The following is a 112688-nucleotide window of genomic DNA, read 5'->3' on the forward strand; positions in this document are numbered from 1 at the left end:
CTCTTGTGTTGGCGCGAGGCCTCAGCGAACAGGTCGAACTTCAGGGCGCTACGGGGAGTGATCATGGCAAAGGATGGAGCACGCGTTCTCGATCAACAAGGGACCGGATGGGTTTTGAGAGGTTCCCATAGGTAGGCGATGCCGCCAACCGTCAGTAACCTCAGCATCCAAACCACCGCCCTGGTGCCACCGGCTGGAATGCCATGTTCAACCAACCATATTGCTGCCCCATGCTCTTTGCGGGCATAGCTGCGCCAGGCATGAGACACACCTCTGCCCAGCCGGTAGGTCCATCCAAAAGTGTGTGACTGCGTGGTCATGGTCATCCTCCTTCGCCGTCCGAACCGTCAGCTTCCCCACGGATTGATCACCTGGATGCCACAGTCCAGGAAGTCCTTGACGTTGCGTGTCGCCAAACTGGCTCCCCGCGATTTTGTGATTGCCGCGATCATGGCGTCAAACTGGCTGATAGGCCTTCCTGCCGCTTTGCGTGATGCGGAGATTTCCGCATAGGCATCAGCGGCATCGTCGTCGAAGCCGAGGATCTGACCAGCCATGTCCGTGACGAAAATTCCTTTGACGGCCTCCATCAATGCCGTCTTTCGTTGCCCATTCGGCAATACATGCACACCATAGAGTAGTTCTGCGCGCGATATGGTGGTCGTGAACAGTGCAGAGCGGCGCTGCCGGTCGAGCCAGGCCATAGGCACATCTTCCGGAGCCGCCCGCAGAGTCTCCGACAGGACGTTGGTATCGAGAACGATCATGCGCCGAACTCTGGCGGCACGCGGATGGCTTCACGTGCTGGCAATTCTATTTCCACACCTCCGAGACCCTCCACACGTGCCCTGATGGCCTGCACCAGAGAAGGCGCGCGTTCCGGCTCCTTGGACAGAGCGGCACGCAGGATGTCCCGGGCTTCTTCCTCCATGGAGCGGCCATGGATGGCGGCCTGGATACGGAGCCGTCCCTTGAGCTGCTCATCAATGTTCCGAATGGTCATCGTTGTCATCATTGCATCACCTCGTTAGTCAATGACTGCAATTTAGTCGTTGATTGAAATGAACGCAACCGGCTGACGTGTTCGAGACCAGTTCGTGGGTTGACTGCACGCCGCTTTCTTCAAAGATTTGCACGGGACGACGCGATATACCAAAAGGATGAGGGCAAAAGGCAAGGGAATGGGGCCGAAGGGGAATGGCCCTACCTGCAAAAGGAAAAGGCCCATCCGCCACCCCGAACTCCAGGGATCGCATGTTCGCGCTGTTCCAACGAAAAAGCCCTCCTTCACCCGCGCAGGCCCCGCACCAGGACGCTGCGCCAAAAGGAAATGGGCTGACCCGCCCCGAGCCCGCCGCGTCGCTGCTCGCCACCCCGCGCCGGCAAAAGCTGCTGGAACACATCTGGCAGCGCACCTCACTCTCACGCAAGCAGTTCGCCACGCTGTACCAGGACCCCCTGGAGCGCTATGCCGAGCTGGTCCAGCAGTTCCCCGCGTCGGAAAGCCATCACCACGCGTACCCCGGCGGCATGCTCGATCATGGCCTGGAGATCGTCGCCTACGCGCTCAAGCTGCGGCAATCGCACCTGATGCCAGCGGGTGCGACACCCGAGGACCAGGCAGCACAAGCCGAAGCCTGGACGGCCGCCACCGCCTACGCGGCCCTGCTGCATGACATCGGCAAGATCGCCGTCGATCTGGACGTCGAGCATGCGGACGGCAGCGCCTGGCATCCCTGGCATGGTCCGTTGCGCAAACCCTTCCGCTTCCGGTATCGCAAGGACCGGGAATACCGACTGCACACCGCCGCGGCGGGCCTGCTCTATCGCCAGCTGCTGGACCGCGAAATCCTTGACTGGCTCAGCGGATATCCGACCCTCTGGGCCGCGCTGCTGTATGTGCTGGCAGGCCAGTACGAGCATGCCGGTGTGCTGGGGGAAATCGTGACGCAGGCCGATCGCGCTTCGGTCGCCCAAGAGCTTGGCGGCGATCCCGGCAAGGCGATGGCCGCACCCAAACACGCGCTGCAGCGCAAGCTGCTGGACGGCTTGCGTTACCTGCTCAAGGAAGAGCTCCGGCTGAACCAGCCCCAGGCTTCGGACGGGTGGCTGACGCAGGAGGCGTTATGGCTGGTCAGCAAAACCGTGTCGGACAAGCTGCGCGCGCACTTGCTGTCGCAGGGCATCGATGGCATTCCGGCCAACAACACCGCCGTCTTCAACGTCCTCCAGGACCACGGCATGCTGCAGCCCACCGCGGATGGCAAAGCCATCTGGAAAGCGACGGTGACCAGCGACGCGGGGTGGTCCCATGCCTTCACGCTCCTGCGGCTTGCGCCGGCACTGATCTGGGAGGGTCACGAACGACCCGAGCCGTTCGCGGGCTCGGTGGAGGTGGTGCTGGACGAAGCGGCAGCGTGCCAGGAAACGCCCGCCGCAGAGCCGGAAAACTCGCACGCCGTTCCCGTCTCCGGTCCATCGCCATCAATTGCTGCAGCGTCACCCCTGACGAAAGTCCCGCCTGTGCTGCCAACCCCAGGCGACGGCGTGGATGCGCTTCTGGCCTTGATGGAAACCCCGGTAATCGAACCCGCTGCAACCGAGGCGGCGAGGGCACTGTCGCAACCGACCCCAAGGAACCCGCCCACGGACAGCAGCCCCGAGCCGTCACGCACCCCAGGAACAGCCGACCAGGCACCATCGGGCGAGGACTTCATGGGCTGGCTGCGTCGGCACATCGAGCGACGCACGCTCATCATTAATGATGCCAAGGCCCTGGTGCACACGGTCGCTGGCACCGCTTACCTGGTCAGCCCGGGCGTTTTCCAGCGCTATGCGCAAGAGCACCCGCACGTCGCAGTCCTGGCCAAGCAGGACCAGGTGGCCGATTGGCTGTGGGTGCAAAAGCGCTTCGAGAAACTGCAGCTCCATCGCAAGCAGGACAGCGGCCTGAACATCTGGACTTGCGAGGTCACGGGGCCACGCAAGTCCCGGCGCTTGCATGGCTACCTGCTGACGGACCCGAAGCGGTTGTTCGAGGACATGCCGCCCGACAACCCCTATCTGTCCAATCCTGTGAGCGAAGCGGTGCCGGATGGCACCGCCCGCAAGGAATTGGCGGGAAAGTCCGTCACCTAAGCCGACCATTGCGCGTTGGGCGCTTTCTCCTTCAAAGTGAAGCACACGGCCATGACTGCTTCATGGAAGTTTTGCGGTGTCACGGCCTGAACGGGTGCCAGCCCATCCAACAGGTCGTGCGGCTGTGAAAGCACCCGGTAAATCTCCCAGGGGTCGGCATCACCGGCATGCTTGAGAGCCGCCTGGATGAGCCTGTGTTTGAGCGGATCGAAATGCCAGTCGGGAACCCGCTGGCCCAGGTTGCCCATGCTCAACGCGAGGATCTTCTTGTTGCTGATTTCGTAGCTGATCCAGCGGCGGGACTTGCCCGCCATTTTGGCGAACTCCGCAGCGGACAGGACATGCGGCGCATTGAAGATGTCCACCATCTCGTTGCGCTGGCGCTGGGCGTCGGACAACGCGGACTGCTCCCTCGGGCCCGCGATGGCCGACAAGCGGCGCACCGTGTCCGGCACGGTTGGCGCAGTCTGAGGCGTACTGCTCACCAGCCGTACCGGCGTTGGTGCGATCACCACGCGCGCATCGTGGTGCGAGCGTTCATGCAGAACGTCCGGGACGCCCTCCAGATGCAGGGTCAGGCGCATGCTGCCGGCCTCGACCTGATGCTGCTCGAACAGATCGAGCCGGTCCGCCCAGTCCTGCATCATGTGCCGACGTTGCTCCACATATTCCGCATGGTTGTAGGCGGCGCTCACCTGATCCGGGTCGGTGTGGGAAAGCTGGGCATCGATCCAGACCTTCGGGTAACCGATTTCGTGCAGTGCGGTGGACATGGTTCCCCGGATACCGTGGCCGGTCAGTTGGTCGGTGTAGCCCATGCGCTTGAGTGCGGCATTCAGCGTGTTTTCGCTGATGCGTTTTTTCAGGTCGCTGTAGTGGCAGAACAGGTACTTTTGCGCGGGCTTGAACTTCGCCAGCATGTGCCGGACGATCTCCATGGCTTGGACGGACAACGGCACGATGTAAGGGGGAATGTCGGCGGGACGCTTGCCCTCCTTGCGCATCTCCAACTGCAATTGCTTCACGACCTCGGGTGGGATGATCCACAGGCCCTGATCGAGGTGAAACTGGTCCGGGGTCGCCAAGCGCAACTCCCCCGTCCGCACCCCGGTCAGCATCAGCAATCGCAGTCCGAGCTGGGTTTGCAGTTTGCCGTGGTATCTGCGCAGACGCTGCAGCATCGCGGGCAACTCGGCCATGCGCAGGAACGGGTTATGGCGAACCGGAGGCTGCGGCATGGCCACGACATCCAGATCGAACGCCGGGTTCTGTTGCAGTCCGGGCACGACGATCAGGGCGTAGCGAAACAACTGGCGCAGCCATGTGCGCACTTTCTCGGCGACGCTCAGGGCCTTTCGCCGCTCGATCTTGGCAACGACCTCCAACAGGTCAGGCCGCTGGATTTCGTAGATGGGCGTTTTTCCGAGGGTGGGCAGAACATCGTTGTCGAAAACCCGTTTGATCTGCGAGATCGTCGTTTGACGGCCTTCCTTGAGGCTCAGAGAACGGTGGATGACCCACTTGTCGAAGACAGCCTTGAAGGTGTTCTCGTCCGCCAGGCGCACGGCCTGCCGCTTTTGCTTTCGATCCGAGCGGGGATTGATCCCCTTGGCCAGCAGGGCACGGGCTCCGTCGCGCAATGCACGGGCTTCTCGCAGCCCCACTTCCGGGTAGGTTCCGAGCGACATGCGTTTTTGCTTGCCGACCCAGTAGTAACGGTAGTGCCATGCCTTGCCCCCGGTCGGAGAGACTGCAAGGCAAAGCCCGTCGATATCGCTGAGTGTGTAGGGTTTGCCGTTCGGCTTTGCGTTGCGGACGGCCATATCCGAGAGTGCCATGCTATCTCCTGAGCTTCGCGTCAGGGCTACATGCTTGTCTCTTTGGCCTCGCTCCTCCAGCAACAATCCGGTCTGCGCCGCGTCCGTATTGATGGACTTAAAAGTCCTGGATGCAGGCGGAATTCAATGGACGTCACTGGAATGAAAAAAGGGGCAAAAGCCCCTGTTTTCAACGACTTACAGACGTCAGTGGAAGTCTGTAGATCATAAATTGGAGCGGGAAAAGAGTCTCGAACTCTCGACCTCAACCTTGGCAAGGTTGCGCTCTACCAACTGAGCTATTCCCGCATGTCACTGGATTGATTTACACCAACCTAGCAAGACTCAAATTATAGCACCAATTTTAACCACTCAACCAGAACAACCGAATGTTCTTGTTCCGTGCATCAAAACCGCTTTCGCGATCAGTGCTGGAGGCGCGGGCCGGAGTCGAACCGACCTACACGGATTTGCAATCCGGTGCATAACCGCTTTGCTACCGCGCCAAACCTGCTTCCCTTGGCAAAAAGGGGAAGCTGTGCTTCCCCTTTTGGAAATTGGAGCGGGAAAAGAGTCTCGAACTCTCGACCTCAACCTTGGCAAGGTTGCGCTCTACCAACTGAGCTATTCCCGCATTTACCGAAGCCTCACATTGTACGATGTTTGCATCGATGAGATGAATTGTAGCGCAATTTTTGGAGGCTTTCGACAAATTTCCATCAATGCTTCACAGAGCCTGCAGTGGTAGAGGTTTTTTCCTCTGGCGCAGGCACTGCGGCAGCGATTTCCTCATCGGTGAGCGCGATCGGTTTGCGCTCGAGCGCCACTTCCAGCACCTTGTCGATCCACTTCACCGGCACGATTTCCAGCCCGCTCTTCACGTTCTCGGGAATCTCCTGCAGGTCCTTGACGTTCTCTTCAGGGATCAAGACGGTCTTGATGCCACCGCGCAATGCAGCCAGCAATTTTTCCTTCAGCCCACCGATGGCAGTCACCTCGCCTCGCAAGGTGATTTCCCCGGTCATCGCCACATCGCCTCGCACGGGGATGCCGGTCAGCGCCGAAACGAAAGCGGTCGTCATGGCCGCGCCAGCGCTGGGCCCATCTTTAGGCGTCGCACCGTCGGGCACGTGGATGTGGATGTCGCGCTTTTCGAAGGCCTCGTCCTTGATGCCGAGCATGCGGGAGCGGCTGCGCACCACGGTTCGTGCCGCTTCCACCGATTCCTTCATGACATCGCCCAGCGAGCCGGTGCGCGTGATCACGCCCTTGCCGGGCATGGTGGCCGCTTCGATGGTGAGCAGATCGCCCCCCACTTCGGTCCATGCCAAGCCCACCACCTGCCCCACCTGGTTCTGCTGCTCCGCACGGCCATAGGTGTACTTGCGCACGCCAAGATAATCGGGGAGGTTGTCCGCGGTCACCACGACTTGCGGCGTCAGTTGCTTGAGCTGCAGTCCCTTGACGACCTTGCGGCAGATCTTGGACAACTCACGCTCCAGCGAACGCACCCCTGCTTCGCGCGTGTAGTAGCGAACCACGTCCCGCACCGCCGACTCGGTGACTTGCAGTTCCTCGTCTTTGACGCCGTTGTTGCCCATCTGCTTGGGCAGCAGGTACTTCATGGCGATGTTGGTTTTCTCGTCTTCGGTGTAGCCCGACAGGCGGATCACTTCCATCCGGTCCAGCAGCGCCGGCGGGATATTCATCGAATTGGAGGTGGCGACAAACATCACGTCGCTCAAATCGAAATCGACTTCGACGTAGTGGTCGCCGAACTTGTGGTTCTGCTCGGGATCGAGCACTTCCAGCAGGGCGCTCGAAGGGTCACCCCGGAAATCCGTACCCAGCTTGTCGATTTCGTCCAGCAGGAACAGCGGATTGCGCGTACCGACCTTGTTCAGGCTCTGCAGCACCTTGCCGGGCATGGCGCCGATATAGGTCCGGCGGTGACCGCGGATCTCCGCTTCGTCACGCATACCGCCCAACGCCATGCGCACGTATTTACGCCCGGTGGCCTTGGCAATCGACTGCCCCAGTGAGGTCTTGCCAACGCCGGGCGGCCCCACCAGGCACAGAATGGGGGCCTTGACCTTGTCCACGCGCTGCTGGACCGCGAGGTATTCCAGGATGCGGTCCTTGACCTTGTCGAGGCCGTAGTGGTCTTCATTGAGCACGCCTTCGGCATTGGCAAGGTCGTGTTTGATCTTGGTCTTTTTGCTCCACGGCAACCCGGTGAGCACTTCGATGTAGTTGCGCACCACCGTGGCTTCGGCCGACATGGGCGACATGAGCTTGAGCTTTTTGAGCTCGCTGTCCGCCTTCTTGCGCGCGTCAGCGGGCATCTTTGCGAGCTTGATCTTCTTTTCGATCTCCTCAATGTCCGCGCCTTCCTCGCCCTCGCCCAGTTCCTTCTGAATGGCCTTGACCTGCTCGTTCAGATAGAAATCGCGCTGGTTCTTCTCCATCTGGCGCTTCACGCGGCCACGGATCTTCTTGTCGACATTGAGGATGTCCACTTCGCGATCCAACTGCTCGAAAAGGTTTTCGAGGCGCAGCTTCACATCCGACAGGTCGAGCACGACCTGCTTGTTTTCCAGCTTGAGCGGCAGGTGGGCGGCAATGGTGTCCGCCAAACGCCCTGGATCATCGATAGCAGAGATCGAGGTGAGGATTTCCGGCGGGATCTTCTTGTTCAGCTTGACGTACTGATCGAACTGCTGCATCACGGCCCGGCGCAAGGCCTCGATCTCGCTGGGCTTGCTCTCATCCTCCTGCGCTTCGACGGGAGCCACGGTCGCGGTGAAATGGGTTTCGTTGTCCTGGATGGCGGAAACGAGTGCCCGCTGCTGCCCCTCGACCAGCACCTTGACGGTGCCATCGGGCAATTTCAGCATCTGCAGGATCGTGGAAACGCAACCCACGTCGAACATGTCCGAGACGAGGGGCTCGTCCTTGGCGGCGGTTTTCTGGGCGACCAGCATGATCCGCCGATCAGCGTCCATGGCCAGTTCCAGCGCCTTGATGCTCTTGGGGCGTCCCACGAACAGCGGGATCACCATGTGGGGGAAGACCACGACGTCGCGCAACGGCAGCAACGGCAGGTCGATGGGGGTGGCAGGCAGTGGGGTGTGTCCGGACATGGAAATCCTCATGAAGCTGCTTGGAATATGGTCCAACAGCGAGATTTTTCAACCCACCACGATCGCCGATGAAGCGAAGGCGATGGGTTGCAGGCGAAGAGGACTGCAGGCGGCTGCTGCGTTACCGGCGGGCCGCGCCTCAGGCTTTCTTGGCGGCCTCTCGGTACACGAGCAGGGGCGCCTTGTTTTCCTCGATGGTGGACTCGTCCACCACCACTTTTTCCACATTGGTGGCATTGGGCAGGTCGAACATGGTGCTGATCAGCGATTGCTCCAGAATCGACCGCAGGCCGCGCGCGCCGGTCTTGCGGGCGAGCGCCTTGCGGGCAATGGCCTTGAGCGCCGCAGGGCGGATCTCCAGGTCCACGCCCTCCATGGACAGCAGCTTGTTGTACTGCTTGACCAGTGCGTTCTTGGGCTCGGTCAGGATCTGCACCAGCGCATCCTCGCTAAGCTCGGCCAAGGCAGTCACCACGGGCATGCGGCCCACCAGTTCGGGAATGAGACCGAACTTGATCAGATCTTCCGGCTCGATCTCGGTGAACACCTCGGTCAGGGAGCGCTGCTTCTTGCTCTTGACCAACGCCCCAAAACCGATGCCCGAGGCCTCCGTGCGATTCTCGATCACCTTCTCCAGGCCCGCGAACGCGCCGCCGCAGATGAACAGGATGTTCGTCGTGTCGATCTGCAGGAAGTCCTGGTTGGGATGCTTGCGGCCACCCTGCGGAGGCACGCTAGCCATGGTTCCTTCGATGAGCTTGAGCAGCGCCTGCTGAACCCCTTCGCCCGACACGTCCCGCGTGATGGACGGGTTGTCCGACTTGCGGGAAATCTTGTCGATCTCGTCGATGTAGACGATGCCGCGCTGGGCCCGCTCCACCTCGTAATTGCAGCTTTGCAGGAGCTTCTGCACGATGTTCTCGACGTCTTCACCCACGTAACCGGCCTCGGTCAGGGTGGTGGCGTCCGCCATCACGAAAGGCACGTCCAGCATGCGGGCCAGCGTCTGGGCCAGCAGCGTCTTGCCCGAACCGGTGGGCCCGATCAGCAAAATGTTGCTCTTGGACAGTTCCACCTCGTCCTTGCCGGCCTTGTCCTTGTGGCGCAAACGCTTGTAGTGGTTGTATACGGCCACGGCCAGCGTGCGCTTGGCGAAGTCCTGGCCGATGACGTAGCTGTCCAGGTTCGCCTTGATCTCCGCGGGGGTGGGAAGGTCGCCGCGCGATTCGCGCGTGCCGTCGGCTGCTGGAAGCTCGTCCCGAATGATTTCATTGCACAGGTCGATGCACTCGTCGCAGATAAAAACCGACGGACCGGCGATCAGCTTCTTTACCTCGTGCTGGCTTTTGCCGCAGAAGGAGCAGTAAAGGGTTTTTTCGCTGGAAGAGCCTTTTTTCTCGGCCATGGGGGCAATGCCTCGTGTTGCGGAACGTTGTCGGGATGATAACGAAATAAAAAACGGCGTCTTCCCTGGGGAAAACGCCGCGTATTCCCTTGCGGAGCGATCAGGGGCGCTTGGCGATCACCTGATCGACCAGACCGTATTCCTTGGCTTCATCAGCCGTGAGGAAGTAGTCGCGCTCGGTGTCGTTCTTGACCTTGTCCAGGGGCTGTCCGGTGCGTTCCGCCAGGATGCGGTTCATCTGGTCCTTGGTACGCAGAATGTCGCGTGCGTGGATTTCGATGTCCGTCGCCTGGCCACGGGCCCCGCCCAGCACCTGGTGGATCATGATCTTGGAGTTCGGCAGGGAAAACCGCTTGCCCTTGGCTCCGGCGGCCAGCAGGAAGGCGCCCATGCTGGCGGCAAAGCCCACGCACATGGTCGACACATCGGGCTTGATGAACTGCATGGTGTCGTAGATCGCCATGCCGGCCGTGACGCTGCCGCCTGGGGAGTTGATGTAGAACGAGATGTCCTTGTCGGGGTTCTCGCTTTCGAGGAACAGCAACTGGGCCACCACGAGGTTGGCGGTCTGGTCATTGACCTCGCCCACCAAAAAAATAATGCGCTCTTTCAGCAGCCGCGAATAGATGTCGTAGGAGCGTTCGCCGCGCCCCGACTGCTCGATGACCATGGGGACCATGCCCAAGGCTTGTGTTTCCAGTGCACTCATGTTTTCTCCTGTCATGCGGATACTGTACCCAGAAATGAATTGGGGCTTGTGCACGCAAGCACAAGCCCCCGATGTCATCCAGCCGCCAGAAACCGCAATCGGGCGGTCCGGCGGCAGCAGCGCATCAGCCCTGGCCCATCAGTTCGTCGAAGGAAACGGACTTGTCCGTCACCTTGGCCTTGCCCATCACGAAGTCGGTCACGTTGTTTTCGATGACGACGGCCTCGACTTCGGCCAGACGCTGGCGGTCGCCGAAGTACCAGCGCACGACGTCTTCCGGCTTTTCGTAGCTGGCGGCCAGTTCGTCCACGTGGGCTTTCAGTTGCTCGGGCTTGGCGTGCAGTTCATTGGCGCGCACCAGTTCGGCCACCACGAGGCCCAGGCGCACGCGGCGCTCGGCCTGGGGACGGAACACGTCTTCCGGGATTTCGGCCTTGTCGGCGTCCTTGATGCCGCGTTGCTTCAGGTCGGCACGGGCGCCTTCCAGCAGGCGGGCGATCTCGGCCTGCACGCTGGCATTGGGCAGGTCCAACTCGGCCTTGGACACGAGGGCGTCCATCACGGCCTGCTTGTTGCGAGCCAGCAGGCGGAACTTGACTTCGCGCTCGAGGTTTTTCTTGATGTCGGCGCGCAGGCCGTCGACCGTGCCGTCGGCGATGCCGAGGGACTTGGCGAGCTGCTCGTTCACTTCGGGCAGGTGGGCGGCTTCGATCTTCTTCACGGTGACCATGAAGTCAGCCGTCTTGCCGGCCACGTCCTTGCCGTGGTAGTCCTCTGGGAAGGCCAACGGGAAGGTCTTGCTTTCGCCGGACTTCATGCCACGCACGGCGTCTTCGAATTCCTTGAGCATTTGGCCTTCGCCGACCAGGAACTGGAAGTCTTCGGCCTTGCCGCCGGAGAAGGTTTCGCCGTCGATCTTGCCTTCGAAGTCGACCGTCACGCGGTCGCCGTCTTCAGCGGCGGCGGCTTGCGCGCGCTGGGCGAAGCTGCGGCGCTGCTTGCGCAGGATGTCGATGGTCTTGTCGATGGCGGCGTCGGTCACTTCGGCGGACAGCTTTTCGACTTCGGCGCCGGCCAGATCGGCGATCTTGACTTCAGGGAACACTTCGAAAATGGCGTCGAAGGTGACCAGGCCTTCCGGAGCACCGTCTTTTTCTGTGATGCGGGGCTGGCCGGCCACGCGCAGGTTGGCTTCGTTGGCGGCCTGGGCGAACGCCTCGCCGACCTTGTCGTTCAGCACTTCGTACTGGACCGAGTAGCCATAGCGCTGGGCCACGACGTTCATCGGCACCTTGCCGGGACGGAAGCCGTCCATCTTCACGGTGCGGGCCAGGCGCTTGAGGCGCGAGTCGACCTCGGACTGGATCGCGGTGAGGGGCAAGCTCAGCGTGATCTTGCGCTCGAGCTTTTCAAGGGTTTCAACAGTAACGGCCATGGCTCTTCCTCTATGAATATGGGGACCGTGACGGCTGCTTTTGCAGCCGCACCGTGGTGCGCGGGGGGGGACTCGAACCCCCACACCATTGCTGGCGTCAGGACCTAAACCTGGTGCGTCTACCAATTTCGCCACCCGCGCAAACTTACAGACAAAACAGGCGACCGGCAGGGCCGGCCACCTGTGTGAAATTGGTCAACCTTCGATTTTACCTTGTCGGCGGACCGTCTCCGATCAGGCCGGCTTCGGCGCATGCGGATCGGGCTCTTTCACGCGGAACCAGGCCGCGTACATGGCCGGCAGCGCCAGCAGCGTGAGCACCGTCGCCACGATCAGGCCGCCCATGATGGCCACGGCCATCGGGCCCCAGAACACGCTGCGCGACAGCGGGATCATGGCCAGCACCGCGGCGGCGGCCGTGAGCACGATGGGGCGCAACCGGCGCACGGCCGACTCCACGATGGCGTCCCACGCGGGCACGCCCCGCGCGCGGTCCTGCTCGATCTGGTCGATCAGGATGACGGAGTTGCGCTGGATCATGCCCATGAGCGCGATCACCCCCAGCAGCGCCACGAACCCGAACGGCCGGCCCAGCAACAGCAGCGCCCCCGCCACCCCGGCGATGCCCAGCGGGCCGGTGAGGAACACCAGCACCGCGCGGCTGAAGCTGTGCAGTTGGAGCATGAGCAGGGTGAACGTGATGAACAGCATGATCGGCACGCCTGCGGCGATGGAGGCCGAGCCCTTGGAGCTTTCCTCCACGGCACCCGCCACCTCGATGCGGTAGCCGCCCTGGCCGGCCGCATGCCACTTCGCCTCCAGCTGCCGCAGGCCGGGCACCAGCGCTTCGGTGACGGTTGCGCCCTGCAGGCCTTCGATGACGTCGCCCTGCACGGTGATGGCGTAGTCGCGGTTCTCGCGCCACATCACGCCCGGCTCCCAGGTGAAGACCGGCCGCGCGATCTGCGTGAGCGGAATCGATTTGCCCGAGGCCGTGGGCAGGTAGGCATTGGCCACGTCGGTGATGGCCTTGCGTTCGTCCGGCGGCTGGCGGAACACGATGTCGATGAGCTTGTCGCCCTCGCGGTACTGGCCCACGGTCGTGCCGGTGAAGACGGTGCGCGCGGCCTGGGCGATGGACTGGCTGGTCACGCCCAGGGCGCGGGCCTTGTCCTGGTCGACTTCCAAGCGCATGACCTTGACGGATTCGTTCCAGTTGTCGTTCACGCCGCGCATCTGCGGGTGGTCGCGCAGGATGGCCTTGACCTCGTCGGCCCGGGCGCGCAGCACGGCGGGATCGGTGCCCACCACGCGGAACTGCACCGGGTAAGGCACGGGTGGCCCGTTGGGCAGCAGCTTCACGCGCGCCCGCACCTCGGGAAACTCGCGCGCCATGATCTCGGGCAACCCGACGCGCAGCGACTCGCGCACGTGCAGGTCCTGCGGGATCACGATGAACTGCGACACGTTGGTCTGCGGGAAGACCTGGTCCAGCGGCAGATAAAAGCGCGGCACGCCCGAGCCCACCCACACGCTGACGGTGGACACCCCCGCCTCGGCCCGCAGGCGCTGCTCGACGCGGCGCGTGGCCTCTTCGTTGGCTTCGAACGAGGTGCCTTCCGGGAACCAGATGTCCATCAGGATTTCAGGGCGGCTCGAATCCGGGAAGAACTGCTGCTGCACGCGGCCCATGCCGACGATGCCGAGCGCGAAGGTGGCCACCGTGAGCCCGATGGTGATCCAGCGGTAGCGCACGCACCAGTCCACGCAGCGGCGAAAGACGTTGTAGAACCCGCTGTCGAACGCCTCGTGCGGCTGGCCGTCCGGGCCGGTGTGCACGTGCGGCGGCTTCTTGAGCAGCAGCGTGCCCAGGTACGGCACGAAGTACACCGAAACCAGCCACGACAGCACCAGCGCGATCACCGTGACCGCGAAGATGGCGAAGGTGTATTCCCCCGTCACCGACTTGGCGATGCCGATCGGCAGGAAGCCCGCTGCCGTGATCAGCGTGCCGGTCAGCATCGGCATGGCGGTGATCTCGTAGGCGAAGGTGGCCGCGCGCACCTTGTCGTAGCCCTCCTCCATCTTGCGCACCATCATCTCGACGGCAATGATGGCGTCGTCCACCAGCAGGCCCAGCGCGATGATGAGCGAGCCCAGCGAGATCTTGTGCAGCCCGATGTTCCAGTACCACATGGCCAGGAACGTGACGGCCAGCACCAGCGGAATGGTGATGCCCACCACCAGGCCCGGGCGGATGTCCAGCGTCCAGCGCTTCCACAGCGGATGGTGGCCCGGGCGCTTGTGCAGACCCAGCGCCAGGAAGCTCACGGCCAGCACGATCACCACGGCTTCGATCAGCACCTTCACGAACTCGTTGACCGACGAGGACACCGACTTGGGCTGGTCCTGCACGTTCACGAACCGCACGCCGGCCGGCAGGGTCTTTTCGATCTTCTGCGTGGCGGTCTTCAGGGCCTCGCCCAGGCGGATGATGTCGCCGCCCTTGGCCATCGACACGCCGAGCGCGATCACTTCTTGGCCCTGGTGGCGCACCTTCACGGCCGGCGGCTCCACGTAGCCGCGGTGGATGTCGGCGATGTCGCCCAGGCGCAGCTGCGCGCCCGAGGCGCCGCGGATCGGCATGGCGCGCAGGTCTTCGACCGCACCGAACTGACCGGCCACGCGCACCTGGACCTGGTCCTGCGGCGTCTGGATGATGCCGCCGCTTTCCACCGCGTTCTGCTGGCCCAGCTGCGACAGCACCTGGTTCATGTCCAGGCCCAGCTGCGCGAGGCGCTTTTGCGAGATTTCGATGTAGAGCTTTTCGTCCTGCACGCCGAATTGCTCGACCTTGGCCACGTCGGGCACGCGCAGCAGCTGCTGGCGCACGTCGTCGGCGAAGGTCTTCATCTCGGCGTAGCTGAAGCCCTCGGACTCCAGCGCGTAGATCACGCCGTAGACGTCGCCGAAGTCATCGTTGAAGAACGGCCCCTGCACGCCCTGCGGCAGGGTGGCGCGCATGTCGCCGATCTTCTTGCGGACCGTGTACCAGACGTTGGGCACGTCGCCGGACTTGGACGAGTCCTTGATGTTGAAGATGATCTGCGACTCGCCGGGCTTGGAGTAGCTGCGGATCTTGTCGGCGTAAGGCACCTCCTGCAGCGTGCGTTCGAGCTTGTCGGTGACCTGCTCGGCCACCTGCTGCGCCGTGGCGCCGGGCCAGTAGGTGCGCACCACCATCGCGCGGAAGGTGAACGGCGGGTCCTCGTCCTGCCCGAGCTGGAAGTAGGCGCCAAAGCCCATCAGCATCAGCACGATCATCAGGTAGCGGGTGAGCGCCGGATGGTCGAGTGCCCATTTGGAGAGGTTGAAGCCCTCTTTCGGCTGGATCTGCGTCATGGAGCGGCCTTCAGCGGGCGGACGATGCGGTCGCAGCGGGTGCCGGGCCGGAGGCCGCGGCACGGGCGGGGCTTGCCACGCCATTGACAGCCGTCTGCGCTGGACTGGATTGCGCTGCAGGCGTTTTGGGCTGGTACGGCACGACCTTCTGGCCGGGCGACAGCACGTGCACGCCCGTGGCCACCACCTGCATGCCCGGGGCCAGCCCCGAAGCCACCACGGCCTCGTTGCCGTCCGCGGTGGCGATCTGCACAGCTTGCGACCGCACGGTTCCGCTGGCGGCGTCGAAGACCCACACGGCCGTCTGCTGGCCGTCCTGGCGCAGCGCGCTGGTGGGCAGCTTGATGGCCTGCTGGCCGGCCTGGCCCAAGGCCTCGGGCGTGACGTACACGGTGGCGCCGAGCGGCGGTGCCTCGGCGCCTTCGATGGCCACCTTGATCTGGAAGGTGCGGGTGACGGCATCGGCGCTGGCCGCCACCTCGCGCACCCGGCCGGTCAAAGGCGCGCCGCCCGACCACGACCGCACGGCCACCGGCTGGCCGGCCTTCACTCTTGCGACCTTGTCTTCCGGCACGACGAAGACCACGTCGCGCGGGCCGTCCTGGGCGATGCGCACCACCGGCGTGCCGGCGGACACCACCTGGCCCGGCTCGGCATCGATGCTGGTGACCACGCCCGACACGTCGGCCACCAGCCGCGTGTAGCCGGTCTGATTGCCTTGCGAGGCCAGTTGCGCACGCGCCTGGTCGAGCGAGGCCTCGGCGGCCTTGAGGGTGGAGGCGCGGCGCTCCAGCTCGGCGCCGCTGATGAAGTTCTGCGCCTTGAGCGCGGCGTAGCGCTGGTAGTCGGCGGCGGCCAGGTCCCGCTGCGTGGCGGCGGAGGCGACCTGCGCGCGCGACGCGTCGGCGGCCAGCTGGTAGTCGCGTGGGTCGAGCTGGGCCAGCACCTGGCCCGCCTTCACGCGCTGGCCCAGTTCGGCCTGGCGCTGCACGATCTTGCCCGCCACCCGAAAGCCCAGGCGCGATTCGATGCGCGCCCGCACTTCGCCGGCATATTCGAGCTGGGTGTTCAGCGGGGCGGCGCCCACGGTGAGCAGCTTGACCGAGCGCACCGGCTCGGGGGCGGGCTCGGGCTTGGAGCAGCCCACCCCGGCGAGGACGGCCGCGCCGACGGCCAGCCCCCCCATCGCGCGCTGCACCCAAGAAAATGCCCCGTGACGGGGCTGCGAGGGGAACGGCCGGGAAAGCCGCGGCGCGACAGAGGTGTTCATGCTGGTTCCGGGAAAGCGGTTCGTTTTAATGACTGACTGGTTAGTAATCTATGAGAAGCCCCGTCACCTTGTCAAGCGACAATCGCGCCGTGACGCCTCCCTCCTCCGATCCCCGCTCCCACACCGCACCGCCCGGCACCCCTCAGGCGCCGGCCGTGACGCACTACGAAAACTTTCCCGTGGCCTCGCTGCTGTGCCCGCCGCACCTGCGCCAGCCCATCGCGGCCATCTACGCCTTCGCGCGCGCCGCGGACGACCTGGCCGACGAAGGGGACACCGGCCCGGACGAGCGCCTGGCGGACCTGGCGGCCTATGGGGCCGAACTGCAGTCCATCGCTGCCGGCCACCCGCCCGGCGCGCGCTGGGCCGCCATCTTCGGCCCGCTGCAGGCCGTGCTGCGCAGCCATGCCCTGCCCGTGCCGCTGCTGGCCGACCTGCTGAGCGCGTTCACGCAGGACATCGCCCGCACGCGGGACGGCGCCGTGTACGCCGACCGGTCCGAACTGCTGGATTACTGCCGGCGCTCGGCCAATCCCGTCGGCCGGCTGCTGCTGCACCTCTACGGCGTGCACGATGCCGAATCGCTCGCGCGCAGCGACGCCATCTGCTCGGCGCTGCAGCTCATCAACTTCTGGCAGGACCTGAGCGTGGACATTCCGCGCGGGCGCCACTACCTCACCGACGCCGACTGCGCGGCACACGGCGTGGACCGCGCGGCCCTGTCCACGCTGCGCACCACGCCCGCCACGCGCGCGCTGGTCAACGACTGCGCGGCCTGGGCGCGCGGGCTGATGGGCCAAGGCGCGCCCCTGGTGCACCGCCTGCCCGGGCGCGCCGGCTGGGAGCTGCGCCTGGTGGTGCAGGGCGGGCTGCGCATCCTGGACAAGGTGGAGGCGCTCGACGGCGGCAGCCTGCACACCCGCCCGCGCCTGCGCCCGCTGGACTGGGCCCGCATGCTGGGCCGGGCCGTGGCGATGTAAGGCGAATTCATGCCCGGCAAGCGCGGCTTCAGTCGCGGCCCTGGAGGCCAAAATCCAGGCATCGAATCGGCCTTTAGCACAATGAGTACTAGGGCATGACGCTATATTTTTTGTAGCAATCGATTTTGATTGAGCCGGTAAGGGACAGGCCTCGCGCAAGGCCGCCCCGGGATAGCGAGCATGCCCGGCCCCCGCCAGCCGGTTAGCCTGCGCGCCCCACAGCCCTCGCATTGCCCGCCATGTCCGTCAGCGTTTTCGACCTGTTCAAGATCGGTATCGGCCCCTCCAGCTCCCACACCGTGGGCCCCATGATCGCGGCGCGGCAGTTCGCCGTCGCCCTGCGCGATTCCATGGGCCTGGCGCCCGTGCACCGCGTGGTGGTGGAGCTGTTCGGCTCGCTGGCCGCCACCGGCATCGGCCACGGCACCGACCGCGCCGTGCTCCTGGGCCTGGCCGGGTACGAGCCCGATCGCATCGACCCGGACCGGATCGGCCCCACGGTCGAGGCGATCCGCAAGGGCGGCCACATCGACCTGCTGGGCACGCACCGCATCGCGTTCATCGAAAAGGAGCACCTGCTGTTCCGGCGAAAGAGCCTGCCCTTCCACCCCAACGGCCTGAGCCTGCATGCCCATGGGGCGCAGGGCGAACTGCTGCTCACGCGCACCTACTACTCGGTGGGCGGCGGCTTCGTGGTGGACGAAGGCGGCCAGCGGGTGCTCAACAGCGTCGAGGCCCTGGACCAGGGCGCGGCAGGTTCAGGCACGGGCTTGCCCCACCCCTACCGCACCGCCGCCGAACTGCTGGCCCAATGCGCCGCCACCGGACAGGGCATCGCCGCCGTCACGCTGGCCAACGAAGGGCACTGGCACAGCCGCGCGCACGTGCGCCAGCGCCTGCTGCAGATCTGGCAGACCATGGCCGGCGCCGTGCAGCGCGGATGCGCCAGCCACGGCAGCCTGCCCGGCCCCATGCGGCTGCAGCGCCGCGCGGGCCAGCTGCACCAGACGCTGTCCGGCCGCGCCGAAGAGGCGCTGCGCGATCCGCTGTCGATGCTGGACTGGATCAACCTCTACGCCATGGCCATCAACGAGGAGAACGCGGCGGGCGGGCGCGTGGTCACCGCGCCCACCAACGGCGCGGCCGGCGTGATCCCGGCGGTGCTGCACTACTACGTGAAGTTCGTGCCCGGCGCCGACGAGGACGGCATCGCCGACTTCCTGCTCACGGCCGGCGCCATCGGCATCATCTACAAGGAAAACGCCTCGCTCTCGGGTGCCGAGGTGGGCTGCCAGGGCGAAGTGGGAGTGGCCTGCTCGATGGCGGCCGGCGCGCTGGCGGCGGTGATGGGCGGCACGCCCGCGCAGGTGGAGAACGCGGCCGAGATCGGCATGGAGCACAACCTGGGCATGACGTGCGACCCGGTGGGCGGGCTGGTGCAGATCCCCTGCATCGAGCGCAACGCGATGGGCGCGATCAAGGCCATCAACGCCGCGCGCATGGCCCTGCGCGGCAACGGCACGCACATGGTCTCGCTCGACCAAGTCATCAAGACCATGATGCAGACCGGTGCCGACATGAAGAGCAAATACAAGGAGACCTCGCGCGGCGGGCTGGCGGTGAACGTGGTCGAGTGCTGAGTGAGGGCGCCCAACCCGGGGCTGCGCCATCGCCGGTGTGGTGAATAAGACGCACCTGCACGCGGGGGCGCGGGCAGGCCCTGCCTTTTTTCGTTACACGCACATACACTTTGCGGTTTTCGCCCGTGCGGGCGCCGGCGCATCCGCCGCCTTCCTTCATCCGCCTTTTTCGCCTCCACCCATGCATTTCCTTTCTCGACTGCGCCCCTGGGCGCTCATGGCGGCCCTGGCCGCGTTCGGCAGCGCAGCCCCCGCCTGGGCGGAAGACACCCTGTCGCGCATCGCCAGCTCGGGCGAGCTGAAGCTGGGCCACCGCGAAAAGTCCTTGCCGTTTTCGTTCAAGGACGCCAACGGCGCGGTGAAGGGCTACACGGTGGACGTGTGCCTACAGATCTTCGACGAGATCAAGAAGGAACTCAAACGCCCCGACCTGCGCGTGCACTACCTGCTGGTGGACGGCAAGAACCGCATCAGCGACGTGAAGGACGGCGTGGTGGACCTGGAGTGCGGCGGCACCGCCAACACCGCCGCGCGGCAAAAGGAGATCGCGTTCAGCCACCACATCTTCGTGGCGACCTCGTCGTTCCTCGTGCGCAAGAGCTCGGGCATCAAGACGCTGGACGACCTGCAGGGCAAGAAGATCGCCGTGCAGGGCAAGACCACCAACGAAGGGCTGCTGCGCGCCAACGAGCGCACCTACAACCGCCACTTCAATTACGTGCTGGCCGACAGCACGATCGACGTGGTCGGCGCGCTGGTCAAGGGCGAGGCCGATGCCGCCTTCGCCGACGATGCGGGCATCTGGATTCCGCTCACCCGCCTGGGCAAGAACGTGGACGACTACCATTTCCTGGAAAAGCGCCTGTCACTGGAGCCCTACAGCATCGGGCTGCGCAAGGACGATCCCAAGTTCAAGGAACTGGTGGACCGCGTGACGCGCCGCATGATCCAGGGCGGCGAGATGGCCGCGCTGTACAAGAAGTGGTTCAGCGTGGAGCAGCAAGGCATGCTCCCAATGAGCATGTTCATGAAAGAGGCGCTGCGCCGGCCGAGCGACATGGGTGTGGAGCAGATCGCTTTTTAAATGCGGTGAAGCCAAGCCGCCGCCCGGTAGAGGGACGGCGGTGGCTGCCGGCTCCGTTCAGTTGCGGTATCCCTGGGCGATGGATTCCGCGTGATCGCGCAACTCCTGCTCTCTCTGGGCCGCCCTTTCTTCCGGGGTGGTCGGGATGGAATACAGCAGGCCATCCAGCCCCTGGCGCGCGAACGCCTGCTCGATGTCTTCGGCTGCGCCCTGCAGCCGGTCCAGCTTGCCGAACATTGCATCAAGGTCCATGCTGGCCATCTGGGTCAATGAAGCGTGCAGCTTCGGGTCGGCATAGCGCAGGCCCTTCATTTCATCGGTCTCGAGCAGTTGCTTGAGGTCCTCCTGGCTGTTCATGATGGCATGGCGCTGGTCGGACATTCCCTGGAACTCCCGAGCGGTCCGGAAGGTGCTCACCATCTGCTTGCCGCTGCGGGCCATGGTGCGCTTGAGGTCGTAGTCCATGCCCGTCTGATCGACCGCGGGGAAGTTGCCCGACATGCCGGCCAGCTTCTGCAGTTGCGCAAGGTTCTCGGACAGCACCTTGCTCGCCTGGTGCGCCACCGGAATGTTCATGCGCGCCATTTCATTGCGAAGGGCGTTGTGCTCACGGACCGCTGTTTTTTTCTGAGCGGACAGGGTCTCATACCTTGCGCTCAGCGCGTCGTACTCTTTGTCGGACATGGCGTCGGTCGCGTTGTCCAACGCCGTGTCCACCTGGTGATGCTCTTTGATCACGGCGTCCATGCGGGCCTTGGCCTCCAGGTATTGCGCCTTGACCTGCCGGGTTCCGCGGATGAACTTCAATTTGGGCTGGGCCGTATCGGCTTCCGAGGACTGGGGCCTGGTCCGCCCGAAACTCGCGGACGACGCGGCCTGCTGAGGCCTTGCAGCCTGGGCCGTGCTCATCGGACCCGTGGGGCTTGCAGGAGTCGTGGGACGCGACGGGCTCGCCGGGGTCGAGGGGCGTGACGGGCTCGAAGAGCCCGAGGAACTGGTGGAGCTCCAGGAACTGAGGGAGCTCGAAGAATTCGTGGAACCCCAGGAGCTCATGGAGCTGAGCGAACTCGATGAACCGGTGGGGCGCATCGACGTGCGGTGCACTCCCGGCTGGGATGCAGGTGCATTGCTGCGCCCATCGCCGAACATCTTCCAGCCCGCGGGCTCGGGCTGCTGTTTCCGCGGAGAAGGTGCGGCCGCCGTGGCGTGCTGGTAATTCGGGGTCTGCACGCGCTGCTGCTGTTGGCCAGCGAGGCCGGCCTGCTGGTTGGCCGGTCGGAACGACTGCAGGTTGGCCCGGGGCTGTTGCGACTGCGGGCCTTGTGGACGGGCTGCGGCTCCATTGGTACGCGAACTCAATTTGGAGAACACGGTGTCCTGCTGCGGCCGGGACTGCGCGGCACCCGATTGGGTCTTGGCCTGACCCGTCGTTTTCGACGCCACCTCCTTGACGAAGCGGTTACCCGCCGATAAGACCTTGGAAGCGAACTTGGAAGTGAGGGACATGGAAAAACCTTTCGAGGCGGTCGCTCGCCGTGCCTCGCATCGGGAAATCGCCGCTTGAAATGCACTGTAGGCAGGCCCTGTTCGAGCACGGCACTGCCACCCGAAAGCGCGAGCAGGAATGCGAAAGCACCCTCCCCTGGCCTGGCCGCAGGGCGGCCCCTGCCCCGAGCCAGCCCGGTTCGCCGCCAAGCCCGGGCGCCCATGGGAGAATCGCGCCCCATGACACCGGAACAGTACGTCCAGCAAAAAGCCGCCGCCTCGGGCAGCAGCTTCTATTACGCCTTTCTGTTCCTGCCCGCGCCGCGGCGCGCCGCCATCACGGCCTTCTATGGTTTTTGCCGCGAGGTCGACGATGTGGTGGACGAAGTCTCGGATGCCGGCGTCGCCCGCACCAAGCTGGCCTGGTGGCAGGCCGAGGTGGCGCAGTCCTTCGCGGGGCGCGCCACGCACCCCGTGATGCAGGCGCTCATGCCGCACGTGGCGGCCTACGGCATCGAGGAGCGACACCTGCAGGCCGTGATCGACGGCTGCCAGATGGACCTGGAGCAGACGCGCTACCTCGACTTTCCCGGCCTGTCGCGCTACTGCCAGCTGGTGGCGGGCGTGGTGGGCGAGGTGGCCGCGCGCATCTTCGGGCAGACCGATGACCGCACCACCGAATACGCGCACACCCTGGGCCTGGCGTTTCAGCTCACCAACATCATCCGCGACGTGGGCGAGGACGCCATGATGGGCCGCATCTACCTGCCCGTGGCCGAGCTGCAGCAGTTCGACGTGAAGGCGCACGAGATCCTCAAGCGCCAGTATTCCGAGCGATTCACCGCGCTGATGCGCTTTCAGGCCGAGCGCGCGCACCGGCTCTACGACGAGGCGCTCGCCCTGCTGCCCACGGGCGACCGGCGCGCCCAGAAGCCCGGGCTGATGATGGCCAGCATCTACCGCACCCTGCTGCGCGAGATCGAGCACGACGGCTTCCAGGTGTTGCACCAGCGGGTGAGCCTGACGCCGCTGCGCAAGCTGTGGCTGGCCTGGAAGGTGCAGGCCCTCGACCGCCTCTGACCGGGTTTTTTTCCATGCAACGTGTTGCCATCATCGGGGGCGGCTGGGCCGGCATGGCGGCGGCGGTGGCCGCCGCGCAGGCGGGGCACCGCGTGACCGTCTTCGAGGCCACCCGCGTGCTGGGCGGCCGCGCCCGCGCCCTGCCCGCCACCGACGCGCCCGGTGCGCCAGGCGCCCCACCCCCCCTGGACAACGGCCAGCACATCCTGATCGGCGCCTACACCGAGTGCCTGCACCTCATGGCGCAGGTGGGCGTGGACCCGGAAGCGGCCCTGTTGCGCCTGCCGCTGTCGCTGCGCTTCGCCGACGGCAAGGGCATCCGCCTGCCCGACATCGCGCCCCCCTGGGACGCCGTGTGGGGCATCGCCACCGCCCGGGGCTGGGGCCTGCGCCAGCGGCTGGCGCTGATGACCACCACCGCCCGCTGGATGTGGGGCCTGGGCGGATTCCGCTGCGAGCCCGGCGATACGGTGCTGACCATCAGCCAGGGCCTGCCGCCGCAGCTGATGGCGGAATTCGTCGAGCCGCTGTGCGTCTCGGCGCTCAACACCCCCGCCGCCGAAGCCAGCGCCACGGTGTTCCTGCGCGTGCTGCGCGATGCGCTCTTCAGCGGGCGCGGCGGCTCCAACCTGCTGCTGCCGCGCACCGACCTGGGCGCGCTGTTTCCCGAACCCGCCGCGCAATGGCTGCAGGCCCAGGGCCACACCGTGCACCGGGCGCGCCGGGTGCAGGCCATCGCCCCCCAGTCACCGCCGTCGAGCGGCTGGACGGTCGATGGCGAGGCCTTCGACACCGCCGTGCTGGCCCTGCCCAGCAGCGATGCGGCCAGGCTGGTGGCCGCGTGCGCGGGCTCCGAGCAGGCCGCGCCGCGCAAGGAGCTGTGCTCCGCGCTGTACGACTGGGCGGCCGTGGCGCAGGCGATGCGCTTCACCGCCATCGCCACCGTCTATGCGCGGGTGCCGGGCGCCCAGGGGCCCGTGCTGGAGAGCCCCATGCTGGCGCTGCGCTCTTCCATGCAGGAACCGGCCCAGTTCGCCTTCGACCGCGGTGTGCTCGGCGGCCCGCCGGGCCTGCTGGCCCTGGTGGTGAGCGCCTTCGAGGGCGACCGTGCCGAACGCGAGCAGCAGGTGCTGCGCCAGGCCATGCGCCAACTGGGCCTGCCGGCGCTGGACCTGGTGCAGACGGTGGTGGAAAAGCGCGCCACCTTCGCGTGTACGCCAGCCCTGCAGCGCCCGTCCAACGCGATCGCGCCGGGGCTGTGGGCGTGCGGCGACTATGTGCGCGGGCCCTACCCCGCCACGCTGGAAGGCGCGGTGCTGGCGGGCACGGCGGTCGGGCAGCAATTGGGCAAAAAATAGGCCCTGGCGCATATTCCACTAGGGCATATCGCTACAAAAATAATAGCAAATGCCCGCCGTGACTCACACCGGGCGGGGCAGCACGTCCGCCATCTTGAGCACGGACACGCCCGTGTTGCCCCAGAAACGCTCCAGGCTGTCGGCCCGCTCGATCAGCAGCCGCTGCACCAGCGGCTCCAGCGACGTGGCGGCGGGATCGGCGACCAGCAGGTAGCGCGGCTCCACGGTCTCGGGCACGCCGGCGGCGGTTTCGTTGACCTGCACCACCCAGTCCAGGGCGGTGAGCGCCTCCAGCACGGGCTCCAGCTGCAGCGCATCCACGCGCAGCGCCTGGCACAGCGCGCTCATTCGCAGGCCGCGGGCCGGTGTCTCGTGTGCCCGGTGCAGGGCCTGCAGCGCCTCCACCGCCAGCTGGAAGGTCCAGCCCTGGCCGCTCGCCCGGCGCGCCACCCCGTTGAGCAGGCTGGGCAGGTACGCCGCCACCACCGCGCCCAGCAGCACGATCACCCAGGCCACGTAGATCCAGACCAGCAGGATCGGCAGCGTCGCGAAGGCGCCGTACAGCACCGAATACGTGGGCACCGAGGCCAGGTACAGGCCGAGCACCTTCTTGGCCACCTCGATCCCTACCGAGACGAACACGCCGCCCGACCACGCATGGCGCCATTTGACCTGCGTGTTGGGCACGTAGCGGTACAGCGCCGCGGTGCCGCCGGCCAGCAGCAGAAATTCGATGGAGTCGAACAGCAGCCGCGCGCTGTCGGGCAGCGCGTCGTGCAGGCCGCGCGAGGCCGACGACGCCACCGACGTGGTGAGCGCCAGGCTGGCCGCCAGCACCAGGGGGCCCAGCGTGATGACGGCCCAGTAGATCAGCACGCGCTGGCCCAGCGGCCGCAGCCGGCGCACGCGCCAGATGTTGTTGAGGGTGCGGTCGATGGTCAGGACCAGCGCCAGCGCCGTGCCCAGCAAAATCGAAAACCCCGCCACGCCCAGGCCACTGGCCTTGGCCGCGAACTGTGTGAGGTAGCCCAGCACCTGGCGCGAGATGCTGTCCGGCACCAGGCTGTCCACCAGCCAGCGCTGCAGCCCCGTCTGCAGGGTGCCGAAGATGGGAAAGGCGGTGAACACGGCCAGCGCCACGGTGAAGAAAGGCACCAGCGCCAGCAGCGTGGTGAAGGTCAGGCTGCTGGCCGTGAGGCCCAGGCGGTCCTCGCGAAAGCGCTCGCGCAGGGTGTGCGCCGTGGTGCGCCAGGGAAAGTGCGACAGATCGGCCAGGACGGCTTCGAAGCGCTGCGCGAGTGGGGCTAAAGGCATGGCCGATATGATGCCACCCCGATGGCCTCTTCCCCCCTCTCTCCCGGCGCGCCCCGCGCCGCATCCGGCACCGGCGCCCCGGCCGCCCCCGACGTGGCGGCCACCCGGTGGCTGGCCGTGGGCAGCCTGCTCGGCCTGATCCTGCTCAGCCTGGCCTGGGAGCTGTGGCTCAGCCCGCTGCGGCCCGGCGGCTCGTGGCTGGCGCTCAAGGCGCTGCCGCTGGCGTTTCCGCTGGCCGGGCTGCTCAAGCACCGCATGTACACCTACCGTTGGGTGAGCCTGGTGGTGTGGCTGTATTTCACCGAAGGCGTGGTGCGCGCCTGGAGCGATCCTGCCCCGGGCCGGTGGCTCGCGCTGGTCGAAGTGGCGCTGTGCCTGGCGCTGTTCACTGCCTGCGCGCTGCATGTGCGCCTGCGCCAGAAGCACGCGCGTGCGGCCGCAGCCGCGGCGGCACCGGCCCCATCCACGCCCTGAACACCCAAAAACGGCCCCGCCCCACGCCCCTTCCATTCCCCGTTTTTCGCGAGCATTCGAGAACACCATGTCCACCCTGATCGACACCCTGCGCCAGACCGTCGGCGCCGCCCATGTACTCACCGAAGGCGACCTCACCGCCTGGGAGCAGGACTGGCGCCGCCGCGCGCGCGGCAAGGCGCTGGCCGTGGTGCGGCCCGGCAGCACGCAGGAGGTGGCCGCCGTGGTGCGCGCCTGCGCCGCCGCCGGCACCGCGATCGTGCCGCAGGGCGGCAACACGGGGCTGGCGGTGGGCTCCATTCCCGACGAGACCGGCACGCAGGTGCTGCTCAGCCTCACGCGGCTGAACGCCATCCGCGCGGTGGACGCCGACAACCTGACGCTCACCGTGGAGGCCGGCGCCATCCTGCAGAACGTGCAGGACGCGGCCGAGAAGGCGGGGCTGCTGTTCCCCTTGAGCCTGGCGGCCGAGGGCAGCTGCACCATCGGCGGCAACCTGGCCACCAACGCCGGCGGCACGCAGGTCGTGCGCTATGGCAATACGCGCGACCTGTGCCTGGGGCTGGAAGTCGTCACGCCGCAGGGCGAGGTGTGGGACGGCCTCAAAGGCCTGCGCAAGGACAACACCGGCTACGACCTGCGCGACCTGTTCATTGGCAGCGAAGGCACGCTGGGCATCATCACCGCCGCGACGATGAAGCTGTACCCGCAGCCCGCCGCCAGCCTCACGGCCTGGGCCGCGGTGCCGTCGATGGAACACGCCGTGCAATTGCTGGCCCTGGCACACAAGCACCTGGGCGCGGGGCTGACCGGCTTCGAGGTGATGGGCCGCTTCGCCCTGAGCCTGGTGGCCAGGCACATGCCGCAACTGCGCGTGCCCTTCATCGACCAGGAAGACGTGCCCTACGGCGTGCTGCTGGAAAACAGCGACAGCGAATCGGAGGCGCACGCCCGCACGCGCTTCGAATCGCTGCTGGAAACCGCCTTCGAGGCCGGCTGCGTGACCGATGCGGTCGTGGCCGAGAACCTGGCGCAGGCGCACCAGCTCTGGCACATCCGCGAAAACATTCCGCTGGCCCAGGCCGAGGAAGGGCTGAACATCAAGCACGACATCTCGGTGCAGATCCCGCGCATCCCCGCCTTCGTCGAATACGCCGACGCGCTGCTGCAGCGCGAGATTCCCGGCGTGCGGCTGGTCAACTTCGGGCACCTGGGCGACGGCAACCTGCACTACAACGTGCAGGCACCGGCCGAGGGCGATGCCAAGGCCTTCCTGCGCGACGAGGAAGCCCGCGTGAACCACCTGGTCTACGAAGCCGTGGCGCAGTTCGGCGGCTCGTTCTCGGCCGAACACGGCGTGGGCGCGCTCAAGGTGGACAAGCTCGAGAAGTACCAGTCGCCCGTGGCGCTGTCCATGATGCGCGCCATCAAGGGCGCGCTGGACCCACAGGGGCTGATGAACCCGCACTGCATGCTGCCGGTGCACGGCGCCTGACGGCCGGGCCACCGGGGCGGCCCGACGGGATCAGCGCCGCGCGTCTTCCAGCACCTTGCGCACGTCGGCGGGCAGGGGCACCGGCGCGCCGGCATCCTGCACGTCCCATTCCTCGTCGCCCGTCTGCAGCCACACGCGCATCGCGTCGCGCGACGGGTCCACCACCACAGCCGCCGCCTGGGCGTCCGGCTGGGTCGACCGGCGGCCGGTGATGTAGAGCAGGCCGCCTTCCTGCCGCAGCGGCGTGCTGACGGCCATGTTCTGCAGGAACTCCGGGTGGTTGACGGGGCCTAGCAGTTCCTTGACCCGCACCCCCATGGGGCCGGTGCGCAGAAAGTCCGTGCCCTCCGAAGGCTTGCGGCCCACCTGCGCCTGCACGCTGGCCCAGCGGTTAGCGGCGGCCGGTGCCGCAGCATTCGCAGCGGGCGCGGCCGGCTTGGCGGGAGAGGACGTGGAGGCCGTGGGCGTGAGCGGCACGTGGGTGCCGCAGCCGGCAGCCAGCAGCGCTGCGGCGAACAATGGCAAAGAGGGTGAAAGGCGCATGGGGCGGATTTCCTTGGAATCGGGGAGCAACCGGCGAGCTTATCCGCTGATGTCCCCCAATCTGGCGCGCCCCTGCCGCCCATGGGCGTTTCGGCACGCCACCCCGCAATATTCACACGGCCATGGGGGCCGTAATGTGGGCGTGGTGCTGGTAGCCTTCGAGCGAGAAGTCCGACGGCTCGACCGCCTCCAGCCATTCGGGTGCGTATGTGCCGGTGGCGGCGTAGTCCGGGATGCGATCGGACAGCAGCAGCTTGGGCAGCGGGTGGGGTTCGCGCGTGAGTTGCTCGCGAAGCATGTCCACGTGGTTCTCGTAGATGTGCGCATCCCCGATGAAGTACGTGAACCAGCGCGGCGTGTAGCCCGTGAGCCGGCCCACCAGGTGCAGCAGCGCCGCCCCTTCCGCCAGATTGAACGGCGTGCCGAGCCCGACATCGTTGCTCCGGATGTACAGGCACAGCGAGATTTCCTTCCTGCCCGGATTGGCCAGGAACTGATACAGCAGGTGGCACGGCGGCAGGGCCATTTCGTCCAGCTGCGCCCAGTTCCATCCGTGGAACAGGATGCGGCGGCTGCCCGGGTCCTTGATGAGCGTGTCCAGGCACTGCCGGAGCTGGTCGACGGCCTTGTAGAGCAGTACGCCGGACGGCTTGCCGTCCTCGCCGCCGAGCGTGCCGATGGCCTCGTATCCCCGGCCCAGCGCGTCCGCGATCTGCGCCGGGCCCTGCGGCAGCGCCGGGTCGATGAGCTTGTAGGCCGGCCACTGGCGCCACTGGACTCCGTACACCGAACCCAGGTCGTCCTCGGCAAGGCGGTAGGGGTTGGCCAGCCACTGCGCGTTCTCGTTCGCGTTCTGGTCCCAGACCTTGCAGCCCAGCGCCCGGAAATCGGCCGCGCTGCGGCGTGCGCGCAAAAAGCCCACCAGTTCGCCCACCACCGACTTGAAGGCGAGCTTCTTGGTCGTGACGGCAGGAAAGCCCTCCTGCAGGTCGAACCGGAGCATCGCGCCCGGCAGGCTCAGGGTGCGGACGCCCGTGCGGTTGTCTTGCCAACTGCCGTTGTCGAAGATGTTCTGAACGAGGTCGAGGTACTGTTTCATGTGCCGAAGGAACGAGCCAAGGGCGGAATCGTAGCGCAAGGGGGTCCGGCAGCGCGCCTCAGGGCCGCATGCCCTTGGCCAGCCGGCCGGCCGGCGATATCGTCGATCACCGGCAGAAGGTCGGCCACCGAATCGATCACGTAATGCGCGCCCGCGCCCTGCAGCTTGCCAGCGGCCGCTTCGCGGCGGGCCTGCTGCGCGGCCGGCGGCAGGGCGTTCCACTCGGCCAGCGGCAGCCCCATCGCGTTGCCGCTGACGGCGACGCCCACCGTCCAGGTGCCCGCGTGCAGGCCCTCCTGGATGCCGACTTCGGTGTCGTCCACCTTGACCACCGTGGCGGGCCACCACACCCCCAGGTCGGCAAAGCAGCGGAACATCATCAGCGGCGAGGGGCGGCCGGCGACGAGGTCGCCCGCGCAGACGAGGTTGTCCGGCGCATAGCCGCCGGCCGCGGCGATGGGCGACAGGATGTCCATGATCGGCCGGTTGTAGCCGGTGGTGGAGCCGATCTTCAGCCCCCGGGCCCGCAGCGCGGCCACGGTGTCCAGCGCGCCGGGAATGAAGTCGGCGAAATCGGCCACCACCGCCGCATTCATGGGGGTGAAGACTTCGTAGAGGTGGTCGATGTCGGCATCGGCGAAGGGGCGGCCGTGCAGGTGCTCCCATTGCCGAGCGACCTCGGGCAGCAGGCTCAGGGCCTGGATGTGGTCCCACTTGGCGACGCCCATCGGGCCGCGGGCCTGCTCGATGTTGATCCGGATGCCGAATTGCGCGAACAGCCGCACGAAGGCGCCCATCGGCGCGCAGGAGCCGAAGTCGAGGATGGTGCCGGCCCAGTCGAAGACGACGGCGCTCAGCGTGGTGGTGGAAGGAGGCATGCCCATGTCGTGTCCTGATAGTGGCGCAGTCGGAAAGGAGTCGGTCGGGAAGTGGCGCGGTGCCAGGCGGCTCACCAGGCGCCGAAGGTGTCCTCGGCAATGCCGAAGGCGGTGCTGGCGCCGGTACCGCTGGTGACGATCACCAGCCGGGTGGCGTCGTCGGGCCGGTCGATCAGGCAGTCGGTCGTGGCCGACGAGGGGTAGATGCCCACCCAGCGCTCGGTCACGCGGCAGGCCTGCAGCTTCACCGTGTCGCGCAGGTGGCGCAGGATGAGGTCGTCCACCCGCTCGTCGGCGAAGGGCTGGGGCGCGGCGCTGTAGTGGTGCGAGTCGCCCACCACCAGGGAGCCGTCGGCGCTTTGCACCACGATGAGGTGGATGCCGTTGGCCAGCGATTCGGCCTCTTCGCGCTGGAGTTGCTCGCGCAGCGCGGCGGCGGCGGGCAGGTCGCTGTAGCCCCGGTAGCGCACCAGGCTCAGGTCGGCCATGACCGAGCCGGGCAACCGCAGGCCGGGCTCGGGCATGACGCGCAGCATGTGCAGCAGGCACAGGCGCAGGCCGTGCGGCGCCAGGCGCTCGGCGAACAGGCCGTGGATGTCCGAATGGGTGCAGACCACCACGCGCTCGGCGTGCAGCACGGCGCGTGCAGTGCGCACCCGCGGCGTGGCGACCTCCAGCACCGCCTCGCCGAAGCGGAACACCACGCCATGCGCCTCGGCCAGCCATTGGGTCAGCAAACCGATGGCGGTGCGCGATTCCACCCGCATCTCGTGCGGGCTGTAGAGCACGCCCTGGGCGCCCTCCAGCTGCAGCGCGGGCGCGCGGCGGGCGGCCTCGGCCACGCCGAGCAGTTCGCAGGCCTCGCCCATCTCGGTGCCCATGAACTCTTCGAGCACGGCCAGGGCCTGGGGCCTGAATGCCGTCAGGTACAGGCCATGGTGCACGGCCTCGATGCCGGCGCGGGGCGCGACCTCGCCCCACACCTCGCGGGCCCGGCGGGCGCGGCGCCAGGTGTCGCCCGCGCCCTGGCCGGTGACGGTGATGAAGCCGAAGTTGCGGATCGAGGCGCCGACGCAGGCCGCATCGCGCTCGACCACGCAGACCTTCAGGCCGCGCCGGGCGGCGGTGTAGGCATGGGCCAGGCCGACGATGCCGGCCCCGACGACGATCACGTCGAAAGTAGGGTGGGTTTCCATGGTGCTTTTTCCAGGCGGCAGGGCGGTCTTCGTCGCTGCGCGCTGTGTTTTCAGGGGTTCATCGCCTTCATCGGGCCGGTGCACGCCAGGCCTGGGTGCGCCGCTCGACCCAATGGCCGGCGGCCAGGTACAGCAGCGTCACCACCGCCGAGGTGGCGGCGATCAGCACCGCCATGGCCGCGGCCGGGCCGGTGTCGCCGGCCTCGTCCAGGTTCAGGATGGCGACCGAGGCCAGCCGGGTGTCGGGCGAGTAGAGGAACACCACGGCCGAGATCGTCGTCATGGCGCTGATGAAGAAATAGCGCGACACGTCCAGCAGCACCGGCAGGCAGATGGGCAGCGTCACGCGCCAGAAGGTCTTGTAGAGCGGCACCTTGAGCGAGGCGGACACCGCTTCGAACTCGGCATCCAGCGCCTTGAGCGCCGTCACCACGGTGAGGTGGCCGGTCGTGTAGAAGTGCACCACCGTGCACAGCACCATCAGCGGCAGCGTCTGGTACAGGCCGTGCAGCGGGTTGGCCGGTGCGTTGAAAAAGAAGATGTAGCCCAGGCCCAGCACCAGGCCGGGAACGGCCATGGGCAGCATGGCCGCCAGCCGCACCACGGGCCGCAGGGCTTCCAGGCCCCGGGTCTTTTCCAGCAGGTAGGCGCCGACGAACACCACGGCCGTCCCCACCACCGCCGTGCCGCAGGCGAGCTTCAGGCTGTTGGCCAGGGCATCGGCCAGGTCGGCATCGATCAGGCCCGCGACGTAATGGTCCAGGCTGGGCGACAGGTTGTACGGCCACAGCTTGGCGAAAGAGGCGAACACCGCCATGCCGAACATGGCCAGCACCAGGGCGGCGATGCACAGGCAATAGAGCGCCATGGCCGCATCGAATCCGCGCGCGCGCTGGGGCACCAGCGCCACGGCGCGCGCCGTGAGGGTGGCGGTCTGCCGGCGCTGCACCAGCCCGTCGATGGCGAAGGTGAGCACCGCGGGCAGCAAAAGCAGCAGTGCCACCACCGCGCCGCGCTGGAAGTCGTGCTGGCCGATGACCAGCTTGAAGACGTCGGTGGCCAGCACGTTGAAGTTGCCGCCCACGACCTTGGGAATGCCGAAGTCGGTGATGACCAGGGTGAAGCACACCAGCGCGGCCGAGATCAGCCCGTACTTGGCGCCCGGCAGGGTGATGGTGAAGAATTTGCGCAGTGTGCCGGTGCCGAGCGCATCGGCCGCCTCGTACAGGCGCGCATCGGCCAGCGAAAGCGCCGTGACCAGGATCATCAGCACGTGCGGAAACACCGCGAAGCACTCGGCCAGCACGATGCCCGATGCGCCGTAGATGCCGGTGAACCCCAGCGCCGTCCAGAAGTCCCGGGCCACGCCCTGGTTGCCGAACCAGTAGATCAGCGAGATGGCCGACAGCAGCGAAGGCGCCAGCAGCGGCAGCAGCATCACCGTGCGCAGCAGCGCCTTGGCCGGCATGCAGCTGCGGGTCAGCGCATAGGCGAAGGCGAAGGCCAGCGGCAGCACGATGGCCGTCACCAGCAGCGACACCCACACGCTGTTCCACAGGCTGGTGAGCAAGGCGGGCGAGGTCAGGTAGGCAGCGAAGGCCCCCAGCCCCGACACCGCACCGCCCTGCGGCGCATCCAGCGCCTTCGACAGGATGAGCAGCAGCGGCGCCACCAGTCCGACGCCCAGCAGCGCCACCACGCCCAGCAGGCCGAGGTGGGCCAGCCGGTCGCTCCAATGCACCCGCTGGCGCAGGGGCGCTGCGCGAACGGCCGCCGCCACCGCGCTCATGCGGCGGCGCCGGCGGCGAACACGCGCAGCCGGTCGGCGCGCAGGGCGAAGCGCACGCGCGTGCCTTCGCGCACGCCGAACTCGTCCATCTGGTTGAGCGAATACTGCAGCTGCAGCGGCTGTCCGCCCAGGCCATCGACGTCGATCTCGGCCAGGCAGTTGCCGCCCAGGAACTCGATGTGGCGCACGGTGCCGGCGCACTGCAGCAGGTCGTCCTGCACGGCGGCACCGACCACGCGGTCCTCGGGCCGCAGGTACAGCGATACCGCGCTGCCCGGCCGGAACTCCGTGCCCGCGCCGGGCACGCACTGCAGGCGCTTGTCGCCGCAGCGGAACCAGTGGCCGCCCTCGGCCACCGCGTCCAGGCGGTTGACCTTGCCGACGAAATCCGCCACGAAGGGCGATGCGGGTTCGCGGTAGACCTGCATGGGCGTGCCGACCTGCTCGATCACGCCGTGGTTCATGACCACGATGCGGTCGGCCACCGACAGGGCCTCCTCCTGGTCGTGCGTGACCATGATGGTGGTCACGCCCAGGCTGCGCTGCAGCGACCGGATCTCGTTGCGCAGGTGCACGCGCACCGTGGCGTCCAGCGCCGACAGCGGCTCGTCCAGCAGCAGCAGGCCCGGCGACGTGGCCAGGGCGCGCGCCAGCGCGATGCGCTGCTGCTGGCCGCCCGACATCTGCGCGGGAAACTTCGGCCCGCTGCCCGGCAGCCCGACGAGGTGCAGCAACTCCTCCACGCGCGCCGCGATCCGCGCGCGCCCCTCGCGCCGGTTGACCAGCCCGTAGGCCACGTTCTGCGCCACCGTCAGGTTGGGAAACAGCGCATACGACTGGAACATGATTCCGTAGTCGCGCTCGGCCGGTGGCGCCACCGAAATGTCCCGCCCCGCCTGCACGATGCGGCCGGCGGTCTGGGTTTCCAGCCCCGCCACGATGCGCAGCAAGGTGGTCTTGCCGCAGCCCGACGGCCCGAGAAAACAGACGAACTCCCCCTGGCGGATCGACAGGTCGATGCTGCCGAGCGCGGTGAAAGCGCCGAATCGCTTGTGAATCCCGCGAAGCGCAAGGAAGCTGCCGTCGTCGTTGTCCATCGGTTTACTTCTTCGCTTCGCTCTTGCTGTCGTAGCGCCGGGACCATTCGGCCAGCGTGGCCTCGCGGCTGGCGGCGGCCTGGTCGAAGTCGAGCCGGATCAGGCGCGCTTCATAGTCGTCCGGAATGCCGGCCAGCTTGGGCGCGATGCCCGGCTGGGCGGTGATGGCGAAGTTCTTGCCGTAGAGCTTCATGGCATCTTTCGACGACGCCCAGTCGGCCAGCTTCTTGGCCGCGTCCAGCTTCTTGGTGCCCTTGTAGATGGCGAAGCCTTCCAGGTCCCAGCCCAGGCCTTCCTTGGGGAACACCAGCTCGATCGGCGCGCCCTTGGCCTTGTTGGTGTGGCCGCGGTACTCGAAGGAGATGCCCGCGACGTACTCGCCGGAGGCGGCCATGTTGCAGGGCTTGGAGCCGGAGTGCGTGTACTGGCCGATGTTCTCGTGCAGCGCGTCCATGTACTTCCAGCCGCCGCCCTTGCCACCCTCGTCGCCCCACATCTGCAGCCAGGACACCACGTCCAGGTAGCCGGTGCCGGAGGACGCCGGATTGGGCATCACCACCTGGCCCTTGAACTCGGGCCGGGTCAGGTCCTTCCAGGTCGTGGGCAGGGGAATGTTGCGCTTCTTGGCCTCCACGGTGTTGAAGCACACGGTGGCGCCGAACACGTCCATGCCGAACCATGCGGGCGGGTTCTTCTTGTCGCGGTAGGCCGGCATGATCGCGTCGATGTTCAGCGGCGCGTAGGGCTCCAGCATGCCGTTGCGGTCGAACAGCGCCAGGCTGGTGGCCGCCACGCCCATGACGACGTCCGCCTGCGGGTTGGCTTTCTCGGCCAGCAGCTTGGCGGTGATGACGCCCGTGGAGTCGCGCACCCACTTGATCTCGATGTCCGGGTTCACGGCATTGAACGCTTCCTGGTAGGCCTTGAGCTGGTCGGTCTCCAGGGCGGTATAGACGATCAGCTGCTGCTTTTGCGCGAAGGCCGAGCCGGCCGCAGCGGCCAGGACCAGTCCGAGAATTGCCGCGGAAAGCGGCCGTGGGGTGCGTTGCATGGAAATGCTCCAGGGGTTGAACGGGTGGAACTTTGGTGCCCGCCCGTGTCATCCTCATGACATTCTTGCCAAGCAAAATGAGGGCCATGTTGGGCCGATTGTTTTTTGTAGATCGTAGACAATCTGCAAAATCGTCTTTTTTTGGGAGAACCTGATCCATGGCCGTCCAGAGCCCCGCGAACGCCGCCATCGCACAGCTTCAGGGCAACTCGCTCGCCGGCCTCGTGCAAAACGAGATCGAGCGCATGATCCTGGCCTCCGAGCTCCAGCCCGGGGAGAAGCTGACCGAATCCACCCTGGCCACCCGCCTGGGCGTGTCGCGTGGCCCGGTGCGCGAGGCGTTCCGCATGCTCGACGAGGCCGGCCTGGTGCGCACCGAGAAAAACCGCGGCGTCTTCGTGCGCGACATCGCGCTGGACGAGGCCCTGGAGATTTTCGAGCTGCGCGCGGTGATGGAGATGTACATCGGCCGCAAGCTCGCCGAAACCTGCACCGCCGCCCAGACGAAGGCGCTGCGCCAATGGGTCGATGCCATGGACGCGGCCACCAAGGCCGGCAACGCGCAGGACTTCCACCGCTTCAACCTGGAGTTCCACGACGCACTGCTGCAGCTGGCCGGCAACGCCAAGTTCACCGCCCACTACCGGCGCCTCATCAAGGAGCTGTCGCTGATCCGGCGCCGCAACCTCACCGTCGAATCCATGGCGGTATACACCCGCGAGCACCGGCAGATCGTCAAGGCGATCGCGGCGCGCAATGCCGAGGCCGCGGGCCAGGCGATGTTCGACCATGTGATGAACAGCCGCGAACGCACCCTGCAGAACTACCGCCCCGCGCCAGAAGCCCCCCTCGCGGCGCCGGCCCCGGCGCGCCGGCGCACCACGCGCACCACCGCCGAGGCCTGACCATGCCGCTGGCCTTCGACGACATCGCCCTGCTGTTCGAGCGCCATGGCGGCACACAGTACAGCGGCGAGCCGGTCACGCAGACCGCGCACGCGCTGCAGACCGCCTGGCTGGCGCAACAGGCGGGCGCGGACGACGAACTCATCACCGCGGCGCTGCTGCACGACCTGGGCCACCTGCTGCAGGACCATGGCGACACCCCCACCGCGCACGGCATCGACGACCTGCACCAGTTCAGCGCCCTGCCCTTTCTGCGCGGTCTGTTCGGGGACCGTGTGCTCGACGCCATCCGCTGGCACGTGGACGCCAAGCGCTATCTGTGCGCCACCCGGCCGCATTACCGGTCGGCGCTGTCGGCCGACTCGCAGCGCAGCCTGGTGCTGCAGGGCGGCGTGTTCGCTGCGCAGGAGGCCCGGGCCTTCATCGGCCGCCCGCACGCCGAAGAGGCCGTGCGCCTGCGGCTGTGGGACGACCAGGCCAAGGTCGAGGGCCTGGCCACGCCGGGGCTGGCGCACTTCCTGGGCATCGCGGCGCGGTGCCGCCTGCCGCAGCCTGCGGGACCGGCCTGAGTGCTGCGGCCCCGGGAGGTCACCGACACGCTCTAAGATACCGCCCCGTTGCGAACCCTTGGACGGGACGGCGCCTTCGGGCTCCGCCCCGTCTGTCCCGTCCCACCCGACGCCTTCCACCATCCACTCCCTATGTCTTCCGGCGGATTTCACGTACACGGCCCCCACGACCATGCGGTCGAACATGCCAGCCAGGGCCACGGCCCCCACGAGGCCCACGCGCACGAGGGCGGCGGATCGTCCACCAGCAAGATCGCCATGTTCACCGCGATCGTGGCGACGGTGGGCGCCATCTTTTCCTACATGGGCGGGGCCACGCAGGCCAATGCCGGGCTGCTGAAGAACGACGCGGCCATCCGCAAGACGGAGGCCTCCAACCAGTGGAATTACTTCCAGTCCAAGAGCACCAAGCAGTCGCTGACCGAAATGGCCCGCGACCTGGCGCCCGAGGACCGCAAGGGCAGCTACCAGACCAAGCTGGACCGCTACGAGACCGAGAAGAACGAGATCAAGACGCAGGCCGAGAAGCTGGAGCGCGAGTCGCTCGACTTCGACCACCAGAGCGAGGCCCAGATGCACCAGCACCACCGCTGGGCCCAGGCCACCACCGCGCTGCAGGTGGCCATCGCCCTGGCGGCCATCGCGCTGCTCACGCGCAAGAAGTGGCTGGAATACGGCATGTACGGCGTGGCCGCCATCGGCCTGGGCGTCGGCACCATGGCGTTCCTGCATTTCTGAGCGCAGTTCCCCCTCTTCCCGTCTTTGCGAAAGCCCCTTCCATGGCCCTGCACCTGATTTATGCGCGCGCCGCCAACGGCGTGATCGGCAAGGACGGCACCATGCCCTGGCACCTGCCCGAAGACCTGGCGCACTTTCGCCGGCTGACCAACGGCTGCCCCGTGGTGATGGGCCGCAAGACCTGGGATTCGCTGCCACCGCGCTTTCGGCCGCTGCCGGGGCGCGCCAACATCGTGGTGACGCGCCAGCCGGATTGGCAGGCCGAAGGCGCCCGCCGCGCCTCGGGCCTGCCCGAGGCCCTGCGGATGGCCGAGGCCGAGGGCCCCACCACCTGGGTGATCGGCGGCGCGCAGCTGTACGCGCAGGCCCTGCCGCTGGCCACGCGCATCGAGGCCACCGAGATCGGGCAGGCATTCGAGGGCGATGCCTATGCGCCCGAGCCGGGCCCCGAATGGGTGGAAACCGCCCGCGAAAGCCATCGGAGTGCCGACGGCCTGCCTTACACTTTCCTGACGCTTGAGCGGCGCTGAAAAACCCCGCCCCTCTGAAAGGGCCGAGTAAGGCCGGGGTTCGAGGGGTGCGTCCGGGCCCTTAAGGCACGCGGTGACCGTTCAGCCGATGCAGAATCCGCGTGGCGGAATCGAAGGCGCCTTGTCCGGCCCCGATGCCACCGCTCGCCGCCCCAGGCGAGCCCCCCTCCTTCCTACGAACCTCCAGCCGAGCCCACTGTGAAATTAGACGCCATTGACCAAAAGATCCTGGATCTGTTGCAGGAAGACGCCGACCAGCAAGGGGCCGAGATCGCCGCCAAGGTGGGGCTGTCGACCACGCCGTGCTGGCGCCGGGTGCAGCGGCTCAAGGAGAGCGGCGTCATCAAGAAGAGCGTGGCGCTGGTCGACGCGCAGAAGGTCAACGTCGGCGTGACGGTGTTCGTGTCGGTGCGCACCAGCACCCACACGCAGGAGTGGTTCGACAAGTTCAAGGCCACCATCCAGGTCATGCCGGAGGTCGTCGAGTTCTACCGCATGAGCGGCGAGATCGACTACCTGCTGCGCGTGGTGGTGCCCGACATCGCGGCCTACGACCGGGTCTACAAGAAGCTGATCGCCAGCAACCACCTGTGCGACATCAGCTCCAGCTTCGCGATGGAAGAGATCAAGTTCACCACGGCGCTGCCGCTCAATTACGCGCGGTAGGCATCTGCGGCCCTGGGGCGGCAGGCACACCCGCCCGCCATCTGGCCGCACCCGATATTTGCTATATTTTTTATAGCAACATGCCCTAGTACTGATTGTGCTGGAGGCCTTTTTCCCCCCATGCCTGCGCACCGGCCAAGCGCACCGCCCGTCAACTGCGCCACAGCGCCATGCCGCCCGCCAGGCTCCAGGCCCGGGCGTGGCCCAGCCGGCGCAGCGCCTTGGCGGCCTGCGCGCTGCGGTTGCCGCTGCGGCAAAAGAACAGCACGGGCGTGTCGGGCGACAGGGCCAGCCATTCGGGCAGCGCGTTCACCAGGGCCGACAGCGGCACGGCCTGGCGCTGCACGGGCGCCCCCAGGTCGGGCGCCCGGCCCAGGCGCTGCTCGTAGGGCTCGCGCACGTCCACCAGCAGCAGGGCGGGCTGCGGGGCCTGCAGCATCGCCTGCAGCGTGGCGGGCGCCATGTCGCTGCCCGCGGCGGATGCGCACGGCGAGTCCACGCGCACGCCGCACAGCATGGGCTGGCCGCTGGCCTCCTGCGGGGCCAGGCCCTGCTCCAGCCGCGCCTTGGCCTGCGCAAAACCCGGGGCGTCCAGGCGCCCGTCGAGCACCTGTGCCAGCAGCGGCTGGGCGGCGCATTCCGTGGCGAGCGTGGTGGCGAAGCGGTGGTCTTCATCGTGCGCGGGCAGCAGCAGCGTCCCGGTGCCCAGTTGTTGCGCCATGCGATGCAGCGACGGCCCGAAGGCGAGCGGCGCGCTCTGCGCGAAATCGCTGCGACCCAGCGCGCCCGGCATGACGGTGTCGCCCACGAACGCCAGGCGCACGCCCTGCGCGCCGTGCAGCAGGTAGGCCGTGGCATCTTCGGTGTGGCCCGGCGTGGCCAGGCGGGTGAGGTGCAGCGCGCCCAGGTCGATCCGCTCGGCGGGCTGTGGCCAGCCCAGGGCGTCCACGGCCTCGTCCGCGGCCGGGTGGCCGGCCAGGGCGACACGCAGCGCAGCGGCGGATGAGGCGTGGTCGCCGTGGCTGTGGGTGTCCAGCACTGCCGCCAGCGTGTAGCCCTGGCAGCGCACCAGCTGGGCCAGCCGCTCGGTCAGCTCGGGCAGCGGATCGATCACGGCGCAGCGGCGGCTGGCGGCATCGGCCACCAGGTAGCAGCACGCGCCATCGACCACGAAACGGGTCACACCTTCGACGGGCAGCGCGGCCGGTTGCGCCGGGCCCAGGCAGCTGGCACGCAGCGATTCGCCGCACGCGCGGATGCGGGCGCAGGCCTCGCCGATGAAGGCGGCATCCGCGGCCGGGCCGAACGACAGCCGCACGGCCGAGTCCGCCTGCCAGGCCGGCAACTGCATGGCCTGCAGCACGTGGCTGGGCTGGGCCTTGGCCGCGCTGCAGGCCGAGCCGCCGCTGACGCGCACGCCCGCGGCGTCGAACAGGTCCAGCAGCAACCGGGAGCCCACGCCCGGCACCGAGAAATTGAGCGTGGTGGGCAGGCAGAGCCCGGGCGGCGCGTTGAAGACGAGGCCGGGGAAGGCCGCCTCCAGCGCCGCGCCCAACTGCGAGCGGTAGCCCGCCAGCACCGATGGCGGCTGGAACGTGGTGCCGCCCTCCAGCGCCGCCAGCACCGCGCCCAGGGCGGCGATGCCCGCCATGTTCTCGGTGCCCGAGCGCAGGGCGCCCTCCTGCCCGCCGCCGGCCATCATGGGCGTGAACGGCGCGCCCTCGCGCACGTACAGCAGGCCGATGCCCTTGGGCGCATAGAGCTTGTGGCCGGAGAACGTGGCGTAGTCGATGGGGTGGTCGGCCAACTGCAGCGCCATCTTGCCCAGGGCCTGCACACTGTCCACCAGCCACAGCGCGCCGCTGCCCGCCATCGCCTGCGCGATGCCCGCCAGATCGCTGACCACGCCGGTCTCGTTGTTGGCGGCCATGGTGCACACCAGCGCGGCGCGCGGCGCATGGGCGCGCAGCCAGTCGAGGTCGTGCCGGCCATCGTGCGCCACGGGAATGGGCAGCACCTGCAGGCCGAGCTGCAGCAGCGTGTTCCAGTGCCGGAGCGCCTCGGGCACCGCCTTGTGCTCGGTCGCGCCGTACAGCAACAGTTGTTGCGGCCCCGTGGCGCCGTCGCCGCCCGCGGTGCGCTGCCTGCGCACATGGTCCAGGGCCGACAGCACGGCGGTCTGGATGCCCTCGGTCGCGCCGCTCACGAACATCAGCTGGCCCGAAGGCGCACCGACCACCCGGCGGGCCCGGGCCCGCACCGCATCCATCAGCGCGCGGGCCTTGAGGCCGGTACTGTGCGTGCTGCTGGGGTTGCCGTAGTCGTCCGCCATCGCGGCCAGGGCGGCATCGCGGGCGACGGGCAGGACGGGCGTGGTGGCGTTGGCGTCGAGGTAGATTTCCATGGCGTTGCTTGATTTCCGTTGATCCGGGTACCAGAAACCATGTTAGTGAGCCATATTGAGAATATTTTTCTTATTTTCTGGCTTTATTTGAAATCAGTATTCATCCACCCACGCTTTGGCAAGGCCCGGGGCACGGCGGCGGCTGCCGGCCAAGGCACTGCCGATCCGATGGGTCGGCCCGCTGGCGCCAGGGCGCTCGTCCACAATAGCGGGTTCGCCGCGGCCGGCCGCTGACCGAGCGGGTGCCGCGATGCCACCCCGCGTGGGATTTCAGCAGCGAGCGGCCGTCGCGCGCTCCGCGATCCCGGTGAAGTCGAGAGAACCCAGAACATGCAGCAGCCGGCAGAAAACGCCCCCATCACCGCATCGCCATCCGCAGCGCCCTCCGCCCCTGGCACGCCCGCGCCCGCCGCGCCGCATCTGGGCAGCGACTTCTCGCACCACACGCCGATGATGCAGCAGTACCTGGCCCTGAAAGCCGCGTACCCCGACACGCTGGTCTTCTACCGCATGGGCGATTTCTACGAGGTGTTCTTCGCCGATGCCGAGAAGGCCGCGCGGCTGCTGGACATCACGCTCACGCAGCGCGGGCAGTCCGGTGGGCAGCCGGTGGTGATGGCCGGCGTGCCGTTCCATGCGCTGGAGAACTACCTGGGCCGGCTCATCAAGATGGGCGAGTCGGTGGCGATCTGCGAGCAGGTGGGCGAAGTGGGCGCGAGCAAGGGGCCGGTGGAGCGCAAGGTGGTGCGCGTGGTCACGCCGGGCACGCTCACCGACAGCGAACTGCTGTCCGACAAGGCCGAATCGCTGCTGCTGTCGGTGCACCAGGGCCCGCGCGCGCGTTGCGGCCTGGCGTGGCTCAGCGTGACGCAGGGTCTGGTGCACCTGGCCGAATGCACGCACGACGAGGTCGGCGCCTGGATCGCGCGCATAGCCCCGAGCGAGGTGATCTACAGCGCGGGCGTGACCGAGCGCTTCGAGCAGCAGCTGAAGGCGCTGCGCCAGAACGGCACCTTCGCCTGCCCCTTGAGCCTGCGGCCGGACTGGCAGTTCGATGCCGCGTTGGGCGAGCGCAAGCTGCTGGAACAACTGGGCGCGGCCAGCCTTGTCGCCTGGAGCGCGCAGGACCTGGCCCAGGCCCACGCCGCCGCCGCGGCGCTGCTGGCCTATGCCGAGCACACGCAGGGCCGATCGCTCACCCACGTGCACGGCGTGCGCGTGCAGCAGAGCGACGAGCTGATCGCCCTGCCCCTGGCCACGCGCCGCAATCTGGAACTGACGCGCACGCTGCGCGGCGAAGACGCGCCCACACTCTTTTCGCTGCTGGACACCTGCATGACCGGCATGGGCAGCCGCCTGCTCAAGACCTGGCTGCTGGAGCCGCGGCGCGACCGCACCGAGGCCCGCCAGCGCCTGTCGGCCACCGCAGCGCTGCGCGGCACGGCCTCGGGCACCGGCGCGTGGCAGGCGCTGCGCGGCGAGCTGCGCGGCGTGAGCGATGTGGAGCGCATCACGGCCCGCATCGCGCTGCGGCAGGTGCGCCCGCGCGAGCTGCTGGGTCTGTGCAAGACGCTACAAAAAGCAGAGCAGCTTGCCGGGGCATTCCATGCTTCGGAGCCGTTTTTGGCCCAGATCTTCGACCACCTGCGTCCGCCGGTCGATTGCGGCGAACTGCTGCGCGCGGCCATCCATGAGGAGCCGGCCGCGCTGGTGCGCGACGGCGGCGTGATCGCCCCGGGCTTCGACGCCGAGCTGGACGAGCTGCGCGGCATCCAGACGCACTGCGACACCTTCCTGCTCGACCTGGAGACGCGCGAGCGGGCGCGCACCGGCATCGCCAACCTGCGCGTGCAGTTCAACAAGGTACACGGCTTCTATATCGAGGTGACCAGCAGCCACCTGGACCGCGTGCCGCACGACTACCGCCGCCGCCAGACGCTCAAGAACGCCGAGCGCTTCATCACGCCGGAACTCAAGACCTTCGAGGACAAGGCGCTGTCGGCGCAGGAGCGCGGCCTGGCGCGCGAGAAATGGCTGTACGAGCAGCTGCTGGACCGCCTGCAGCCGCACGTGCCCGCCCTCACCCGGCTGGCCCATGCGCTCGCCACGCTGGACGTGCTGTGCGCGCTGGCCGAGCGATCGCTCACGCTGAACTGGTGCGCGCCGCAGTTCGCGCCCGAGCCCTGCATCGAGATCGAGGGCGGGCGCCACCCGGTGGTGGAGGCGCGGCTGGCCGAGACCTCGTCCGGCAGTTTCATCGCCAACCACACGCGGCTGAACGCCAACACCCGCATGCAGGTGATCACCGGGCCGAACATGGGCGGTAAATCGACCTATATGCGGCAGGTGGCGCTGATCGTGCTGCTGGCCAGCATGGGCAGCCACGTGCCGGCCACGTCGTGCCGCCTGGGGCCCATCGATGCGATCCACACGCGCATCGGCGCGGCCGACGACCTGGCCAACGCGCAATCGACCTTCATGCTGGAGATGACCGAGGCCGCGCAGATCCTGCATTCGGCCACGCCGCACAGCCTGGTGCTGATGGACGAGATCGGGCGCGGCACGAGCACCTTCGACGGCCTCGCGCTGGCCAGCGGCATCGCCACCCACCTGCACGACCGCACCAAGGCGTTCACGCTGTTCGCCACGCACTACTTCGAACTGACCGAACTGTCGGCGCGCCACCAGCACGCGGTGAACGTGCACGTGGGCGCGACCGAGTCGGGCTCGAACATCGTTTTCCTGCACGAGATCCAGCCGGGGCCGGCCAGCCGCAGCTACGGCATCCACGTGGCCCGCCTGGCGGGCGTGCCGGGCCCGGTGCTGAACCATGCGCGCCACACGCTGGCCGCGCTGGAGCAGCGGGCCGGCGAGGGCGAAACGCAGGTGGACCTGTTCGCCGAGCCGCCCGAGGCCGAGGGACCGCTGGTGAGCCCGGCGGAAGCGGCGCTGGCCGAACTGCAGCCCGACACCCTGAGCCCGCGCGAGGCGCTGGACGCGCTGTACCAGCTCAAGCGGCTGGTGCAGGGTTAGGACGGTCAGGCCACAGGCCCCGGGGCGGGGTCACTCGGCCGGCGCAACGGCGGGCTTCGCGGCCTTGGGCGCGCGCTCGAACCTGGTCTTGGCCGCGATCTGCTGGCTGTCGGACAGGCCATCCATGTCGCGGTACAGGTGCACCGACAGGGCGATGTCGCCGGAGGTGTTCTTCAGGCTGTGGGGCACGTCCAGCTGGGTCGGCCCGAAGCCGTCCATGGACCCCTGGAGCCGCTCGTTCTTTTTGTCCTTGGTGGCCAAGGGCACCTGCGCACCGGCGGGCGAATCGCTAGGGGAGTAGATCCGCTCCCACAGATTGCCCTTCAGGATGAAGGAGGCGCATTCGTTCGGGTGGTCGTGGATGGGGGTCTTTTGCTTGTCTGCGAACGAGAACAGCTGCAGGCAGAACGACTCGCCCTCTTTCGCGTGGCTGTGCAAGAGGTACCGACCGTAGCCCGCCAATTCATTGCTCTTGGGCTGGTAGATGTCGGTGGACAACTGCGCTTCTTTCAGCAGGCCCTCCAGCGCACCGGCCACGCAATCGCGCACGTCCTTGCCCGCCGCGATCTCGGCTTGCACAGAGGCATTTTGCAAAAGCTTCTGAACGCCGGCTTCCAGGCGCTTTTGGTTAGCCGCATGGGTCTGCCGGGCTTGCAGAGACAGCGTGGTGTACACCTTGTCGAGTTGGGCCTCGCGGGCTGCGATGCCCGCATCCGCGCCCGGCAGCGGGGTGCGGGGGCGCTTGGCCGAAGCACCTTCCGCGCTGGCGTCCGGCGACCGCGCTGGCAGGCCGTCCAGGCGGGCATCGCCGCCCGGCTGGCTCGAACCGGCAGGCCGCTTGTTCGAAGAGGCGGTATCGGCGACTTCGGCGCGTTCGGAACGGGGAGAAACGGCGCGGGAAGGGGAAGAGATAGAACTGGTCGTCATGGTTTGAAAGAGAGTGGATGAGGAAAGAAAAAGAGGGAGAACAACGGCGATCCACCGTGTCGCCACCCACCCGCCATTTTTCGAACCACAAGGCGGAATCCCACTGCCCATGCGAAGCCGAGCCCCGGGCATGCGAATGTCTTTTCATATTGCGAAATCATCTGAAACATGGGCGACACGCCGCACCGTTTGTCCCCTGTTTCTGCCGCACCGTCTTGGGGCAAGCCCGCAGCGCAACGGCGACAACGCCTACACTCGACCCTTTGCCTCCGAAGTCACCCCCATGACGTATTGCGTCGCCATCAAGCTCAACGCCGGACTGGTTTTCCTGTCCGATTCCCGCACCAACGCGGGCCTGGACCAGATCAGCTCCTTTCGCAAGATGATGATCTACGAGAAGGCGGGCGACCGGTTCATGGTGCTGCTGTCCGCCGGCAACTTGAGCATCTCCCAGTCGGTGCGCGAGATCCTGCAGTCCGAGCAGCTCACCGACCGCGAGGGCGGCGAGCCGATGACGATCTGGAACGCCAAGAGCATGTTCGACGCCGCGCGCGTGCTGGGCGCGGCCGTGCGCCACGTGCATGAACGCGACGGCGCGGCGCTGAAACGTTCGGGCGTGGACTTCAATGTCTCGCTGGTGTTCGGCGGGCAGATCCAGGGCGAGGGCATGCGGCTCTTTCAGGTGTACTCGGCGGGCAACTTCATCGAGGCCACGTCCGAGACGCCGTACTTCCAGGTGGGCGAATCCAAATACGGCAAGCCCGTGCTCGACCGCGTGCTGACGCCCGACACGCCGCTGGACGAGGCCGCCAAGTGCGCGCTGGTGTCCATGGACAGCACGCTCAAGTCCAACCTGTCGGTGGGCCTGCCGCTGGACCTGGTGGTGTATGAGGTGGGCCAGTTCGCCACCGACAAGATCGTCTGCATCGACGAGCACAACCCCTACTTCCGCATGCTGCACAACAGCTGGGGCGAGAAGCTGCGCGAGGTGTTCGACAGCATCGAAGACCCCGCATGGCACGGCGGCCTGACCGAGGTGCCGATCAAGGTCGAGCCGTCGCGCAGCCGCCCGATCAAGAAGATCACCAACCCGCGCGACAAGCTCGTCTGACGCCCCCGGCGGCACGCCACCACGGCAGCAGCCACTGAAGCCCCATGCTCCCCATCGTCTTCTCGCACGCCAACAGCTTTCCGGCGGGCACCTACTCGGTGCTGTTTCGCCACCTGAAGGGCCGGGGTTTCGATGTCAGCGCGCTGGACCGCTACGGGCATGCGCCCGAGTACCCGGTCACCAACAACTGGCCGCACCTGGTGCAGCAGCTGGCCGACTTCGCGCAGGAGCAGGTGCAGCGCGCGGGCGGGCCGGTGTTCTTCGTGGGTCATTCGCTGGGCGGCTTCCTGAGCGTGATGGCCGCCGCACGCCACCCCGAACTGGCGCGCGGCGTGCTGATGATCGACTCGCCCCTCATCAGCGGCTGGCGCGCCAGTGCGCTGGGCATGGCCAAGCAGACGCAGCTGGTGGGCGCGGTGTCGCCCGGCAAGGTCAGCCGCGCCCGGCGCAACGCGTGGGCCAGCCCCGACGAGGCGCTGGAGCATTTCCGCAAGAAGAAGGCCTTCGCGCAGTGGGACGGCGAGGTACTGCGCGACTACATCCAGCACGGCCTGCGCGAGCAGGAGGGCCGGCACATGCTGCATTTCGACCGGGCCGTGGAGACCACCATCTACAACACCCTGCCGCACAACCTGTCGCAGCTGCTGCGAGCGCACCCACTGCGCTGCCCTGCGGCGTTCATCGGCGGGCGCTCATCGGCCGAGGTGCGGCAGGTGGGCATGGCGATGACGCTGAGCATCACCCAGGGGCGGGTGACGGTGCTCGACGGAAGCCACCTCTTCCCGATGGAACAGCCCAAGACCACGGCCGCCGCCATCGAGGCCGCGCTGCTGAATCTCATGGCGGTCCGGACCGCCTGAGCCTCTTCCCCCCTGGTCGCGCTGCGCCCGCACGGCTTCCATTCCGCGCAGGGCCAAAGTGCCGCTGAGCGAGCGCCGAGAAGCACGTTAAAGGCTGCAACGCGCATCCCGCGCCCGAAGGGAGCGCCATGGGCACTTGCCGCAGCACGGCCACCCACTGCAGCATGGCAACCGCTTTTCGTGTGGCCAACGTACCGCATCCATCAAAAAAATGGAATCTGCGGAGAAAGTTCTCATACACTGCGGCAGCGTTACAACGTGATACAGCATGCCTTATCCCGACACAACCCGCCCCCGCTGCGCCGCTTTCGAGTCCAGCCAAGCCCCCTGCCCGCCCTGCGGCGGCTTGCGCACATGACACGTCGCCCGGCACCTCCCGGCGGGCGGTGCGCCCGCCATTCGCGCACGGTGCGCTGACGCACAAGCCACCGCGTCGCCCCCATTGCCACTGCTGCCATGCGCCTGTTCTCCCGCCTGCATCCGTGGTCTACAGCCTTCCTGCGGTGCTGGCTGCGCCGCCTTCTGCCGGGGTGGGTGATGGTGGTGTCCGTATTGCTCGCCCCTGCGGCCCAGGCGGCACCACCGCTGGTGCTGCACGATGGCATGCCGCCCGCGAACCTGTGGCACGCCTTCACGGTGCTGGCCGACCGCACCGCCGCGCTGACAGCCGAAGAAGCCCTGGCAAGCCCTGGTGCATTCTCCGCGCCGGCCCACACGGGCGGATCGCTCGGAGTGCACACGGGCGCCCTGTGGCTGCGCGCCACGCTGGTCAACCAGGCGGGGGCGAACACGGAGTGGGTCTTGAACATCGACTACCCCGCCCTGCACCAGGTGGACCTCTACCTGGCGCAGGGCGGCCGCATCGTGCAGCAGGCCGCCATGGGCAACATGCGCCCCTTCAGCCAGCGCCCCTGGCAATCACGCACCCCGGCGATGGGCCTGGAGATGGCCACCGGCGTGCCCTACGAACTGCTGGTGCGCGTGCGCACGGGCGGCAGCATGGTCCTGCCCGCCACCGTGGCGCAGGCGCCGCAATTTCTCTCGGGCGCACTCGCAGAGCAGATGCTGCAGGGCCTGTTCGCGGGACTGGCCCTTTGCCTTTTGATCTACAGCCTGGGCCAATGGATCGGGGGGAGCGAGCGGCTCTTTCTGCACTACGCGCTGCTGGTCGCTGCCAGCACGGGCTTTTGCCTGCAACTCTTCGGGATCGGGGCGCAATACCTCTGGCGCGACCAGCTCTGGATCGAGCTGCACATCGCCACCCTGTGCGGCTTCGCGGCACTGGCGACCACCTTCCTGTTCCTCGGGCAAGCCCTGCTGGAGGGCAAGGCGCGTGGCGGTTTCTTTCGTGCCATGCAGGGCGGCGCCGCGGTCAGCGCGATGCTGGGCGCCGCCTTTCTGGTGGACGGGATCGACACGCGCACGGCCATGGTGCTGCTCACCGCCCTGGGTCCCCTGCCCTGGCTGATGAGCGTGCCGGTGGCCTGGGCCCGCGCGCGGCGCCGCGATCCGCTGGGCGCCACGCTGCTGCTGGCCGCCGCCGCGTTCTTCGTCGCGGCGGCCACCATGGCCGGCCTGTCGCAAGGCCTGCTGCCGGCCAACGGCTGGACACTGCATGCCCTGCAGATCGGCACGGTGGTGGACATGCTGCTGTTCATGCGCGTGCTGGGGCTGCGCACGGCGGCGCTGGGCCGGGCCGCGCGCGATGCCCGCCGCGAGCGCGACGCCATGCGCTCGCTCGCGCACACCGACCCGCTCACCGGCCTGGCGAACCGGCGCGGGCTCGACCTGGCGCTGGCGGCCGCGATGGCCCGATGCACGCCGGAACATCTGGCGGCCGTGTACATGCTCGACCTGGACGGCTTCAAGCCGGTGAACGACAGCCACGGGCACGACGTGGGCGACCAACTGCTGGTGGCGGTGACGGCGCGCCTGCACGAGCACCTGCGCCACACCGACACGGTCGCCCGCATCGGCGGCGACGAGTTCGTGGTGATGGCCAACGACCTGGCCAGCCCCGAGCAGGCGCATGCGCTCGGCAACCAGTTGCTCGATGCGTTTCGCACCCCCATCGTGCTGGGCGATCTCGAACTGCACGTGGGCCTGACCATCGGCTATGCCCTGGCGCCGCTGGACTCCACCGAGCCGGCCCTGCTGATCAAGCTGGCCGATGCCGCGATGTACACCGGCAAGCAGAGCGGCAAGTTCTGCGTGCGGCGCAACACCGGGGACCTGGCGCTGTTGTCCTCCTGATGCCTCGCCACCCGGTCCCCACAGCCCATCCGCCCCAAGCCCCTTTTTTCCTTCCATCGTCCAACCACCCAAGGAGCTTCACCCCATGGCCCATCGCAAGAGTCCCGCCCGCATTGCCAAGGACGCCCGCGTCGCCCACCTGAACGCACTGGCCGCCAACCAGCCCGCAGACGATCCCACGCCATGGCAGGCGCTGGCCGCGCTGGAAGACGGCCTGCTCGGGCGCATCATCGTGCCCGGCGATCCGAGATACGAAAACGACCGCCAGGAGTCCAACCCGGCCTTCCAGTCCTACCCGTGGGTCATCGTGTACTGCGCTTGCGAGACCGACGTGGCGCTGTGCCTGGCCTACGCCCGCACCTTCAACGCCTGGGTGGCCGTGCGCTCGGGCGGCCACAGCACTGCCGGCTATTCGGTCAACAGCGGCATGGTGATCGACCTCAGCCTGCTGAACGGCGTGGTGCTGGATCGCGCCCAGGCGCTCGTGCATGTGCTGCCCGGCACCCAATTCGACCAGTTCAATGCCGCGATGAACAACACCGGCTGGCACGTTCCCACCGGCGCCTGCGGCAACGTGTGCGTGGGAGGCTTCGTGCAGGGGGGCGGCTACGGCTACACCTCGCGCGCCTTCGGCATCCAGAGCGATATGGTGGATTCGATGCGCGTGATGCTGGCCGACGGCACCACCGTGACGGCCAGCAAAACGGAGAACCCGGACCTCTTTTGGGCGCTGCGCGGCGGCACGGGGGGCAACTTCGGCGTGGTGCTGCAAGTGACCTACCGCATGGTGCCGCTCGACCAGGTGTGGGCCTGGTCCATCAGCTGGGATGCGGCGCACGCCGCGCAGGTGCTGGAGCTGTTCCAGACCAGCTACATGAAGGTGGGCGCGCCCGACACGCTCGGCTACATGATGAATCTGGGCTACCTGAACGGCAAGCCCGTGTACATGGTGCAGGGCATGTTCTGCGGTTCGCGCGAGGACGGCATGCACGCCATCGCCTCCCTGCTGGCCGTGCCGAGCGCGAAGCTGCTGGTGGACAAGACGGGCACCTACCCGGACATGAACAGCTACCTGGAGGACGAGCCCTACACGTTGCCCGACAACCTGCCTCCCCACATCTGCGAATCCAAGGCCAGCGCGTACATCGCGCAGCCGGTCACCCAGGCCCAGTGGCAGCAGCTGGTGGACTATTTCAGCACCTCGCCCAACACCTGGTCGCTCGCCTACCTGGAGCCCTATGGCGGCGCCATCAACCGCTACCCCGCGGCCGACAGCGCCTTCATCCACCGCCACATGGACTGCGACCTGGTGGTGGACGTGTTCTGGCGCGACGAAGAAGAGCGCGCCCACATGGAGCTGTGGCTGGCGGGCCTGATGGAACTGGTCAAGCCGTGGCTGTGCGGTGCCGTGTACCAGAACTACCCCGACGCCACGCTGGAGAACTTCGCCGACGCCTACTGGGATGCCCCCACGTACGCCAAGCTGCAGCAGGTCAAGCTGCAGTACGACCCGACGAACTTCTTCCACTACGCGCAGAGCATCGCGCTGCCGCCGCCTCCGAAAGACTGATCCGGCGCATGAAGCCGCGCATGCCACTCGCACGCAAGGACGGGGGGCATGCCGGCCAGGCCGCCGGCCCGGTCAAGGCCGCTCGGCAGGCGGCTCGGCGTAGCGCACGCAGCCCGAGCCCGCGCGCTTGGCGGCATACATGGCCTGGTCCGCCCGGCCCATGAGCACCTCGATATCGCCCTCGATGGGCGGATAGGTCGCCACGCCGATGCTGGCGCCCACGCGCACGTCGCGCCCCTCCACCCGCATCGGCTGGCCCAGCGCATCGATGATGCGGTGGCCCAGGCTGTTGGGGGCGCCATGGTCCACGTCGGTGTCCAGCATCACCAGGAACTCGTCGCCTCCCAGCCGGGCCACGGTGTCCTGTGCCCGCACCACGTTGCCCAGGCGCTTGGCCACGAGCCGCAGCACCTCGTCGCCCACCTTGTGGCCCTGCTCGTCGTTGATCTTCTTGAAGCCGTCCAGGTCGATGAACAGCAGCGCCACCGTGCCGGCCTGGTGGCGCGCGGCCTCCAGCGACCGTTCGCAGCGGCGGTGGAAAGCCGAGCGGTTGTACAGACCGGTGAGCGAGTCGTGATTGGCCAGATACTGCTGCTGGCGCGAGATCTCGATCTTGGAAGAAACGTCCTGCACCAGCGACATGATCGAGGTCACCCGGCCTTCCGCGTCGGTGAGCGCGGAGTTGAACCATTCGCAGTGCATCTCGGTGCCGTCGCCGCGCAGGAAGCAGGTCTCCACGCGGTTCTGGGATTCGCGGCCCGATTGCAGGCTGGCCAGGGCCTGGGTGAGGTTCTCGTCCATGGCCGCCGTGCCCGGCAGCGCCAGCAGCGACCTCGCCTCGACCTGCACCACATCTTCCCAGCCCATCAGCTGGATGGCCCGGCGCGAGCAGTGCAGCAGCCGCAATTCGTGGTCCATCTCCAGCACGGCCAGGGGGCTGTTGTCCATGTGCGAAGACAACCGCTGGTTGGCCGCGCGCAAGGCGTTCATGGTCACCTGCAGTTCATGCACATCCAGGGCCGTGGTGACGAAGCCGTCGATCTCGCCCTGGGCGTTGCGCCAGGGCGCAAGGCAGATGGTGCGCCATTCCTCGAAACCTTCAGGGTTGTGCACCAGGCGCTGGTAGTTCAGCCGCTCACCGCGCAACACCCGCTCCACGAACGGCATGAAGCGCGAATGGTTGTAATCGCCGTACAGTTCCAGCAGCGTCTTGCCGACCAGCTCCGAGGCGGGCGCGCCGAACCAGCGGGCGTATTCGTCGTTCACGTACACGACGCGCTGCTGCCGGTTCACCGCCGCCACGGTGGCGCCCACGCTGCGTGTGAGCAACCCCAGCATCTCTTCGGCTGAAAACTCGGCGGCCGCCCTCGACGCGGGCAGCGTGCGAAATCCCGGCAGCTCGTTTGGCGTCATACGGCGGGAACCTTTGACTGTTGTCGTTGGCGGCGTGGGCAACCGGGGCTAAAAGGGGCGCTGCGGCAGCCTGCGGCCGCCATCCCCCGGCATTCCGGCTTGCGCGGGGCAGCTTATCACTTTCTGTTACCAATGCCTCAGCGGATGGGCTGGCGAGCCGCCACTGGCGCGAGTGGCCGGCGCCCCCTCAATCCGCCCAGGTGACCCACCCGGTCCAGGCGGTCACCAGCACCACGATGCCGAAGCCGATGCGGTAGTACGCGAACGGCACGAAGCTGTGCGTGCTGATGTAGCGCAGCAGCCAGCGCACGCAGAGCCACGCGCTGATGAACGAGAACACCAGCCCGACCGAGAACAAGGGCACGTCGCCCACCGTCAGCAGGTGCCGCTCCTTGTACAGGCTGTAGACCCCCGCACCGATCAGCGTCGGGATGGCCAGGAAGAACGAGAAGTCGGTGGCGGCCTTGCGAGACAGCCCCAGCAGCATGCCGCCGATGATGGTGGCGCCGCTGCGGCTCGTGCCCGGCACCATCGCCAGACACTGCGCCAGCCCCACCTTGAGGGCATCGAGCGGCGTCATGTCGTCCACCTCGTGAACGCGCACCGCGCGGGGCGAACGACGCTCGGCCCACAGGATGACGAAGCCGCCCAGGATGAACGTGCTGGCCACCACCACGGGCGTGAACAGGTGCTCCTTGATGAGCTTGCCGAAGATCAGCGCCAGCACCACGGCGGGCAGGAATCCGATGATCACGTTGAGTGCGAAGCGCCGCGCCTGCCGCTGCGTGGGCAGCGCCACCACGGTGGCCCGGATCTTCTGCCAATAGACCAGAATCACCGCGAAGATCGCCCCGGTCTGGATGGCGATGTCGAAGACCTTGGCCTTCGCATCGTCGAACCCGAGCAATGAACCCGCCAGGATCAGATGCCCGGTGGAAGAGATGGGAAGAAACTCGGTCAGGCCCTCGACCACCCCCATGATGGCGGCCTTGACCAACAATACGACGTCCACTGGCGCTCCTTGAAATGACAGCCGGGATTATCGGCGCGCCGCAACAGCGGCGGCCGGTTCCGGGGGCCGATCGCACGAAGGCCGTTTCACCTCGGCGCGAGCATCAATTCAATTGGTGGTCAGCAAGAAGATATATCGTTTTCGGTTATGCGTGTTGTTTTCTAAAGTCTGGGTCATGTCGAACTTCCACACCACGACGACGCCATGACAAACACCCCTGCACGCATTCCTTTCCATCTTGCTTTTCCCGTCCGCGACATCGCGGAAGCCCGCGCTTTCTACGGGCAGCTTCTGGGCTGTCCTGAAGGCCGAAGCGCTCCGGAGTGGGTCGATTTCGACTTCTACGGCCATCAGATCGTCGCCCACCTGGCCCCCGAAGAATGCGGCCACAGGGCGAGCAGCGCCGTGGACGGGCATGACGTACCCGTTCGGCATTTCGGCGCCATCTTGCCCATGGACACATGGCAGGCCCTGGCAGACAAGCTGGCTGCAGTGCAAACAAAATTCGTCATCGAGCCGTACATCCGCTTCAAAGGCGAACCTGGCGAGCAGGCAACCATGTTCTTCCTGGACCCCTCGGGCAATGCCATCGAGATGAAGGCCTTCGCAGACCTGGGTTCGCTCTTCGCCAAGTGAGAACGCGATGAACCCTTTCCTCACCATCCGCGCCGGCGTGGCCGCGGTGCTCATGGCGCTTGCAGCTTCGGCCTCTGCGCAAACCGATACCTTGAAAAAGATCAGGGAGTCGGCGACGGTCACGATGGGCGTTCGCGATGCATCCGGCGCCATGTCGTTCACGACGGGGCCGGGCAAATACACCGGCTTCCATGTGGAGATCTGCGAACGCGTCATTGCCGACCTCAAGAAGGCCGTGCAACTCGACCGGCTGGAGGTGAAGTACCAGCTGGTGACACCACAGAACCGCATTGCGCTCGTTCAAAACGGCACGGTGGACCTTGAATGCGGCACCACGACCAACAACCTCGCACGCCAAAAAGACGTGGCATTCGCCCCAACGCTCTATGTCGAGGGGGTTCGCATCGCGGTCAGGTCGGGCTCCACCATCCAGTCGACGGCCCAGTTGGCGGGCAAGACGATCGCGGCCACCTCGGGCAGCACCTCGGTTCAGGTGCTGCGAAAGCTCAAGAGCGACGCCTCGGAACTCCTGGCCAAGGACAACAGCGAAGGATTCCTGCTGCTGGAGACCGGTCGCGCCGACGGTTTCGCGGCGGACGGGCAGATTCTTGCAACGCTGATCTCCAAGAGCAAAACCCCCGGGCAATACAAGCTGCTGGACCAGGTCCTGAGCACCGAACCCATCGCCATCATGTTGCCCAAGGGGGATCCGGCATTCAAGAAGGTGGTCGATCAGAGCATCGTGTCACTCGCCAGGAGCGGGGAAGTGGCGCGCCTCTATGACAAATGGTTCATGAAACCGATCCCGCCGCAGAACGCCACTGTCGGGCTGCCAGCGACCGAAATGACCCGGGCCGCCTGGGCCGACCCCAACGACAAACCCATGGAAGAGTACGAGGCACGCTGAATGCGTGAGCACCCTATGACACAAAACAGCAAATCGGTTCCGACCAGCGACTATCACGCCGTGGTGGCGGTCGCACAGAAATACGTCGACGGCCTGCGGATCGGCAGCATCGAGGCGATTGCCCAGGCCTTCCACCAGGACGCGGTGATGTACGGCTTCACCCATGGTGAACTGCTCGGAGGCCCGGTCGCCAACCTGTTCGACTTCGTGCAGAAGAACGGAAAAGCCCCGGAGATCACGGCCCGGCTGGACGTTCTGGCCATCACGCCCACCACGGCCGTGATCCGGGTCGACATGGAAAAGGATGCCATCGGTGCCGACTACAACGACTATCTCACGCTCATCAAGATCGGGGGCGATTGGAAAGTCATCGCAAAGGTTTACCACCAGTTCGGCTGAGGCTCAACGGATGCCGCGCCACCGCGGCATTCACGCTATGGCGTTTTAGGGCGACGGGAGGTCTGGAGGTGCACCTTGGTCCCGGCCGGCGCCTTCACGCGGCCGATCTGCGAAGCCTCTGCCAGGCTCCGCGAGAAGTGGGCCACGACCGGCGAACCGGTCTGGGCCCGACGCTGGAGCAACCCGATCTCCCGATAGAAGGTGTGCTCCTGCAGCGAGATCACACGCACGCCATCGGGCAACGGCAGATGGGCTTCCACCAGCGGAACCACCGCAACGCCCACCCCTTTCGATGCGAGATGAATGAGTCCGGGAATCTCATCCAGTTCGATGGCCTCATTGACCGCCAAGCCCTGGCGCCGCAGGAAACCTTCGACCATGCGGCCACCGAACGAGGCCCGGTCGTAGCGAAGAAATGGCCGCTTCTGGATCAGGGTGCGCCAATCCTTGCGGGCCGTCCCCTCCTTCGGACCGACCAGCACGAAGGGCTCGTGGACCAGCGCTTGCCACGCCATGTCGGAGGGCATGCCGAAGGGAGGGCGGATCATCACCGCCGCATCGATTTTTCCCGCATCGAGATCGTCCATCAACCGCATGGAAACACCGGGCGAGACGTGCACGCGGACCAGAGGAAACAGACGCCTCAGGCCCTCCAGCGCACGTGCCACGAGCGTCGGCTGCGCCGAGGCAATGGAGCCGATGCGCAGAACCCCCTGCGTGGCGCTTTCATCAGAGGGATCGCCGAGCTTTGAAAAGAGCGCGCAGATGACCTCCGCACGCTCGACAGTCGTTTGTCCGGCCGTGTTCAGCGTTGCAGAGCGGCCGGTCCTGTCGAACAGGGGAAATCCCAACGCGTCCTCGAGCCGCTTGATCTGGCTGCTGACGGCCGACTGGGTCAGTCCGATCTGCTCCCCCGCTGAGGCGAAGGTTCCGTACTTGCAGACCGCGATGAGGGTCTTGAGTTCAGGGAACATCGACGAAGCATCCCAGAAATCGATGGAAATACAAAGAATCCGATGATTTTTTTGTGGCTCAGATAGAAGGCCGCGGCAAGGCGCTCCTAGAAGTAGCCGTGCGATGGCACCTGCACCTCTTCGTCGTTCGCCGCACTGCCGGCCCCTACGGGCTCCTGCACCACCACCTGGTTTCGCCCACCTTGCTTGGCCATGTACATCGCAGCATCGGCGCGGGCGAAGAACTCGAGGGCGGTTTCGCCCAGCACGTACTGGGTGACACCGATCGACACCGTCACCCGGCCCCGCAGACGGGGGTTTTCCCAAGCGTGCGACTCCACCTGCACGCGGATGCGCTCGCAGGTGTTCAGCGCGGGCAGCAAGGGCGTCGCGGGAAAGATCACCAGGAATTCTTCGCCGCCGTACCGGCCGAAGTAATCGTCGGCCCGCACGGCGCCCTGCCCCAGCTTGGCAAAGGTGCGAAGCACTTCGTCCCCTTCCAGGTGGCCCATTTCGTCGTTGATCCGCTTGAAGTGATCCAGATCCACCACGGCCATGCAAAGCGGAATGCCGCTTTCGTCCGCCAACTGCTTTTGCTCTTCGAGGGCGGCCAGGACGGACCGCCGGTTCAGGCATCCCGCCAGAGCGTCGCGGCGCGCGCTTTCGGTAATGGAGCGCACTTCGCTGCTTTTCTTTTGCAGCAACCGGTGCAACATGCGCACACGCCCCATCAACAGCACATAGGCGGGTAATGCCAGTGCCAGCGACACGATATGCAGCACTTCCAGGCGCAGCAAGGCGGTATTTTCGTTCTGGGCATAGTGCAGACCGCTGATCGCGCCGTAGACCGCGAGGATACCGACGCACACCGCCAGTGCCATGTTGCGCGACAGGGTGAACAGGCCATAGGCCATGACCACGAACAAAAACGGCGCCAGGGCGATCTGCGTGACGGGCTCCAGATAAAAAACCAGAAGCAATGCGCCCGCCGAGCCGATCACGATGGGCAACCGCATTTGGCGGTCGGCGAAATGCTCGTGCACACCCAAATAGAAAAGGCCCATGAAAGCGACCACCAGCAATGCAATGAGGGCCGCGACCATCAACACCGTGGAAAAACCCACCACGCCCAAGGCAAAGTAAACCAGCACGCAAGCCAGATACAGCAAACACAGCAGGACCGGCACCATCCGCGTGCGAGGGCGGTCCATCCGCCGTCGCAGCATCAAGGCCACCCCCAGCTCCGATTGGGGTGAATGCGTGGAAGGCTCGAGCTCGTGCAACTCTTCGCTCATTGGAAACGCATCCGTATTTTCAAAGCGCATGCGCCGGCGGGCACGTAACGTGTCCCATAAATCCCTAAAACCCATGGAAGTGTTTCCTTACGATCGAACCGATGCTCGCGCCTTGACCAGTGATAAGCAAAATTTCATTGCCAATATTACATATTGGTTCATTCAGGACAATAGTCGAAGCGCAATAGATAGGCTTTCTTGATGTCCCATTCAGGAAATCGAGAGAGTGGGCGGTTTAAAACGGACCTTGCATACAAGCCTTTACCCAATAAGGCAGTAAGACAGCAGCCCGTCGCACGGCAACGCGCCCCCGGCGCGGGCTCCGAGCCTAACCGGGTCGCGCGTTCTCATTTCAGCGAATGCGAACCGAATGGCGCGGTAAACACCCGTTGGCGCTTGGAAAGAACGGCAGCTTAAAGGCCAAAGTGGGTTGCTTGGTTTCCCCCGTCAGCGGTTCCAACCGGTGAGAAGCGGTCAAACACCATATGAAACGCATATACTTCACATACGTTTCGTATAGAGGTGACTGATGGGAATCGTCAAAATTTCGGATCTGATGCACGAAAACCTGCGCGTGGCAGGCAACGCACTCAGCCGATCGATCAATGCGCAGGCCGAGCACTGGATGCGCGTCGGCATGCTCACCGAGCTGTATCCGGAGTTGAACCACCGGGAAATCTGCCAGTTGCTGATCCGCGCCGAGCTCGCCGGGGGACTGGACATTTCGGTGGCTGCCACGGCCTCCTCGGGCAAGCCCGCCCCCTCCTCGCCCGGGCAACACTGATGGCCAGCGACATTCGCATCAAGTCGGCCGAGCAGATCGCGATGGCCCGGCAGGCCGGGCAACTGGCCGCGGAGGTCCTCAGCATGGTGGCACCCCACGTCGTGCCCGGCGTGAGCACCGAAGCGCTCGACCGCATCTGCCATGACCACATCGTGAATGTCCAGGGCGCCATTCCAGCCAATCTGGGCTACCAGGGGTACCCCAAGACCATCCTGACCTCCGTCAACCAGGTGGTTTGCCATGGCATTCCCTCGGCCGACAAGATCCTGAAGCGGGGCGACATCATCAACATCGATGTCGCCGTCATCAAGAATGGCTGGTTCGGCGACACCAGCCGCATGTACTTCGTCGGAGCCCCCAGCACCTTGGCGCGGCGCCTGGTGGACACGACCTACGAAGCCCTGCGGGCGGGCATCCAGCAGGTCCGACCCGGAGGGACGCTGGGCGACATTGGCCATGCCATCCAGTCAGTCGCCCACCGGGAGCATTTCAGCGTGGTACGCGAATACTGCGGACACGGCATCGGTCAGGTCTATCACGAAGATATGCAAGTGCTGCACTACGGCCGCCGCGGAGAGGGGCTGCGGCTCGAGCCGGGCATGGTGTTCACCATCGAGCCGATGCTCAACGCGGGCAGACGCGAGACCCGGCAACTGTCCGATGGGTGGACCGTGGTGACGAAGGACCGATCCCTGTCCGCCCAGTGGGAGCACATGGTGGCGGTCACGCCCGAGGGGTACGAGGTGCTCACCGCCTGGCCCGAAGGGACGGGTACCTACCCGCCGCTGGTGGCCGGCGAACGGGCCCCTTGATCCCAGGCCTGCAGCGGCTTACCTCAGGATGGGCGTGACGCCGGGCAGCTCGCACGCGTAGATCGCATTGCGCAGGGCGGCGATGACCTCGTAGCGTGGAAAGCTCCTGCGCCAGGCCAGCACAATCCGGCGCACGGGTGGCGGCTGGCCGGTCTCCTGCTGGATGGGCAGGTAGCGGATCTGGCTGTCGTCGTTGCGGCGGCGTTTTTCGGCAGGATGCTCGTCATCCTTGCGCCGTTTGTAGCCCGAATGCATCTGGTCCTGCGGCACCGACAGCCGCGGCACGAGGGTGATGCCCATGCCCCGCGAGACCATGTGCTTGATGGTCTCCAGCGAGTAGCCTTCGAAGGTGTGGCTCACCCCTTCCGCGTCGCCCAGCGCTGGCGCGGCCTCGGGGCTCAAAGCCTCCAGGTGTTCCCGCAAACTCTCGTCGGCCTCCAGCAGCAGCAGGGTCTCGCCCTGCAGCTCGGTCGTGGAGACGCTTTCACGCTGGGCCAGGATGTGCGAGGCAGGCACCGCGGCAATCAGGGGTTCGTCGTACAGGGCCGCCTTGGCCAGGCCGGTGGAGCGAAAGGGCTCGGCCATGATGGCGCAATCGATCTCCCCCGTGCCCAGCATTTCGATCAGCCGCTCCGTGAAGCTGCCCTTGAGAATGAGCTCCATCTGCGGCGTGCGGGCCTTGGAGTGGTGCACCAGCTCGGGCAGCAGATACGGACCGACGGTATAGGACACGCCGATCTTGATCGTGCCGGCCAGCGGGTCCTTGCCGCGCTGGGCGATTTTCTGGATGGCGGCCGCATGCTCCAGGATCCGCCGGGCTTCGTAGACGATCTCCTCGCCCACCGGCGTGACCGACACCTGTCCCGCCGTGCGCTCGAACAGCTTGAGTTCCAGTTCCTCTTCCAGCTTCTTGATGGCCATCGACAGCGAGGGCTGGGAGACATTGCAAAGGTGGGCTGCGCGGCTGAAACGCTTTTCCTGGGCAAGGGCGACGATGTACTTGAGTTCGGTGAGCGTCATTGTCTGGGAGGAAAAAGGAACGGCGACGGGGTGGCACGGTTTAACACCAAACCATGAAGCAAGTATTACGCCGATTTCATTACGCCGACTGAATACCCTGATCGGGGTACCGCGCCATTGCCCGAGCCAGGACCAGGGGTGTGCCGGGGAGAAGGTCGCACCCTCCTGAGCACCGCCAGTTTCCCACCGCTTCGCCGCACGCTCACTACGCGCTCACTGCGCCCCTGCACCACCCTCCCAGGGGGCCTGCCATCCGCCACCCAGCGCTTGCACCAGCGTGGCGGCCGCCAGTTGGCGGTTCACCTGCAGCTGCAGTAGCGCGCGCCGTGCCGACAGCGCGGTGACCTGCGCCGTCACCACCTCGGTGTAGCTCACCTGGCCCTCGCGGTAGCGGTTCAGCAGTTGCTGCTCGGTGAGGTTGGCGGCCGACACGGCCTCCTGGCGCAGGGGCTCCTGTGCCTGCAGCGTGCGCAGCACGGTCAACTGGTCCTCCACGGCCTGGAAGGCAGTCAACACCGTCTGGCGGTAGGTGGCTGCGCGGGCGTCGCGGGCGGCCTCGGCACCGTCCACCCGGGCAGCGATGGCGCCGCCGTCGAACACCGTCTGCGCCACCGACAGCCCCAGTGACCACAGCGCGCCCGAGGCGCTGAACAGATCGCCCACGCTGGTGCCGCTACGGCCCAGCGAGGCCGTGAGGCTCAGGCTGGGGTAATAGGCCGAGCGCTGCACGCCGATCTGCGCATTGGCCGCGGCCACCGCGCGCTCGGCCGCGGCAATGTCAGGGCGGCGCTGCAGCAGGGTCGACGGAATGCCTGCGGGCACCTCGGGGGCCCGCATGTTCCAGGGCGCGGGTGGCAGCGTGAACGAGGCCGGAGCCACCCCCGTCAACACGGCGATGGCGTGTTCGTAGCGGGCGCGGTTTTGCTGCATGGTGGCGAGGTCCGCGCGCGCGTTGGCCAGTTGGGTACGGGCCTGCAGCACGTCGGAGTTGGCCACCACGCCAGCGGCGTAGCGGTTCTGGGCGATCTGCAGGCTGCGTTCGTAGCCCTGCACGGTGGCCTGCAGCAGGTCGATTTCGGCATCGGCTTCGCGCAGCTGGAAATAGGCTGCCACCAGCGAGCCCACGGCGGACAGCCGGGCCGAGGCCAGATCGGCCTCGCTGGCCTGGGCATTGGCGCTGGCGTTATCCACCGCGCCGCCCAGGCGCCCCCACAGATCGGGTGCCCAGTCCGCACCCAGTGCCGCCTGGGTGGTGGTACCGCGGCGGGTGGAGCCCTCGCCGCCCGCGCGCGAGCCGCTGCCCGACAGGCTGACCGAGGGCAACAGGCCGGCGCGCTGCTCGCGCACCAGCGCCTGCGCCTGGGCGTAGGCTGCCACGGCGGCAGCGATGTTCTGGTTGGAAAGTTGCACCTGCGAGGCGAGGCGGTTCAGGTCGTCGTCTTGGAACAGCGCCCACCAGTCGCCGCGGTCGATCGCATCGGCGGGCGCGGCGGGCTGCCACACCGCCCCCGCTTCCTTGAAGGCGGTGGGCAGGGGCAGTTCGGGGCGCTGGTACACGGGCGCCACGGAGCAGGCGGCCAAGGGCAGCAGCGCGCCCAGGCAGGCCATGCGCACGGCGCGGGGTGTCCAGGCAAGGGAGGGAAAAGCGGATGTCATGGTTGTTGCAGTGGAGACGCGGCGGCACCCGCAGGCGGGGCCACGCGGCTCAGTTGGTGTTCGTTGGCGGAGCGGCGGCGCAGCTTGTCCAGCAGCACGTAGACCACCGGGGTGGTGAGCAAGGTCAGCAGCTGGCTGGCGATCAGGCCGCCGATGATGGCCACTCCCAGCGGCTGGCGCAACTCGGAGCCCTGCCCGAAGCCGATGGCCAGCGGCAAGGCGCCCAGCGCGGCGGCCAGCGTGGTCATGAGGATGGGACGGAAGCGCAGCACGCAAGCCTCGCGCACCGCCTCCAGCGCCGACAGGCCCCGCGCGCGCTCGGCCTCCAGCGCGAAGTCGATGATGAGGATGGCGTTCTTCTTGACGATGCCGATCAGCAAGAACACGCCGATGAGCGCGATGATGGTGAACTGCATGTTGAACAGCAGCAGCGCCAGCACCGCCCCCACGCCGGCCGAGGGCAAGGTGGTCAGCACGGTGATGGGGTGGATCAGGCTTTCGTACAGCACGCCCAGCACAATGTAGATCACCACGATGGCCGCCAGGATCAGGAAGAACTGCTGCGACTGCGATTGCTGGAAACCGAGCGCCGTGCCCTGGAAACTGCCGCGCACGTTGGTGGGCATGGCGATGTCGGCCTCCGCCTGCTCGATGACCTGCCTCGCCTGGCTCAGCGAGGTGTTCCCGTCCAGGTTGAACGAGATCGTCGTGGCCAGTTCGCCGTCCTGGTGGTTGATGGAGGTGGGCGAGGCCCGCTCCACCACCTTGGCGATGGCGCTCAACGGAACCATGGTCGATGCGGTGTTGCTCAGCACCTGCCCTGTGGAGGCACCGCGCTGGCCAGGATTGGCGGCCGTGCCGGTGGCCCCGGTCGGGTTGGACGCCACGAAGATGTCGGCCAGCGCCGGCGGACCCTTGGTGTATTCCGGCGCCCACTCCATGATGACCGAGTACTGGTTCAGCTCGCCGTAGATGGTCGCCACCGAACGCTGGCCGAAGGCGTTGTAGAGCGCGCTGTCGATGGCCGATGCGCTCACGCCCAGGCGCGAGGCGCTGGCCCGGTCCACCTCCACATAGGTCTCCACGCCGTTGTCGGCCTGGTCGGTGTCCACGTCGGTCAGCAGTTCTTCCTGCTTCAGGCGCTCGGCCAGGCGCGTGGCCCACAGCCGCATGTCGGCCAGGTTGTCGCTCTTGAGGGTGTACTGGTAGGTCGAATTGCTGGAGCGACCGCCCATGCGCAGGTCCTGCACCGGGCTCAGGAACACCTGCAGGCCGGTGATCTGCGCCAGCTGCGGCCGCAAGCGGCCGATCACGGCGTTGCTGCTGTCGGCGCGCTCGCCCACGGGCTTCAGGTTCACGAACAGAAAGCCTCCGCCCGCCCGCCCGCCACCGGAAAATCCCACCACCGTGTCCACCGCCGGATCGTTGCGGATGATGCCCACCGCCTGGCGCAGCTTGCGCGCCAGGGCGTCGGAGGAGATGCTCTGGTCGGCCCGCAGCCCGCCGTTGAGCTGGCCGTTGTCCTGCTGCGGAAAGTAGCCCTTGGGAATCTTGGTGAACAGGTACACGTTGAGCCCGATCACCGCCAGCAGCACCAGCATGACGAGCGCCTTGCTCGCCAGCGCCCAGTCCAGGCTGTGGGCGTAGCCGCGCAGCATGCCGTCGTAGCCCCGCTCGGCCCAGCGCGCGAAGCGGCCGAGGGGCTTGGCCTGGGCGGGGTCTTCCGAGCGCAGCAGCCACGCGCACATCATCGGTGTGGTGGTGAGCGAGATCACCAGCGAGATCGCCACCGCCACCGACAGCGTGACCGCGAATTCGCGGAAGAGGCGCCCCACCTGCCCGTCCATGAACAGCAGCGGGATGAACACCGCCACCAGCGACAGGCTGATCGACAGCACCGTGAAGCCCACCTCGCGCGCGCCGAGCAGCGCCGCGGCCATGCGGTCCATGCCGGCCTCGATGTGGCGGCTGGTGTTCTCCAGCACCACGATGGCGTCGTCCACCACGAAGCCGGTGGCCACCGTGAGGGCCATCAGGCTGAGGTTGTTCAGGCTGAAGCCCAGAAAATACATGATGCCGAAGGTGCCCAGCAGCGACACCACCGTGGCCACCGCCGGAATGACCGTGGCGCGCGCCTTGCGCAGGAACAGGCCCACCACCAGCACCACCAGCGCGATGGAGACCATGAGCGTGAACTCGATCTCGCGCAGCGACGATCGGATGGAATTGGTGCTGTCCGATGCCACCGACACCTGGATGTCCTGCGGCAGCTGCGCCTGCAGGTCGGGCAGCAGCGCACGCACGCCGTCCACCGTGTCGATGATGTTGGCGCCCGGCTGGCGCGTGATGAGCACGATGATGGCCGGGTCGCCGTTGAACAGGCCCAGCGTGCGCGTGTTCTCCACGCCATCGACCACGCGCGCCACGTCGCCCAGGCGCACGGCGGCGTTGTTGCGCCAGGCGATCACCAGCGAGGCGTAGTCGGACGCCTTGCGCGAGGGCGAAGGCGTGTAGATCTGCAGGCGCTTGCCATCGCCTTCGATGGCGCCCTTGGGGCGGTTGGCGTTGGAGGCCTGGATGGCCGCGCGCACGTCCTCGGTGCTGATGCCGTAGCGGTTGAGCGCGAACGGCAGCAGTTCCACGCGCACCGCGGGCAGCGAGCCGCCGCCGATCTCGACCTCGCCCACGCCCGCCACCTGCGAGATGCGCTGGCTCACCACGTTGGAGACCGCGTCGTAGATCTCGCCCGGCGTGCGCGTCTTGGAGGTCAGCGTGAGGATGATGACGGGCGCATCCGCCGGATTGCGCTTGCGGTAGGTGGGATTGCTGCGCAGCGTGGCCGGCAGGTCCACGCGCGATGCGTTGATGGCCGCCTGCACCTCGCGCGCGGCGCTGTCGATGTTGCGGCTCAGGTCGAACTGCAGGCTCACGCGGGCCGAGCCGGTCGAGCTGCTGGACGTCATCTCGTTCACGCCCGCGATCACGCCCAGCCGGCGCTCCAGCGGCGTGGCCACGCTGGTGGCCATGGTCTCGGGGCTGGCGCCCGCGAGGCTGGCCGACACCGAGATGGCCGGGTAGTCCACCTGCGGCAGCGGTGCCACCGGCAGCACGAAGAACGCGGCGATGCCCGCCAGCGCCATGCCGATGGTCAGCAGCACAGTGGCGACCGGGCGCTCGACGAAGGGGCGCGACAGGTTCATGGCGTGGGCCCGGAGGGTGCCGCGCCGGACTGCGCGGGCGCGGCGGCCGTGCCCCGGCCCGTCCAGCGGCGGCCCAGCCGGTCGAAGGCCAGGTAGATCACCGGCGTGGTGAACAGCGTGAGCATCTGGCTCAGCACCAGGCCGCCGAAGATGGCCAGGCCCAGCGGCCGGCGCAACTCGGCCCCCTCGCCCCAGCCCAGCATGAGCGGCAACGCGGCGAACAGTGCGGCCAGGGTAGTCATCAGGATCGGGCGAAAGCGCAGCAGCGCCGCCTGATGGATGGCCTCTTGCGGGGCCATGCCTTGCTCGCGCTCGGCGTCGATGGCGAAGTCGATCATCATGATCGCGTTCTTCTTGACGATGCCGATCAGCAGGATGATGCCGATGATGCCGATCACCCCCAGGTCGTTGCCCGTCACCATGAGCATCAGCAAGGCACCCACGCCGGCCGAGGGCAGCGTGGACAGGATGGTCAGCGGGTGGATGTAGCTCTCATACAGCACGCCCAGCACGATGTACACGCACACCATGGCCGCGAGGATGAGCCACAGCTGGCTGGACAGCGACTTTTCGTAGGCGCCCGCTGCCCCGAGGAACTGCATCGACAGCCCCGCCGGCACGCCGATCTCCTGCGCCGCCGCGCGGATGGCATCGACCGCGTTGCCCAGCGACACGCCCTCGGCCCGGTCGAAGCCCAGCGTGGCGGCCGGGTACTGCGCCACGCGGGTAACCTGCAGCGGTGCGAGCTGCTCGCGGATGGTGGCCACGGCGGACAGCGGCGTGGGCGTGCCGCCGCCCGTGCGCAGCTGCAGGGTGCCCAGCGCCTCGGGGCTGTCCAGATGCTCCTGCTGCGCCTCCAGGATCACGCGGTACTGGTTGGTCTCGGTGAAGATGGTGGAGACGATGCGTTGGCCGAACGCGCTGTAGAGCGTGTCGTCCACCGAACTGGCCGTGACCGACAGGCGCGAGGCCGTGTTGCGGTCGATGTCCACGTAGGCCGACAGGCCCTGCGCGCCCGCATCCGACGTGGCGTTGCGCACCTGGGGCACCGTGCGCAGGCGCTCCACCAGTTGGTTCGTCCATTCGTTGACCTGCGCCGAATCCACCCCGCCGATCGACAGGCGGTACTCGGTGGGCCCGGTCTCGGCGTCGATGGTCAGGTCCTGCGTGGGCTGCAGGTACAGCGTCACACCGGCCACGGCGCGCACCCGGTCGCGCAGGCGCTGCATGACGGCCTCCTGCCCGTCGCGGTCGGCCTTCAGGTTGATCAGCATGCGCCCGGCATTCAGCATGGTGTTGTTGGCCGCGTCCACCCCGATGAAGGAGCTGAGCGACTGCACGTCCGGATCGGCCAGGATGGCGCGGGCCGCGGCCTGCTGCAACTCGCTCATGCGGGCGTACGACACGTCCTGCGAGGCCTCCACGCGCGCCTGCAGCTGGCCCGTGTCCTGCGTGGGAAAGAGTCCCTTGGGAATCACCACGTACAGCAGCGCCGTGAGCGCCATGGTGAGCAGCGCCACCACCAGCGTGGCGCCTTGGCGGCGCAGCACCCACTGCAGCCAGATGTCATAGCGCGCGATCACGCGGTCGAAGCCGCGCTGCACCGCGCCGCCGAAGCCGCGCCGCTCGCCGTGCGGCGGCTCGGGTTTCAGCCAGCGCGCCGACATCATGGGCACGAGCGTGAGCGACACCACGGCCGAGATCAGGATGGTGAGCGCCAGGGTCACCGCGAACTCGCGGAACAGCCGCCCCACCACGTCGCTCATGAACAGCAGCGGAATCAGCACCGCGATCAGCGACACCGTGAGCGAGATGATGGTGAAGCCGATCTGCGTGGCGCCCTTGAGCGCGGCCTGGAACGGCGGCTCGCCCTCCTCGATGTAGCGGGCGATGTTCTCGATCATCACGATGGCATCGTCCACCACGAAGCCGGTGGCGATGGTGAGCGCCATCAGGCTCAGGTTGTTCAGGCTGTAGCCCAGCAGGTACATCACGCCGCAGGTGCCGATGAGCGAGATCGGCACCGCCAGGCTGGCGATCACCGTGGCGCGCAGGCTGTGCAGGAAAAAGAAGATCACCAGCACCACCATCAGCACGGCCAGCACCAGTTCCATCTCCACGTGATGCACCGATGCGCGGATGCCGGTGGTGCGGTCCGACAGCACCTCCACCTTCAGCGAGGCGGGCAGCCCGGCCTGCAGCTCGGGCAGCTGCTTCTTGATGTTGTCCACCGTGGCGATCACGTTGGCGCCCGGCTGGCGCTGCACGTTCAGGATGATGGCCGGGGTCTCGTTGGCCCAGGCGCCCAGGCGGTTGTTCTCGGCGCTGTCCACCACGCGGGCCACGTCGGTCATGCGCACGGGCGCGCCGTTCTTCCAGGTGACGATGAGGTTCTTGTAGTCGGCCACCGTCACCAGTTGGTCGTTGGCGTTGATGCTGTAGGAGCGCTGCGGCCCGTCGAAGCTGCCCTTGGCGCTGTTGGCGTTGGCCGAGGTGATGGCCGTGCGCAAGGTGTCGAGCCCGATGCCGTACGAGGCCAGCGCCTTGGTGTCGGCCTGGATGCGCACGGCCGGCCGCTGCCCGCCGGCCAGGCTGACCAGGCCCACGCCGGGCACCTGGCTCATCTTCTGCGCCAGGCGCGTGTTCACGAGGTTCTGCACCTCGGTGAGCGGCAGCGTGTCGGAGCTGACGGCCAGCGTGAGCACCGGCGCATCGGCCGGGTTCACCTTGGCGTACACCGGCGGCGCGGGCAGGTCGGTGGGCAGCAGCGACGATCCGGCGTTGATGGCGGCCTGCACCTCCTGCTCGGCCACATCGAGCGCCAGCCCCAGGCCGAACTGCAGCGTGACGATGGACACGCCCGAGGCGCTGGTGGACGACATGCGCGCCAGCCCCGGCATCTGCCCGAACTGGCGCTCCAGCGGCGCACTCACGGTGCGGCTCATGACCTCGGGGCTGGCACCGGGGTAGAGGGTCTGCACCTGGATGGTGGGGTAATCCACCTCCGGCAGCGCCGACAGGGGCAGCAGCTTGAAGCCGACCAGGCCGGCCAGCACGATGGCCACCATCAGCAGCGCAGTGGCGACGGGTCTTTCGATGAACGGACGCGACGGACTCATGGGTGGGGCCGGGCGGTCATCAAGGGGTCTGCGGGGCGGAGGCCCCGGGCTGGGCGCCCTCCTGCGGCGGGCGCTGTCGGCGCTCTCCCTCCGGTCCACGGCCCTCGCCACGGGGGCCGAAGCCCCGGGCCTCGCCCTCCCCGCGCGGGCCCGAGGCCCGTGCGCGGCGCGGCTGGGCACCGGCGGCGCCGCTGGCTGCGGAGGCCGGGCCGCGCGCGCCCTGCAGCTGCACGGTGGCGCCGTCCTTCAAACGGTCGCCGCCTTCGGTCACCACGCGCTCGCCGGCCTTCAGGCCCTCGGTAATGGCCATCAACCCCACCGTCGCCTGGCCGCGCTTGACCTTTCGCAGCGACACCGTGCGGTCTTCGTTGATGACATAGACGAAGTCGCCATTGGCGCCCGTGCGCACCGCCGTCACCGGCACCACCACGGCCGGCACCTCGCGCAGCAGGAGCTGCACGTTCACGAACTGGTTGGGAAACAGCGCACCGTTGGCGTTCTCGAACCGGGCCTTGGCCTTGACCGTGCCCGTGGTGGTGTCCACCAGATTGTCCAGGGTGGAGAACTGCCCCTTGCCCACCTCGGTGGTGCGGGTGCGGTCGAACGCCGTCACAGCCAGCGGCTGCGCGCCCTGCTGCGAGGCCTGCACGTCGGTCACGCGGTCCTGGGGCACCGAGAACTGCACGTCGATCGGCGTCATCTGCGTGATGGTGGCGATGCCTGTGGCCTCGCCGGCGCTCACGTAGTTGCCGGCGTCCACCGTGCGCAGGCCGATGCGGCCGGTGGCGGGCGAGGTGACGCGGGTGTAGTCGAGGTTCAGGCGAGCGGTCTTTTCCTGGGCGAGGTCGGTCATCACCGTGCCCTGCAGTTGCTTGACCAGCGCGGCCTGCGTGTCCACGTCCTGGCGCGCGATCGAGTCCTGCGACAGCAGCGTGCGGTAGCGCTCCAGGGTGATGCGGGCGTTGTCGAGCTGCGCCTCGTCACGCTGGCGCGTGCCCTGCGCCTGCATCAGCGCCTGCTCGTAGGGGCGCGGGTCGATCTGCGCCAGCACCTGGCCCTTCTTGACCATCTGCCCTTCGGTGAACAGCACCTGGGTGAGCACGCCCGACACCTGCGGGCGCAGGGTGACCGTGGTGACCGGCGTGACCGTGCCCAGCGCGTCGATGACCACCGGCAGCGACGCCTGCCGCGCCGTGGCCTCGCCCACCGTGACCATGGCCCGCCCACCGCCGCCGAAACCGGGCCCGCCCGGTCCTCCGGGACCGCCAGGGCCCGCCGGCGCGCCCGGCCCCCCGGGACCGCCCGCGCCCCGCATCGCTCCCGCCGGGGCGGTGCTGCGCTGCACCAGATACCAGGCGCCACCGCCCAGCAGGGCCACCACGGCCAGCATCAGCAGCGTGCCGAGCCAGCGCGACCGCCGCGAGGGCGGCCGGTGGGCGGAAGGCAGCGGGTTGGGAACGGGCGCGTCGTGTGGTTGTGGATTCATGGAAATGGCTGGCGTGGCGTGTCGCGGAAAAGGTCCGTCCCGGGCGGCCGGCGGGGCAGCACGGGGGGCACGCCGAATCGTAGGGGCTCTGCGTACCGATTGTCTGGCTGCTGTGCGAAGAAAGGTAAATCTGTCGCCCGGCGCAGCGGTTCGCGCCGCGCGGCGGGCGGTTCGTCGCATGGCGCTGGCCGGACCGCGCGGCCGGGCGCACAGTGCGGCGGTCCCCTCCCCTACCACCCCGACCCCCAAGGAGCTGCCATGCCCGCTTTCCACACCCACGACGATCTCGCCCCCCTGGACGAATTGGACGACCTGGACCGCTTGGCCCGCAAGCGGGCCGGCGCCAAGATGGGCTGGCTGCTGCACGCCTGCGTGTACCTGTGCGTCAACCTGGCGCTGGCCGCCCTCGCCGCCTACCAGGGGCGCCACTGGGCGGTGTTTCCCGCCATGGGCTGGGGCCTGGGCCTGGCGATCCATGGCGCGGCCGTGTGGCTGGCGCTGCCGGGCGGGCGGCTGCACGCCCGGCTGGTGGAGCGCGAGCGCGCTTCCCTGCGACAGGCCCTGCAGCGGCGCTGACCGGGCGCAAGGCCGCCGCCACGACTCCCCCCACAATCGGCCCACCAGGAGCCTTTCCTTTCCCCAGCGCCGCCATGCAGCACTTCAGCCTTCGCCAATCCATTCGCCACGGGCTGGTGATCGCCGCGTTCTGCGCCGCCATCGCCGGCATCCAGCTCGCCTACGGCCGGGGACCGTGGGACGTGCAGCTCGTGTACTCCCTGGCCATCGGCCTGCCGAGCTGGCTGCTGATCGACATCGGCCGCCTGTGGCTCTCGCGCCATAGTCCCATCCCGTGGCCCCTGGGCTAGCGCGGCTGGGCGCTGGTCGCGGTGGGCGGCTCCATCGGCTTTCAGTTCGGCTCGGCCCTGGGCGATGCCTACCGCGAGAGCATGCACCCCGGCCTGAATCTGGCGTCGGCAGGCGGCCCCAGTTCGGCCATGGTGACGACGGTGCTGGCGTGCCTGGCGCTGTCGTTCTTCTTCTACGCCCAGGGCAAATCGCGCTTCCTGGAAGGCAAGATCGCCGAGGTCGAACGCGACGCCGCCGAGGCGCGACTCAAACTGCTGGAGGCGCAGCTGGAGCCGCACATGATGTTCAACACTCTGGCCAACCTGCGCGTGCTGATCGCCGCCGACCCGCCCCGCGCCCAGGCCATGCTGGACAACCTGATCGACTACCTGCGCGCCACGCTCGGCGCCTCGCGCGCCACGCTGCACCCGCTGGCCGACGAATTCGCCCGGCTGCGCGACTATCTGGAACTGATGTCGGTGCGCATGGGCCCGCGCCTGGCCTACACGCTCGACCTGCCCGAGGCGCTCGCCCGCGTGCCCGTGCCGCCGCTGCTGCTGCAGCCGCTGGTGGAAAACGCCATCCGCCACGGCCTGGAGCCGAAGGTGGAAGGCGGCAGCATCCACATCGCCGCCCGGCCATTGCCCGACGGCCTGCTGGAACTGCTGGTGCAGGATTCGGGCGCCGGGCTGGCCGCGGGCGGCACCGCACCGCCCGGGCCACCCGGCCCGGCGCGCCAGAGCTTCGGGCTGCAGCAGGTGCGCGAGCGGCTGCACACGCTGTACTGCGAGCAAGGCACTATTAATTTGATAGCACAACGCCCTAGTGGAACATGCGCCAGGGCCGTATTTCCCTTGAATCCCCCGCTGCCATGAACCTGCCGCCCTCCCGTGCGCCCCGCGCCCTGATCGCCGAAGACGAACCGCTGCTGGCCGCCGCCCTGCGCCAGGAGCTGGCCCGGGCCTGGCCGGACCTTCAGATCGCCGCCACCGTGGGCGACGGGCTCGCGGCCGTGCAGCAGGCGCTGGACCTGCGGCCCGACGTGCTGCTGTTCGACATCCGCATGCCGGGCCAGAGCGGCCTGGAGGCGGCCGCCGAGCTGGCCGACGCCTGGCCGGTCGACACGCCCTTTCCCGCGCTGGTGTTCGTGACCGCCTACGACCAGTACGCCGTGCAGGCCTTCGAGGCCCAGGCCGTGGACTACCTGCTCAAGCCCGTGCAGCCCGAGCGGCTGCGCAAGGCCGTCCAGAAGCTGCAGGCCACCCTCGCACGGCAGGCCGCGCCCGCCGCGTTGGACTTCGAGGCCACGCTGGCCCGCCTGCGCGCACTGGTGGCGCTGCCCGGGGCCGCCGCGCCGGGCGTGGCCGGTGCGGCGGCGCACCCCGCACCGCTCACCGTCATCCAGGCCAGCAGCGGCGCGCAGATCCATCTGGTGCCGGTGGCGGACGTGGTGGTTTTCGAGGCGGCCGACAAGTACGTGCGCGTGCTGACCGCCACGCAGGAGTACCTGATCCGCACGCCCCTCAAGGAACTGGCCGCCCAGCTCGACGCGAACACCTTCTGGCAGGTGCACCGCGGCACCCTGGTGCGCGCCAGCGGCATCGCCAGTGCCGTGCGCGACGAATCGGGCCGGTTGCACCTGCGCCTGCGCGAGCGGCCCGAAACCCTGGCGGTGAGCCGGCTCTACGCCCACCGCTTCAAGGCGATGTAGCGCCCGAATGCCACGAATGCCGAGGCGAAGCGGCCCGGCAGCAAGCGCCGCCGGCCCGCCGAATCAAAAGGTCAACGGTTGGCCGCGAGCAGCAGCCCGCCGGCGCCCATGAAGAATCCGCCCGTCGCCTTGTTCAGCCGCACCACGCCGCGCTGCGAGCGGATCACCCGGCGGATCTGCCGCCCGCCCGTGGCGTACACGGCGGTGGAGACGAACTCGGCCATCAGGTACACCGAGCCCAGCACCAGGAACTGGTGCGCCGCGGGCTGGGCGGGGTCGATGAACTGGGGAAACACCGCGGCGAACAGGATGATCGCCTTGGGATTGGTGATGCCCAGCAGGAACTCCTGCAGGATCAGCGAGCGGATCGGCACCGCAGCCGCCGAGGGCGTGGCCTCGCTGCCCTCCACCAGTTCCAGCCCGCCGAACTCCCGGCTGCGCCACGCCTTCCAGCCGAGCCAGAACAGGTAACACGCCCCCACCCATTTCACGACCGTGAACGCCGCCTCGGAGGCCAGCAGCATCGCGCCCAGACCCACGGCGGACACCGTCAAAAAGATGGCGAACGCCGCCGCACGCCCGATGGTGGCCACCAGCGCCGTGCCCACACCGGCCCGGATGCCGTTGTTCAGGCCGCAGAAATTGTTGGGGCCGGGCGTGAGCGCGATCGCCACGGCCACGGGTGCGAAAAGAAGGGCGTCCATACCAGGCTCCTGAATGGCAACGGAAGGGAAAGAAACAAGCAGGAAAAGTGCGCAGAAGGATCGCAGTGTAGGCCGGGAAGGCCCCGGCTGCGAGCCCGCGCGGCGGCGGGCGGTGCACGGCGTTGCCGGGCACCCTCAGGGCAAATCGACGACCGCGTTCCACGGCACGCCCGCGAGCGCATCGTAGTGCGCCACCAGCACGGTACCCGGCCCGCCCTGCGCCGCCCGCTGCGCCAGCACCTGCTGCAGGTACTGCACCGACGGGCGGTCCAGGCCGGCCACCGGCTCGTCCACCAGCACCAGCGGCGCCCCGCACGCGAAAGCGGCCGCCAGCAGCGCCTTGCGCCGCGTGCCGGTGGACAGCTGCTCCATCGCCTTGGGCAGGTGGCTCTCCAGCCCGAACCCCGCCACATGCGCCTGCAGCGCCGAGGCGTCCCACGCCGGATGGCGGCCGGCCAGCGCACCGAACCATGCCGCCGGGCTGGTGCCATCGAGCGCCGTCGCGCGCGGGTCGGCCCAGAACACCGCGCCTGCCTCCTTTGCGGCCCGGTCGCTGCACGCTCGCCCGCTCCGCCAGACGGTGCCGCCCTGGGGTTGCAGCTCTCCGGCCAGCAGGCGCAGCAGCGTGGTCTTGCCCGAGCCCTCGTCGCCCCGCACCAGCGTCGCGCCCGGCGCGGCATGGGCGGTGAAGCCGTCGAATACGGCCGGGCCCTGCGCATGACTAAAGCGCAGGCCGTCGCACAGCAAAATGGCAGAGGGTGTCATCGAGTCGGGCATGGCGGGGTTCACAGGAGCGAAGGGTGGTCGAGGGAGCCGCCCACGTGCGTGGGCGCTGCACATTCTGTGGCAAAGCGCGGCTGAACCTGCCCGAAAATGCCCCCTGCTGCGCCGCCCCCGGCGCCTTCCTTCCAAAACCTGAAACCCATGACCCTGCGCTACCTGGAATTCGACTACAGCGAGGACGACGAAGGCACCGGCACCTGGGATGCCATGGCCAGCGTGACCGAAGAGCACCTGCCGGCCCTGCACGCGGAGATCGCACAGGTGCTGGGCTGGGCCCACGCCACCTTCCCGAACCAGAACGGCGCCATCGAGGACGGCGCCGCCTGGGACTGCGACCTGCAGGCCGTGCAGGAAGTCTCCACCGTGCAGTCCCTGATTTTCGACGAGGCCACCTTGCGCCTCGTGTCCACTGCCGGCACGCCCGCGGCACCGCGGCATACGGTGACGCTCTCGATCAGCGGTAACGCGGCGTTCTGCGAGGAATTCCGACCGCGCTTCGGAGGCGAGTGAGCACCCGATGAAGCCGTGAGCGCGGGCCAGCGATCCCCGGCCGCCATCCCCATTGCGCTCATCCCGCGGCCTGCGAAGACGGGCAGAAAAAAAGGGAGGTGAATCGTGAGCGTGGCATTCAAAGACCCGTGCGGTTCGCCATGTCACGGCATCACGAATCGAATTTCAATGGCATGGAAACAATGGCTGCGGAGCGAGCCCGCAGAACCCGTGGTCAACGGGCGAATGCAATATGGACCAGGAAAGGGAATGATCAAACAGGTCTTCGAAGGCCTCGATGCTTCGCAAAAGAGGGTCCGAAAAATCGCGACCATCGACCCGATCAGGAAGAAGATCATCCTGATACAGCCCGGGGATAAGGTGCTCTATCAATCCGGACTCAGGGAAAAGGGTGTTGCGGGTTATGTGTATGTATTTGCCCATGCCACAGCAAAAAGCATTCAGGGAATGATCCATGGCATGGAAGTGGCCGACACGATCCGGCGCAGCGGCCTCTGGCACGGAGAGCCGGTTTTGATCGACGCATGCAATGCGGGAGCCACGTCCGATGGAATCGCAAGTGAATTGGCCCAAGTGTTGCGAACGCATGTCACGGCGCCCACGACAACCACCTGGAATTACCCGCTGGGCGGTTCTGCGGTGGGGCAAGGGGCCTTCGAGAAGCTCCCGGGCGTATTGGCGATGCTCCCCATGCCCGACCTGTTGCGTCCAGGCGTATGGCGAACCTGGGGGCCCGATGGACAACCCATTGCAACGGCCCCGACCTCTCCGCGCGATACCGGCGATCTGCTGAAAGGGGCCTTGATGCAGAAAATGGGGAAGCGCCGATGATTCGCCGTTGGAAAAAATGGGGGGCAGGCACCCGAATCGCTCTGGTCCTTTCCTTGCTGGTCGGCGCCTGGACCGCGTGGTGGTGGATCGATAGCGCCGTCACCTGCGACCAGCAGGATGAATACTCGTATCACGGCTTTTGCCTGATGGAGTTGCAACGCCGCGCCGAAAGCGGCGACAACCCTGCGCAGTGGGCTTACGGCAATTACCTGGCAGGCATTCCGCCCTTCGACCAAGCCTACGAGTGGCATCTGAAAGCCATGCACGGCGCGCGCATCGGCCTGGAGTTGCGTCGCAGCATGGACGCCTACTGCGACAAGGTTCCCGGCTTCGACGCGCGCACGGTGGAGTCCGTCATGCAGCGCGTGGTCCGCACCAGTCCCGATGCCCATTTGCGGCTGTTCCAGTTGTATCTTTCCCCGCCCCCCTGCAGCGCGTTCAGCCTGGATCAAGCCAGCGCACAGATCCCCTTGCTCACCCAATGCGCCCACCTCACCCTGGCCGAATACTTCCGGGCCGTGGAGCGGGAGCGCTACACCCTTTCGGCGGCAACGCGGGCGGCCATCCGGGGCAACCTGGATCGCTGCGAAAACGAACTCGCCCACCCCCCGCCGGAAGCCCCCACGGTGCGTGAGTTCATGCCATTGCAGCCGAATGACATCGAGGCGCTTCGGCGCAGCCTGGACAAGACCGCTCCGTGACCTGGGCCTAGTCGAAATTCGGTCACCCCGTGACGGCCAGCACCACGGCCGACTCGTCCACCGACATCGCCACGCGAGCGCGGGCCCGCAGGCCGCTCGACGGAGACGCGAACCCCACCATGTGCACCCCGGCATCGAGCGTGGCCGAGACCTCGTCGCCTGCCGGCCCGCGCGACACGCGCGATGCCCTGGCCGGCCAGGCGTTGTCGGCAGCCGATGCCGGCAAACCGGCCTGAACGCGCACGGCCGCGGCCTTGCACAGCGCGAGCACGGGCAGGCCCGGACGCAGCGCCAGCAGCTCGGCGCTTTCTCGCGTGGTGCGCGCGCGCAACGCGAGGCCGGGCGCCGCCTCGCCCTGCAGGTGCACGCGCACCAAGGGTCCCAGCGGCTCCAGCGCCCGCACGGTGCAGGGCCACTGGTTGCGCAGGCTGGTGCGCAACGCCAGCCGGGCCAGTGCCGGCGCGCCGCCCGGGCCGGGCGCCAGCCGCGCAAGCACTTCGCGGCGGGCTTCCTCCAACGCATCGGCCGCGTTCAGCAATTCGAGCCCCGCCGGGGTCAGCTGCGCGCCGCCACCGCCGGTGCCGCCCACGGCGCGCGCCACCAGGGGCACGCCCGCCAGGTTGGTGAGCGCGTCCACCGCCTGCCAGGCCGCCTTGTAGCTCACGCCCACGGCCCGCGCGGCCTGCGAGATCGATCCGCCCACGCCGATCTGGCGCAGGATGTCGATGCGCCGGTCCGCCATGCCCTGGCCCAGCGCATCGGAGAGGGAAAGCCGCTTTGTCATGGGCGCATCATGCCGCGCTGTCCCGGGCTGCCCGGGAAACCCGTCGCTATACTCGACCGCTATTCATCCAAGGAATAGCGCCATGCGATTTGCCTCCCCCCTCATCCGACTGCTGGCCGCTGCCGGCATGGCCCTGGCAGGCCTGGCTTCGGCCCATGCCGGAGAGGTGCCCGTCGCCGTCGCGGCCAATTTCACGGCGCCGATGCAGAGGATCGCCGCGGCATTCGAGCAGGCCACCGGCCACAAGGCCGTGCTGTCGTTCGGGGCTACCGGCAAGTTCTATGCGCAGATCAAGAACGGCGCACCGTTCCAGGTGCTGCTGTCCGCCGACGACACCACGCCCGCGCGGCTGGAGCAGGAGGGCCAGGGCGTGCAGGGATCGCGCTTCACCTATGCCGTAGGACGGCTGGTGCTGTGGAGCCCGCGCGAGGGCTACGTGGACGACCAGGGCCAGGTGCTCAAGACAGGCGATTTCACCTATCTGGCCGTCGCCAACCCCAAGCTCGCGCCTTATGGCCTGGCGGCCGTGCAGACGCTGGAAAAGCTCGGCCTGGGCGAGCGGCTGCAGCCGCGCTTCGTGACGGGCGAGAACATCGCGCAGACCTACCAGTTCGTGGCCACGGGCAATGCACAGCTGGGTTTCGTGGCGCTGTCGCAGGTCATGGAAGGCGGCAAGATCGCCAAGGGCTCGGCTTGGCAGGTGCCGGAGGCGCTGCACGACCCCATCCGGCAGGATGCCGTCCTGCTCGCCACGGGCAAGGACCAGCCCGCCGCCATTGCCCTGATGAAATTCCTGCGCAGCGACGCGGCGCGCGAGGTGATCCGGGCCTACGGCTACGGGCTCTGAGCCCCTGAACGCCCCCGCCAGACCCTGCCGGACCGACACGCTGCCGATGCCCTTTTCCGCGCAGGACCTGGCCGCCATCGGCCTCACGCTGCGGCTGGCCGCGCTCACCACGCTCACGCTGCTGGTGCTGTGCACGCCACTGGCCTGGTGGCTGGCGCACACGCCGTCGCGCTGGCGCGGCCCGGTCTCGGCGGTGGTGGCGCTGCCGCTGGTGCTGCCCCCCACGGTGATCGGTTTCTACCTGCTGCTCACCCTGGGGCCCAACGGCCCGATGGGCCGCGCGATGCAGTCGATGGGTCTGTCCACCCTGCCCTTCACCTTCGCCGGTCTGCTGGTGGGATCGGTCGTGTACTCGCTGCCGTTCGCGGTGCAGCCGCTGCAGCGGGCATTCGAGGCGGTGGGCGCGCGGCCGATGGAGGCCGCCGCCACGCTGGGCGCGGGCCCGTGGGACCGCTTCTTCACCGTGGGGATGCCGCTTGCGCGGTCGGGCTTTCTCACGGCGGGGGTGCTGAGCTTTGCGCACACGGTGGGAGAGTTCGGGGTGGTGCTCATGCTGGGCGGCAACATTCCCGGCGTGACGCGCGTGGTGTCGGTGCAGATCTACGACCACGTAGAGGCCATGGAATACCTGCAGGCCCACTGGCTGGCGGGGAGCATGGTGGTGTTCTCGTTCGTGGTGCTGCTGTTGCTGCACTGGCTGCAGCCCCCACGGCCCGGCAGGGGCGCGGCATGACGGCCGGTGCGGGAATGTTGCCCTGCACGGGCGAAGGCACCATCGAGGCCCGCCTGCAGCTGCAGCGCCCGGGCGGCTTCGCGCTGGACGTGGACCTGTCCCTTCCCGGCCGGGGCGTCACGGCGCTCTACGGTCCCTCGGGCTGCGGCAAGACGACCTGCCTGCGGGCCCTCGCGGGCCTGGAGCGGGCCCAGGGGCGCGTGGCCGTTCATGGGCAGGTGTGGCAGGACGACGCACAGCGCCTGTGGCTCCCGACCCACCAGCGGGCGCTGGGCTATGTGTTCCAGGAATCGAGCCTTTTCGCGCACCTGGACGTGCGCCGCAACCTCGAGTACGGCCTGCGGCGCACACCCCCGGCGCGCAGGAAGGTGTCGCTGGAGCAGGCCGTCGAACTGCTCGGGCTGCAACCCCTGCTGGCCCGCCAGCCAAGCACCCTGTCAGGCGGCGAACGCCAACGGGTGGCAATGGCCCGGGCCCTGGCCGCCAGCCCCCGCGTGCTGCTGATGGACGAGCCCCTGGCCGCCCTGGACGTGCAGCGCAAGGCCGAAGTGCTGCCCTATCTGGAGCGCCTGCAGCGCGAACTGGACATTCCCGTGCTGTACGTGAGCCATGCGCAGGATGAAGTGGCCCGGCTGGCGCAGCACCTGGTGCTGCTCCATGGTGGCCGCGTGCTGGCGAGCGGTCCAGCGCAGGCGCTCCTGGCGCGGCTGGACCTGCCCCTCGCCCAGGGCGACACGGCGGCCACCGTGGCCGAGGGCACCGTATCCGGCCACGACGCGGCGGACCAGCTCATGGACGTTCGCCTGCCCGGGGGCGGCGCATTGCTGGTGGCCACCGCCCATCCCCACCCGCCGGGCACGGCCGTGCGCTTTCGGGTGCAGGCGCGCGATGTGACGCTGGCGCTGGCCGCGCCGGTGCACAGCAGCGTCCTGAACGTGCTGCCGGCGCGGGTGGTGGCGCTGCGCGAGGACGGGCCGGGGCTGGCCATGGTGGCGCTCGATGCCCAGGGCACGCCCCTGCTCGCCCGCGTCACCCAGCGCTCGGCACGCACCCTGGGGCTGGCCCCGGGCCTGCCGGTTTTCGCGCAGATCAAGGGCGTGGCGCTGCTCGTTTGACCCCTGCCGCGCAGGGGCGGCATGGCCCCCTGCACGCCGGGGGAAGGCACTATCGGGCCATGCGTTCCCAATGCCTGCCGAATAGGCGCTGTCCTACAAACCCAAGCGCCACTCCCGCGCAGCGACGACCCCGCGGGACGTGCCCCAATGGGTTTTGTGAACCGGTTGCGCTGGCGCGCCCTGCGCCGCGGAGCGCCCACTCCCCCAAGGATCCAAGCCCGTGCCTTTGCCCCACACCGCCCTGCTGACCGCCCACGACGCCTATCTCCTTCGCGAAGGAACGCATTCACGCCTCTACCAGGCCATGGGCTGCCATCTGCGCAGCGAAGGCGGCGGCGCGGACTTTTCCGTTTGGGCACCCAACGCCGCATCGGTCTCGGTCATCGGCGACTGGAACGGCTGGAACCCCGAGGCGGACGTGCTCCACGCCCGGTCCGATGGCAGCGGCATCTGGGAGGGAGCCTCCCCCCACGCCGCGCATGGCCAAGCCTACAAATACCGCATCGTGTCGCACAACGGGGGCAGGGTGCTCGAGAAGGCCGACCCCTTCGCCGTGTGTGCGGAACTGCCACCGAACACCGCATCACGCATCTGGTCGCTCGACTACGAATGGGGCGACAGCGACTGGATGGCATCGCGCGGGCCGCGCAACGCGCTGGATGCGCCGATGTCCATCTACGAGATGCACCCCGGCTCCTGGCGCCGCCGAAACGGCCAGTTCATGAACTACCGCGAACTGGCCCATGAACTGGCGGACTATGTGACGTCCCTGGGCTTCACGCACGTGGAGCTGATGCCCATCACCGAGCACCCGTTCTACGGCTCCTGGGGCTACCAGACCACCGGCTACTTCGCGCCCACCTCGCGCTACGGCACCCCGCAGGACTTCATGTACTTCGTGGACCACCTGCACCAGCGCGGCATCGGCGTGCTGCTGGACTGGGTGCCCTCCCACTTTCCGGTGGACGCCCACGGGCTGGCGGAGTTCGACGGCACCCACCTGTACGAGCATTCGGACCCGCGCCAGGGTTTCCACCCCGAGTGGAGTTCGGCCATCTTCAACTACGGCCGGCACGAGGTGCGCAGCTTCCTCATCTCCTCCGGCCTGTTCTGGCTCGACAAGTACCACCTGGACGGGCTGCGCGTGGATGCGGTCGCGTCCATGCTCTACCTGGACTACGCCCGCAAGGACGGCGAGTGGATACCCAACCGCCACGGCGGCCGCGAGAACCTGGAAGCCATCGAGTTCATGCGACTGCTCAACCGAGCGGTCTATCGCGACCACCCGGACACGGTCAGCATCGCAGAAGAATCCACCGCATGGCCGATGGTCTCGCGGCCCGTGGAGATGAACGGCCTGGGCTTCGGCATGAAGTGGAACATGGGCTGGATGCACGACACGCTGGCCTACCTGAAGGAAGACCCGGTCAACCGTCGCTACCACCACCACAAGCTCACGTTCTCGCTGGTGTATGCCTTCAACGAGAACTTCGTGCTGCCGCTCTCGCACGACGAAGTGGTGTACGGCAAAGGCTCGCTGATCAACAAGATGCCCGGCGACGAGTGGCAGCAGTTCGCCAACCTGCGCGCGCTGTTCGGCCTGATGTGGTCGCATCCGGGCAAAAAGCTGCTCTTCATGGGCGGCGAGTTCGGCCAGCGCCGCGAGTGGACACATGAAGGCGAACTCGAATGGTGGGTGTGCGACAGCCCGTTGCACGGCGGCGTGCAGCGCCTGATCCGCGAACTCAACCGCGTCTATCGCAGCGAGCCCGCTTTGCATGAAGTGGACTTTTCGACGGAGGGTTTTCAATGGGTGGAGGCCGACGACGCCGGGCAGAGCGTGATCGCCTTCCTGCGCAAGCCCAGCCATCGGGCGGCGCAGGAAGACGGCGCCGGCCCGGTGCTGGTGGTCTGCAACCTCACGCCCGTGCCGCGCACCAACTACCTGGTGGGCGTGCCGTCCTCCGGCTACTGGCAGGAGTTGCTCAACAGCGATGCGCGCGAGTTCGGCGGCGCCGGCTGGGGCAACCTGGGCGGCGTGGAGGCTGCGCCCGTGCGATCGCACCAGTGGGAACAATCGCTGTGCCTCACGCTGCCGCCGCTCTCCACCCTCATCTTCCGACAGGAGCCTGCGCGCCATGCCAAAGCCTGACACCCTGCCCTCTTCTTCCCGCCCAGCGGCCAGCGTCTCTGCGGTGTCCCCAACCAGCCCGTCCCCCCCCGTGACCCCGATCGGCGACGCAGACGGCCGCGTGCGCGCCGTGGTCGAAGCCGTGCTCCCCTGCGTGGACGGCGGTCGCTTTGCCGCCAAGCGCGTGGCCGGCGAACCGACCCGCATCACCGCGCACTGCTTCACCGACGGGCACGACGTCTTGCGCGTGGCGCTGCAGTGGTGGCGCGATCGGGATGGCAACGCCACTGCGGCCCCCGCAGACGCTACCGAAGTGGCCATGGAGGCCAGCGGCAACGACGAATGGGTGGCCGACTTCACGCCGCCCGAGCCGGGCCTGTACCGTTACACCGTGTCCGCCTGGGTGGACCCGTTCGAATCCTGGCGCCGGGAACTCGAACGCCGCGTGGACCCGCAGGACATCCGCATCGCCGCGCGCGTGGGCGCGGCGGAAGCCCTGGCGGCCGCCCAGCGTGCCAGCGCCGCCCGCGACCGCAGCGACCTGACCGATTGGGCCCAGGCCCTGGAACGCGGCGCCCAGGCCGAGGGCGATGCAGAAATGCTCAAGGCCCTGGCGCTGGACGAAGCCGCCGCCGCGGCGATGCGCCGCCACCCCGACCGCCGCTTCGAGGTGCGCTACCCCAACGCCCTGCCGCTGCGGGCCGACCGCGAGCGGGCCCGTTACAGCACCTGGTACGAGCTGTTCCCCCGATCCGCCGCACCCACCGCGGGCGTGCACGGCACGTTCCGCGATGTCGAGGCGCGCCTCGCCGATATCGCGGCCATGGGCTTTGACGTGCTGTATTTCCCGCCCATCCATCCCATCGGGCGGGAGCAGCGCAAGGGCAAGAACAATGCCCTGGCCGCGGGGCCCGACGACGTGGGCAGCCCTTGGGCCATCGGCGCGAAGGAGGGTGGGCACAAGGCCATCCTTCCCGAGCTGGGCACCGTTCAGGACTTTCGCCGGCTGGTCGTGGCCGCCAAGGAGCAGGGCCTGGAAGTGGCTCTCGACATCGCCTTTCAGTGCGCGCCGGACCATCCCTATGTGAAGGAACATCCTGGCTGGTTCCGCTGGCGCCCGGACGGCACGGTGCAGTACGCCGAGAACCCACCCAAGAAGTACCAGGACATCTATCCCTTCAACTTCGAATGCGACGACTGGCGCGGCCTGTGGAGCGAACTCAAAAGCGTGTTCGAGCACTGGATCGGCGAGGGCGTGCGCATCTTCCGGGTGGACAACCCGCACACCAAGGCCTTTCCGTTCTGGGAATGGGTGATCGCCGAGATCCAGCGCGACCACCCGGACACGATCTTCCTGGCCGAAGCCTTCACGCGGCCCAAGGTGATGCACGGGCTGGCCAAGCGGGGCTTCACCCAGTCGTACACCTACTTCACGTGGCGCAACACCAAGCACGAGCTGACGGAGTACTTCACCGAGCTGTCCACCGGACCGGGCCGCGAGTATTTCCGGCCCAACGCCTGGCCCAACACGCCGGACATCCTGCACGAGCACCTGCAGGGCGGCGAGCCGGCCGTCTTCATGGCACGGCTGGTGTTGGCCGCCACGCTGGCCGCCAACTACGGCATCTACGGCCCGGCCTACGAGCTGCTGGACCACCTGCCGCGCGGGCCGGGCAGCGAGGAATACCTCGACTCCGAAAAGTATCAGCTGCGCCACTGGGACCTGGAGCGCCCCGGCAACCTGCGCGCCTTCATCACCCGCGTGAACCAGATCCGGCGCGAGAACCCGGCCCTGCATGCGGACCACAGGCTGCGCTTCCTGCATGTGGACAACGACCAGCTGCTGGCTTACATGAAGCACTCCGCCGACGGCCGGAACATCGTGGTCACCGTGGTCAACCTGGACCCGCACCACCCGCAGTCAGGCTGGCTGCGGCTGTCGGCGGCGGACATCGCAGCCACCGACCCCTCCACGTCCGACATGCCGGCCTCGCAGCCCGCACGCCTGCCCACCGACTGGCAGATGCACGACCTGCTGAGCCAGCAGCGATTCGTCTGGCAGGGCGATGCGCACTACGTGCTGCTGGACCCGCACCGCTCGCCCGCCCACGTGTTCGTCGTGCGCCGGCGCGTCGGCCGCCACGACGACTTCGACCATTTTGAATAAAAAGAAGAGCCGCCCATGAACGCACCTTTGGTCCATCCCCTGCCCGAGCCGGAGCCGGCCGTCACCCCCGAGAACACGGAGATCGACACCAGCGACGATCCCCAGTGGTACCGGGACGCGGTCATCTACCAGCTCAACGTCAAGGCCTTCTTCGACACCAACGGCGACGGGGTGGGCGACTTCAAGGGCGTGACCGCCAAGCTCGACTACGTGAAGGACCTGGGGGTCAACACGATCTGGCTGATGCCGTTCTACCCATCGCCGCTGCGTGACGACGGCTACGACATCTCCGAGTACGAAGACGTCCACCCGCAGTACGGCACGCTGGACGACTTTCGAGAGATGCTGGACGCGGCCCACCAGCGCGGCCTGCGCGTGATCACCGAGCTGGTCATCAACCACACCTCCGCCGAGCATCCCTGGTTCCAGCGTGCGCGCACCGCGCCGCCCGGCTCGCCCGAGCGCGACTTCTACGTGTGGAGCGACACCGACCAGATCTACCAGGGCACGCGCATCATCTTCACCGACACCGAGACGTCGAACTGGGCCTGGGACCCGGTGGCCAAGGCCTATTACTGGCACCGGTTCTTCAGCCACCAGCCGGACCTGAACTTCGACAACCCGCTGGTGATGGAGGCCGTGCTCAAGACCATGCGCTTCTGGCTCGACATGGGCGTGGACGGCTTCCGGCTGGACGCGATCCCCTACCTGATCGAGCGCGACGGCACCAGCAACGAGAACCTGCCCGAGACGCACGCGGTGATCAAGCGGCTGCGCGCCGCGATCGATGCCGAATACAAGAACCGTTTCCTGCTGGCCGAGGCCAACATGTGGCCGGAGGATGTGCGCGAGTATTTCGGCGACGGCGACGAATGCCACATGGCCTACCACTTCCCGCTGATGCCGCGCATGTACATGGCCATCGCCCAGGAAGACCGCCACCCCATCGTCGAGATCCTGCAGCAGACGCCTGACATTCCCGACGGCTGCCAGTGGGCGATCTTCCTGCGCAACCACGACGAGCTGACGCTGGAGATGGTGACCAGCAAGGAACGCGACTACATGTACACCATGTACGCCGCCGACATGCGCGCGCGCATCAACCTCGGCATCCGCCGCCGCCTGGCGCCGCTGATGGAAAACGACATCGACCGCGTGAAGCTCATGAACGGCATGCTGCTGTCCATGCCGGGCTCGCCCATCATCTACTACGGCGACGAGATCGGCATGGGCGACAACGTGTTCGTGGGCGACCGCAACGGCGTGCGCACGCCGATGCAGTGGAACCCCGACCGCAACGCCGGCTTCTCACGCGCCGACCCGCAGCGGCTGTACCTGCAGCCCATCATGGATGCCGTGTACGGTTACGAAGCGCTGAACGTCGAGGCCCAGGCCAGCGACCAGAGCTCGCTGCTCAACTGGACCCGTCGCATGCTGGCCGTGCGCAAAACCAGCCGGGCCTTCGGGCGTGGCCGGCGCATCTTCCTGAAGCCGGGCAACCGCAAGATCCTCGCCTACATCAGCGAACACGGCGACGACGTGATCCTGACCGTGTTCAACCTGTCTCGCGCCGCCCAGCCGGTGGAGCTGGACCTGTCGGCCTACAAGGGGCGCGCGCCGCTGGAAATGCTGGGCCGCGTCACCTTCCCGCCCATCGGCGACCTGCCCTACCTGCTCACGCTGCACTCCTACGGGTTCTACTGGTTCCGCCTGTCCACCGAGGCGCAGGTGCCGTCCTGGCACCAGGACGGGCTCGACCTGCAGGAGCGCCCGGTGCTGGTGCTGTTCGACGGCTGGACCAGCTTCTTCCGCGAAAACGTGATGCCCTGGCGCATCGGCATGGCCGAACGCATGCGCGTGCAATTCGAATCCGACACGCTGCCGCGCTACATCGAGCTGCAGCGCTGGTACGCCGGCAAGGGCACGGCCATCGAGCGCGCACGCATCCAGGACCACACCGTGTGGAAGACCGAGGGCGGCTACGAATGGATGCTGCCGATCCTGAATGTCGAGGCCCCGTCCGCGCCGCCCGCCTCGTACTTCGTTCCCCTGGCCCTGGCCTGGGAAGAAGGCGACGAAGAGCGCATGCGCCGGCTCTCACCCGGCGGCGTGGCGCGCGTGCGCCAGCAGGCCAACGTGGGCGTGATGGGCGACGCCTTCCACGACGAGGCCTTCTGCCGCGCGGTGGTGCGGGCCATCGGTGCCAACGAACAACTGGGAACCGACCGCGGCGGCACGCTGCGTTTTCGCAGCACCGTGGCCTTCGCCGGGATGGCGCAGGGGCTGGATGACCTCACCGTGGGCCGCCCGGGCGCGCAGAGCAGCAACACCGTGGTCACCCTGGGCGAAAAGCTGTTCCTCAAGGGCTACCGGCACGTGCGCAACGGGGTCAATCCCGAGCTGGAGGTGGGCCGCTTCCTGACCGAGGCCGCGCGCTTCGAGCACTGCGTGCCGGTGGGCGGCGCGGTGGAGTACGTCGCGGGCGACGGCACGACCATGACGCTGGCCCTGGTGCAGTCCTACGTATCCAACCAGGGCGACGGTTGGGAATACACCCTGGGCTACCTGGAGCGGTTTCTGGAAGACACGCGCATCGCCTCGGGCGCCACGGCGGACGTGCATGGAGGCTTCCTCGCGCTGGTGCGAACCCTCGGCCGCCGCACCGCCGGCCTGCACCGGGCACTCGCGCTGCGCACCGGCAACCCGGCGTTCGATCCGGAGCCGGTCACCGCGCAGGACGTTCAGGCCTTCCATGAGCGCGCCCTGGCCGAGGCAGCCGACACGCTGGCGCTGCTGGAGCAGCGCATGGCCGACCTGCCACCTGCCGCGCGCACCGATGCCCAGGCCCTGCTGGCCCGGCGCGCCACTCTCATGGACCGCATCGGCCAGGGCACCGGCGTGGTCCCTTCCGGCCACAAGACGCGCTACCACGGCGACTACCACCTGGGCCAGGTGCTGGTGACCGACAACGACTTCGTCATCATCGACTTCGAGGGCGAACCCGGCCGCACCTTCGAGCAGCGCCGCGCCAAGAGCTCGCCCCTGCGCGACGTGGCCGGCATGCTGCGCTCGTTCAACTACGCCCGCTGGGCCGCGCTCAAGCGCATGACCCAGTCCACCGAGGAGATGCTGCGCCTGGACGAAGCGGCCCAGCAATGGGAGCGCGAGACGCGCGCCGCGTTTCTAGAGGCCTATGCCGCCGAGGCCAGCGCCCCGGCCACCCAGCACCCGGGCGCGCATCTGGAGGTGGCCCCTGTGCCGGACGGCGCCATCGTCGCGCTGTTCGAGATCGAGAAGGCGCTGTACGAGCTGCGCTACGAACTCGGCAACCGCGTCGATTGGGCGCAGGTGCCGCTGCAGGGGCTGCTGGCGCTCATCGGCGCCGCGGCCTCGCCCTCGCCCGCCCCTGCGGCACCGTAGGCGTCGGTCACCCGGCCCGCCAACGACCGTCCACGTTCACCCGATCAATTGAGGGCACCCTCCATGGAAAATTTCAGTATTCATCTGGAACCGGCCCGCGCCATGCTGCTGCAGGTCAGCGCATTCCTGCCGCGGCTTCTCATCGCCCTGCTCGTAGTCGCAGCCGGCTGGCTGGTGGCCAAGGCGGCGCGCTTTGCCGTGACCCGCGGGCTGCGCGCGATCAACTTCCAGGTGCTCACGCAGCGCGCCGGGCTCGACGGCTTTCTGAAGCAAGGCGGCGTGCAGGGCGACACCACCAGCATCTTCGGCATCCTGGTCTATTGGCTGGTCATCCTCGCCTCCCTGCTCATCGCCTTCAACGGCCTGGGCCTGAGCTACGTGACCGCGCTGCTCAGCCGCGTGGTGTGGTTCGTGCCCAACCTGTTCATCGCGCTCATCATCCTCGCGCTGGGGGCGTACTTCGGCCGCTTCGTCGGCGAGATGGTGGCCGCGCAGGGCCGGCGCAGCGGCCTCAAGGAAACCGTGCTGCTGGGCAAGCTGGCGCAGTACGCGATCGTGGCCTTCGTCGTGCTGATCGCGCTCGACCACCTGCGCATCGGCGGCGACATCGTGCGCCAGAGCTTCCTCATCGTGCTGGGCGGCGCGGTGTTTGCCCTGGCGCTGGCCTTCGGCTTAGGCGGCAAGGACCGCGCGGCCGAGTGCATCGAGCACTGGTGGCCCCGCAAGCGCGGCCCGGACGACGGCCCCGCGGGCGACGACCACCGCATTCCATGACACCGGCCCGGCCGTGTCAACGGCGCTGCACGCCAGGCTGCTGAGACGGCACTTTCCACGCCCCCCCTGGGCGCCCCACCCCGCGCTGTGCCGCGGGGTTTTCTTTTGCCCTGCCGTGTCATGGCGCGGTGCGCAGGGCCAAGCCGCACGGGAAAACCCCACCCCCCAGCGTCAGGCTTTTTTCAGCAGCCCGGGAGTACGATCAGCGCCACTGCCGGCCCTGCGTCCACGCGCAGCGGCCGGGCCGCCGTATTTCAATAATTCCCCAAGTTCTCCAGGAGACAAACCGTGTCAGGACTCCTCAAATTGGCCATGGGCATGGACTGGATTTCCACCAAGCTCAGCAAGGTGGCCGGATGGGCCGTGCTCGCCGCCGCTCTGATTTCCGCCACCAACGCGATCATCCGCTACGGCCTGGACATGAGTTCCAACGCCTGGCTCGAGATCCAGTGGTACCTTTTCGCCACCACCGTGATGCTGGGCGCGCCGCTGGTGCTCAAGCTCAACGAGCACGTGCGCGTGGACATCATCTACGGCCGGCTGCGCGGCAAGAAGCCCGTGCTGGTGGACCTGTTCGGCCTGATCGTCTTCCTGCTGCCGGTGATGGGCCTGCTCACCTGGCTGACGGCGCCGTTCTTCTGGCACATGCTGGTGTCGGGCGAGATGTCCGGCAACATCGGCGGCCTGATCCGCTGGCCCGCCGCGCTGCTGATGCCCCTGGGCTTCGGCGCGATGTTCCTGCAAGGCGTGGCCGAGATCATCAAGCGCGTGGCCTACCTGCGCGGCGACATCCAGATGAACACGCACTACGAGAAGCCGGTGCAGTAAGCACCCGCCCGCCCCTGCCCCACCGACTTCTCTCAGGACGACACCAGAATGCACATGGAAAACTTTGCCCCGATCATGTTCGCGGGGCTGATCGTGATCATGCTGATCGGGTTCCCGGTCGCGTTTTCGCTCGCGGCCCTGGGCCTGTTCAGCGGCTTCTTCGCCATCGAGATGGGCTGGTTCCCGGCCAACTTCATGGCCAACCTGCCGATCAACATGTTCGGCATCCTGTCCAACGACCTGCTGCTGGCCATTCCGTTCTTCACGCTCATGGGCGCGGTGCTCGAGAAATGCGGCCTTGCGGAGGACATGCTCGACTCCATGGGCCAGCTGTTCGGCCCGGTGCGCGGCGGGCTGGGCTACTCGGTCATCATCGTGGGCTTCATCCTCGGGGCCATCACCGGCACGGTCGCCGGCCAGGTGATCGCCATGGCCATGATCTCGCTGCCGGTCATGATGCGCTACGGCTACAACATGCGCTACTCCACCGGCGTGCTGGCGGCTTCGGGCACCATCACGCAGCTGGTGCCGCCCTCGCTGGTGCTGATCGTCATGGCCGACCAGCTCGGCCGCTCGGTGGGCGACATGTACAAGGGCGCCTGGGGTCCCGCCATCCTGCAGGTGCTGATCTTCGCCATCTATACCTTCCTGCTGGGCCGCTTCCGCCCCGAGTACGTGCCCGGCCTGCCCAAGACGGCGCGCACACTGCACGGCTGGGCCCTGTGGGGCAAGTGCCTGCGCGGCATCATTCCCTCGGCCATCCTGATCTTCGCGGTGCTGGGCTCCATGGGCGGCCTGCCCTTCATGGACCACGCCATCGCCACGCCGACCGAAGCCGGTGCCATGGGCGCTGTGGGCTCGCTGATCCTGGCGGCCATCCACAAGCGGCTCACGTGGCAGCTCATCAAGGAAGCGATGGACGGCACCATGCGGCTCACGGCCATGGTGGTGTTCATCCTGATCGGCTCGCGCGTGTTCTCGCTGGTGTTCCAGGGCGTGGATGGCGCCATCTGGATCGAGCACCTGCTGAGCGACCTGCCAGGCGGCCAGATCGGCTTCCTGATCGTGGTGAACATCTTCATCTTCTTCCTGGCGTTCTTCCTCGACTTCTTCGAGATCGCCTTCATCATCCTGCCGCTGCTGGGCCCCGTGGCGCACAAGCTGGGCATCGACCTGGTGTGGTTCGGCGTGCTGCTGTGCGTGAACATGCAGACGAGCTTCATGCACCCGCCCTTCGGCTTCGCGCTGTTCTACCTGCGCGGCATCTCCGACACGCTGTTCAAGGAAAAACGCATCGACAGACCGGTCAAGTCCAGCGACATCTACCTGGGCTCCATCCCCTGGGTGATCATGCAGCTGATCCTGGTGGCGATCGTGATCTTCTTCCCGCAGACGGTGACCGTCTTCCTGGACAAGGAGCAGGTGGTCGACCTGGACAAGGTGCAGCTCGAGATGCCGGCCGACTCGTCCGCCGAGCCCACCATCAACATGGATGACCCGTTCGGCACCGGTGAAAAGCCCGCAGCGGGCAGCTCCGCCCCGGCCGCCGAACCCGGTGCCGAGCCCGCCATGCCGGTGCCCGAGCCAGCACCGGACGCCGCACCCGCCGAAGGCGCGGCCAGCACGCCGCAATGACGGGCAACTCCCCGAACGTGCCCCCTGCGGATGCAGCGGACGCACCGGGCGGTGCCGGGGGCACCTGGCTGGAAAGCGCCGCCTACCCGCCCGCGGTGCGCGGGCTGGCCGTGGCCATCGTCGTGGCGCTTGGCGCGTTCGCGGCCTGGTCGGTGCCCGCGCTGCGCGGCGCGCAGTGGTCCTTCACCAGCCTGGCCACTTTCTGCCTGGCCGGGGTGCTGATCGCCTGGGTGGGCTGGTGGATGGTATTCAGCCGCACGCGCTTCTCGGGCGACGCCCTGCTGCAATCGTGGCTGTGGGACAAGAAGGTGCACGTCCGCGAAGTGGCCACCTTCAAGATCGTGCACTGGCCCTGGCTGAGCGGCATCGTCGCGCCCCGCATGCTCGTGCGCCGGCGCAACGGCAGCATCGCCTGGGTGCATTCGGCCGACCCGGCCTTGTTGGTGGCCTTCGGCGAGGCGGTGGTCCGGCAGGGCAGCAATCCACAAGCCAGCTCTGAAGACCAGCCCCCGACAACTCGCTGAATCACCGGGCGGAAATGCCACCAGCCGCTCCTGCGGTGTGCAGCCATGGCCGTGGTGCCGCAAGGAGCATGATCCACGCGCCCACGGGGGCGCGACCGGTACCAGGATTCGAACCTTGGAGCCCCTGCTCCCGTTTCAACCCACACATCCCGCGAGGGACGCGACAGACACTCTGCGTTGGTGCTTGCGCGCAAACCAGGCACCCAAAAAAAAGCCGCCGTTCACACGGCGGCTCGGAGGATTGCGGAGTTACAGCTTCTGCTGCTGCATGAAACGGTCAAACGTACCTTCGGTGAAGCGGAACCAGGCGTTCTGGTCGGCCAGGAACTTGGAGTAGTCGGGGTAGATTTTCTTCCACTCGGGGTTGCTGTTGTTCAGGTCCGAGTAGATCTGCTGGGCCGACTTGAAGGCCGCGTTCATCACGTCCTGCGTGAAGGGGCGCAGCTTGGTGCCGGAGCCCACCAACTGCTTGATGGCCACGGGGTTGCGGGCGTCGTACTTGGCCAGCATGGTCACGTGGGCGTGCGAGGCGGCGGCTTCCACCACGGCCTTGTACTCGGCCGGCAGGCCTTCCCAGGCCTTGGTGTTGATGTAGAAGTCCAGCTGCGGGCCGCCTTCCCACCAGCCGGGGTAGTAGTAGAACGGTGCGACCTTGTTGAAGCCCAGCTTCTGGTCGTCGTACGGTCCCACCCACTCCAGCGCGTCGATCGTGCCCTTTTCCAGCGCGGGGTACAGGTCGGCACCGGGGATGGACTGGGGGATCACGCCGAACGGCTCCAGCACCTTGCCTGCGAACGGGTTGGTGCGGAACTTGAGGCCCTTCAGGTCGGCGACCGACTTGATTTCCTTGCGGAACCAGCCGCCCATCTGCGCGCCCGTGTTGCCGCCCGGCAGGTTGATGATGTTGTACTTGGCGTAGAACTCACGCATGAGCTTGAGGCCGTTGCCCTCGTACATCCATGCGTTCATCTGGCGTGCGTTCAGACCAAACGGCACGGCGCAGCCCAGGCAGAACGTCGGGTCCTTGCCGTAGAAATAGTAGGGGGCCGTGTGGGCCATTTCGACGGAGGCGCTCTGCACGCCGTCCACCACGCCGAAGGCGGGCATCAGCTCGCCGCCGGCATGCACCGAGATCTGGAACTTGCCGCCCGTGGCTTCGCTGACCTTCTTGGAGAACACCTCCGCCGTTCCGTAGATGGTGTCGAGCGACTTGGGGAAGCTCGAAGCGAGGCGCCAGCGGATGTTGGCCTGCGCATGCACAGCAGGGGCCGCGCCCGCGGCCAGCACGCCGACGATGCCAGCGTGCTTGATGATTGAACGACGATCCATGAGGATTGATCTCCGAGATATTGTTGGCAGAACCCGGCGCTGGTGGGCACCGTGCGCCCAGGGCAAGAAACTGTGTGGGCCGAGGACGATTGTAGGAACATGCCCCCAGCGGGTTTTGCGGGTTTTCCCGTGAAAGAACCCACCCGTTTCGCCCATTCAGGGTTCTGCAAGCATCGGGCGCGCGCCCTTCGCGGAGATCGACAGCGGGCGCCTTGGGGCCTGGGCATCGGCGCCGATGCCGCGTCTGAGAAGGCCCACCCACCTCGGGCCGTCTCGGAACGGGCGCGGCGGTCTCAGGCCGCAGCGGACGGTGCCAGGAACCGCGCGCGCACGGCCCGTTCGATGCCCGCCGCATCCAGCCCCTGCAGGGCCAGCAGCCTGGCGGGGTCGCCATGCTCGATGAACGCATCGGGCAGGCCCAGTTGCAGCACCGGCCGCACCACGCCCGCGGCGTTGAGGGCCTCGCACACGGCGCTGCCGGCGCCGCCCAGCGTGGTGCCCTCCTCCAGGGTCACCAGGGCATCGTGGTTCGCGGCCACTTCCAGCAGCAGGGCCGTATCGATGGGCTTGGCCCAGCGCATGTTGACCACCGTGGCATTCAGCGCCTCGCCCGCCTGCAGCGCGGGGTACAGCAGCGTGCCGAAGGCCAGGATGGCGATGCGTTGGCCCTGCGGCGCCGCACCCGTGCGGCGCACCTCGCCCTTGCCGAACGGCAGCCCTTCCAGGCTGGCCAGGGGCACCACGCCCGCACCGCTGCCGCGCGGGTAGCGCACGGCCACGGGGTGGTCCTGCTCGAAGGCGGTGGTCAGCAACTGGCGGCACTCGCGCTCGTCGGCGGGGCAGGCCATGCTCATGTTGGGAATGCAGCGCACGAACGGAATGTCGTACGCGCCGGCATGCGTGGCGCCATCGGCGCCGACCAGGCCCGCGCGGTCGAGCGCGAACACCACGGGCAGGTTCTGCAGGGCCACGTCGTGGATCAACTGGTCGTAGGCGCGCTGCAGGAAGGTCGAGTAGATCGCCACCACCGGCTTGACACCCTCGCAGGCCATGCCGGCGGCGAACGTCACCGCGTGCTGCTCGGCGATGCCCACGTCGTAGTAGCGGCCGGGGAAGCGCTTTTCGAACTCCACCAGCCCCGAGCCTTCGCGCATGGCGGGCGTGATGCCCACCAGCCGCTCGTCCTTGGCCGCCATGTCGCACAGCCACTGGCCGAAGACCTGGGTGAAGGTCTGTTTGGGCGGCGTGGCGGGCTGCGTCAGGCCCACGCGGGGGTCGAACTTGCCGGGGCCGTGGTAGGCCACCGGATCGGCCTCGGCCAGCTTATAGCCCTGGCCCTTCTTGGTAACGACGTGCAGGAACTGCGGGCCCTTGAGGCCCTTGATGTTTTCCAGTGTGGGAATGAGCGAGTCGAGGTCGTGCCCGTCGATGGGGCCGATGTAGTTGAAGCCGAACTTCTCGAACAGCGTGGCCGGCACCACCATGCCTTTGGCCTGCTGCTCCAGCCGCTTGGCGAACTCCAGCAGCGGCGGCACGGGCTTGAGCACAGTCTTGCCCACGTTCTTGGCGGCGGCGTAGAAATGGCCGCTCATGAGCTGCGCCAGGTAGCGGTTCAGCGCACCCACGGGCGGGCTGATGCTCATGTCGTTGTCGTTCAGGATGACCAGCAGGTTGGCATCGGCCACGCCGGCGTTGTTCAGCGCCTCGAAGGCCATGCCCGCCGTCATGGCGCCGTCGCCGATGATGGCCACGGCATGGCGGTTCTCGCCCCGCTGCTTGGCGGCCAGCGCCATGCCGAGCGCGGCGGAGATGCTGGTGCTGGAGTGCGCCGTGCCGAAGGTGTCGTACTCGCTCTCGGCGCGCTGCGGAAAGCCCGACAGCCCGCCGAACTGGCGCAGCGTGCCCATGCGGTCGCGCCGGCCGGTCAGGATCTTGTGGGGGTAGGTCTGGTGGCCCACGTCCCACACGAGGCGGTCGCGCGGGGTGTCGAACACGGTGTGCAGCGCCACGGTCAGCTCCACCGTGCCCAGGTTGGAACTCAGGTGCCCGCCGGTCTTGGAGACGCTGTCGAGCACGAAGGCGCGCAGCTCGGTGGCCAGGTCCTTCAACTCGGCGCGCGACAGGCGGCGCAGGTCGGCCGGGTCGTTGATGGTCTGCAGCAGGGGAAAGGAATTCGTGGACATAGGCTATTTTTTGAGGAGCTGCTTGCGCCATGCAGGCAAGCGCTGCAGACCGTTCATTGTGCGGGCCGGTGCGCCGGGGCCACCGGGGAGGTCTGCGGGGATGGCGGCACAGGGCACGCAGCACGCCGCCATCATCAGTGCGAGCGGTTCACCACCATGTCGGCCAGCGCCGCCAGCGCGCGCGTGTCGGGCAGGCCGCTCGCGGCCAGCGCGGCGTGCGCCTCGATCCGCAGCTCGCCAGCGTGCGCCTGGGCGCGTTCGAGCCCGAGCAGCGATACGTAGGTGGGTTTGTCGCTCGCGGCGTCCTTGCCGGCGGTCTTGCCCAGCGTGGCCGAATCGGCCGTCACGTCGAGGATGTCGTCCACCACCTGGAAAGCCAGCCCCAGCGCGGCGCCGTACTGCGACAGCGCAGCCAGGGCGGCCGGTGCGGCCTGCCCGCAGGCCGCACCCATCACCACGCTGCCCTGCAGCAGCGCGCCGGTCTTGAGCCGGTGCATCTGGCGCAGTTCGGCCTCGCTCAAAGCGCGGCCCACGCTGGCCAGGTCGATGGCCTGGCCGCCGGCCATGCCGTCGGCACCGGCGGCCTGGGCCAGCATGCGGCACAGCGTGGCCTGCATCGCGGGCGGCACCTGCGGGCCTTCCGGCGTGAGCAGACCGAAGGCCAGCGCCTGCAGCGCATCGCCGGCCAGCAGCGCGCGCGCCTCGCCGAAGCGCACGTGCACCGTGGGCTTGCCGCGGCGCAGCACGTCGTTGTCCATGCAAGGCATGTCGTCGTGCACCAGGGAGTAGGCGTGGATCAGCTCCACCGAGCAGGCCGCGCGCAGGGCCGCTTCGTCCAGGCCGCCGACGGCCTCCGAGGCGGCCAGCACCAGCAGGGGCCGCAGGCGCTTGCCGCCGTCGAGCACAGCGTAGCGCATGGCCTCGCCCAGGCCCGCGGGCGCATCGCTGCACACCCAGCGCGACAGGGCGTCCTCCACGCGCGCCAGTTGCGCATGGCTCCATGCGCCGAGGTCGAACGGGGCATGAAGCGCGGTGGGCACGGTGGATGGGCCCAGAGGGGTCGGTACTGCCGCCATGGTGGGGGTCACTCCTGCGTCCATGGTTGCAGCGCTCCTTCGTCCAATACCTTGATCTGGTCCTGCACCGCTTCCAGCCGGCCGCGGCAAAAGGCCAGCAGCTGCGCGCCGCGCTGGTAGCCCGCGAGCATCTGGTCCAGAGGCAACTGGCCCGACTCGATGCGCCCCACGAGTTGCTCCAGCTCTTCCAGCGCGGCTTCGTAGCTGGCGGGTTCGGGGAGTTTCGGGGGAACGGCGGAGGCCTTGGGCATGGAACGGGGGGCGGCGAACGCGCAGGTAAAACGGGCGATTTTAGGCGCACCCTCCTTCGGGCGGGCGGCGGCGGGTGGGCGGCACGTGGAAAATGGCTGGCACCTTGGCGACACCATCGGCGCGCAAGCCTTGCCCGGCGCGCTCAAGCATGTCCGGCCAATACACATACGGGGGGAGCGGAAATAACCCCACCGGCTACAATCCCATTCCCTTCGGGCCGGCTTGCATGCCGGTTTCTTTTTTTCCGTGTGCACTTCACGCACCCTCCCTGTGGGGAGTCTTTAGGTCAGGTCACCCATGTCTGATTTAAGTCTTCAACTGCAGCAGGCCGCAAGCCAACTACCAGTTTCAAGCTACTTTGACGAAGCGCTGTTCCAGCGCGAGCTGGAGACCATCTTCCAGCGCGGGCCCCGCTATGTGGGGCACCAGCTTTCCGTGCCCGATGCGGGCGACTACTACGCCCTGCCGCAAGAAGGCGAAGGCCGTGCGCTCGTGCGCAACGCGCAGGGCGGCGTCGAGCTGATCTCCAACGTGTGCCGCCACCGCCAGGCGGTGATGCTCAAGGGCCGCGGCACCCTGCAGGGCCACGGCAAGGGCCATGCGGGCGGCAACATCGTGTGCCCGCTGCACCGCTGGACGTATTCGCCCGGCGGCCAGCTGCTCGGCGCCCCGCACTTCGCGCAGGACCCCTGCCTGAACCTCAACAACTACGGACTGCGCGAGTGGAACGGCCTCCTGTTCGAGGACAACGGCCGCGACATCGGCGCCGACCTGGCCGGCATGGGGCCGCGCGCCGAACTGAGCTTCGACGGCTTCTCGCTCGACCGCGTGGAAATGCACGAGTGCAACTACAACTGGAAGACCTTCATCGAGGTCTACCTCGAGGACTACCACGTGGGCCCGTTCCACCCGGGCCTGGGCAACTTCGTCACCTGCGAGGACCTGAGCTGGGAGTTCCAGAAGCACTACTCGGTGCAGACGGTCGGCGTGGCCTCCACCTTCGGCAAGCCCGGCTCCGACGTCTACCGCCAATGGCACGACGTGCTGCTGCGGTACCGCGAAGGCAAGCTGCCCGAACGCGGAGCGATCTGGCTCACCTACTACCCACACATCATGGTGGAGTGGTATCCGCACGTGCTCACCGTCTCCACGCTGCACCCCGTCAGCCCGACGAAGACGATGAACATGGTGGAGTTCTACTACCCCGAGGAGATCACCGCCTTCGAGCGCGAGTTCGTCGAAGCCCAGCAGGCCGCCTACATGGAAACCTGCATCGAGGACGACGAGATCGGCGAGCGCATGGACGCCGGCCGCCGCGCCCTCTACGAGCGCGGCGACAACGAGGTCGGCCCCTACCAGAGCCCGATGGAAGACGGCATGCAGCACTTCCACGAGTGGTACCGCGCCGCCATGGGCGATGCGGTGCCCCCGCGCTGACACCGATCCGATTGCTATAAAAATAATAGCTTCCGCCGCATGATCCACTAGGGCATGCGGCCTTTTTCACTCCAAACCCCCTCATTCCCATGCAAGCGCTCTGGATGGTGTTGGCCGCGTTCCTCTTCGCCAGCATGGGCGTGTGCGTCAAGGTGGCGTCGGCCTACTTCAACTCCGCCGAACTGGTGTGCTACCGCGGCATCATCGGCATGGCGATCCTGTGGGCGCTGGCGCGCTCGCAGCGGGTCAAGCTGGGCACGCATTACCCGGGCATGCACGCGTGGCGCAGCCTGGTGGGGGTGGTCTCGCTGGGCTCGTGGTTCTACGCCATCGCGCACCTGCCGCTGGCCACCGCGATGACACTCAACTACATGAGCAGCGTGTGGATCGCGGCGTTTCTGGTCGGCGGCGCGCTGCTGGCCTGGCGGCCCTCGAGCAGCAGCTCGCGCCCGCCGCTGCAGGGCACGCTGGTGTTCACCGTGATGGTGGGCTTTGCCGGCGTGGTGATGATGCTGCGTCCCAGCCTCGACCAGCACCAGATGTTCGCCGGCCTGATCGGGCTGCTGTCGGGCCTCACCGCCGCGTTCGCCTACATGCAGGTCATGGCGCTGTCGCGCCTGGGCGAGCCCGAGACGCGCACGGTGTTCTATTTCGCCGTGGGCTCGGCGGTGGCCGGCGGCGCGGGCCTGCTGCTCACGGGCACTTCGGAGTGGCCGGGCTGGCCCAGCCTGTGGCTGCTGCCCATCGGCGTGCTGGCGGCGGCCGGCCAGCTGTGCCTGACGCGGGCCTATGCCACCGCGCGCACCTCGCGCGGCACGCTGGTGGTGGCCAATCTGCAGTATTCAGGCATCGTGTTCGCGGGGCTGTACAGCGTGCTGCTGTTCGGCGACGACATCCCCGCCATCGGCTGGGCCGGCATGGCGCTCATCGTGGTGAGCGGCATCGTGGCCACCGTGCTGCGCGCGCGCGCGGCCCCCGGGGCGCCGGCCGAAGAGCACTGAGGCCGCCGGCCCGGCGCTGCCGCAGCCGGGTGGCCCCAGGGCGCGCCCGCCCGTCAGGCCTGTCCGACGCACGGCCCCGCCGCGCCGGACCACAATAAGGGCTTGTCCGCCACCGATTGATTCAGTCCCATGCCGTACACCACCCTGATCTCCGCCGCCGAACTGCAATCCCTCATCGCCAGCGGCGCGCCGCGGATGGTCTTCGACTGCACGTTCGACCTGACGCAGCCCTCGCTGGGCGAGCAGCAATACCGCGAATCGCACATTCCCGGCGCGCTCTACGCGCACCTGGACCGCGACCTGAGCGCCAAGCACGGCGCACCCGGCGCGGGCGGCACCATCGTCGCCACCGAGGCGGACCAGCCCGCATCGGGCGGGCGCCACCCCCTGCCCAACCGCGACCGGCTCGAAGCCTGGCTCTCGCGCATCGGCTTCACCAACGGCATGCAGGCCGTGGTGTACGACCGCAACGGCGCCAACTACTGCGGCCGCCTGTGGTGGATGCTCAAGTGGGCCGGCCACGATGCGGTGGCGGTGCTGGACGGCGGCCTGCAGGCCTGGACCGCGGCGGGCGGGGACCTCGCCAGCGGCGACGAGCCGGCGCATTTCCAGTCCAACTTCAAGCTGGGCGAGCCCCTGCGCCAGCTGGCCACCGCGGCGGACGTGCAGGCCGCCCTGGGGCAGGACCGCCAGACGGTGATCGATGCCCGCGCCCCCGCCCGCTACCGCGGCGAGGTCGAGCCGCTGGACCCCGTGGCCGGGCACATTCCCGGCGCGCTGAACCGTCCATTCTCCGAGAACCTCGGGCCGGACGGCCGCTTCAAGCCCGCCGCGCAGTTGCGCGCCGAGTTCGAGGCCCTGCTCGGCGCCCGCGCACCCGGCACAGTGGTGCACCAGTGCGGCAGCGGGGTGAGCGCCATTCCCAATGTCTTGGCCATGGAACTGGCCGGTTTCGGCAAAACCACGCTGTTTGCCGGCAGCTGGAGCGAATGGTGCAGCGTTCCTGACCGCCCCGTGGAGCGCGGCTGACCCCTGCGGGAGGGCCGGCCGTGCAGCAGGCCTTCCCCTCTCCAGGGTCGGACACCCGCTGCGGATTTTGTAAGGCAAATTCCTACACGCCAAGTGTGCCGACCAGACACGCTGCACATCCAAACCCCGACTTAATTTTTGATTGGGCTGAATTCACAATCCATTTCAACGGATCGCGAAACCATGCAAACCGCATGAACCCCGCCAGATCGGTTAAAGGAAAAGGATTCACCATGACCTCCGAACAACTTCTCGCTGAAATCCGCGAAGCCAACCTCACCTACCTGATGTTGGCACAGACCCTGATCCGCCAGGACAAGGCGGAAGCTGTTTTCCGTCTGGGCCTGAACGAAGACACCGCCGACATCCTCGCATCGCTGTCGGCCGCGCAGGTGCTCAAGCTGGCCTCCCGCAACACGCTGCTGTGCAGCTTCCGGGTGGACGACAACCTGGTGTGGAGCTTGCTCACCAACCACAACACCCCGAAGAAGGTCGGCAACGAAGCGACCAACACGCTGCACGCCAACATCCTGATGGCCAGCCGCGTGTCCGAAGTGCTCTGAGCGCAGCGCCCGCCGCCCTCACCGCCTCGCCGGCCTGCCGCCGCCCACCCTTCTTCGAAAGCCAGCCATGTCCGCACCCGTCAAGAGCGTCCTCAACGAATCCAAGCAGATCGAACGCGCCGCCATGCTGATCCAGATGGGTGCCCGCATGCAGGTACTGGAATCGGAAACCACGCTGTCCTACGAGCGCCTGATCCGGCTGTACAAGGAGATCGCCGGCAAGTCGCCGTCCAAGGGCCAACTGCCCTTCTCGACCGACTGGTTCCTGACCTGGCAAGAGAACATCCACAGCTCGCTGTTCCTGAACATCTACGAATACCTGTCCAAGGGCGTGGACCTGGATTCGGTGGAACTGCTCACCAAGGCCTACCGCCTGTATAACGAGCAGGTCACCACCGCCGAGATCGAACCCCTGCTGTCCTTCACCCGCGCTTGGCGCCTGGTGAAGTTCGTGGACGCCGGCATGCTGACCCGCACCGCCTGCTCGCAGTGCAGCGGCCAGTTCGTCACCGATCTGTACGAAAACGCCCGCAACTACACCTGCGGCCTGTGCAATCCGCCCGCCCGTGCCGGCAAGAGCAAGTCGGCCGGCGCGCTGATGCTGCACTGAGCCTGTGCACCACCAGGCTTTAAGCCAAAAAGCCTTCCAGCGCATATTCCACTAGGGCATATCGCTACAAAATCAATAGCAGATCAAACATTCGAAAACCCGGCCCTGGCCGGGTTTTTTCGTGGGCGAGGCGGGACGGTCGGCAAGCCAAAGCTCCCCAGCCCCCATCCGCCCACCGGCCCACCGCCCGTCAGCGCATCGCCAGCAGGATGCGGATGTCCGAGTCCACCGGCAGCGCATAGTCGTAGGCCGCCATGACCGCATTGCCCTCGGGGCTCACCAGCTTGAGGCTCACGTACACCGTCTGCGGGGTGGCCGCGTACGTGCCCACCACCACCGCCTGCGCCGCCTGGGCGCGGCTCACTTCGCGCACTTCACGCGAGAGCAGCAGTTCGCCGTCGCCGGGCCGCATGACCAGGTTCTCTCGCAGCTTCAGCTCGGTCACCCGCACGCCACGCTGCACCAGCCGCCCGGCGATCTGTTCGGAGCACAGGCGGCCCAGCCGTGACGACTCGTTCAGCCGGTCCAGGTGCACCAGCGTGGAGACCAGCACTGGCTGGCGCGGATCGAGCGGCGCGCCCTGCAGCAGCATGTCCGCGGCCTTCTGGTTGAATTCGAGCAGGTCGGTCTGCACGCCGCCCGCGGCCGCGCTGCCGTAGTAGAACCGCGCGCAACCCGGCAGGGCCACCGCCGCGGCGCCCGCCAGCGCGCCGGCCAGCACGGTGCGGCGCCTCATGGCACCACCCGCCACGTCTTGACCGGCGTGGCCGCCACCGCCGGCACGCGCGGCAGGTACAGCGCCACGTCGCCCTGGTCGATGGAGTAGACGTCGCTGGTGCGCGCCAGCACGCGCTCGTCCGATTCGATGGACGTGGTCACCAAAATTTCGGTGCGCGCCGTGCCGCTGGCCAGCAGCACGTCCGGCGCCGGCACGTAGGCGCCCGACGCATCGCGCACCACCGCCACGCCCTCGGACAGCCGCACCCGCGGCGGCGCGTACACACCGCCGCCCTGGTGCTGCACCACCTGCGTGGACACCGCCATGCGCACGCCGGTCGGCTGGGTCGAGACGGTGATGCCGCGGTCCACCAGGCGCGTCACCAGCAGCGAGCGAAAACCCGCGTCGAAGCCGTCGCCCTGGGCGGGCAGCAGATAGATCGGGTACTCCCCCGGCGGCCAGTCGCGCAGCCGCACCGCCGTGCGCTCCGCCACGTCGCGGGCCAGCACGTCCCAGTGCTGCACGGCGCGCGCGGTTTTCTGCGTGGAAGGCGCGTGCAGTTCGTCGCGCGGCAGATCGGGCGCCGCGCAGCCGGCCAGCAGCGCGGCAGCAGACAGCAGGCACCCGCCCGCCAGCCGGCGTGCAGGTGCCAGACGCCCCACGCCAGCGGATTCGCGGCCCTGCGCCGGGGCCAGGGCGCCCGGGCGTGCACGTTTTTCGAGAGATTCCATAACCGCAAATGCTAGCGGCCGCCCGCGCAAGGCATCGGCCGAACAGCGCGGCTTTTCCCCCGTTGCCAGGGGGCTTGGGGGCTTCTTCACCCGGGGTTTCCCGCACGCGCCGGCCCCGCTGCTGCGGTGCTCGCCTACGCGGCGTTCGAGCGGCGTTGCGACAAAATCCGCGCATGTCCCGCCCCGCCGCCCCCCTGCCCCCCACGCCGCCCCTGGCGCGCCAACTTCCACCCACCTCCGCGACGACAGGGCAGCTTCCGGCCGGCGACCCGCCCGACCACTCCGACATCTCCCCCTCCACCCCCGCATCCGCACCCACCGCCGCGCCCGAGCCCGGCGACGATGTGCCGCCCGAACCCCTGGCCGCCGAAACCCCGGAGGGATCGGCCACGCCGCCCGCCTCCACGGCCCCTTCCGCACCCGCCGCGCTGCCGGCCTCGCCCGCATCACCGCGCCCCGAACCGTCCCCTTCCCCGTCGCCCACCGGCCCCTCGGCGGCCGCTGCCGCCGCAGCCCTGCCTGGAGCGCCGGGCTTCATGCTGAACATGCCGATCGACGTGCGCAACATGTCGCTCGCGCTGCTGGCCCTGTTCGCCACCGTCGCGCTGCTGCACTGGGCCAGCGCCGTGTTCATTCCCCTCATGCTGAGCGTGCTGCTCACCACCGCGCTGCACCCGGCGGTCACCGCCCTGCACCGCTGGCACATCCCGCGCTGGCTCGGGGCCGGGGTGCTGCTGATGGGCATCGTCGGCAGCCTGGGCGGCGCGGCCTGGTCGCTCAGCGACGGCGCGGCCGAGCTGGTGGATTCGGTGCCCGTGGCCGCGCGCAAGGTGCGCGATGCCATGCGCCAGCGCGTGGGCGGGCCCAGCCCGCTGGACACCATGCAGAAGGCCGCCACGCAGATCGAGCAGGCCGCAACCGAAAGCATTCCGCCGCAGACGCGCCGCGGCGTGCAGCGCGTGGTGATCGAGCGCGCGCCCTTCAACATCCGCGACTACGTGTGGAGCGGCACCATGGGCCTGGCGTCTGCCGCCGGCCAGCTCACCGTGGTGATCTTCCTGACCTTCTTCGCGCTCGCATCGGGCAACCTGTTCCGGCGCAAGCTCATGCGCATCGCCGGCCACAGCCTGGAGCGGCGCAAGGTGACCATGGCGGTGCTGGACGACATCACCGGCCAGATCCAGCGCTACCTGCTGGTGCAGCTGCTAACCAGCGTGCTGGTGGGCGTGGCCACCGGCGCGGTGTACGCCCTGCTCGGGCTGGAAAACCCCGCCGTCTGGGGAGTGGTGGCCGGGGTGCTCAACCTCGCGCCCTACATCGGCTCGGTGGTGGTGACGGGCGCCTCGGCGCTGGTCGCCTTCCTGCAGTTCGGCACCGTGGACATGGCGCTGGCCATCGGCGGCGCATCGCTCGTCATCCACACCCTGGTGGGCAATCTGCTCACCCCCTGGCTCACCAGCAAGACCAGCCGCATGAGCCCCGTGGCCGTGTTCGTCAGCGTGCTGGTGTGGGGCTGGCTGTGGGGCCTGTGGGGCCTGCTGCTGGGCATTCCGGTGATGATGGCCGTGAAGGCAATCTGCGACCGGGTGGAGGATCTGCGAGCGGTGGGGGAACTACTGGGGGATTGAAGGGAAAGAAGGCCTGACGGCCCGGCCAAGCACCGCAGCCGGGCCGGGCCCGTCTTCGGTCAGGCCATTTGCCTGTCGCCGGGGTTGCGTCCGTCCGCCTGAATCTCCATGATGGGGGCGCCGGTGTGCATGGCGCCATCGGCACATCCATTCATCGCTCGGACCCATCGATCGATGCCTTCCCCCGCAGGCGTGCGCACGCCAGCCCACAGGAGCAAAAAACCATGCCCATCGAACTCTGGCTCGCCTTCGTCGCGGCCTCGGCCGTGATGCTGATCATCCCCGGCCCGACCATCCTCACCGTGATCAGCTATTCGATGTCGCATGGCCGCCGCGCGAACGTGCCGTTGGTATTGGCCGTGGCGCTGGGCGATTCGACCGCGCTGTTGATGTCGCTGCTGGGCCTGGGCGCGCTGCTGGAAACCTCCGCCTTCTGGTTCACCGCGGTGAAGTGGGCCGGCGGGCTGTACCTGCTGTATCTGGGCATCCGCCTGCTGCGTGCCGGAATCTCCGCCACCGAAATCGCTGCACCCGCCGCTCCGGCGTCGCGCTGGCGCCTGTTCCTGAACACCTACCTGGTGACCGCGTTGAACCCGAAGGGCATCGTTTTCTTCGTGGCCTTCCTGCCCCAGTTCCTCAGCCCCGCCGCCAGCGCGACGCAGCAAATGGGAATACTGGGCGTCACCTTCGTGGTGCTGGCCGCCACCAATGCGACGCTGTATGCCGTGTTCGCTGGCAGCGCACGCAAGCTGCTCGCATTGCCACGAGCACAGCAGCGCTTCCATGTCGCGGGCGGCTCGCTGCTGGCGGCAGCGGGGGTCTGGGCGTTGACGGCGCGGCGGCCTGGGTGAGGTAAGGGGCCATCCATCAGGGCGAGCAGAGCATCCGTCAGCGTTTTGCGTCGCAGGCCGGAGGGGGCGATGAATCGGCGCATTCTGGAGGAATGTTCTCGAAAGCCACGTCATTGCCGACCTGTACCGCATTGTTGGGCGGACTCAACCACCAATGGATTTCTCCATTCATCCAAAGATCAACGACCTGACTTTCACCCAGGAGTGTTTTGGAGTTCACGCGGTACAACCGCACCACGTAGGGCATCTTGTAGTCGTGATGAATGATGCGCTGAACGAGAGACGCTTTGTGAAACTCAAGGCGATAGACGCGCTGAGGGCTGTTTTCACTGTCAAAAAAAGTGGGCGTCGCAGCGTACCAAGCAAGAAAAACAAGTGCATTCAATGCCAAGCACCAGACGATGCATGGGACTTCCCTGAAGTCATTCAGCTTCATGGCACTCCAATTTGATGGGAAACAGAAGACGAACACGGTGCACGGTGACCGGCTGCGAGCCCCATGGCGCACGGGTCCGCCAGCCGGGGCACCCCGCCCCCTCTATACCGGCGCCACCGGCGCGCGCGCCGCCAGCTGCGTGGCCAGGGCCTGCAGCAACGCCAATTGCCGGCACACCAGGGCCAGTTGCGTCTGCACCAGCCGCAGGGTGTCCGGTGCAGCATCGGCGGCCTGTTCCAGCGCGGTGGCCAGTGTTTCGCCGTGGGCTGCGTCGCCCTCCAGGGCCTCGCGGGTGCGCAGGGCGCGGGCGACGGCTTCGAGGCGCTCGACCGCGTAGCGGGCGCCCTCCTGTACTAGTGGGTCGTCCACGCCTTCGGCGAGTTGGCCGCGGTGCGCGCCCAGCGCCGAGAGGTAGTTGAGCAGGGTGTGCGACAGCACCAGCATGCGCATGCCGGCCTGCGAATGCGAGCGCACGTGGCGGGGCTCGCGCAGCATGTGCGACAGGGCGGTGGAGAAGGCGGCGTCGGCGTTGTGGGCGGTGCGTCGGGCCAGGCGGTAATCGAGGTCGTCGTCCTTGCCGGTGGCGTACTGCGACATGATCTCGCGCAGGTACTGCCCGTTGGCCTGCAGGGCCTGCGCGGCCACGGCGGCCAGGCGCCGGCCCTGCCAGTCGGGCAGCACGACCATCATGGCGGCGGTGGCGATGGCGCTGCCGATCAGGGTGTCGAGCAGGCGCGGCAGGATCAGCGCGTGGGCCTCGCCGGTGGCCTGGTTGAAGCACATGAGCACCAGCAGCGTGATGGCGGCGGTGGCCGTGAGGTAGCGCGTGGTGCGGGTGACGAAGAACAGCACGCCCGCCGCCACGGCGAAAAGCGCCTGCAGCGGCGGGCTGGGAAAGAGCTTGAGCAGCGCCCAGCCGACGACCAGGCCGATGGCGGTGCCGGCGACGCGCTGCGACACGCGCGTGACGGTGGCGCCGTAGGTGGGTTGGCACACGAACAGCGTGGCCAACGGAATCCAGTAGCCGTGCACGGGATCGATGAGCTGCATGGCGATGCAGCCGGCCGCGAGCGCCAGCGACAGGCGCGTGGCATGGCGAAACAGCGGCGTGCCCGGGTGCAGCTGCGCGCGCACACGGCCCCAGGCATCGGCCAACGACCGGGGGGACCGGTCCAGCAAACTGCTGTCGCCCAGGCGCTCGCCGCCATCGGGGTGGGTGGCGGCGTCGAGCTGGCCGGAGAGCGTGGCGAGGTTGCGGGCCAGCGCGCGCAGGCTGCGCAGGGGCCGCTGCCAGGCGCTCTGGCGCTGGCTCTCCAGGTGGGCGATGGAGTCGTGCAGGTCGGCCATGGCGCGCTCGCCAGCGGGGTCGCGCACGAAGGGCTCGTGCGTCTGCAGGGCCTCGGCCAGGCGGGTGCAGTCCACGCCCTGCAGTTGCAGCACGCGCTGGCAGCGGTAGAGCACGTCGCTGTGGAACAGCACGTCGGCCCAGTCGTTGTAGTGGTGGTGCGACGAGCTGGCGCGCTCGTGGATGTCCTGCGCGATGAAGTACAGGTTCAGGTGGCGCAGCAGCCGGCCGGTGGGGGGCGGCGCCTCGCGGCGCGCGCCCAGGCGGCTGAAGATGCTTTCCTTGGTGGTGTTGAGGGCGGACACCACGCGGCCGTTGGTCTGGGCGAGCGCCAGGCGCCGGCGCTCCACGTCCACGCCGCGCACGGGCTCGAACAGGCTGGCCTTGAGCCGCAGGTAGGCGCCCAGCACGCCGTAGAGCTTGGCGAGGTTCTGGCGCACGGGCTGGTGTGGGAACAGCGCGCACCACAGCAGCGACAGCAGGCCGTACCAGGTGGCGCCGGCCAGCAGCCAGGTGGGCACGCTGAAGCCCAAGGCCGGGCCGCCCCCGCGCTGGGCGCCGGGCGCCACGCTGATGGCGGTGTAGAGCGCCAGGATGACCGTGGCCAGTGCGATGGCGCGGTAGCGCTCGCCCACGGCGCCGAGCATGGTGAAGCCGAAGGTGGACACGGCCATGCCCGCCACGAACCACAGGGGCCACGGCATCAGGGCCTCGACCGAGAACGCGGCGGTGGCGAAGCAGGCCAGCGTGACGAGCAGCGCCCGCAGCCGGCCGCGCCAGTTGTCATCGGTCTCGGCGATGGCGCTGGCGATGATGCCCAGGAAGATCGGCGTCACCAGCGGCACGCGGTCCAGCCACCAGCACACGGCCATGGCGCCGCTCAGCGCGATGAACACGCGCACGCCGTACACCAGCGCATCCTGCGCCCACAGGCGCCTTGCCCACCCTGCCATTGCCGTTTTCAAGATCGCATCAACCCTGGAGAGAGATGGAAAATTTCAGCGGGACATGCCCAGAACCTGAACGAGCGGCCAGACGCCTCGACTGCCACTTCACGAGCGCCCCTCGCAACTGAGCAGCGGCGAAGGGGGGGTGCATTCCGAAGGGAGCTTGTCGAACACCACATCGCGGCCCACGTGCACCTTGTTCACGGGGCCGGCCGTGTCCACGTCCCAGACGATGCCGTCGTTGTGCCACAGATCGACCACCGGGCTCTCGCCCAGCAGCGCCCTGGACTCGAAGCGGTACAGGCGCACCACGGCCGGTTTTTTGAGCTCGGGGTGGGTGATTCGCTGCCACCATGAAGCGTGGTAGATGTCCAGGCGGTACACGTACCGAGGGCTGTTGTAGCGGTTATAGAGCGTCGGCGTGGACACGTACCAAGCCAGAAAAATGGCGGCGTGCAATGCCAGCCACCAAGCGAGGCAAGGGATTTTCTTGAAAATGGAAAGCATCTTCATCACTTGCCGAAATTCTTCTGGCATTCGGGCAAATGCAAATCCTGCTCGGCGCATTCCAGCGGAACGTTCTTGAATTCCACATCCATGCCAACGCGCACTTTTTTCAGATCCTTGGGAGGCTCCACGAACCACGTGATCTCGCCATTGCCGTCGCTCATATCCACCACGTCGCTCTCGCCCAGCAGAGCCGGGGGATCCACCTGGTACAGGCGCGCTGTGTTGGGTAGCCTGAAATCGTAATGAACGATGCTCTGCAGGATGGACGGGTCATAGATCTCCAGGCGATACGCCATGTGGGGGCTGTTGTAACTGCAGCAGAAAGTGGGGGTAGACACATACCAGCCAGCCAGTAGCAGTAGGTCCAGCGCCACGCACCAAGCGATGCACGGAACCTTCTTGAAATCGGGCAGCTTCATGACCACTCCAGCGATATAGGAAAGGGCAGGCGAACCCGATGCACGTCGGACAGGACAATGAAGTCGCCGCCCCGTCCATGCATGCCGCGCCATGCGCGGAAGTCCTGATTCTGAACCCAGTAGGCATGGCCCCGTGCCTTGGCCTCTGTTTCATTCGCCCACTGTTCAGAAATCGACACTCGCTCCCCGAGGTCGATGCGGCTGACGCCCCCGTAGCCCCAGAAACCCAGGGGCTGCGAGAGGAAGGCATGGTCGCCATCGTTGAAATCGTAGGAGTCTCGCAAGTAAAAGCCCAGTTCATCGATCAGGATGGCCGTTTTTCCAGCGCCTTTGGAAGTGACGACCCCGGACACCGCCACTTTGAGTGTCGCTTCCCCCATCGCGCCGTAGAAGTCGTCCAGCGGATCGCTCAAACGTCCCACCTTCAAGATATTCACTTGGCAACTTTCATCCACAGCCTTGGCGGGCTGGCCCAGCGAGCCAAACCGCCAAGACGGTTGAGGGCGCCCCCCGCCTTGCTTTTCCACCCGATCTTTCAACCGTGCTAACCCGGCAGGGCTGGCCCACTGCGCCTGCAACGTCGCCATGGCCGTCCGCACACGTGCAAAACCCCTCGCCCAGGCCATGGAAACGGTGCCTTCATCCAGTTGCACCGCATTCAACGTGGCGGTTTGATGGGGAGGATTGCCCCGCTTCATCGCATCGGGCATCTCGAAAGCCGCCCCGCGAAACCACCGCTCCATCAACGCTGCCGCCACCGGCCACCCCATGCGCGAACGCATCACGCCGGGAATATCGTCGAGCTGAAACAGCCGCACCTTGGGCGGCAGCTTCTTCTCCAGTTGCGCTCGCAACTGCTCCGGGTCCACCTTGACCACGCCGTTCATGAACACTCCCTTATTCTCGTTGTCGCTTGTTTTTTCGAATCGCGGATTCTAGAAAACAAAGGGCATCCAAAACACGGAGTCGCTCATTTTCTCGGTTACGCGACGTAACTATTAAAATACCAGAGAAGGAAGGCATCCGCTGAAAACCCACCATGCCGCGCGGGCCCCAGCCGACGCCCTACCCCCCGCCGTCAGCCGGTGTTGCGCAGCCCCGCCGCGATGCCGTTGATCGAGATGTGGATGCCGGTCTGCACGCGCTCGTCGCCCTGCCCGCCGCGCCAGCGGCGCACCAGTTCGACCTGCAGGTGGTGCAGCGGGTCGATATACGGAAAGCGGTGGCGGATCGACCGGGCCAGGGCGGTGTTGTGCGTCAGGCGGTGCTTGTCGCCGGTGATGCGGGTGAGCGCATCGGCCGTGCGTTGCCATTCCGCTTCGATGGCGCCGAAGACCTTCTTGCGCAGGCGCGTGTCGGCCACCAGTTCGCTGTAACGCGAGGCCAGGGCCAGGTCGCTCTTGGCCAGCACCATGTCCATGTTGGACAGCAGCGTGCCGAAGAACGGCCACTGGCGGTACATCTTCTGCAGCAAGGCCATCTGCGCCTTGGGGTCCTGGCCGGGCTGCTTGACGAAGGCTTCCACCGCGGCGCCGAAGCCGTACCAGCCCGGCAGCGTGAGCCGGCACTGGCCCCAGCTGAAGCCCCAGGGAATGGCGCGCAGGTCTTCGATGCGCTGGCTGGGCTTGCGCGAGGCCGGGCGCGAGCCGATGTTCAGCTCGGCGATCTCGCGGATGGGCGTGGAGTTGAAGAAGTAATCGGTGAAGCCCGGGGTGTCGTACACCAGCGCGCGATAGGCGCCCATGCTGGCCACCGACAGCTGCGCCGCCGCTTCCAGGAAGTCCTTGGTGGCGGGCTTGGTGGGCTGCAGCAGCGTGGCCTCCAGCGTGGCGGCGACCAGGGTCTCCAGATTGCGCCGGCCGATCTCGGGGTTGGCGTATTTGGAGGCGATGACCTCGCCCTGCTCGGTCAGGCGGATCTGCCCGCGCACGGTGCCGGGCGGCTGCGCCAGGATGGCCTGGTAGCTCGGCCCGCCCCCGCGGCCCACGGTGCCGCCGCGGCCATGGAACATGCGCAGCTGGATGCGGTGGCTGGCCGCCAGTTCGTCGAACAGCTCCACCAGCGCGATCTCGGCGCGGTACAGCTCCCAGCTGCTGGTGAAGATGCCGCCGTCCTTGTTGCTGTCGCTGTAGCCCAGCATGATGTCCTGCTCGGCGCCGCTGGCCTGCACCATCGCGGCGAAGCCGGGCACGGCGTACAGCTCGCGCATGATGGGCGCGGCGTTGCGCAGGTCTTCGATGGTCTCGAACAGCGGCACCACGATGAGGTCGGTGGTGGCGCCGCGGGCGCCGCTGCCGGGCACGGGCGGCACGGCATCGAGCGTGCCGTGCATCAGCCCCACTTCCTTTTGCAGCAGCAGCACTTCGAGCAGGTCGCTCACGGTTTCGGTGTGGCTGATGATGTAGTGGCGGATGGCCTGCGGGCCGAAGCGCTCGCGCATCTGCCGCGCCGTCTCGAAGATGGCGATCTCGCCCGTGGTGTGCTCGGAATACGTGGCGCCCACCACGCGCAGCGGCCGGGCATCGGCCAGCAGGCGCAGCAGCAGCGCGCGGCGGTCGGCCTCGGGCAGGGCCGCGTAGTCGGGCTCCACGCGCGCCGTGGCCAGCAGTTCGGCGATCACCTTCTCGTGCTGGTCGGAGCTTTGGCGCAGGTCCACCGTGGCCAGGTGAAAGCCGAACACCTCCACCGCGCGCACCAGCGGGTGCAGGCGCTCGGCGGCCAGTGCCGCGCCGCGATGCGAGCGCAGCGAGGCCTCGATCACGCGCAGGTCGGCCAGGAAGGCCTCGGCATCGGGATAGGGGTTCTGCGGCGCGACGGCATGGCGCGCGGCCTCGCCGCCGGTCAGGTTGCGCAGCGTGGCGGCCAGCCGGGCGTAGATGCCGGTGAGCGCGCGGCGGTACGGCTCGTCCTGGCGGTGCTCGCTGTGGTCGGGCGAGCGCTCGGCCAGGGCCTGCATGTCGGGCGAGACCTGCACCAGCCGGGCCGACAGCGACAGCTCGCCGCCCAGAAAGTGCACCTCGGTCAGGTAGTGGCGCAGCGCCACCTCGGCCTGCCGGCCCAGCGCCAGCGAGAGCGTGGCCGCGCTGACGTTGGGGTTGCCGTCGCGGTCGCCGCCGATCCACTGGCCCATGCGCAGGAAGCTCGCCACGGGCTGGTTGCCCAGTTCGCGCTCCAGATCGGCGTAGATCTTGGGGATCTCGCGCAGGAAGGTCGATTCGTAGTACGACAGCGCGTTCTCGATCTCGTCGGCCACGGTGAGCTTGGTGTAGCGCAGCAGGCGCGTCTGCCACAGCTGGGCCACGCGGGCGCGCAACCGCGCCTCGTTGGCCGCCAGCTCGCGCGGGGTGAGCGCGTCCTTGGCGCTGTTGTACAGCTGCGCGCGCACCTGGATGTCACCGCGCTCGGCCAGCAACTGGGCGATGTCGCGCTCGGCATCCAGGATGCTCTTGCGCTGCACCTCGGTCGGGTGGGCGGTGAGCACCGGCGCCACGTAGCTCCTGGCCAGCGTCTGCGAGATGGTGCGCGGCGCGATGCCCGCCCAGCGCATGCGCGCCAGCGCCACCTCGATGCTGCCCTCCTGCGCGCTGCCCGCGCGCTCGTGCACGGTGCGGCGGCGGATGTGGTGGCGGTCCTCGGCCAGGTTGGCCAGGTGGCTGAAATAGGTGAAGGCGCGGATCACGCTGACCGTCTGGTCGCCCGACAGGCCCTTGAGCAGCTTCTTGAGCGCCTTGTCGGCCTCCTGGTCGGCATCGCGGCGAAAGGCCACCGACAGCTTGCGCACCTGCTCCACGAGGTCGTAGGCGGCGACCCCTTCCTGCTCGCGGATCACGTCGCCCAGGATGCGGCCCAGCAGCCGGATGTCCTGGATCAGCGGCAGGTCCTTGTCGGTCCTGCGGGGGGCGGCCGGTGCGGGTGCGGCGTCGGTCTTGCGGGGGGTCGCGTTCATGCGGAAAAGGTCTCCTGCGCGCTCGGGCGCATCATGGACAGAGGGCGGCGGCTGCTGCGGGCCCATGCTAGCATCCCCGCTGCCCGCGCCGCCCGGCGCACCTGCCCCGCGCACCCCCTGCCTTCCTCCCGTGCCCGGCGGCCCTCCTACCGCGATGAACCCCTTCGAAACCCCCACCCATTTCCCCTTCGTGATCGCCACCCGCGAAAGCCGCCTGGCCCTGTGGCAGGCCGAGCACGTGCGCGCCCTGCTGCAGGCACGCGGCCACACCGTGACGCTGCTCGGCATGACCACGAAGGGCGACCAGATCCTGGACCGCACGCTCAGCAAGGTGGGCGGCAAGGGCCTGTTCGTGAAAGAGCTGGAAGTGGCGCTGGAGGAAGGCCGCGCGCACATCGCCGTGCACTCGCTGAAAGACGTGCCGATGGAGCTGCCCGACGGCTTTCACCTGGCCGCCGTGATGGAGCGCGAGGACCCGCGCGATGCCTTCGTCTCGAACCGCTTCGCGCGCCTGTCCGACCTGCCCCAGGGCGCGGTGGTGGGCACCTCCAGCCTGCGCCGCCAGGTGCTGCTGCAGGCCCTGCGGCCCGACCTGAAGATCGAGCCGCTGCGCGGCAACCTCGACACCCGCCTGCGCAAGCTCGACGAGGGGCTGTACGACGCCATCGTGCTCGCCGCCGCGGGCCTGAAGCGCCTGGGCCTGGACGACCGCATCCGCGCCACGTTCGAGCCCGCCGAGATGCTGCCCGCCGCCGGCCAGGGCGCGCTGGGCCTGGAGGTGCGCAGCCACCGGCAGGACGTGATCGCCGCGCTGGCGCCCCTGGCCCACCTGCCCAGCTGGCTGGGCGTGACGGCCGAGCGCGCCGTGAGCCGCGCCATGGGCGGCAGCTGCTCCATGCCGCTGGCCGCGTACTCGCACTGGCGGGCCGACGGCACGCTGCAGCTCGATGCCGCCTGGGGCGACCCGCACGGTGTGCTGCCGCTGGTGCGCGCCACCGTGTCCGGCACGGTGCAGACGCTGGCGCAGGCCGATGCGCTGGGCAGCGACGCCGCGGCGCAACTGTGCGCGCAGGGCGCGCAGCCCGCGGGTTGAGCCCCACGCCCGCCAGCCCCTGGTGCCGCCCTTGAGCCTCGCCGCCCGCACGCCCCCCACCCGCCGCGCCATCGTCACGCGGCCCGAGCGCGATGCCGCGCAATGGGTCGTGGCCCTGCACGCGCGCGGCATCGAGGCCACGGCACTGCCCCTGATCGCCATCGCCGGCTGCAGCCACCCTGACGCGGTCGCCGCGCTGCGCCGGGCGCGCGAGGGCTTTGGCGACTACCGCGCGGTGATGTTCGTGAGCGCCAATGCCGTGCGCTACTTCTTCGAGTCCAATCGGCCTCCAGCGCATGATCCACTAGGGCATACCGCTATAAAAACAAGAGCATGGTCACCAGGCCCCGGCACCGCCCAGGCACTGCGGGACGGTGGCATGCCCGCCGCGCGGATCGAC

The 112688-nt window shown here is 67.7% G+C and carries 95 protein-coding genes and 4 tRNA genes (1 of these 99 running past the window's edge); 50 read left to right on the top strand and 49 right to left on the bottom strand.

Features of this window, described 5'->3' with window-relative positions; all coding sequences use genetic code 11:
- Window positions 1-92 precede the first annotated feature (92 nt).
- Genes AVAK2825_RS04805 through AVAK2825_RS04815 form a run of 3 tightly spaced genes read right to left on the bottom strand, consistent with a single transcriptional unit; the run spans window position 93 to window position 1012 of the window.
- Window positions 93-320 (bottom strand): DUF3742 family protein, encoded by a 228-nt coding sequence (locus AVAK2825_RS04805; RefSeq protein WP_284394763.1) that lies wholly within the window; start codon window positions 318-320, stop codon window positions 93-95.
- 27 nt (window positions 321-347) lie between these two features.
- A complete protein-coding gene (locus AVAK2825_RS04810) occupies window positions 348-767 on the bottom strand; it encodes a type II toxin-antitoxin system VapC family toxin (RefSeq protein WP_284394764.1) in 420 nt (139 codons plus the stop codon).
- A complete protein-coding gene (locus AVAK2825_RS04815; protein ID WP_272548433.1) occupies window positions 764-1012 on the bottom strand; it encodes a FitA-like ribbon-helix-helix domain-containing protein in 249 nt (82 codons plus the stop codon). The genes AVAK2825_RS04810 and AVAK2825_RS04815 overlap by 4 nt, the downstream gene beginning before the upstream one ends.
- A 242-nt stretch (window positions 1013-1254) precedes the next feature.
- On the opposite strand from AVAK2825_RS04815, the gene mobH reads away from it, so the two are divergent.
- Window positions 1255-3138: a MobH family relaxase gene (gene mobH, locus AVAK2825_RS04820; protein ID WP_284394765.1), complete on the top strand. Its 1884-nt coding sequence runs from the start codon at window positions 1255-1257 to the stop codon at window positions 3136-3138.
- On the opposite strand, the gene AVAK2825_RS04825 is transcribed toward mobH, so the two are convergent.
- The 11 genes from AVAK2825_RS04825 to AVAK2825_RS04875 form a co-directional block, all read right to left on the bottom strand.
- Window positions 3135-4976 carry a tyrosine-type recombinase/integrase gene (locus AVAK2825_RS04825; RefSeq protein ID WP_284394766.1) on the bottom strand — a complete coding sequence of 614 codons (1842 nt, stop codon included), beginning with the start codon at window positions 4974-4976 and terminating at the stop codon, window positions 3135-3137. The two genes, mobH and AVAK2825_RS04825, sit on opposite strands and share 4 nt — an antisense overlap.
- A 212-nt stretch (window positions 4977-5188) precedes the next feature.
- Window positions 5189-5264 (bottom strand) — tRNA-Gly (locus AVAK2825_RS04830).
- A gap of 123 nt (window positions 5265-5387) precedes the next feature.
- Window positions 5388-5461, bottom strand: a tRNA-Cys gene (locus AVAK2825_RS04835).
- Window positions 5462-5513: 52 nt separating this feature from the next.
- A tRNA-Gly gene (locus AVAK2825_RS04840) sits at window positions 5514-5589 on the bottom strand.
- Between the two features lie 85 nt (window positions 5590-5674).
- The gene (gene lon, locus AVAK2825_RS04845) at window positions 5675-8098 is read right to left on the bottom strand and encodes an endopeptidase La (protein WP_284394767.1); all 2424 of its coding nucleotides are present in this window, start codon (window positions 8096-8098) and stop codon (window positions 5675-5677) included.
- 139 nt (window positions 8099-8237) lie between these two features.
- Entirely contained in the window at window positions 8238-9503 is a 1266-nt protein-coding gene (clpX, locus tag AVAK2825_RS04850; RefSeq protein WP_284394768.1) for an ATP-dependent Clp protease ATP-binding subunit ClpX, read from the bottom strand.
- Between the two features lie 100 nt (window positions 9504-9603).
- Window positions 9604-10212 (bottom strand): ATP-dependent Clp endopeptidase proteolytic subunit ClpP, encoded by a 609-nt coding sequence (gene clpP, locus AVAK2825_RS04855; protein ID WP_092740460.1) that lies wholly within the window; start codon window positions 10210-10212, stop codon window positions 9604-9606.
- A 124-nt stretch (window positions 10213-10336) separates the two neighbouring features.
- The gene (tig, locus tag AVAK2825_RS04860) at window positions 10337-11647 is read right to left on the bottom strand and encodes a trigger factor (RefSeq protein ID WP_284394769.1); all 1311 of its coding nucleotides are present in this window, start codon (window positions 11645-11647) and stop codon (window positions 10337-10339) included.
- A gap of 54 nt (window positions 11648-11701) precedes the next feature.
- A tRNA-Leu gene (locus AVAK2825_RS04865) sits at window positions 11702-11788 on the bottom strand.
- A gap of 93 nt (window positions 11789-11881) precedes the next feature.
- Window positions 11882-15049 (bottom strand): efflux RND transporter permease subunit, encoded by a 3168-nt coding sequence (locus AVAK2825_RS04870; RefSeq protein WP_284394770.1) that lies wholly within the window; start codon window positions 15047-15049, stop codon window positions 11882-11884.
- Between the two features lie 10 nt (window positions 15050-15059).
- Window positions 15060-16319, bottom strand: coding sequence for an efflux RND transporter periplasmic adaptor subunit (locus AVAK2825_RS04875; RefSeq protein ID WP_502870485.1), 1260 nt, complete (start codon window positions 16317-16319; stop codon window positions 15060-15062).
- A gap of 50 nt (window positions 16320-16369) precedes the next feature.
- Here AVAK2825_RS04875 and hpnC point away from each other — a divergent pair, with 50 nt between their 5' ends.
- From hpnC to AVAK2825_RS04890, 3 genes are all read left to right on the top strand, one after another.
- Window positions 16370-17299 (top strand): squalene synthase HpnC, encoded by a 930-nt coding sequence (gene hpnC / locus AVAK2825_RS04880; RefSeq protein ID WP_284394771.1) that lies wholly within the window; start codon window positions 16370-16372, stop codon window positions 17297-17299.
- A gap of 239 nt (window positions 17300-17538) precedes the next feature.
- Window positions 17539-18939 (top strand): L-serine ammonia-lyase, encoded by a 1401-nt coding sequence (locus AVAK2825_RS04885; RefSeq protein ID WP_284394772.1) that lies wholly within the window; start codon window positions 17539-17541, stop codon window positions 18937-18939.
- A 181-nt stretch (window positions 18940-19120) separates the two neighbouring features.
- Complete coding sequence (locus AVAK2825_RS04890) at window positions 19121-20023, top strand: amino acid ABC transporter substrate-binding protein (RefSeq protein ID WP_284394773.1); 903 nt, start codon at window positions 19121-19123, stop codon at window positions 20021-20023.
- A 57-nt stretch (window positions 20024-20080) separates the two neighbouring features.
- Here the strand turns inward: AVAK2825_RS04890 and AVAK2825_RS04895 are convergent, their stop codons facing one another.
- Window positions 20081-21529 carry a hypothetical protein gene (locus AVAK2825_RS04895; RefSeq protein WP_284394774.1) on the bottom strand — a complete coding sequence of 483 codons (1449 nt, stop codon included), beginning with the start codon at window positions 21527-21529 and terminating at the stop codon, window positions 20081-20083.
- A gap of 219 nt (window positions 21530-21748) precedes the next feature.
- On the opposite strand from AVAK2825_RS04895, the gene hpnD reads away from it, so the two are divergent.
- Both hpnD and hpnE read left to right on the top strand, forming a co-directional pair.
- A complete protein-coding gene (gene hpnD, locus AVAK2825_RS04900; RefSeq protein WP_284394775.1) occupies window positions 21749-22588 on the top strand; it encodes a presqualene diphosphate synthase HpnD in 840 nt (279 codons plus the stop codon).
- A 14-nt stretch (window positions 22589-22602) separates the two neighbouring features.
- Window positions 22603-23946, top strand: a complete 1344-nt coding sequence (hpnE, locus tag AVAK2825_RS04905; protein WP_284394776.1) for a hydroxysqualene dehydroxylase HpnE — start codon at window positions 22603-22605, stop codon at window positions 23944-23946.
- 63 nt (window positions 23947-24009) lie between these two features.
- Here hpnE and AVAK2825_RS04910 read toward each other — a convergent pair whose 3' ends face one another.
- Window positions 24010-25260: a YihY family inner membrane protein gene (locus tag AVAK2825_RS04910; RefSeq protein ID WP_284394777.1), complete on the bottom strand. Its 1251-nt coding sequence runs from the start codon at window positions 25258-25260 to the stop codon at window positions 24010-24012.
- Between the two features lie 21 nt (window positions 25261-25281).
- Here AVAK2825_RS04910 and AVAK2825_RS04915 point away from each other — a divergent pair, with 21 nt between their 5' ends.
- Entirely contained in the window at window positions 25282-25734 is a 453-nt protein-coding gene (locus AVAK2825_RS04915) for a DUF2069 domain-containing protein (protein WP_284394778.1), read from the top strand.
- Between the two features lie 67 nt (window positions 25735-25801).
- Complete coding sequence (locus AVAK2825_RS04920) at window positions 25802-27229, top strand: FAD-binding oxidoreductase (RefSeq protein WP_284394779.1); 1428 nt, start codon at window positions 25802-25804, stop codon at window positions 27227-27229.
- A 30-nt stretch (window positions 27230-27259) separates the two neighbouring features.
- On the opposite strand, the gene AVAK2825_RS04925 is transcribed toward AVAK2825_RS04920, so the two are convergent.
- The 7 genes from AVAK2825_RS04925 to AVAK2825_RS04955 form a co-directional block, all read right to left on the bottom strand.
- A complete protein-coding gene (locus AVAK2825_RS04925; protein WP_284394780.1) occupies window positions 27260-27772 on the bottom strand; it encodes an Ivy family c-type lysozyme inhibitor in 513 nt (170 codons plus the stop codon).
- Window positions 27773-27884: 112 nt separating this feature from the next.
- Window positions 27885-28871, bottom strand: a complete 987-nt coding sequence (locus AVAK2825_RS04930; RefSeq protein ID WP_284394781.1) for a thymidylate synthase — start codon at window positions 28869-28871, stop codon at window positions 27885-27887.
- Window positions 28868-29755, bottom strand: a complete 888-nt coding sequence (gene phnX, locus AVAK2825_RS04935; RefSeq protein WP_284394782.1) for a phosphonoacetaldehyde hydrolase — start codon at window positions 29753-29755, stop codon at window positions 28868-28870. The genes AVAK2825_RS04930 and phnX overlap by 4 nt, the downstream gene beginning before the upstream one ends.
- Before the next feature lie 65 nt (window positions 29756-29820).
- Entirely contained in the window at window positions 29821-30945 is a 1125-nt protein-coding gene (locus AVAK2825_RS04940; RefSeq protein ID WP_284394783.1) for a TIGR03364 family FAD-dependent oxidoreductase, read from the bottom strand.
- Between the two features lie 67 nt (window positions 30946-31012).
- A complete protein-coding gene (locus tag AVAK2825_RS04945; protein ID WP_284394784.1) occupies window positions 31013-32734 on the bottom strand; it encodes a putative 2-aminoethylphosphonate ABC transporter permease subunit in 1722 nt (573 codons plus the stop codon).
- Window positions 32731-33831 (bottom strand): putative 2-aminoethylphosphonate ABC transporter ATP-binding protein, encoded by a 1101-nt coding sequence (locus tag AVAK2825_RS04950; RefSeq protein ID WP_284394785.1) that lies wholly within the window; start codon window positions 33829-33831, stop codon window positions 32731-32733. Before AVAK2825_RS04950 ends, AVAK2825_RS04945 begins: the two co-directional genes overlap by 4 nt.
- Before the next feature lie 4 nt (window positions 33832-33835).
- Entirely contained in the window at window positions 33836-34882 is a 1047-nt protein-coding gene (locus tag AVAK2825_RS04955) for a putative 2-aminoethylphosphonate ABC transporter substrate-binding protein (protein WP_284394786.1), read from the bottom strand.
- Window positions 34883-35040: 158 nt separating this feature from the next.
- On the opposite strand from AVAK2825_RS04955, the gene AVAK2825_RS04960 reads away from it, so the two are divergent.
- The 5 genes from AVAK2825_RS04960 (at window position 35041) to AVAK2825_RS04980 (ending at window position 38290) form a co-directional block, all read left to right on the top strand.
- Complete coding sequence (locus tag AVAK2825_RS04960) at window positions 35041-35787, top strand: phosphonate utilization associated transcriptional regulator (protein ID WP_284394787.1); 747 nt, start codon at window positions 35041-35043, stop codon at window positions 35785-35787.
- Window positions 35788-35789: 2 nt separating this feature from the next.
- Entirely contained in the window at window positions 35790-36356 is a 567-nt protein-coding gene (locus AVAK2825_RS04965) for a phosphonate degradation HD-domain oxygenase (protein WP_284394788.1), read from the top strand.
- Between the two features lie 132 nt (window positions 36357-36488).
- Window positions 36489-37094, top strand: a complete 606-nt coding sequence (locus tag AVAK2825_RS04970; protein ID WP_284394789.1) for a DUF4337 domain-containing protein — start codon at window positions 36489-36491, stop codon at window positions 37092-37094.
- 41 nt (window positions 37095-37135) lie between these two features.
- A complete protein-coding gene (locus AVAK2825_RS04975; protein WP_284394790.1) occupies window positions 37136-37624 on the top strand; it encodes a dihydrofolate reductase in 489 nt (162 codons plus the stop codon).
- 198 nt (window positions 37625-37822) lie between these two features.
- Window positions 37823-38290 (top strand): Lrp/AsnC family transcriptional regulator, encoded by a 468-nt coding sequence (locus AVAK2825_RS04980; protein WP_272564333.1) that lies wholly within the window; start codon window positions 37823-37825, stop codon window positions 38288-38290.
- 151 nt (window positions 38291-38441) lie between these two features.
- On the opposite strand, the gene AVAK2825_RS04985 is transcribed toward AVAK2825_RS04980, so the two are convergent.
- The gene (locus tag AVAK2825_RS04985; RefSeq protein WP_284394791.1) at window positions 38442-40694 is read right to left on the bottom strand and encodes an aminotransferase class V-fold PLP-dependent enzyme; all 2253 of its coding nucleotides are present in this window, start codon (window positions 40692-40694) and stop codon (window positions 38442-38444) included.
- Window positions 40695-40733: 39 nt separating this feature from the next.
- Here AVAK2825_RS04985 and AVAK2825_RS04990 point away from each other — a divergent pair, with 39 nt between their 5' ends.
- Both AVAK2825_RS04990 and mutS read left to right on the top strand, forming a co-directional pair.
- A complete protein-coding gene (locus AVAK2825_RS04990) occupies window positions 40734-40928 on the top strand; it encodes a hypothetical protein (RefSeq protein ID WP_284394792.1) in 195 nt (64 codons plus the stop codon).
- A 216-nt stretch (window positions 40929-41144) separates the two neighbouring features.
- Window positions 41145-43727, top strand: a complete 2583-nt coding sequence (mutS, locus tag AVAK2825_RS04995; RefSeq protein WP_284395318.1) for a DNA mismatch repair protein MutS — start codon at window positions 41145-41147, stop codon at window positions 43725-43727.
- Window positions 43728-43757: 30 nt separating this feature from the next.
- On the opposite strand, the gene AVAK2825_RS05000 is transcribed toward mutS, so the two are convergent.
- A complete protein-coding gene (locus tag AVAK2825_RS05000) occupies window positions 43758-44654 on the bottom strand; it encodes a cysteine dioxygenase (RefSeq protein WP_284394793.1) in 897 nt (298 codons plus the stop codon).
- Between the two features lie 283 nt (window positions 44655-44937).
- Between AVAK2825_RS05000 and AVAK2825_RS05005 the strand changes: the two genes are divergently transcribed.
- The 4 genes from AVAK2825_RS05005 to AVAK2825_RS05020 all read left to right on the top strand — a co-directional run bounded on the left by AVAK2825_RS05005 (window position 44938) and on the right by AVAK2825_RS05020 (window position 50448).
- Window positions 44938-45765, top strand: coding sequence for a proteasome-type protease (locus AVAK2825_RS05005; protein WP_284394794.1), 828 nt, complete (start codon window positions 44938-44940; stop codon window positions 45763-45765).
- A gap of 44 nt (window positions 45766-45809) precedes the next feature.
- Complete coding sequence (locus AVAK2825_RS05010) at window positions 45810-46625, top strand: alpha/beta fold hydrolase (protein WP_284394795.1); 816 nt, start codon at window positions 45810-45812, stop codon at window positions 46623-46625.
- Between the two features lie 456 nt (window positions 46626-47081).
- Window positions 47082-48878, top strand: a complete 1797-nt coding sequence (locus tag AVAK2825_RS05015; RefSeq protein ID WP_284394796.1) for a diguanylate cyclase — start codon at window positions 47082-47084, stop codon at window positions 48876-48878.
- Window positions 48879-48963: 85 nt separating this feature from the next.
- A complete protein-coding gene (locus AVAK2825_RS05020; RefSeq protein ID WP_284394797.1) occupies window positions 48964-50448 on the top strand; it encodes an FAD-binding oxidoreductase in 1485 nt (494 codons plus the stop codon).
- Window positions 50449-50520: 72 nt separating this feature from the next.
- Here the strand turns inward: AVAK2825_RS05020 and AVAK2825_RS05025 are convergent, their stop codons facing one another.
- Both AVAK2825_RS05025 and AVAK2825_RS05030 read right to left on the bottom strand, forming a co-directional pair.
- Entirely contained in the window at window positions 50521-51861 is a 1341-nt protein-coding gene (locus AVAK2825_RS05025; protein ID WP_284394798.1) for a diguanylate cyclase domain-containing protein, read from the bottom strand.
- Window positions 51862-52048: 187 nt separating this feature from the next.
- On the bottom strand, window positions 52049-52873 hold the full coding sequence (locus tag AVAK2825_RS05030) for an undecaprenyl-diphosphate phosphatase (protein WP_284394799.1): 825 nt from the start codon (window positions 52871-52873) through the stop codon (window positions 52049-52051).
- A 204-nt stretch (window positions 52874-53077) separates the two neighbouring features.
- On the opposite strand from AVAK2825_RS05030, the gene AVAK2825_RS05035 reads away from it, so the two are divergent.
- From AVAK2825_RS05035 to AVAK2825_RS05045, 3 genes are read left to right on the top strand one after another with little or no spacing between them, the layout of a single operon-like run.
- A complete protein-coding gene (locus AVAK2825_RS05035) occupies window positions 53078-53509 on the top strand; it encodes a VOC family protein (RefSeq protein ID WP_284394800.1) in 432 nt (143 codons plus the stop codon).
- A 7-nt stretch (window positions 53510-53516) separates the two neighbouring features.
- Window positions 53517-54416 carry an amino acid ABC transporter substrate-binding protein gene (locus AVAK2825_RS05040; protein ID WP_284394801.1) on the top strand — a complete coding sequence of 300 codons (900 nt, stop codon included), beginning with the start codon at window positions 53517-53519 and terminating at the stop codon, window positions 54414-54416.
- A gap of 15 nt (window positions 54417-54431) precedes the next feature.
- A complete protein-coding gene (locus AVAK2825_RS05045) occupies window positions 54432-54815 on the top strand; it encodes a nuclear transport factor 2 family protein (RefSeq protein WP_284394802.1) in 384 nt (127 codons plus the stop codon).
- A 35-nt stretch (window positions 54816-54850) separates the two neighbouring features.
- On the opposite strand, the gene AVAK2825_RS05050 is transcribed toward AVAK2825_RS05045, so the two are convergent.
- Both AVAK2825_RS05050 and AVAK2825_RS05055 read right to left on the bottom strand, forming a co-directional pair.
- Window positions 54851-55789 (bottom strand): LysR family transcriptional regulator, encoded by a 939-nt coding sequence (locus AVAK2825_RS05050; RefSeq protein ID WP_284394803.1) that lies wholly within the window; start codon window positions 55787-55789, stop codon window positions 54851-54853.
- Between the two features lie 86 nt (window positions 55790-55875).
- Window positions 55876-57138: a GGDEF domain-containing protein gene (locus AVAK2825_RS05055; RefSeq protein ID WP_284394804.1), complete on the bottom strand. Its 1263-nt coding sequence runs from the start codon at window positions 57136-57138 to the stop codon at window positions 55876-55878.
- Between the two features lie 454 nt (window positions 57139-57592).
- On the opposite strand from AVAK2825_RS05055, the gene AVAK2825_RS05060 reads away from it, so the two are divergent.
- Both AVAK2825_RS05060 and map read left to right on the top strand, forming a co-directional pair.
- Window positions 57593-57847, top strand: coding sequence for a ParD-like family protein (locus tag AVAK2825_RS05060; protein ID WP_272564350.1), 255 nt, complete (start codon window positions 57593-57595; stop codon window positions 57845-57847).
- Window positions 57847-58659 (top strand): type I methionyl aminopeptidase, encoded by an 813-nt coding sequence (map, locus tag AVAK2825_RS05065; protein ID WP_284394805.1) that lies wholly within the window; start codon window positions 57847-57849, stop codon window positions 58657-58659. Before AVAK2825_RS05060 ends, map begins: the two co-directional genes overlap by 1 nt.
- 18 nt (window positions 58660-58677) lie before the next feature.
- On the opposite strand, the gene AVAK2825_RS05070 is transcribed toward map, so the two are convergent.
- The 5 genes from AVAK2825_RS05070 to AVAK2825_RS05090 form a co-directional block, all read right to left on the bottom strand.
- Complete coding sequence (locus AVAK2825_RS05070) at window positions 58678-59679, bottom strand: hydrogen peroxide-inducible genes activator (RefSeq protein ID WP_284394806.1); 1002 nt, start codon at window positions 59677-59679, stop codon at window positions 58678-58680.
- A 213-nt stretch (window positions 59680-59892) separates the two neighbouring features.
- On the bottom strand, window positions 59893-61335 hold the full coding sequence (locus AVAK2825_RS05075; protein ID WP_284394807.1) for an efflux transporter outer membrane subunit: 1443 nt from the start codon (window positions 61333-61335) through the stop codon (window positions 59893-59895).
- Window positions 61332-64535 carry an efflux RND transporter permease subunit gene (locus AVAK2825_RS05080; RefSeq protein ID WP_284394808.1) on the bottom strand — a complete coding sequence of 1068 codons (3204 nt, stop codon included), beginning with the start codon at window positions 64533-64535 and terminating at the stop codon, window positions 61332-61334. The genes AVAK2825_RS05075 and AVAK2825_RS05080 overlap by 4 nt, the downstream gene beginning before the upstream one ends.
- Entirely contained in the window at window positions 64532-67654 is a 3123-nt protein-coding gene (locus AVAK2825_RS05085) for an efflux RND transporter permease subunit (protein WP_284394809.1), read from the bottom strand. Before AVAK2825_RS05085 ends, AVAK2825_RS05080 begins: the two co-directional genes overlap by 4 nt.
- A gap of 19 nt (window positions 67655-67673) precedes the next feature.
- On the bottom strand, window positions 67674-69140 hold the full coding sequence (locus AVAK2825_RS05090; protein WP_284394810.1) for an efflux RND transporter periplasmic adaptor subunit: 1467 nt from the start codon (window positions 69138-69140) through the stop codon (window positions 67674-67676).
- A 258-nt stretch (window positions 69141-69398) separates the two neighbouring features.
- Between AVAK2825_RS05090 and AVAK2825_RS05095 the strand changes: the two genes are divergently transcribed.
- The 4 genes from AVAK2825_RS05095 (at window position 69399) to AVAK2825_RS05105 (ending at window position 71697) form a co-directional block, all read left to right on the top strand.
- Window positions 69399-69716 (top strand): 2TM domain-containing protein, encoded by a 318-nt coding sequence (locus tag AVAK2825_RS05095; RefSeq protein ID WP_284394811.1) that lies wholly within the window; start codon window positions 69399-69401, stop codon window positions 69714-69716.
- Between the two features lie 74 nt (window positions 69717-69790).
- Window positions 69791-70006 (top strand): hypothetical protein, encoded by a 216-nt coding sequence (locus AVAK2825_RS24780; RefSeq protein WP_349817157.1) that lies wholly within the window; start codon window positions 69791-69793, stop codon window positions 70004-70006.
- A gap of 21 nt (window positions 70007-70027) precedes the next feature.
- Window positions 70028-70861: a sensor histidine kinase gene (locus AVAK2825_RS05100; protein ID WP_349817158.1), complete on the top strand. Its 834-nt coding sequence runs from the start codon at window positions 70028-70030 to the stop codon at window positions 70859-70861.
- Window positions 70858-71697: a LytR/AlgR family response regulator transcription factor gene (locus AVAK2825_RS05105; protein ID WP_284394812.1), complete on the top strand. Its 840-nt coding sequence runs from the start codon at window positions 70858-70860 to the stop codon at window positions 71695-71697. Before AVAK2825_RS05100 ends, AVAK2825_RS05105 begins: the two co-directional genes overlap by 4 nt.
- 71 nt (window positions 71698-71768) lie before the next feature.
- Here the strand turns inward: AVAK2825_RS05105 and AVAK2825_RS05110 are convergent, their stop codons facing one another.
- Entirely contained in the window at window positions 71769-72401 is a 633-nt protein-coding gene (locus AVAK2825_RS05110; RefSeq protein WP_284394813.1) for a LysE family translocator, read from the bottom strand.
- A gap of 135 nt (window positions 72402-72536) precedes the next feature.
- Window positions 72537-73166 (bottom strand): ABC transporter ATP-binding protein, encoded by a 630-nt coding sequence (locus tag AVAK2825_RS05115; RefSeq protein WP_284394814.1) that lies wholly within the window; start codon window positions 73164-73166, stop codon window positions 72537-72539.
- Between the two features lie 159 nt (window positions 73167-73325).
- On the opposite strand from AVAK2825_RS05115, the gene AVAK2825_RS05120 reads away from it, so the two are divergent.
- The 3 genes from AVAK2825_RS05120 (at window position 73326) to AVAK2825_RS05130 (ending at window position 75226) form a co-directional block, all read left to right on the top strand.
- Entirely contained in the window at window positions 73326-73694 is a 369-nt protein-coding gene (locus AVAK2825_RS05120) for a hypothetical protein (RefSeq protein WP_284394815.1), read from the top strand.
- A 249-nt stretch (window positions 73695-73943) separates the two neighbouring features.
- Window positions 73944-74525, top strand: coding sequence for a DUF8616 domain-containing protein (locus AVAK2825_RS05125; RefSeq protein ID WP_284394816.1), 582 nt, complete (start codon window positions 73944-73946; stop codon window positions 74523-74525).
- Between the two features lie 53 nt (window positions 74526-74578).
- Window positions 74579-75226 carry a hypothetical protein gene (locus AVAK2825_RS05130; RefSeq protein WP_284394817.1) on the top strand — a complete coding sequence of 216 codons (648 nt, stop codon included), beginning with the start codon at window positions 74579-74581 and terminating at the stop codon, window positions 75224-75226.
- Window positions 75227-75248: 22 nt separating this feature from the next.
- On the opposite strand, the gene AVAK2825_RS05135 is transcribed toward AVAK2825_RS05130, so the two are convergent.
- Complete coding sequence (locus AVAK2825_RS05135) at window positions 75249-76010, bottom strand: TOBE domain-containing protein (RefSeq protein WP_284394818.1); 762 nt, start codon at window positions 76008-76010, stop codon at window positions 75249-75251.
- An 82-nt stretch (window positions 76011-76092) separates the two neighbouring features.
- Between AVAK2825_RS05135 and modA the strand changes: the two genes are divergently transcribed.
- The 10 genes from modA to AVAK2825_RS05185 all read left to right on the top strand — a co-directional run bounded on the left by modA (window position 76093) and on the right by AVAK2825_RS05185 (window position 90184).
- Window positions 76093-76857 (top strand): molybdate ABC transporter substrate-binding protein, encoded by a 765-nt coding sequence (modA, locus tag AVAK2825_RS05140; RefSeq protein WP_284394819.1) that lies wholly within the window; start codon window positions 76093-76095, stop codon window positions 76855-76857.
- Between the two features lie 46 nt (window positions 76858-76903).
- A complete protein-coding gene (gene modB, locus AVAK2825_RS05145) occupies window positions 76904-77590 on the top strand; it encodes a molybdate ABC transporter permease subunit (protein WP_284394820.1) in 687 nt (228 codons plus the stop codon).
- Complete coding sequence (modC, locus tag AVAK2825_RS05150) at window positions 77587-78705, top strand: molybdenum ABC transporter ATP-binding protein (RefSeq protein WP_284394821.1); 1119 nt, start codon at window positions 77587-77589, stop codon at window positions 78703-78705. Before modB ends, modC begins: the two co-directional genes overlap by 4 nt.
- Before the next feature lie 226 nt (window positions 78706-78931).
- Entirely contained in the window at window positions 78932-80857 is a 1926-nt protein-coding gene (glgB, locus tag AVAK2825_RS05155) for a 1,4-alpha-glucan branching protein GlgB (RefSeq protein ID WP_284395320.1), read from the top strand.
- Window positions 80844-83003 (top strand): alpha-1,4-glucan--maltose-1-phosphate maltosyltransferase, encoded by a 2160-nt coding sequence (locus AVAK2825_RS05160; protein ID WP_284394822.1) that lies wholly within the window; start codon window positions 80844-80846, stop codon window positions 83001-83003. Before glgB ends, AVAK2825_RS05160 begins: the two co-directional genes overlap by 14 nt.
- Window positions 83004-83018: 15 nt before the next feature.
- A complete protein-coding gene (gene treS / locus AVAK2825_RS05165) occupies window positions 83019-86423 on the top strand; it encodes a maltose alpha-D-glucosyltransferase (protein WP_284394823.1) in 3405 nt (1134 codons plus the stop codon).
- Between the two features lie 63 nt (window positions 86424-86486).
- Window positions 86487-87197 (top strand): mechanosensitive ion channel family protein, encoded by a 711-nt coding sequence (locus tag AVAK2825_RS05170; protein WP_284394824.1) that lies wholly within the window; start codon window positions 86487-86489, stop codon window positions 87195-87197.
- A gap of 288 nt (window positions 87198-87485) precedes the next feature.
- Window positions 87486-88025 (top strand): TRAP transporter small permease subunit, encoded by a 540-nt coding sequence (locus AVAK2825_RS05175; RefSeq protein ID WP_272564385.1) that lies wholly within the window; start codon window positions 87486-87488, stop codon window positions 88023-88025.
- Window positions 88026-88073: 48 nt separating this feature from the next.
- Window positions 88074-89660 (top strand): TRAP transporter large permease, encoded by a 1587-nt coding sequence (locus AVAK2825_RS05180; RefSeq protein WP_284394825.1) that lies wholly within the window; start codon window positions 88074-88076, stop codon window positions 89658-89660.
- The gene (locus AVAK2825_RS05185; protein WP_284394826.1) at window positions 89657-90184 is read left to right on the top strand and encodes a hypothetical protein; all 528 of its coding nucleotides are present in this window, start codon (window positions 89657-89659) and stop codon (window positions 90182-90184) included. The genes AVAK2825_RS05180 and AVAK2825_RS05185 overlap by 4 nt, the downstream gene beginning before the upstream one ends.
- Before the next feature lie 249 nt (window positions 90185-90433).
- On the opposite strand, the gene AVAK2825_RS05190 is transcribed toward AVAK2825_RS05185, so the two are convergent.
- From AVAK2825_RS05190 to xseB, 4 genes are all read right to left on the bottom strand, one after another.
- The gene (locus AVAK2825_RS05190; protein WP_272548513.1) at window positions 90434-91513 is read right to left on the bottom strand and encodes a TRAP transporter substrate-binding protein; all 1080 of its coding nucleotides are present in this window, start codon (window positions 91511-91513) and stop codon (window positions 90434-90436) included.
- Window positions 91514-91806: 293 nt separating this feature from the next.
- Window positions 91807-93696 carry a 1-deoxy-D-xylulose-5-phosphate synthase gene (gene dxs / locus AVAK2825_RS05195; protein WP_284394827.1) on the bottom strand — a complete coding sequence of 630 codons (1890 nt, stop codon included), beginning with the start codon at window positions 93694-93696 and terminating at the stop codon, window positions 91807-91809.
- A 134-nt stretch (window positions 93697-93830) separates the two neighbouring features.
- Window positions 93831-94772: a polyprenyl synthetase family protein gene (locus AVAK2825_RS05200; protein WP_502870493.1), complete on the bottom strand. Its 942-nt coding sequence runs from the start codon at window positions 94770-94772 to the stop codon at window positions 93831-93833.
- Window positions 94773-94780: 8 nt separating this feature from the next.
- Window positions 94781-95023: an exodeoxyribonuclease VII small subunit gene (xseB, locus tag AVAK2825_RS05205; protein WP_272564389.1), complete on the bottom strand. Its 243-nt coding sequence runs from the start codon at window positions 95021-95023 to the stop codon at window positions 94781-94783.
- Between the two features lie 298 nt (window positions 95024-95321).
- On the opposite strand from xseB, the gene AVAK2825_RS05210 reads away from it, so the two are divergent.
- The 5 genes from AVAK2825_RS05210 (at window position 95322) to flhC (ending at window position 99664) form a co-directional block, all read left to right on the top strand.
- Window positions 95322-96461: an aromatic ring-hydroxylating oxygenase subunit alpha gene (locus AVAK2825_RS05210; RefSeq protein WP_284394829.1), complete on the top strand. Its 1140-nt coding sequence runs from the start codon at window positions 95322-95324 to the stop codon at window positions 96459-96461.
- A gap of 89 nt (window positions 96462-96550) precedes the next feature.
- Window positions 96551-97462 carry a DMT family transporter gene (locus AVAK2825_RS05215; RefSeq protein WP_284394830.1) on the top strand — a complete coding sequence of 304 codons (912 nt, stop codon included), beginning with the start codon at window positions 96551-96553 and terminating at the stop codon, window positions 97460-97462.
- Window positions 97463-97591: 129 nt separating this feature from the next.
- Entirely contained in the window at window positions 97592-98491 is a 900-nt protein-coding gene (locus tag AVAK2825_RS05220) for a sulfurtransferase (RefSeq protein ID WP_284394831.1), read from the top strand.
- 233 nt (window positions 98492-98724) lie between these two features.
- Window positions 98725-99054, top strand: coding sequence for a flagellar transcriptional regulator FlhD (gene flhD / locus AVAK2825_RS05225; protein ID WP_284394832.1), 330 nt, complete (start codon window positions 98725-98727; stop codon window positions 99052-99054).
- A gap of 67 nt (window positions 99055-99121) precedes the next feature.
- Complete coding sequence (flhC, locus tag AVAK2825_RS05230) at window positions 99122-99664, top strand: flagellar transcriptional regulator FlhC (protein ID WP_284394833.1); 543 nt, start codon at window positions 99122-99124, stop codon at window positions 99662-99664.
- A 190-nt stretch (window positions 99665-99854) separates the two neighbouring features.
- Here flhC and AVAK2825_RS05235 read toward each other — a convergent pair whose 3' ends face one another.
- A complete protein-coding gene (locus tag AVAK2825_RS05235) occupies window positions 99855-100400 on the bottom strand; it encodes a FlgO family outer membrane protein (protein ID WP_284394834.1) in 546 nt (181 codons plus the stop codon).
- Window positions 100397-101113, bottom strand: a complete 717-nt coding sequence (locus AVAK2825_RS05240) for a hypothetical protein (protein ID WP_284394836.1) — start codon at window positions 101111-101113, stop codon at window positions 100397-100399. Before AVAK2825_RS05240 ends, AVAK2825_RS05235 begins: the two co-directional genes overlap by 4 nt.
- Before the next feature lie 173 nt (window positions 101114-101286).
- Here AVAK2825_RS05240 and AVAK2825_RS05245 point away from each other — a divergent pair, with 173 nt between their 5' ends.
- Window positions 101287-102741 (top strand): AI-2E family transporter, encoded by a 1455-nt coding sequence (locus AVAK2825_RS05245; protein WP_284394838.1) that lies wholly within the window; start codon window positions 101287-101289, stop codon window positions 102739-102741.
- A 224-nt stretch (window positions 102742-102965) separates the two neighbouring features.
- A complete protein-coding gene (locus AVAK2825_RS05250) occupies window positions 102966-103592 on the top strand; it encodes a LysE family translocator (RefSeq protein WP_284394839.1) in 627 nt (208 codons plus the stop codon).
- Window positions 103593-103629: 37 nt separating this feature from the next.
- Here the strand turns inward: AVAK2825_RS05250 and AVAK2825_RS05255 are convergent, their stop codons facing one another.
- The 6 genes from AVAK2825_RS05255 to ppc form a co-directional block, all read right to left on the bottom strand.
- Entirely contained in the window at window positions 103630-104028 is a 399-nt protein-coding gene (locus tag AVAK2825_RS05255) for a hypothetical protein (RefSeq protein WP_284394840.1), read from the bottom strand.
- 102 nt (window positions 104029-104130) lie between these two features.
- Window positions 104131-106326: a YccS family putative transporter gene (gene yccS, locus AVAK2825_RS05260; protein WP_284394841.1), complete on the bottom strand. Its 2196-nt coding sequence runs from the start codon at window positions 106324-106326 to the stop codon at window positions 104131-104133.
- Window positions 106327-106425: 99 nt separating this feature from the next.
- Window positions 106426-106833, bottom strand: a complete 408-nt coding sequence (locus tag AVAK2825_RS05265) for a hypothetical protein (protein ID WP_284394843.1) — start codon at window positions 106831-106833, stop codon at window positions 106426-106428.
- Window positions 106833-107249: a hypothetical protein gene (locus AVAK2825_RS05270; RefSeq protein ID WP_284394845.1), complete on the bottom strand. Its 417-nt coding sequence runs from the start codon at window positions 107247-107249 to the stop codon at window positions 106833-106835. Before AVAK2825_RS05270 ends, AVAK2825_RS05265 begins: the two co-directional genes overlap by 1 nt.
- Window positions 107246-108136, bottom strand: a complete 891-nt coding sequence (locus AVAK2825_RS05275; protein WP_284394847.1) for a DUF6402 family protein — start codon at window positions 108134-108136, stop codon at window positions 107246-107248. The genes AVAK2825_RS05270 and AVAK2825_RS05275 overlap by 4 nt, the downstream gene beginning before the upstream one ends.
- Before the next feature lie 191 nt (window positions 108137-108327).
- On the bottom strand, window positions 108328-111195 hold the full coding sequence (gene ppc / locus AVAK2825_RS05280) for a phosphoenolpyruvate carboxylase (protein ID WP_284394848.1): 2868 nt from the start codon (window positions 111193-111195) through the stop codon (window positions 108328-108330).
- 154 nt (window positions 111196-111349) lie between these two features.
- Here ppc and hemC point away from each other — a divergent pair, with 154 nt between their 5' ends.
- Both hemC and AVAK2825_RS05290 read left to right on the top strand, forming a co-directional pair.
- A complete protein-coding gene (hemC, locus tag AVAK2825_RS05285) occupies window positions 111350-112288 on the top strand; it encodes a hydroxymethylbilane synthase (protein ID WP_284394850.1) in 939 nt (312 codons plus the stop codon).
- 31 nt (window positions 112289-112319) lie between these two features.
- Window positions 112320-112688, top strand: the beginning of a protein-coding gene (locus AVAK2825_RS05290; protein WP_284394852.1) for a uroporphyrinogen-III synthase. 477 nt of this gene lie beyond the right edge of the window; 369 of the gene's 846 nt are visible here — the first part of the coding sequence; the start codon lies at window positions 112320-112322; its stop codon lies off the right edge, out of view.

This window comes from Acidovorax sp. SUPP2825, assembly GCF_030158995.1.
GTDB lineage: Bacteria > Pseudomonadota > Gammaproteobacteria > Burkholderiales > Burkholderiaceae_C > Paracidovorax.

What these genes read in the sequence shown, in the direction of transcription:
- AVAK2825_RS04805 (WP_284394763.1), bottom strand. Translation starts at nt 320, where the DNA reads ATGACCACGCAGTCACACACTTTTGGATGGACCTACCGGCTGGGCAGA.
- AVAK2825_RS04810 (WP_284394764.1), bottom strand. Translation starts at nt 767, where the DNA reads ATGATCGTTCTCGATACCAACGTCCTGTCGGAGACTCTGCGGGCGGCT.
- AVAK2825_RS04815 (WP_272548433.1), bottom strand. Translation starts at nt 1,012, where the DNA reads ATGACAACGATGACCATTCGGAACATTGATGAGCAGCTCAAGGGACGG.
- mobH (WP_284394765.1), top strand. Translation starts at nt 1,255, where the DNA reads ATGTTCGCGCTGTTCCAACGAAAAAGCCCTCCTTCACCCGCGCAGGCC.
- AVAK2825_RS04825 (WP_284394766.1), bottom strand. Translation starts at nt 4,976, where the DNA reads ATGGCACTCTCGGATATGGCCGTCCGCAACGCAAAGCCGAACGGCAAA.
- lon (WP_284394767.1), bottom strand. Translation starts at nt 8,098, where the DNA reads ATGTCCGGACACACCCCACTGCCTGCCACCCCCATCGACCTGCCGTTG.
- clpX (WP_284394768.1), bottom strand. Translation starts at nt 9,503, where the DNA reads ATGGCCGAGAAAAAAGGCTCTTCCAGCGAAAAAACCCTTTACTGCTCC.
- clpP (WP_092740460.1), bottom strand. Translation starts at nt 10,212, where the DNA reads ATGAGTGCACTGGAAACACAAGCCTTGGGCATGGTCCCCATGGTCATC.
- tig (WP_284394769.1), bottom strand. Translation starts at nt 11,647, where the DNA reads ATGGCCGTTACTGTTGAAACCCTTGAAAAGCTCGAGCGCAAGATCACG.
- AVAK2825_RS04870 (WP_284394770.1), bottom strand. Translation starts at nt 15,049, where the DNA reads ATGACGCAGATCCAGCCGAAAGAGGGCTTCAACCTCTCCAAATGGGCA.
- AVAK2825_RS04875 (WP_502870485.1), bottom strand. Translation starts at nt 16,319, where the DNA reads ATGAACACCTCTGTCGCGCCGCGGCTTTCCCGGCCGTTCCCCTCGCAG.
- hpnC (WP_284394771.1), top strand. Translation starts at nt 16,370, where the DNA reads ATGAGAAGCCCCGTCACCTTGTCAAGCGACAATCGCGCCGTGACGCCT.
- AVAK2825_RS04885 (WP_284394772.1), top strand. Translation starts at nt 17,539, where the DNA reads ATGTCCGTCAGCGTTTTCGACCTGTTCAAGATCGGTATCGGCCCCTCC.
- AVAK2825_RS04890 (WP_284394773.1), top strand. Translation starts at nt 19,121, where the DNA reads ATGCATTTCCTTTCTCGACTGCGCCCCTGGGCGCTCATGGCGGCCCTG.
- AVAK2825_RS04895 (WP_284394774.1), bottom strand. Translation starts at nt 21,529, where the DNA reads ATGTCCCTCACTTCCAAGTTCGCTTCCAAGGTCTTATCGGCGGGTAAC.
- hpnD (WP_284394775.1), top strand. Translation starts at nt 21,749, where the DNA reads ATGACACCGGAACAGTACGTCCAGCAAAAAGCCGCCGCCTCGGGCAGC.
- hpnE (WP_284394776.1), top strand. Translation starts at nt 22,603, where the DNA reads ATGCAACGTGTTGCCATCATCGGGGGCGGCTGGGCCGGCATGGCGGCG.
- AVAK2825_RS04910 (WP_284394777.1), bottom strand. Translation starts at nt 25,260, where the DNA reads ATGCCTTTAGCCCCACTCGCGCAGCGCTTCGAAGCCGTCCTGGCCGAT.
- AVAK2825_RS04915 (WP_284394778.1), top strand. Translation starts at nt 25,282, where the DNA reads ATGGCCTCTTCCCCCCTCTCTCCCGGCGCGCCCCGCGCCGCATCCGGC.
- AVAK2825_RS04920 (WP_284394779.1), top strand. Translation starts at nt 25,802, where the DNA reads ATGTCCACCCTGATCGACACCCTGCGCCAGACCGTCGGCGCCGCCCAT.
- AVAK2825_RS04925 (WP_284394780.1), bottom strand. Translation starts at nt 27,772, where the DNA reads ATGCGCCTTTCACCCTCTTTGCCATTGTTCGCCGCAGCGCTGCTGGCT.
- AVAK2825_RS04930 (WP_284394781.1), bottom strand. Translation starts at nt 28,871, where the DNA reads ATGAAACAGTACCTCGACCTCGTTCAGAACATCTTCGACAACGGCAGT.
- phnX (WP_284394782.1), bottom strand. Translation starts at nt 29,755, where the DNA reads ATGGGCATGCCTCCTTCCACCACCACGCTGAGCGCCGTCGTCTTCGAC.
- AVAK2825_RS04940 (WP_284394783.1), bottom strand. Translation starts at nt 30,945, where the DNA reads ATGGAAACCCACCCTACTTTCGACGTGATCGTCGTCGGGGCCGGCATC.
- AVAK2825_RS04945 (WP_284394784.1), bottom strand. Translation starts at nt 32,734, where the DNA reads ATGAGCGCGGTGGCGGCGGCCGTTCGCGCAGCGCCCCTGCGCCAGCGG.
- AVAK2825_RS04950 (WP_284394785.1), bottom strand. Translation starts at nt 33,831, where the DNA reads ATGGACAACGACGACGGCAGCTTCCTTGCGCTTCGCGGGATTCACAAG.
- AVAK2825_RS04955 (WP_284394786.1), bottom strand. Translation starts at nt 34,882, where the DNA reads ATGCAACGCACCCCACGGCCGCTTTCCGCGGCAATTCTCGGACTGGTC.
- AVAK2825_RS04960 (WP_284394787.1), top strand. Translation starts at nt 35,041, where the DNA reads ATGGCCGTCCAGAGCCCCGCGAACGCCGCCATCGCACAGCTTCAGGGC.
- AVAK2825_RS04965 (WP_284394788.1), top strand. Translation starts at nt 35,790, where the DNA reads ATGCCGCTGGCCTTCGACGACATCGCCCTGCTGTTCGAGCGCCATGGC.
- AVAK2825_RS04970 (WP_284394789.1), top strand. Translation starts at nt 36,489, where the DNA reads ATGTCTTCCGGCGGATTTCACGTACACGGCCCCCACGACCATGCGGTC.
- AVAK2825_RS04975 (WP_284394790.1), top strand. Translation starts at nt 37,136, where the DNA reads ATGGCCCTGCACCTGATTTATGCGCGCGCCGCCAACGGCGTGATCGGC.
- AVAK2825_RS04985 (WP_284394791.1), bottom strand. Translation starts at nt 40,694, where the DNA reads ATGGAAATCTACCTCGACGCCAACGCCACCACGCCCGTCCTGCCCGTC.
- AVAK2825_RS04990 (WP_284394792.1), top strand. Translation starts at nt 40,734, where the DNA reads ATGTTAGTGAGCCATATTGAGAATATTTTTCTTATTTTCTGGCTTTAT.
- mutS (WP_284395318.1), top strand. Translation starts at nt 41,145, where the DNA reads ATGATGCAGCAGTACCTGGCCCTGAAAGCCGCGTACCCCGACACGCTG.
- AVAK2825_RS05000 (WP_284394793.1), bottom strand. Translation starts at nt 44,654, where the DNA reads ATGACGACCAGTTCTATCTCTTCCCCTTCCCGCGCCGTTTCTCCCCGT.
- AVAK2825_RS05005 (WP_284394794.1), top strand. Translation starts at nt 44,938, where the DNA reads ATGACGTATTGCGTCGCCATCAAGCTCAACGCCGGACTGGTTTTCCTG.
- AVAK2825_RS05010 (WP_284394795.1), top strand. Translation starts at nt 45,810, where the DNA reads ATGCTCCCCATCGTCTTCTCGCACGCCAACAGCTTTCCGGCGGGCACC.
- AVAK2825_RS05015 (WP_284394796.1), top strand. Translation starts at nt 47,082, where the DNA reads ATGCGCCTGTTCTCCCGCCTGCATCCGTGGTCTACAGCCTTCCTGCGG.
- AVAK2825_RS05020 (WP_284394797.1), top strand. Translation starts at nt 48,964, where the DNA reads ATGGCCCATCGCAAGAGTCCCGCCCGCATTGCCAAGGACGCCCGCGTC.
- AVAK2825_RS05025 (WP_284394798.1), bottom strand. Translation starts at nt 51,861, where the DNA reads ATGACGCCAAACGAGCTGCCGGGATTTCGCACGCTGCCCGCGTCGAGG.
- AVAK2825_RS05035 (WP_284394800.1), top strand. Translation starts at nt 53,078, where the DNA reads ATGACAAACACCCCTGCACGCATTCCTTTCCATCTTGCTTTTCCCGTC.
- AVAK2825_RS05040 (WP_284394801.1), top strand. Translation starts at nt 53,517, where the DNA reads ATGAACCCTTTCCTCACCATCCGCGCCGGCGTGGCCGCGGTGCTCATG.
- AVAK2825_RS05045 (WP_284394802.1), top strand. Translation starts at nt 54,432, where the DNA reads ATGACACAAAACAGCAAATCGGTTCCGACCAGCGACTATCACGCCGTG.
- AVAK2825_RS05050 (WP_284394803.1), bottom strand. Translation starts at nt 55,789, where the DNA reads ATGTTCCCTGAACTCAAGACCCTCATCGCGGTCTGCAAGTACGGAACC.
- AVAK2825_RS05055 (WP_284394804.1), bottom strand. Translation starts at nt 57,138, where the DNA reads ATGGGTTTTAGGGATTTATGGGACACGTTACGTGCCCGCCGGCGCATG.
- AVAK2825_RS05060 (WP_272564350.1), top strand. Translation starts at nt 57,593, where the DNA reads ATGGGAATCGTCAAAATTTCGGATCTGATGCACGAAAACCTGCGCGTG.
- map (WP_284394805.1), top strand. Translation starts at nt 57,847, where the DNA reads ATGGCCAGCGACATTCGCATCAAGTCGGCCGAGCAGATCGCGATGGCC.
- AVAK2825_RS05070 (WP_284394806.1), bottom strand. Translation starts at nt 59,679, where the DNA reads ATGACGCTCACCGAACTCAAGTACATCGTCGCCCTTGCCCAGGAAAAG.
- AVAK2825_RS05075 (WP_284394807.1), bottom strand. Translation starts at nt 61,335, where the DNA reads ATGACATCCGCTTTTCCCTCCCTTGCCTGGACACCCCGCGCCGTGCGC.
- AVAK2825_RS05080 (WP_284394808.1), bottom strand. Translation starts at nt 64,535, where the DNA reads ATGAACCTGTCGCGCCCCTTCGTCGAGCGCCCGGTCGCCACTGTGCTG.
- AVAK2825_RS05085 (WP_284394809.1), bottom strand. Translation starts at nt 67,654, where the DNA reads ATGAGTCCGTCGCGTCCGTTCATCGAAAGACCCGTCGCCACTGCGCTG.
- AVAK2825_RS05090 (WP_284394810.1), bottom strand. Translation starts at nt 69,140, where the DNA reads ATGAATCCACAACCACACGACGCGCCCGTTCCCAACCCGCTGCCTTCC.
- AVAK2825_RS05095 (WP_284394811.1), top strand. Translation starts at nt 69,399, where the DNA reads ATGCCCGCTTTCCACACCCACGACGATCTCGCCCCCCTGGACGAATTG.
- AVAK2825_RS24780 (WP_349817157.1), top strand. Translation starts at nt 69,791, where the DNA reads ATGCAGCACTTCAGCCTTCGCCAATCCATTCGCCACGGGCTGGTGATC.
- AVAK2825_RS05105 (WP_284394812.1), top strand. Translation starts at nt 70,858, where the DNA reads ATGAACCTGCCGCCCTCCCGTGCGCCCCGCGCCCTGATCGCCGAAGAC.
- AVAK2825_RS05110 (WP_284394813.1), bottom strand. Translation starts at nt 72,401, where the DNA reads ATGGACGCCCTTCTTTTCGCACCCGTGGCCGTGGCGATCGCGCTCACG.
- AVAK2825_RS05115 (WP_284394814.1), bottom strand. Translation starts at nt 73,166, where the DNA reads ATGACACCCTCTGCCATTTTGCTGTGCGACGGCCTGCGCTTTAGTCAT.
- AVAK2825_RS05120 (WP_284394815.1), top strand. Translation starts at nt 73,326, where the DNA reads ATGACCCTGCGCTACCTGGAATTCGACTACAGCGAGGACGACGAAGGC.
- AVAK2825_RS05125 (WP_284394816.1), top strand. Translation starts at nt 73,944, where the DNA reads ATGATCAAACAGGTCTTCGAAGGCCTCGATGCTTCGCAAAAGAGGGTC.
- AVAK2825_RS05135 (WP_284394818.1), bottom strand. Translation starts at nt 76,010, where the DNA reads ATGACAAAGCGGCTTTCCCTCTCCGATGCGCTGGGCCAGGGCATGGCG.
- modA (WP_284394819.1), top strand. Translation starts at nt 76,093, where the DNA reads ATGCGATTTGCCTCCCCCCTCATCCGACTGCTGGCCGCTGCCGGCATG.
- modB (WP_284394820.1), top strand. Translation starts at nt 76,904, where the DNA reads ATGCCCTTTTCCGCGCAGGACCTGGCCGCCATCGGCCTCACGCTGCGG.
- modC (WP_284394821.1), top strand. Translation starts at nt 77,587, where the DNA reads ATGACGGCCGGTGCGGGAATGTTGCCCTGCACGGGCGAAGGCACCATC.
- AVAK2825_RS05160 (WP_284394822.1), top strand. Translation starts at nt 80,844, where the DNA reads ATGCCAAAGCCTGACACCCTGCCCTCTTCTTCCCGCCCAGCGGCCAGC.
- treS (WP_284394823.1), top strand. Translation starts at nt 83,019, where the DNA reads ATGAACGCACCTTTGGTCCATCCCCTGCCCGAGCCGGAGCCGGCCGTC.
- AVAK2825_RS05170 (WP_284394824.1), top strand. Translation starts at nt 86,487, where the DNA reads ATGGAAAATTTCAGTATTCATCTGGAACCGGCCCGCGCCATGCTGCTG.
- AVAK2825_RS05180 (WP_284394825.1), top strand. Translation starts at nt 88,074, where the DNA reads ATGCACATGGAAAACTTTGCCCCGATCATGTTCGCGGGGCTGATCGTG.
- AVAK2825_RS05185 (WP_284394826.1), top strand. Translation starts at nt 89,657, where the DNA reads ATGACGGGCAACTCCCCGAACGTGCCCCCTGCGGATGCAGCGGACGCA.
- AVAK2825_RS05190 (WP_272548513.1), bottom strand. Translation starts at nt 91,513, where the DNA reads ATGGATCGTCGTTCAATCATCAAGCACGCTGGCATCGTCGGCGTGCTG.
- dxs (WP_284394827.1), bottom strand. Translation starts at nt 93,696, where the DNA reads ATGTCCACGAATTCCTTTCCCCTGCTGCAGACCATCAACGACCCGGCC.
- AVAK2825_RS05200 (WP_502870493.1), bottom strand. Translation starts at nt 94,772, where the DNA reads ATGGCGGCAGTACCGACCCCTCTGGGCCCATCCACCGTGCCCACCGCG.
- xseB (WP_272564389.1), bottom strand. Translation starts at nt 95,023, where the DNA reads ATGCCCAAGGCCTCCGCCGTTCCCCCGAAACTCCCCGAACCCGCCAGC.
- AVAK2825_RS05210 (WP_284394829.1), top strand. Translation starts at nt 95,322, where the DNA reads ATGTCTGATTTAAGTCTTCAACTGCAGCAGGCCGCAAGCCAACTACCA.
- AVAK2825_RS05215 (WP_284394830.1), top strand. Translation starts at nt 96,551, where the DNA reads ATGCAAGCGCTCTGGATGGTGTTGGCCGCGTTCCTCTTCGCCAGCATG.
- AVAK2825_RS05220 (WP_284394831.1), top strand. Translation starts at nt 97,592, where the DNA reads ATGCCGTACACCACCCTGATCTCCGCCGCCGAACTGCAATCCCTCATC.
- flhD (WP_284394832.1), top strand. Translation starts at nt 98,725, where the DNA reads ATGACCTCCGAACAACTTCTCGCTGAAATCCGCGAAGCCAACCTCACC.
- flhC (WP_284394833.1), top strand. Translation starts at nt 99,122, where the DNA reads ATGTCCGCACCCGTCAAGAGCGTCCTCAACGAATCCAAGCAGATCGAA.
- AVAK2825_RS05235 (WP_284394834.1), bottom strand. Translation starts at nt 100,400, where the DNA reads ATGAGGCGCCGCACCGTGCTGGCCGGCGCGCTGGCGGGCGCCGCGGCG.
- AVAK2825_RS05240 (WP_284394836.1), bottom strand. Translation starts at nt 101,113, where the DNA reads ATGGAATCTCTCGAAAAACGTGCACGCCCGGGCGCCCTGGCCCCGGCG.
- AVAK2825_RS05245 (WP_284394838.1), top strand. Translation starts at nt 101,287, where the DNA reads ATGTCCCGCCCCGCCGCCCCCCTGCCCCCCACGCCGCCCCTGGCGCGC.
- AVAK2825_RS05250 (WP_284394839.1), top strand. Translation starts at nt 102,966, where the DNA reads ATGCCCATCGAACTCTGGCTCGCCTTCGTCGCGGCCTCGGCCGTGATG.
- AVAK2825_RS05255 (WP_284394840.1), bottom strand. Translation starts at nt 104,028, where the DNA reads ATGAAGCTGAATGACTTCAGGGAAGTCCCATGCATCGTCTGGTGCTTG.
- yccS (WP_284394841.1), bottom strand. Translation starts at nt 106,326, where the DNA reads ATGGCAGGGTGGGCAAGGCGCCTGTGGGCGCAGGATGCGCTGGTGTAC.
- AVAK2825_RS05265 (WP_284394843.1), bottom strand. Translation starts at nt 106,833, where the DNA reads ATGAAGATGCTTTCCATTTTCAAGAAAATCCCTTGCCTCGCTTGGTGG.
- AVAK2825_RS05270 (WP_284394845.1), bottom strand. Translation starts at nt 107,249, where the DNA reads ATGAAGCTGCCCGATTTCAAGAAGGTTCCGTGCATCGCTTGGTGCGTG.
- AVAK2825_RS05275 (WP_284394847.1), bottom strand. Translation starts at nt 108,136, where the DNA reads ATGAACGGCGTGGTCAAGGTGGACCCGGAGCAGTTGCGAGCGCAACTG.
- ppc (WP_284394848.1), bottom strand. Translation starts at nt 111,195, where the DNA reads ATGAACGCGACCCCCCGCAAGACCGACGCCGCACCCGCACCGGCCGCC.
- hemC (WP_284394850.1), top strand. Translation starts at nt 111,350, where the DNA reads ATGAACCCCTTCGAAACCCCCACCCATTTCCCCTTCGTGATCGCCACC.